The 115,343-nt window shown below is 28.3% G+C and carries 110 protein-coding genes, 1 tRNA gene, 1 other RNA gene and 2 other annotated features (2 of these 114 cut by a window edge); of the genes, 13 read left to right on the top strand and 99 right to left on the bottom strand.

Annotated features, from left to right (window positions below; translation table 11 throughout):
• The 6 genes from ACH36K_RS06105 to ACH36K_RS06080 all read right to left on the bottom strand — a co-directional run.
• Positions 1 to 1,419, bottom strand: partial view of a family 20 glycosylhydrolase gene (locus ACH36K_RS06105; protein ID WP_411170063.1) — the 5' portion only. 207 nt of this gene lie to the left of the window's left edge; 1,419 of the gene's 1,626 nt are visible here — the first part of the coding sequence; the start codon lies at positions 1,417 to 1,419; its stop codon lies beyond the left edge, outside the window.
• Between the two features lie 268 nt (positions 1,420 to 1,687).
• The gene (locus ACH36K_RS06100; RefSeq protein ID WP_411170062.1) at positions 1,688 to 3,427 is read right to left on the bottom strand and encodes an FAD-binding oxidoreductase; all 1,740 of its coding nucleotides are present in this window, start codon (positions 3,425 to 3,427) and stop codon (positions 1,688 to 1,690) included.
• Positions 3,428 to 3,511: 84 nt separating this feature from the next.
• On the bottom strand, positions 3,512 to 5,047 hold the full coding sequence (locus ACH36K_RS06095) for an FGGY-family carbohydrate kinase (protein WP_411170061.1): 1,536 nt from the start codon (positions 5,045 to 5,047) through the stop codon (positions 3,512 to 3,514).
• A gap of 13 nt (positions 5,048 to 5,060) precedes the next feature.
• Complete coding sequence (locus ACH36K_RS06090; RefSeq protein WP_411170060.1) at positions 5,061 to 5,411, bottom strand: DUF1667 domain-containing protein; 351 nt, start codon at positions 5,409 to 5,411, stop codon at positions 5,061 to 5,063.
• A complete protein-coding gene (locus tag ACH36K_RS06085; protein ID WP_411170059.1) occupies positions 5,412 to 6,677 on the bottom strand; it encodes an NAD(P)/FAD-dependent oxidoreductase in 1,266 nt (421 codons plus the stop codon).
• Entirely contained in the window at positions 6,670 to 8,391 is a 1,722-nt protein-coding gene (locus tag ACH36K_RS06080; RefSeq protein WP_411170058.1) for an NAD(P)/FAD-dependent oxidoreductase, read from the bottom strand. The genes ACH36K_RS06085 and ACH36K_RS06080 overlap by 8 nt, the downstream gene beginning before the upstream one ends.
• A gap of 125 nt (positions 8,392 to 8,516) precedes the next feature.
• On the opposite strand from ACH36K_RS06080, the gene ACH36K_RS06075 reads away from it, so the two are divergent.
• Positions 8,517 to 9,077, top strand: coding sequence for a TetR/AcrR family transcriptional regulator (locus ACH36K_RS06075; protein ID WP_411170057.1), 561 nt, complete (start codon positions 8,517 to 8,519; stop codon positions 9,075 to 9,077).
• A 127-nt stretch (positions 9,078 to 9,204) separates the two neighbouring features.
• On the opposite strand, the gene ssrA is transcribed toward ACH36K_RS06075, so the two are convergent.
• The 4 genes from ssrA to ACH36K_RS06055 all read right to left on the bottom strand — a co-directional run bounded on the left by ssrA (position 9,205) and on the right by ACH36K_RS06055 (position 12,726).
• Positions 9,205 to 9,557: a transfer-messenger RNA gene (gene ssrA, locus ACH36K_RS06070) on the bottom strand.
• A gap of 226 nt (positions 9,558 to 9,783) precedes the next feature.
• Positions 9,784 to 10,752 (bottom strand): hypothetical protein, encoded by a 969-nt coding sequence (locus tag ACH36K_RS06065; protein ID WP_411170056.1) that lies wholly within the window; start codon positions 10,750 to 10,752, stop codon positions 9,784 to 9,786.
• 1 nt (position 10,753) lies between these two features.
• Positions 10,754 to 11,446: an RNA polymerase sigma-I factor gene (sigI, locus tag ACH36K_RS06060; protein WP_411170055.1), complete on the bottom strand. Its 693-nt coding sequence runs from the start codon at positions 11,444 to 11,446 to the stop codon at positions 10,754 to 10,756.
• A gap of 290 nt (positions 11,447 to 11,736) precedes the next feature.
• On the bottom strand, positions 11,737 to 12,726 hold the full coding sequence (locus tag ACH36K_RS06055; RefSeq protein ID WP_411170054.1) for a Gfo/Idh/MocA family protein: 990 nt from the start codon (positions 12,724 to 12,726) through the stop codon (positions 11,737 to 11,739).
• A 260-nt stretch (positions 12,727 to 12,986) separates the two neighbouring features.
• Here ACH36K_RS06055 and ACH36K_RS06050 point away from each other — a divergent pair, with 260 nt between their 5' ends.
• The gene (locus ACH36K_RS06050) at positions 12,987 to 14,252 is read left to right on the top strand and encodes an amidase domain-containing protein (RefSeq protein ID WP_411170053.1); all 1,266 of its coding nucleotides are present in this window, start codon (positions 12,987 to 12,989) and stop codon (positions 14,250 to 14,252) included.
• 104 nt (positions 14,253 to 14,356) lie between these two features.
• Here ACH36K_RS06050 and ACH36K_RS06045 read toward each other — a convergent pair whose 3' ends face one another.
• From ACH36K_RS06045 to eno, 11 genes are all read right to left on the bottom strand, one after another.
• Positions 14,357 to 14,755 carry an RrF2 family transcriptional regulator gene (locus ACH36K_RS06045; RefSeq protein WP_411170052.1) on the bottom strand — a complete coding sequence of 133 codons (399 nt, stop codon included), beginning with the start codon at positions 14,753 to 14,755 and terminating at the stop codon, positions 14,357 to 14,359.
• A 295-nt stretch (positions 14,756 to 15,050) separates the two neighbouring features.
• A complete protein-coding gene (gene gltA, locus ACH36K_RS06040; protein WP_411170659.1) occupies positions 15,051 to 16,442 on the bottom strand; it encodes an NADPH-dependent glutamate synthase in 1,392 nt (463 codons plus the stop codon).
• A 2-nt stretch (positions 16,443 to 16,444) separates the two neighbouring features.
• Positions 16,445 to 17,332: a sulfide/dihydroorotate dehydrogenase-like FAD/NAD-binding protein gene (locus ACH36K_RS06035; protein ID WP_411170051.1), complete on the bottom strand. Its 888-nt coding sequence runs from the start codon at positions 17,330 to 17,332 to the stop codon at positions 16,445 to 16,447.
• A gap of 193 nt (positions 17,333 to 17,525) precedes the next feature.
• A complete protein-coding gene (locus ACH36K_RS06030) occupies positions 17,526 to 18,692 on the bottom strand; it encodes an iron-containing alcohol dehydrogenase (RefSeq protein WP_411170050.1) in 1,167 nt (388 codons plus the stop codon).
• Between the two features lie 222 nt (positions 18,693 to 18,914).
• Positions 18,915 to 20,816 carry a sigma-54-dependent Fis family transcriptional regulator gene (locus ACH36K_RS06025; RefSeq protein WP_411170049.1) on the bottom strand — a complete coding sequence of 634 codons (1,902 nt, stop codon included), beginning with the start codon at positions 20,814 to 20,816 and terminating at the stop codon, positions 18,915 to 18,917.
• A 154-nt stretch (positions 20,817 to 20,970) separates the two neighbouring features.
• Entirely contained in the window at positions 20,971 to 21,441 is a 471-nt protein-coding gene (smpB, locus tag ACH36K_RS06020; RefSeq protein ID WP_411170048.1) for an SsrA-binding protein SmpB, read from the bottom strand.
• Between the two features lie 151 nt (positions 21,442 to 21,592).
• Entirely contained in the window at positions 21,593 to 22,048 is a 456-nt protein-coding gene (locus ACH36K_RS06015) for a GyrI-like domain-containing protein (protein ID WP_411170047.1), read from the bottom strand.
• A 213-nt stretch (positions 22,049 to 22,261) separates the two neighbouring features.
• Positions 22,262 to 24,517 carry a ribonuclease R gene (rnr, locus tag ACH36K_RS06010; RefSeq protein WP_411170046.1) on the bottom strand — a complete coding sequence of 752 codons (2,256 nt, stop codon included), beginning with the start codon at positions 24,515 to 24,517 and terminating at the stop codon, positions 22,262 to 22,264.
• Positions 24,518 to 24,776: 259 nt separating this feature from the next.
• Positions 24,777 to 25,154 carry a PH domain-containing protein gene (locus ACH36K_RS06005; protein ID WP_411170045.1) on the bottom strand — a complete coding sequence of 126 codons (378 nt, stop codon included), beginning with the start codon at positions 25,152 to 25,154 and terminating at the stop codon, positions 24,777 to 24,779.
• A 64-nt stretch (positions 25,155 to 25,218) separates the two neighbouring features.
• A complete protein-coding gene (gene secG, locus ACH36K_RS06000) occupies positions 25,219 to 25,449 on the bottom strand; it encodes a preprotein translocase subunit SecG (protein WP_411170044.1) in 231 nt (76 codons plus the stop codon).
• Positions 25,450 to 25,607: 158 nt separating this feature from the next.
• Positions 25,608 to 26,903 (bottom strand): phosphopyruvate hydratase, encoded by a 1,296-nt coding sequence (gene eno, locus ACH36K_RS05995; protein WP_411170043.1) that lies wholly within the window; start codon positions 26,901 to 26,903, stop codon positions 25,608 to 25,610.
• 390 nt (positions 26,904 to 27,293) lie between these two features.
• Here eno and ACH36K_RS05990 point away from each other — a divergent pair, with 390 nt between their 5' ends.
• Genes ACH36K_RS05990 through ACH36K_RS05980 form a run of 3 tightly spaced genes read left to right on the top strand, consistent with a single transcriptional unit; the run spans position 27,294 to position 28,199 of the window.
• On the top strand, positions 27,294 to 27,710 hold the full coding sequence (locus tag ACH36K_RS05990) for a hypothetical protein (protein WP_411170042.1): 417 nt from the start codon (positions 27,294 to 27,296) through the stop codon (positions 27,708 to 27,710).
• A 13-nt stretch (positions 27,711 to 27,723) separates the two neighbouring features.
• The gene (locus ACH36K_RS05985; RefSeq protein WP_322379513.1) at positions 27,724 to 27,924 is read left to right on the top strand and encodes a helix-turn-helix transcriptional regulator; all 201 of its coding nucleotides are present in this window, start codon (positions 27,724 to 27,726) and stop codon (positions 27,922 to 27,924) included.
• Positions 27,925 to 27,983: 59 nt separating this feature from the next.
• The gene (locus tag ACH36K_RS05980) at positions 27,984 to 28,199 is read left to right on the top strand and encodes a hypothetical protein (protein ID WP_322545629.1); all 216 of its coding nucleotides are present in this window, start codon (positions 27,984 to 27,986) and stop codon (positions 28,197 to 28,199) included.
• Between the two features lie 60 nt (positions 28,200 to 28,259).
• Here the strand turns inward: ACH36K_RS05980 and ACH36K_RS05975 are convergent, their stop codons facing one another.
• From ACH36K_RS05975 to ACH36K_RS05755, 45 genes are all read right to left on the bottom strand, one after another.
• Positions 28,260 to 28,853 (bottom strand): protein kinase, encoded by a 594-nt coding sequence (locus ACH36K_RS05975; protein WP_411170041.1) that lies wholly within the window; start codon positions 28,851 to 28,853, stop codon positions 28,260 to 28,262.
• 87 nt (positions 28,854 to 28,940) lie between these two features.
• Positions 28,941 to 29,963, bottom strand: coding sequence for a LacI family DNA-binding transcriptional regulator (locus ACH36K_RS05970; RefSeq protein ID WP_411170040.1), 1,023 nt, complete (start codon positions 29,961 to 29,963; stop codon positions 28,941 to 28,943).
• 39 nt (positions 29,964 to 30,002) lie between these two features.
• Entirely contained in the window at positions 30,003 to 32,009 is a 2,007-nt protein-coding gene (locus ACH36K_RS05965; protein ID WP_411170039.1) for a heparinase II/III family protein, read from the bottom strand.
• A gap of 147 nt (positions 32,010 to 32,156) precedes the next feature.
• The gene (locus tag ACH36K_RS05960; RefSeq protein ID WP_411170038.1) at positions 32,157 to 33,176 is read right to left on the bottom strand and encodes a sugar kinase; all 1,020 of its coding nucleotides are present in this window, start codon (positions 33,174 to 33,176) and stop codon (positions 32,157 to 32,159) included.
• Between the two features lie 11 nt (positions 33,177 to 33,187).
• Positions 33,188 to 33,820 (bottom strand): bifunctional 2-keto-4-hydroxyglutarate aldolase/2-keto-3-deoxy-6-phosphogluconate aldolase, encoded by a 633-nt coding sequence (locus ACH36K_RS05955; RefSeq protein WP_411170037.1) that lies wholly within the window; start codon positions 33,818 to 33,820, stop codon positions 33,188 to 33,190.
• A complete protein-coding gene (kduD, locus tag ACH36K_RS05950) occupies positions 33,817 to 34,596 on the bottom strand; it encodes a 2-dehydro-3-deoxy-D-gluconate 5-dehydrogenase KduD (protein ID WP_411170036.1) in 780 nt (259 codons plus the stop codon). Before kduD ends, ACH36K_RS05955 begins: the two co-directional genes overlap by 4 nt.
• Before the next feature lie 16 nt (positions 34,597 to 34,612).
• Positions 34,613 to 34,888 (bottom strand): preprotein translocase subunit YajC, encoded by a 276-nt coding sequence (locus ACH36K_RS05945; RefSeq protein ID WP_411170035.1) that lies wholly within the window; start codon positions 34,886 to 34,888, stop codon positions 34,613 to 34,615.
• 2 nt (positions 34,889 to 34,890) lie between these two features.
• A complete protein-coding gene (locus ACH36K_RS05940) occupies positions 34,891 to 35,304 on the bottom strand; it encodes a PTS sugar transporter subunit IIA (RefSeq protein WP_411170034.1) in 414 nt (137 codons plus the stop codon).
• 96 nt (positions 35,305 to 35,400) lie between these two features.
• Positions 35,401 to 36,213 carry a PTS system mannose/fructose/sorbose family transporter subunit IID gene (locus ACH36K_RS05935; protein WP_411170033.1) on the bottom strand — a complete coding sequence of 271 codons (813 nt, stop codon included), beginning with the start codon at positions 36,211 to 36,213 and terminating at the stop codon, positions 35,401 to 35,403.
• Positions 36,203 to 36,994, bottom strand: a complete 792-nt coding sequence (locus ACH36K_RS05930) for a PTS mannose/fructose/sorbose/N-acetylgalactosamine transporter subunit IIC (protein ID WP_411170032.1) — start codon at positions 36,992 to 36,994, stop codon at positions 36,203 to 36,205. Before ACH36K_RS05930 ends, ACH36K_RS05935 begins: the two co-directional genes overlap by 11 nt.
• Positions 36,995 to 37,065: 71 nt before the next feature.
• A complete protein-coding gene (locus ACH36K_RS05925; RefSeq protein WP_411170031.1) occupies positions 37,066 to 37,557 on the bottom strand; it encodes a PTS sugar transporter subunit IIB in 492 nt (163 codons plus the stop codon).
• A 17-nt stretch (positions 37,558 to 37,574) separates the two neighbouring features.
• Positions 37,575 to 38,765, bottom strand: a complete 1,191-nt coding sequence (locus ACH36K_RS05920) for a glycoside hydrolase family 88 protein (RefSeq protein WP_411170030.1) — start codon at positions 38,763 to 38,765, stop codon at positions 37,575 to 37,577.
• A gap of 486 nt (positions 38,766 to 39,251) precedes the next feature.
• Positions 39,252 to 40,085 (bottom strand): cysteine ABC transporter substrate-binding protein, encoded by an 834-nt coding sequence (locus tag ACH36K_RS05915; RefSeq protein WP_411170029.1) that lies wholly within the window; start codon positions 40,083 to 40,085, stop codon positions 39,252 to 39,254.
• Positions 40,086 to 40,146: 61 nt separating this feature from the next.
• Positions 40,147 to 40,893, bottom strand: a complete 747-nt coding sequence (locus ACH36K_RS05910) for an amino acid ABC transporter ATP-binding protein (RefSeq protein ID WP_411170028.1) — start codon at positions 40,891 to 40,893, stop codon at positions 40,147 to 40,149.
• Between the two features lie 10 nt (positions 40,894 to 40,903).
• Positions 40,904 to 41,578, bottom strand: a complete 675-nt coding sequence (locus tag ACH36K_RS05905) for an amino acid ABC transporter permease (RefSeq protein ID WP_411170027.1) — start codon at positions 41,576 to 41,578, stop codon at positions 40,904 to 40,906.
• Positions 41,559 to 42,224, bottom strand: a complete 666-nt coding sequence (locus ACH36K_RS05900) for an amino acid ABC transporter permease (RefSeq protein WP_411170026.1) — start codon at positions 42,222 to 42,224, stop codon at positions 41,559 to 41,561. Before ACH36K_RS05900 ends, ACH36K_RS05905 begins: the two co-directional genes overlap by 20 nt.
• Before the next feature lie 65 nt (positions 42,225 to 42,289).
• Positions 42,290 to 42,506: a binding site (T-box leader), on the bottom strand.
• Between the two features lie 192 nt (positions 42,507 to 42,698).
• The gene (locus ACH36K_RS05895; protein WP_411170025.1) at positions 42,699 to 43,565 is read right to left on the bottom strand and encodes a DegV family protein; all 867 of its coding nucleotides are present in this window, start codon (positions 43,563 to 43,565) and stop codon (positions 42,699 to 42,701) included.
• Positions 43,566 to 43,743: 178 nt separating this feature from the next.
• Complete coding sequence (gene gpmI, locus ACH36K_RS05890) at positions 43,744 to 45,270, bottom strand: 2,3-bisphosphoglycerate-independent phosphoglycerate mutase (RefSeq protein ID WP_411170024.1); 1,527 nt, start codon at positions 45,268 to 45,270, stop codon at positions 43,744 to 43,746.
• Positions 45,271 to 45,521: 251 nt separating this feature from the next.
• Entirely contained in the window at positions 45,522 to 46,763 is a 1,242-nt protein-coding gene (locus tag ACH36K_RS05885; protein WP_411170023.1) for an amidohydrolase family protein, read from the bottom strand.
• Between the two features lie 39 nt (positions 46,764 to 46,802).
• Positions 46,803 to 48,218, bottom strand: coding sequence for an APC family permease (locus ACH36K_RS05880; RefSeq protein WP_411170022.1), 1,416 nt, complete (start codon positions 48,216 to 48,218; stop codon positions 46,803 to 46,805).
• 704 nt (positions 48,219 to 48,922) lie between these two features.
• Positions 48,923 to 49,669: a triose-phosphate isomerase gene (gene tpiA / locus ACH36K_RS05875; protein ID WP_411170021.1), complete on the bottom strand. Its 747-nt coding sequence runs from the start codon at positions 49,667 to 49,669 to the stop codon at positions 48,923 to 48,925.
• A 155-nt stretch (positions 49,670 to 49,824) separates the two neighbouring features.
• Complete coding sequence (locus tag ACH36K_RS05870) at positions 49,825 to 51,003, bottom strand: phosphoglycerate kinase (protein ID WP_411170020.1); 1,179 nt, start codon at positions 51,001 to 51,003, stop codon at positions 49,825 to 49,827.
• A gap of 186 nt (positions 51,004 to 51,189) precedes the next feature.
• Positions 51,190 to 52,188, bottom strand: a complete 999-nt coding sequence (gene gap, locus ACH36K_RS05865) for a type I glyceraldehyde-3-phosphate dehydrogenase (RefSeq protein ID WP_411170019.1) — start codon at positions 52,186 to 52,188, stop codon at positions 51,190 to 51,192.
• Between the two features lie 52 nt (positions 52,189 to 52,240).
• Positions 52,241 to 53,278, bottom strand: coding sequence for a sugar-binding transcriptional regulator (locus ACH36K_RS05860; protein ID WP_411170018.1), 1,038 nt, complete (start codon positions 53,276 to 53,278; stop codon positions 52,241 to 52,243).
• Positions 53,279 to 53,546: 268 nt separating this feature from the next.
• Positions 53,547 to 54,929, bottom strand: a complete 1,383-nt coding sequence (gene rpoN, locus ACH36K_RS05855; protein WP_411170017.1) for an RNA polymerase factor sigma-54 — start codon at positions 54,927 to 54,929, stop codon at positions 53,547 to 53,549.
• Positions 54,930 to 55,037: 108 nt separating this feature from the next.
• On the bottom strand, positions 55,038 to 56,090 hold the full coding sequence (locus ACH36K_RS05850) for a BMP family lipoprotein (RefSeq protein WP_411170016.1): 1,053 nt from the start codon (positions 56,088 to 56,090) through the stop codon (positions 55,038 to 55,040).
• 174 nt (positions 56,091 to 56,264) lie between these two features.
• Complete coding sequence (locus tag ACH36K_RS05845; RefSeq protein ID WP_411170015.1) at positions 56,265 to 57,101, bottom strand: DegV family protein; 837 nt, start codon at positions 57,099 to 57,101, stop codon at positions 56,265 to 56,267.
• Between the two features lie 17 nt (positions 57,102 to 57,118).
• Positions 57,119 to 57,580 (bottom strand): tRNA (cytidine(34)-2'-O)-methyltransferase, encoded by a 462-nt coding sequence (locus ACH36K_RS05840; protein ID WP_411170014.1) that lies wholly within the window; start codon positions 57,578 to 57,580, stop codon positions 57,119 to 57,121.
• A gap of 130 nt (positions 57,581 to 57,710) precedes the next feature.
• Positions 57,711 to 58,547 (bottom strand): Cof-type HAD-IIB family hydrolase, encoded by an 837-nt coding sequence (locus ACH36K_RS05835; protein WP_411170013.1) that lies wholly within the window; start codon positions 58,545 to 58,547, stop codon positions 57,711 to 57,713.
• 176 nt (positions 58,548 to 58,723) lie between these two features.
• Positions 58,724 to 60,166: a VanW family protein gene (locus ACH36K_RS05830; protein ID WP_411170012.1), complete on the bottom strand. Its 1,443-nt coding sequence runs from the start codon at positions 60,164 to 60,166 to the stop codon at positions 58,724 to 58,726.
• A gap of 273 nt (positions 60,167 to 60,439) precedes the next feature.
• Positions 60,440 to 61,381: a glycoside hydrolase family 25 protein gene (locus ACH36K_RS05825; protein ID WP_411170011.1), complete on the bottom strand. Its 942-nt coding sequence runs from the start codon at positions 61,379 to 61,381 to the stop codon at positions 60,440 to 60,442.
• 70 nt (positions 61,382 to 61,451) lie between these two features.
• On the bottom strand, positions 61,452 to 63,020 hold the full coding sequence (locus tag ACH36K_RS05820; RefSeq protein ID WP_411170010.1) for an ATP-binding protein: 1,569 nt from the start codon (positions 63,018 to 63,020) through the stop codon (positions 61,452 to 61,454).
• Positions 63,010 to 63,723 (bottom strand): response regulator transcription factor, encoded by a 714-nt coding sequence (locus ACH36K_RS05815; RefSeq protein ID WP_411170009.1) that lies wholly within the window; start codon positions 63,721 to 63,723, stop codon positions 63,010 to 63,012. Before ACH36K_RS05815 ends, ACH36K_RS05820 begins: the two co-directional genes overlap by 11 nt.
• A gap of 239 nt (positions 63,724 to 63,962) precedes the next feature.
• Positions 63,963 to 65,480: a hypothetical protein gene (locus ACH36K_RS05810; RefSeq protein ID WP_411170008.1), complete on the bottom strand. Its 1,518-nt coding sequence runs from the start codon at positions 65,478 to 65,480 to the stop codon at positions 63,963 to 63,965.
• 1 nt (position 65,481) lies between these two features.
• On the bottom strand, positions 65,482 to 65,868 hold the full coding sequence (locus ACH36K_RS05805) for a BlaI/MecI/CopY family transcriptional regulator (protein WP_411170007.1): 387 nt from the start codon (positions 65,866 to 65,868) through the stop codon (positions 65,482 to 65,484).
• 174 nt (positions 65,869 to 66,042) lie between these two features.
• On the bottom strand, positions 66,043 to 68,142 hold the full coding sequence (locus ACH36K_RS05800; RefSeq protein ID WP_411170006.1) for a sodium-translocating pyrophosphatase: 2,100 nt from the start codon (positions 68,140 to 68,142) through the stop codon (positions 66,043 to 66,045).
• A gap of 179 nt (positions 68,143 to 68,321) precedes the next feature.
• Entirely contained in the window at positions 68,322 to 69,221 is a 900-nt protein-coding gene (locus ACH36K_RS05795) for a D-alanine--D-alanine ligase (RefSeq protein ID WP_411170005.1), read from the bottom strand.
• Between the two features lie 293 nt (positions 69,222 to 69,514).
• Positions 69,515 to 70,165, bottom strand: coding sequence for an endonuclease III (nth, locus tag ACH36K_RS05790; RefSeq protein WP_411170004.1), 651 nt, complete (start codon positions 70,163 to 70,165; stop codon positions 69,515 to 69,517).
• Positions 70,166 to 70,173: 8 nt separating this feature from the next.
• A complete protein-coding gene (locus ACH36K_RS05785) occupies positions 70,174 to 70,878 on the bottom strand; it encodes a lysophospholipid acyltransferase family protein (RefSeq protein WP_411170003.1) in 705 nt (234 codons plus the stop codon).
• Between the two features lie 34 nt (positions 70,879 to 70,912).
• Positions 70,913 to 71,902 carry a tRNA epoxyqueuosine(34) reductase QueG gene (gene queG / locus ACH36K_RS05780; protein WP_411170002.1) on the bottom strand — a complete coding sequence of 330 codons (990 nt, stop codon included), beginning with the start codon at positions 71,900 to 71,902 and terminating at the stop codon, positions 70,913 to 70,915.
• 8 nt (positions 71,903 to 71,910) lie between these two features.
• Positions 71,911 to 72,495 (bottom strand): serine O-acetyltransferase EpsC, encoded by a 585-nt coding sequence (epsC, locus tag ACH36K_RS05775; protein WP_411170001.1) that lies wholly within the window; start codon positions 72,493 to 72,495, stop codon positions 71,911 to 71,913.
• A 38-nt stretch (positions 72,496 to 72,533) separates the two neighbouring features.
• Positions 72,534 to 73,442: a cysteine synthase A gene (gene cysK, locus ACH36K_RS05770; RefSeq protein WP_411170000.1), complete on the bottom strand. Its 909-nt coding sequence runs from the start codon at positions 73,440 to 73,442 to the stop codon at positions 72,534 to 72,536.
• 58 nt (positions 73,443 to 73,500) lie between these two features.
• Positions 73,501 to 73,733 (bottom strand) — a binding site (T-box leader).
• Positions 73,734 to 73,807: 74 nt separating this feature from the next.
• Positions 73,808 to 75,064 carry a magnesium transporter MgtE N-terminal domain-containing protein gene (locus tag ACH36K_RS05765; RefSeq protein ID WP_411169999.1) on the bottom strand — a complete coding sequence of 419 codons (1,257 nt, stop codon included), beginning with the start codon at positions 75,062 to 75,064 and terminating at the stop codon, positions 73,808 to 73,810.
• A 396-nt stretch (positions 75,065 to 75,460) separates the two neighbouring features.
• Complete coding sequence (locus ACH36K_RS05760; protein ID WP_411169998.1) at positions 75,461 to 76,102, bottom strand: hypothetical protein; 642 nt, start codon at positions 76,100 to 76,102, stop codon at positions 75,461 to 75,463.
• A gap of 73 nt (positions 76,103 to 76,175) precedes the next feature.
• Entirely contained in the window at positions 76,176 to 77,057 is an 882-nt protein-coding gene (locus tag ACH36K_RS05755; RefSeq protein ID WP_411169997.1) for a YegS/Rv2252/BmrU family lipid kinase, read from the bottom strand.
• A gap of 268 nt (positions 77,058 to 77,325) precedes the next feature.
• On the opposite strand from ACH36K_RS05755, the gene pssA reads away from it, so the two are divergent.
• Positions 77,326 to 77,847: a CDP-diacylglycerol--serine O-phosphatidyltransferase gene (pssA, locus tag ACH36K_RS05750; RefSeq protein WP_411169996.1), complete on the top strand. Its 522-nt coding sequence runs from the start codon at positions 77,326 to 77,328 to the stop codon at positions 77,845 to 77,847.
• 80 nt (positions 77,848 to 77,927) lie between these two features.
• Here the strand turns inward: pssA and ACH36K_RS05745 are convergent, their stop codons facing one another.
• The 6 genes from ACH36K_RS05745 to ACH36K_RS05720 form a co-directional block, all read right to left on the bottom strand.
• Complete coding sequence (locus tag ACH36K_RS05745; RefSeq protein WP_411169995.1) at positions 77,928 to 78,278, bottom strand: hypothetical protein; 351 nt, start codon at positions 78,276 to 78,278, stop codon at positions 77,928 to 77,930.
• Complete coding sequence (locus ACH36K_RS05740) at positions 78,260 to 79,006, bottom strand: hypothetical protein (protein WP_411169994.1); 747 nt, start codon at positions 79,004 to 79,006, stop codon at positions 78,260 to 78,262. The genes ACH36K_RS05745 and ACH36K_RS05740 overlap by 19 nt, the downstream gene beginning before the upstream one ends.
• Before the next feature lie 11 nt (positions 79,007 to 79,017).
• Positions 79,018 to 79,560, bottom strand: a complete 543-nt coding sequence (locus tag ACH36K_RS05735; RefSeq protein WP_411169993.1) for a rubrerythrin family protein — start codon at positions 79,558 to 79,560, stop codon at positions 79,018 to 79,020.
• A gap of 312 nt (positions 79,561 to 79,872) precedes the next feature.
• Positions 79,873 to 81,243 carry a SpoVR family protein gene (locus ACH36K_RS05730; RefSeq protein ID WP_411169992.1) on the bottom strand — a complete coding sequence of 457 codons (1,371 nt, stop codon included), beginning with the start codon at positions 81,241 to 81,243 and terminating at the stop codon, positions 79,873 to 79,875.
• A 2-nt stretch (positions 81,244 to 81,245) separates the two neighbouring features.
• Positions 81,246 to 82,418, bottom strand: a complete 1,173-nt coding sequence (gene yhbH / locus ACH36K_RS05725) for a sporulation protein YhbH (RefSeq protein WP_411170658.1) — start codon at positions 82,416 to 82,418, stop codon at positions 81,246 to 81,248.
• 5 nt (positions 82,419 to 82,423) lie between these two features.
• Positions 82,424 to 84,346: a serine protein kinase gene (locus ACH36K_RS05720; protein WP_411169991.1), complete on the bottom strand. Its 1,923-nt coding sequence runs from the start codon at positions 84,344 to 84,346 to the stop codon at positions 82,424 to 82,426.
• 401 nt (positions 84,347 to 84,747) lie between these two features.
• On the opposite strand from ACH36K_RS05720, the gene ACH36K_RS05715 reads away from it, so the two are divergent.
• Positions 84,748 to 84,876: a hypothetical protein gene (locus tag ACH36K_RS05715; protein ID WP_411169990.1), complete on the top strand. Its 129-nt coding sequence runs from the start codon at positions 84,748 to 84,750 to the stop codon at positions 84,874 to 84,876.
• A gap of 176 nt (positions 84,877 to 85,052) precedes the next feature.
• On the opposite strand, the gene ACH36K_RS05710 is transcribed toward ACH36K_RS05715, so the two are convergent.
• From ACH36K_RS05710 to ACH36K_RS05690, 5 genes are all read right to left on the bottom strand, one after another.
• Positions 85,053 to 85,643 (bottom strand): hypothetical protein, encoded by a 591-nt coding sequence (locus ACH36K_RS05710; RefSeq protein WP_322382028.1) that lies wholly within the window; start codon positions 85,641 to 85,643, stop codon positions 85,053 to 85,055.
• Between the two features lie 13 nt (positions 85,644 to 85,656).
• Positions 85,657 to 86,364 (bottom strand): ABC-2 transporter permease, encoded by a 708-nt coding sequence (locus tag ACH36K_RS05705; protein WP_411169989.1) that lies wholly within the window; start codon positions 86,362 to 86,364, stop codon positions 85,657 to 85,659.
• Entirely contained in the window at positions 86,364 to 87,197 is an 834-nt protein-coding gene (locus ACH36K_RS05700) for an ABC transporter ATP-binding protein (RefSeq protein WP_411169988.1), read from the bottom strand. Before ACH36K_RS05700 ends, ACH36K_RS05705 begins: the two co-directional genes overlap by 1 nt.
• 2 nt (positions 87,198 to 87,199) lie before the next feature.
• A complete protein-coding gene (locus ACH36K_RS05695; RefSeq protein ID WP_411169987.1) occupies positions 87,200 to 87,574 on the bottom strand; it encodes a GntR family transcriptional regulator in 375 nt (124 codons plus the stop codon).
• Positions 87,575 to 87,931: 357 nt separating this feature from the next.
• Positions 87,932 to 88,390: a GNAT family N-acetyltransferase gene (locus ACH36K_RS05690; RefSeq protein ID WP_411170657.1), complete on the bottom strand. Its 459-nt coding sequence runs from the start codon at positions 88,388 to 88,390 to the stop codon at positions 87,932 to 87,934.
• 142 nt (positions 88,391 to 88,532) lie between these two features.
• On the opposite strand from ACH36K_RS05690, the gene ACH36K_RS05685 reads away from it, so the two are divergent.
• Entirely contained in the window at positions 88,533 to 89,531 is a 999-nt protein-coding gene (locus ACH36K_RS05685) for a hypothetical protein (protein ID WP_411169986.1), read from the top strand.
• A 99-nt stretch (positions 89,532 to 89,630) separates the two neighbouring features.
• Here ACH36K_RS05685 and ACH36K_RS05680 read toward each other — a convergent pair whose 3' ends face one another.
• From ACH36K_RS05680 to rbsK, 13 genes are all read right to left on the bottom strand, one after another.
• Positions 89,631 to 89,741 carry a MetS family NSS transporter small subunit gene (locus tag ACH36K_RS05680; RefSeq protein WP_322379314.1) on the bottom strand — a complete coding sequence of 37 codons (111 nt, stop codon included), beginning with the start codon at positions 89,739 to 89,741 and terminating at the stop codon, positions 89,631 to 89,633.
• Between the two features lie 25 nt (positions 89,742 to 89,766).
• The gene (locus ACH36K_RS05675; RefSeq protein ID WP_411169985.1) at positions 89,767 to 91,260 is read right to left on the bottom strand and encodes a sodium-dependent transporter; all 1,494 of its coding nucleotides are present in this window, start codon (positions 91,258 to 91,260) and stop codon (positions 89,767 to 89,769) included.
• Between the two features lie 252 nt (positions 91,261 to 91,512).
• A complete protein-coding gene (locus ACH36K_RS05670; protein ID WP_411169984.1) occupies positions 91,513 to 92,055 on the bottom strand; it encodes a 2'-5' RNA ligase family protein in 543 nt (180 codons plus the stop codon).
• A gap of 62 nt (positions 92,056 to 92,117) precedes the next feature.
• Positions 92,118 to 92,747, bottom strand: coding sequence for a DUF488 family protein (locus ACH36K_RS05665; protein ID WP_411169983.1), 630 nt, complete (start codon positions 92,745 to 92,747; stop codon positions 92,118 to 92,120).
• A gap of 12 nt (positions 92,748 to 92,759) precedes the next feature.
• Positions 92,760 to 95,792 (bottom strand): SNF2-related protein, encoded by a 3,033-nt coding sequence (locus ACH36K_RS05660; protein WP_411169982.1) that lies wholly within the window; start codon positions 95,790 to 95,792, stop codon positions 92,760 to 92,762.
• 143 nt (positions 95,793 to 95,935) lie between these two features.
• Positions 95,936 to 97,189 (bottom strand): sensor histidine kinase, encoded by a 1,254-nt coding sequence (locus ACH36K_RS05655; protein WP_411169981.1) that lies wholly within the window; start codon positions 97,187 to 97,189, stop codon positions 95,936 to 95,938.
• Between the two features lie 13 nt (positions 97,190 to 97,202).
• A complete protein-coding gene (locus ACH36K_RS05650) occupies positions 97,203 to 97,331 on the bottom strand; it encodes a hypothetical protein (protein WP_411169980.1) in 129 nt (42 codons plus the stop codon).
• Positions 97,332 to 97,904, bottom strand: coding sequence for an accessory gene regulator B family protein (locus ACH36K_RS05645; RefSeq protein ID WP_411169979.1), 573 nt, complete (start codon positions 97,902 to 97,904; stop codon positions 97,332 to 97,334). It abuts the gene before it with no gap.
• A 207-nt stretch (positions 97,905 to 98,111) separates the two neighbouring features.
• Entirely contained in the window at positions 98,112 to 98,765 is a 654-nt protein-coding gene (locus ACH36K_RS05640; RefSeq protein ID WP_411169978.1) for a TIGR00266 family protein, read from the bottom strand.
• A 367-nt stretch (positions 98,766 to 99,132) separates the two neighbouring features.
• On the bottom strand, positions 99,133 to 100,386 hold the full coding sequence (locus ACH36K_RS05635) for a sensor histidine kinase (RefSeq protein WP_411169977.1): 1,254 nt from the start codon (positions 100,384 to 100,386) through the stop codon (positions 99,133 to 99,135).
• 309 nt (positions 100,387 to 100,695) lie between these two features.
• Positions 100,696 to 102,453 (bottom strand): DNA helicase RecQ, encoded by a 1,758-nt coding sequence (gene recQ, locus ACH36K_RS05630; RefSeq protein ID WP_411169976.1) that lies wholly within the window; start codon positions 102,451 to 102,453, stop codon positions 100,696 to 100,698.
• Between the two features lie 196 nt (positions 102,454 to 102,649).
• On the bottom strand, positions 102,650 to 103,087 hold the full coding sequence (locus ACH36K_RS05625; RefSeq protein WP_411169975.1) for a hypothetical protein: 438 nt from the start codon (positions 103,085 to 103,087) through the stop codon (positions 102,650 to 102,652).
• 195 nt (positions 103,088 to 103,282) lie between these two features.
• Positions 103,283 to 104,212, bottom strand: coding sequence for a ribokinase (rbsK, locus tag ACH36K_RS05620; RefSeq protein ID WP_411169974.1), 930 nt, complete (start codon positions 104,210 to 104,212; stop codon positions 103,283 to 103,285).
• A gap of 200 nt (positions 104,213 to 104,412) precedes the next feature.
• Here rbsK and ACH36K_RS05615 point away from each other — a divergent pair.
• The 4 genes from ACH36K_RS05615 (at position 104,413) to ACH36K_RS05600 (ending at position 106,158) form a co-directional block, all read left to right on the top strand.
• A tRNA-Met gene (locus ACH36K_RS05615) sits at positions 104,413 to 104,488 on the top strand.
• Between the two features lie 150 nt (positions 104,489 to 104,638).
• Positions 104,639 to 105,262 (top strand): TetR/AcrR family transcriptional regulator, encoded by a 624-nt coding sequence (locus ACH36K_RS05610; RefSeq protein ID WP_322381995.1) that lies wholly within the window; start codon positions 104,639 to 104,641, stop codon positions 105,260 to 105,262.
• Positions 105,263 to 105,278: 16 nt separating this feature from the next.
• Positions 105,279 to 105,668, top strand: a complete 390-nt coding sequence (locus ACH36K_RS05605) for an FMN-binding protein (RefSeq protein WP_411169973.1) — start codon at positions 105,279 to 105,281, stop codon at positions 105,666 to 105,668.
• A 10-nt stretch (positions 105,669 to 105,678) separates the two neighbouring features.
• On the top strand, positions 105,679 to 106,158 hold the full coding sequence (locus tag ACH36K_RS05600; RefSeq protein WP_411169972.1) for a flavodoxin domain-containing protein: 480 nt from the start codon (positions 105,679 to 105,681) through the stop codon (positions 106,156 to 106,158).
• Between the two features lie 80 nt (positions 106,159 to 106,238).
• Here ACH36K_RS05600 and ACH36K_RS05595 read toward each other — a convergent pair whose 3' ends face one another.
• On the bottom strand, positions 106,239 to 107,084 hold the full coding sequence (locus ACH36K_RS05595) for a hydroxyethylthiazole kinase (protein ID WP_411169971.1): 846 nt from the start codon (positions 107,082 to 107,084) through the stop codon (positions 106,239 to 106,241).
• Positions 107,085 to 107,581: 497 nt separating this feature from the next.
• On the opposite strand from ACH36K_RS05595, the gene ACH36K_RS05590 reads away from it, so the two are divergent.
• Positions 107,582 to 108,148 (top strand): NUDIX hydrolase, encoded by a 567-nt coding sequence (locus ACH36K_RS05590; RefSeq protein ID WP_411169970.1) that lies wholly within the window; start codon positions 107,582 to 107,584, stop codon positions 108,146 to 108,148.
• 120 nt (positions 108,149 to 108,268) lie between these two features.
• Here ACH36K_RS05590 and ACH36K_RS05585 read toward each other — a convergent pair whose 3' ends face one another.
• The 8 genes from ACH36K_RS05585 to selD form a co-directional block, all read right to left on the bottom strand.
• Positions 108,269 to 109,162, bottom strand: coding sequence for an MBL fold metallo-hydrolase (locus tag ACH36K_RS05585; protein WP_411169969.1), 894 nt, complete (start codon positions 109,160 to 109,162; stop codon positions 108,269 to 108,271).
• Positions 109,163 to 109,345: 183 nt separating this feature from the next.
• Positions 109,346 to 109,963: a sulfurtransferase-like selenium metabolism protein YedF gene (gene yedF, locus ACH36K_RS05580; RefSeq protein WP_411169968.1), complete on the bottom strand. Its 618-nt coding sequence runs from the start codon at positions 109,961 to 109,963 to the stop codon at positions 109,346 to 109,348.
• Between the two features lie 27 nt (positions 109,964 to 109,990).
• Positions 109,991 to 110,764: a radical SAM protein gene (locus ACH36K_RS05575; protein WP_411169967.1), complete on the bottom strand. Its 774-nt coding sequence runs from the start codon at positions 110,762 to 110,764 to the stop codon at positions 109,991 to 109,993.
• Between the two features lie 69 nt (positions 110,765 to 110,833).
• Positions 110,834 to 111,832: a molybdopterin-binding protein gene (locus ACH36K_RS05570; RefSeq protein WP_411169966.1), complete on the bottom strand. Its 999-nt coding sequence runs from the start codon at positions 111,830 to 111,832 to the stop codon at positions 110,834 to 110,836.
• A 78-nt stretch (positions 111,833 to 111,910) separates the two neighbouring features.
• The gene (locus ACH36K_RS05565; protein WP_411169965.1) at positions 111,911 to 112,717 is read right to left on the bottom strand and encodes an XdhC family protein; all 807 of its coding nucleotides are present in this window, start codon (positions 112,715 to 112,717) and stop codon (positions 111,911 to 111,913) included.
• An 11-nt stretch (positions 112,718 to 112,728) separates the two neighbouring features.
• The gene (gene yqeB / locus ACH36K_RS05560) at positions 112,729 to 113,535 is read right to left on the bottom strand and encodes a selenium-dependent molybdenum cofactor biosynthesis protein YqeB (RefSeq protein WP_411169964.1); all 807 of its coding nucleotides are present in this window, start codon (positions 113,533 to 113,535) and stop codon (positions 112,729 to 112,731) included.
• Between the two features lie 33 nt (positions 113,536 to 113,568).
• On the bottom strand, positions 113,569 to 114,312 hold the full coding sequence (gene yqeC, locus ACH36K_RS05555; protein WP_411169963.1) for a selenium cofactor biosynthesis protein YqeC: 744 nt from the start codon (positions 114,310 to 114,312) through the stop codon (positions 113,569 to 113,571).
• A gap of 196 nt (positions 114,313 to 114,508) precedes the next feature.
• Positions 114,509 to 115,343, bottom strand: partial view of a selenide, water dikinase SelD gene (selD, locus tag ACH36K_RS05550; protein ID WP_411169962.1) — the 3' portion only. The gene runs 224 nt beyond the window's last position; the window shows 835 of its 1,059 coding nt (coding positions 225-1,059); its start codon lies beyond the right edge, outside the window; its stop codon occupies positions 114,509 to 114,511.

Raw genomic sequence — 115,343 nt, 5'->3', positions numbered from 1 at the left:
TAATGGTGCTTCTATACCTAAAACTAATTCCTTTGGAGCATAATCAGTAGGATCCCATTTATATGCAGTTTCTACTGGAATATAACCTGCCCATGTTTCTCCATATGGTGTGCTCTCGTTATATTTCATATCTAAATAAGCTTTGTGTGCAATTGAAATAATAATTTTCATGTTTTTTGCTCTAGCTGCCTCATTTGAATCTTTCCAATTTTGTAATACTACACTTGAATCTATTTCTGGAGATGTATCAATTGGGTCCCAACCTATTGGAGTCTTTCCATATTTCTGAACTATTTTAGATACTCTCCCTACAAAATAATCATAATCTTCTTTTTTAGTACTATCTGCTTCGTCTCCTCCTATATGAAAATATTTTGAAGGTGATATCTCAGAAATTTCCCTAATTACATCATCAATAAATTCATATGTCTTTTCATCATGAGTCATAAAAGAACTAAAACCTACTTCTGTACCTGTATATAAAGGTTTCTTTTTACCATCTGGATTTAAAAATCCATAAGAAGCCAGTGCTGCATTAGTATGCCCTGGCATATCAATTTCAGGGATTATTTCTACATATCGTTCAGCTGCATATTTAACTAAATCTTTAAACTCTTCTTGTGTATAGTATCCTCCAGGTCCACCCCCTACTTGTGTACTTCCACCTATAGTAGTTAAGTCTGGCCATTTTTTTATTTCTATACGCCACCCCTGATCATCAGTAAGATGTAAATGAACCCTATTTATTTTGTATTGAGCAGCAAGATCTATTTGACGTTTAATTTCATCTACAGTAAAAAAGTGCCTAGCTACATCAATCATTAATCCTCTATGCTCATATTCAGGTTTATCATCTATTATTGAAACTGGAACACTCCATTCTACATTAGTTACTTTAGTTCCTTTATCAATTTCTGGCGGAAATAACTGTCTTAATGTTTGAACTCCTCTTGAAATCCCTTCTGGCTTGTATGCAATAATCTTAACCATTTCTGGAGTAGTTACAATTTTATAACCCTCATTTCCATCTTCTTCTTCTCCTCCTATAGTAGTTAAATAAATACTACCAGGTGTAGGATTATCACCTTTAATAATATTTAACTGAAATCCTGTTGAAGCTTTTAATTTTCCCTTTATAAACTCTGCAATTTTAACAATTTCTTCTGTTTCTTCTTCAGTATTCCCTTTCACATAAATTGAAGAATCTTTTTTAAGTATAAATTTCCCTTCTCCACTTTCATAGCTTATAGGTTTAGGAATAATATTATTATTATTCCTACTTTCTCCTAAAAAAGTTGGTTCTGATTTACTAGTCTCCTTAGACATAGCTTTGAAAGAAACTACTCCTAGTACTAGAAATACCATCATTATAGATATTATAGATATGAATTTCCAATATGTATTAGATTTATTTTTCATTAATTAATCCTCCTTACATATATAAGATATTTACTTTATTAAATATTTTATATGGTAACTGCTTTGAAGCATTCATTATTATTTTATAACCTAAATCCGATAGTATATACTATAAATTGTTGATAAAATTAAAATACTTATAAATATAGAAATATACTAATAAATAAAGGTCTATCCTTTAGATAAACCTTTATTCTATATTATTTCATATTAAATTTTATCTTATACCTCAATTATAGATTTTGCCAGGGCACACTCTGAATCCTTCCTATTTTATATCACTTCGCAAAAATTTCTTCTCCTCCTCCAGCAAATCTAAACCGAGTGTTCCCCCTGGGTTCATAATATTATCAGGGTCAAAATGATTCTTTAAAGCACGGAAAATGCTATATTCATTTCTGCCTAATGAGCCCTCTAACCAAGGCCCAAACATTTTACCAATACCATGATGATGACTCATTGAAGCTCCTGCTTTTTGAATTGCATCAAGGATACCTGCATGGTATGCTTTATATTCTGCCGGGTCACTCATCTTTGCTATAAAGATAAAGTATAAATTTGCTCCTTGAGGATAAACATGAGACATATGTGTCATACATATTGTATTAGGTCTGCTTTTACAGTAAGCTCTTACATCACGATGAACTTGAGACATATTGCTCCAATTTACACTACACTCCATAGTATCAGTAACAATTCCAAAATCCTGCATAGTATCACGCATATATGGATCATTAAAACGTCCCTTTTCCCATGATTTTGTAACTATCCCTGTTAGGTTCATCCCTTCATATTTCTTTGCAACCTTCTTTGCAATCCTCGCACAGTTTTTGCTAAATCCCTTTTCACCATTGGTAAATCCAAGGAATAAACACATTTCCCCTTCTTTGAATCCTTTAATATTAAATAATCGTCTTAATGGACTTTCATCTACTCCATACAACCTTAGCATAATCTTAGTCTCTTCTGGATCAGATAAACGAAATACTGATGGAAATCCAGCTTCACTTTGCATTATTTCCCTTGCAGCTTTTTGTGCTGTTTCCCAATCTTTAAACATAAATGAAAATCTCTTAATTGTCTCTGGAGTATGACGAAATACTTTTAGTGTTACATGAGTTAAAACTCCAAAAGCCCCTTCTCCACCCATCATAATTTGTCCAATATCAGGTCCAGTAGCCTTTCTTGGATAGGAATCTGTTTTAATATTGCCTATTGGCGTTGCATATTCTTGACCCATTACAATATCACTTATACATCCATAATAGGTACTGTTTTGTCCAGCTCCTCTAGTTACAACCCATCCTCCTACAGATGAATATTCAAAACTTTGTGGGAAATGACCACAAGTATAAGCTCTTTCTGCTTTAAAAAGCTTAACAGCATTATTTAATGTTTCTTCTAATTTTGGACCACTCATCCCTGCTTCAACAGTAATTGTTTGATCTACTTCATTAAATGATATAACCTTGTTAAATCTTAATCTCATATCAAGAGAAATTCCACCTCTTGTGCATTCAACTCCTCTTGTAACACTTGAGCCACCACCATAAACATAAACAGGTATTTTTTCCTCTGTGCAATAAGCAACAATCTTTTCAATTTGCTCTTTTGTATCAGGATAAATAACTACATCTGGAATATTCTCTATAATCTTATTACGAAGACGTAAAATATCATACATAGTTTTTCCATAAGCTACTGATAACCTAGAATAATCATCTGTACGTACAAAGTCTTCACCTACTATGTCTTTAAATCTATCAATTTGTACCTTACTTAATTTACAAGGAATATCATATTTAACTTCATCAAAGCCCAAATCTTCTTTGTATTCCTTAAAGAATTCATCATCTAATCCAAAGGTTTCTTTAATCATCTTATATAAGCTCTCTTTTGGGGCTTTAATCTGTGATGGTTCCCCCCACTTGAAAATAGAACGGTAAGATTTTTTACTAAATTTTTCATTAACCCACTTTGGTTCAAAATCTTTATATGGATGTGACATAATTTTCCTCCTCTTATTAAGTAGTAATAATTAATTTTCTTTATATCTTTTCATATTTACTAGCTACTTAAACTAAATATTTATTTAAGTAATATTCTTTTTATATAAAGGTAAAAGCTTTGGAAATATCTTTTTATAAACTTCATTAAATAATTTTTCATATAATTTGTGCTCTTTCATATCAGGTATAAATTCATCTTTAATATGAACCATAGCTTCTACTGCTTCATCTATATTTGAGAAAACACCTTTTGAAATAAAAGCAACTATAGAACTTCCAAGTCCACTCGCTTCATGAGTTTGAATGCGACAAACAGGAATCCCAAACATATTAGCTGTTATTTGACATATTTTATCACTTCTAGATCCTCCTCCAGCAACAAAAACCTTATCAACTTTAAGCTTTCCTCTTCTTTCAATAGTTCTCATTCCATCTAATAATGCAAAGTTTATCCCTTCAATTATAGCCCTGTATATATGTGTTCTTGTATGAATATCAGAAAAACCTATAATTGCTCCTCTTGCCTTTGGCATTACCACGCCTGGAGTAAAATATGGCTGGAATATAAGACCATTACAACCTGGCGGAATTTCTTTTAACCTTTCGTTTAACAACTCTTCAGGATCAATACCTTTTTCTTTTGCCTGCTCTACCTCTTTTGCTGCAAACTCTTTTTTAAACCAAGATATAAGCCAATATCCACGATAAATCTGCACTTCTGGATTATAGTGATTTTTTAGCACTGCAGGATAAGCAGGAATAAAAGGTAACGGCTCCATATATCTATCAGTAGTAAGTTGTATAGTTGCAGTAGTTCCAAAGCTAATAGCTGCTTTATTAGGTGTTGAGCATGAAAGTCCAAGTGTTTCGCATCCTTTATCTGACCCTGTAGCTATTAAAGAAAGATGTGTTTCAATTCCAGTCATTTCACTAGCCTCTAAAGAAATTTCACCAATAATTTCTCCTGGTTCAACTAAGTCGCATAGCTTTTCCTTCTCTACATCAAATATACATCTCTTAATATTATTTGCTCCCATCCATCCTCTTGATTTGCTATCAAAAGGTATATGGCCAATCATATTAGCGCAGGAATCAATAAATTTCCCTGTAAGCTTATAATTTAAATATCCCGATAATAATAAGTATTTATATGTTTTATCCCATATTTCAGGTTCATAAGTTTTTATCCAGTTACAAGCAGATACTTTCCTTTGTAGCTCAACAGCTTCCCCCATTCCAATTAAATTGAATAAAAGTTTTGTTGTCATCTTTATTGGTTCCATATCTACTGTTTCTCTTTTATCTAACCACAAAATTAAATCTCTTAAAGATTCTCCATCTTTATCTACACAAATATAACTCCCTCTAATTGTTGTACATGTTACTGCAATTATATCCTCCCATAGTTCACCACATTGATTTTTTAACTCTAAACTTACCTCACAAAGAGATTCCCAATAGAAATTTGCACTTTGTTCTGCCCAGCCTGGTTCTTTTGCATAATAGGGCTGTGCATATTTCTTTTGTGACTTCATAACAATATTTCCATTGGCGTCTACCAGCATAGCTCTTGCACTTTGAGTCCCCATATCAAAGGTTAATACCAAAGGTGTAGACATAATATTACTCCCTTCATTTATTAATACTATTTGTTGCAATTACATTACAGCCACTCCCTAAAATGTTTTCAAGAATAACATCTCCACAGTTAACTTCATAATCTATAACTATTTTATTTAATACTTTCATAGCATCAAATACTTTTTCCTTTGGAATTTCTCCATCAGTGCGTACTGGTAAAAGTGGCATTTCCTTAAAAATAGTTTTTACTGTAGTTGTCAAGGTACGTACTGGGTTTATTATTTCACTTTTTGCAAACTCTTCCCCACGTTTGCAATTATTTCCCGTTACACTTATATTTTCTCCTTGCATTTCTACGGAGAGCTTACAGCCCATTGGACAAACAATACATATCATATCCATTTATTTATGCACCTCTCTTAATGAAAGCTGAATATTACTATTTTCATATATTTCGACTTTATTAAAATTTACTACTATACGTTCCATCTCAGGAGGACGTAAACTTCTATATTTCTTACTAAAAATCTCTTTATTATCAACTGTTAGAGTTAAAATAGTTTCACCTCTCTCTTTATTTGAACGAAAAAATATAACTGTCTTATCAGAAACTTTATTAATATCAATTCTTTGTGGTATGGTATATAAAAAGCTATTATCTGAATTAATTTTAGCCATAACACGATTACTTTTAGAATAATTTGCTGCAGCCTTTCCTGCCGATTCTCCACTTTCTGATACATAATCTACAAGGTCATTTACATGCATAGCGTTACCACAGATAAAAATCCCATCTTCCATTGTCATATAGTTTTGATCAGCTATAGGTCCTTTTGTTCTTGTATCTAAAGAAATATTTAATCCCTCAGCTAGCTCATTTTCTGGAATAAGTCCAACTGACAAAATTAAGCTATCACATTCTACTATTTTTTCAGTTCCTTTTATAGGATTCATGTTTTCATCTACCTTTGCAATTTCCACAGAGGTTAATCTTTCTTCCCCAAATACCCTTGTTACTGTATGACTTGTATAAAGTGGAATATTAAAATCATCTAAACACTGTGAAATATTACGCATAAGTCCGCTTGGTGTAGGTTTAGCTTCATATACGCCTAGAACCTCTGCTCCCTCAAGAGTTAATCTACGAGCCATAATCAGTCCAATATCACCGCTTCCAAGAATAATACAACGTTCAGTAGGTAACTGTCCTAAAATATTTGTGTAATACTGTGCAGTTCCTGCTGTAAAAATACCAGAAGGCCTTGTACCATGAATCCCAATCTGTTTTGCTGTACGTTCACGGCAACCAGTGCTTAATACAAGACTTTTTGCTATAATCTTACGAACTCCACTTCTGCTTACTAAAGTAAGATGAATTAAATCCTTCTCTTTCTTAATATTAATTACAAAGGTTAATAATTCCACTTGCACATTACTTTTTTTAACTTTTTCTATAAATTTTTGTGCATACTCAGGTCCAGCCATTTTCTTCTTAAACTTTACGAGCCCAAATCCATCATGAATACATTGTTTTAATATTCCACCAAGGCGACTTTCACGTTCTATTAATATTACCTTTGCACCTTCACTCTCTGCTGAAAGTGCAGCTGCAAGTCCTGCTGGTCCTCCACCAATAACTGCAACATCAAATCTTTCAACATCATTCATTTTCTATCTCCTCCTTTGTGCTACGATAAACAATATTACTTTCTTGGCCGTTTTTAAAAACGTCTTTTAATTCTATTCCCTTTTCTTCAGCAATAACTTGTACTACTAATGGACTACAAAAACCACCTTGACAACGCCCCATCCCTGGTCTTACACGTCTCTTTACTCCATCTAAAGTGTCACAAGGCACAGACCTACGTAATGACTCTATTATTTCTCCCTTACTTATTTCTTCACACCGACAAATAATCACGCCATAATCAGGATTATCATTTATTAGCTTATTCCGTTCATCTATATCAAGTTCAGAAGTTCTTACTATCCTCTTACGATAAGGATTAAAGTTCTTATTCTTTTCAATATTATTATTCTTTGAAAGTAAATCAACTGTCATTTGGGCTACATCTACAGCAATTGCAGGTGCTGCAGTTAAACCAGGTGATTGTATCCCTGCAGCATGTACAATATTTCTAGTAAAGTGTCCTTTTTCTATTATGAAATCCTCTTCATATGTAGCCGCTCTAACACCAGTAAAATAGGTTATTATATCAGATCTACTTAATAATGGAGAAATTTCCTTTTGCCTTTCAAATACTCTTTTAATACTTTCAGCATTAGTTGAAAAATCCTCTTTATTATGAGTTTCTATAGCATCTGGTCCCACTAATAAATTACCATCTATGGTGCTTACTACTCCTCCACCTTTAGATTTTGCTTTCTGTGTATCTACTGTTCCCATTAAGGAAGCAATAGTATTTACTTGAAAAGCTACTTTTTTATCTAAGATAGAATTTGTTCCCTTTCTAGGATGTATTGAAAAAAAGTGGTCCACTGCCATTTTGGCAATATCTTCGCTAAAGACACCTGCTGCATTTATTACAATCTTAGGGTAAACTGTGCCACGATTTGTAGTTATACTTTTTATAACTCCATCCTCAACCTTCATATTAAGTACAGCAGTATCAAGGCTTAATTTCACTCCATTATCAACTGCATTTTCAGCATAAGCAATAGTTAACCCATAAGGGCAAACAATTCCTGCACTTTTAAAGAAAAGTCCACAACTAATATTTTTATTTAAATTAGGCTCTCTTTTTAGTAATTCCTCTTTACTCACATAACTACAAGGCACATTCATTCGTTTCCAGTGCCTTGGAGCTAAAGGTAATATATATTTCATAAATTTACTTGTAAACCCTAGATACTGGCCAGTTCTTTTAAAAGGTACATCTAACTCTTTACAAATTTCATCATACATTTTATTTCCTAGTGCATTATACTTCTGTTTTATCTGTCCAATTTTCAAATCTATACCCGGATGTATCATTCCATCATTTCTACCTGAGGCATGAAGTGCAACATCATGCTCTTTATCAACTAATAAAATACTTAAGTTCCATTTGCTTAGTTCTCTAGCAATAGCACATCCAACAATTCCAGCTCCAATTATAATAGCATCAATTTTTTTTCCTTCAAGAACATTATCCCTTAATGAAGGGATCTTCATAGGCATAGCCTTAATACTACTACAAGTAATATTGTTAACAACATGCCTTCCACTTTTTCTATCAGCACATATACGACCTGCATTTACAACATCATCCCAGCTATTTAAATTGCCACTTAATGTTATAATATTATCTTTTTCTGTTACGCTAATACTATTCCCAAACTGCTTGTATAATTTTTTCTTAAGCTTGTTTAGTGACTGCATTATCTCATCTCCTTTGTCAGTCAACCGACTGACTTAATTCATTAATCTAAATATATTCAGTTATCTTTGGAAATATGTTACAATTATATACGATTCTTAATATAAAGTTTGTTAGGAGATATTTTATGGCTTCACCACTTAATTCGAATATTAAAGAAAAAATTGTTAAAAATACAATTTCACTTTTACACAATACGTCCTTTGATGATATTACTCTTGCTAAAATTGCAAAGGAATCAAATATAAGCAAAGGAACTTTGTATTATTACTACAATAATAAAGAAGACATACTATTTGATATTATTGATAGATACGTTTCTAAACTTGCTGATGATTTACTAGTTTGGGTTGAAAATAAAGAAAAAGATACGAGTGCTCCAAGACTTTTTAAATATGTTTTAGAAAGAGGTGCTGAAAAAGAATATGGAAATTTAAGACTTTATTTAATTGGGGCCTGCGTTTCTGAAAATACATCTTTACGAGAAAAATATGTTGAAAGATATCTTTATTTTAAAAGAAATCTAACTAAAAAGATTAATGAAAGACTCCCTAACTTTGATGGAGAATATTTTGCTTGGCTATTACTTACTACTATGGATGGGATATTAATACAAAATCAACTTAATAATCCTGAGTTTAATAGTGAGGAGTTTATAAAAAAGACTGTTTCATTTATGCTTAAATAAAACATAAATACTTACATCTAGAAATGGTATGTAGTCTGAAGAAATCCCTTTAGCTAAAAATGAATTCTATAATGAGTTTATATCTATAAAATTAAAAACCCACGATTTAAAAATCGTGGGTTTTTTATGGTGGAGATGACGGGTGTCGAACCCGTGTCCGAAAGCAGACCAGCTTGACTTTCTACGAGCGTAGTTTGTGACTAAAATTTCGGTCCTTAGTTCGCTCACAAACAAACTCCTAATTCCCTAGCTTCATAAATACCCCTTTAGCTCAAAGCTTTGCTAAACTTCGTTTCCCACTCTATGACACCAGCGACCCGAGACGTGGGCATCCCGGACTGATGAGCGGCTATATTAAGCTGCTAATGCAAAATTGTCTTCTGCGTTTATCTTTAATGCATACTTTATTATCGAGGTGACATGCTTGCCTCGGCTCGCTTATCAAACCCATCTTACCCCCGTCGAAGCCAAAACATCCCCAGGTTAAAATTAGTTTAACGCGAATATTCAATTTTCATTCCGTGTAGTAATTATATATTATAAAAAATTTTCTGTCAACCGAGCTGGATTATGTAGTTTCTCCATTAATTAGCTATATTTTCTACAGCTTGAATTTTTAATTTTTAGATGAAATTTTTATAAAAATTTAAATGAGACTGAATCAAATTAAATATTAAATTCAATCTTGATACAGTCTCGCATCTATCTAATTATTATTTTTTGAAGGTTTCTTATCCTCTGGTTTATTGTTGTTTACTTCTGACTTATTTTCTCTATCTTGTTCTTTTTTTTCGTTATTATCATTTTTTTGACTATTACTATTAGCATTTTCATTTATCTTTTCTTTTGAATTAGAAGAATTTTCTTTTGATTTATTTTCTTCTTTCTTTTCTATAGCTTTTTCTTGTTCTTCATTATTTATATTTTCCTCTTTATTTTGAGAATTATTTTCTTCTGTCTTATTTTCTTCCTTATTTATAACTCTTTGCTCTTTTATTTTCTTCATTATATCTTTAACAGGAGCATTAGAATATTCATCTAAAGTTACATCTGGTGACACTGCTTGAAGCTTTTGAATTAAGTTTACCTTTCCTGGGGATATACCTAATCTTTCTGCTTCTTCAAATCTTTCTTTATTTATGTTTTCTTTTATTACCTCAGTGTTTACTATTTCTTCTTCTTTTAGTCCTTCTTCTACTCCAACTTCTGCATCATTTAATACTTCATCACTTGTTGATGTAATCATAACTGCATTGTCATCATTTTTAACTATATATCCATTATCTGTTGCTGATTCTACTAATAATTTTATAGCATCTTTCACACTTTTATTTTTAACTTTTAAATCCTTACTAATAGCTTCCCCATCTGAGTTTAATGATTCTACCTCTAAAACTTTGTTATATCTGTTTGTAGTAAGTTTTATACTAGGATTAATATCAAGAGTTAAATAATCTGTTGGGGTAGCGTAAGAATATCCAAATCCCCCCATACCTAATAATAAAGCTAATGATGTTGCAAATACAATTCCCTTTTTCACACTTATTCCCTCACTTTTTTCATATTCATCTCCAATTTTGAGATTCATTTTATTCTTAATTTTTTTAAATTTTCCTTTATTATCAAGAGTAACAATATAGTTATCACTTGCTTCTACTACCAAGGCTTTTTTCACTTTACACCTCCAAACTTATGTATTCTTTTATATAGTGATAATCACCTAAAAGAATTATTATCACTGATATTATATACTTTCGCGATCTTTCTATAGTTTTTCGGGGTACCCCTACATTTTCTTCAATTATTGATATTGGAAGCTTATTATTTTTTATTATTTCTTCTATAACTTCCTCACTTTTTATTATGTAATTAAGTATTTTGTTATATTTAATACGAGTAGATTTCCATTTTGGAGAAGCTTTAACTAAATCTTTAAATGTTATATTATATTTTATTAATTCTTTAGTAAGATCTTCAATTTCAAGCTTTCTTAAATAGCTTATATCCTCTAATTTATAATTTTCTATAGACCTATTATTTATAAACTTGTCCCTATTATCTCCGTCATATTCTATTACTTTTTCCATTAGCATTTTTTTATTTCTTCTATAATAATCAATTAATCTAAGCTTAATAACTCTTTGTGAATATGATAAAAAACTTCCCTTATCTATGTTATATCCTTTTATTGCTTCATAAAATGCCATCAGTGCAATACTGTACTCATCATCATTAGTTGTATCAATATATCTTTTTAGGGACTTGTTGCAATAAGCTATAATAAAAGGCTTATACTCCTCAATAAAATCATTTATTTTCTTTTCATCATTTTTTAGTTCCATTACCTTTTCATTAATATCACTTAGCATAACTCACCTCTCTACAATACTATTCGTAAGAGCGAATATAAAATTTAAGGTACTATAACAAATATTTTCTATAATTTTATCATTATAGATAAGCTTTTTATAATGGTAAGTAAAGGATAGGAAATTTTATAATGTAAAAGAAAAAAGGAGTAAATAAATTTTAAAAATTCACTTACTCCTTTATAAATATTTAGATTTTTCTTTAATAGCTATACTAGTAGATTTGTTAAAAGTCTCAAATCAATTTAATCATAATTCACTATCATACATTTTACTTTTTTATGTGAATATTATCTATCTTCGTCAGCTGGATACTCAATTCCTATTTGCTTTCTAGCTTCTTCTATAACTTCAATAACATCTTTAGAAACCTTTAACGAATTAATCTTTGACTCTTTCTCATTATTTCTAATTAAATTTGCAAACTCCTCTACCTCGTAGCACATATTAGCTTCTTTATGTTCTAATGATAAATTTTCTTCTCTACCATCTCTATAAACTATTTTTATATTTTCAAAACTGTTTATCTTATCTATTATAATGCTTCCCTCTTCCCCTTGGATTTCTGACGGAAGATATGAATTGCTTATCTTTGAATATATAACTACGCCTTCCATGTCATCATACCCGAAGACTATACTTCCTTCTCCATCTACTCCTGTTTTTAGCATTATTCCATTTGCTTTTATTGTTTTTGGCTTACCAAAAAGATTTACCATTGGTGCTATGCAATATACACCTATATCCATAAGAGCACCATTTGATAATTCTCTTTTAAAGGCATTTAAAATTTCACCTGCTTTATACTTATCATATCTTGATGAATATTGACAAAAGCTTGCAAAATATTTTCTAACCTTACCTATTTTATGTAAGTTATCTTTTATAACTCTAAAATTAGGAAGTAATGTTGTTTTCATAGCTTCCATTAAAACAACATCATTTTCTTTTGCTGCATTTATCATTTCATTTACCTCTTTAGTATTTGACGCAAATGCCTTTTCACATAATACATGCTTTTTATTATTTAAAAATAGTATTGCTTGTTTTGCATGCATTGCATTAGGTGAAGCTATATAAACTGCATCTAATAAATCACTCTTAGCCATTTCCTCTAAGTTTGTAAATACATTTTCTATATTGAATTTTTCTGCAAACTCCTTTGCTTTTTCCTCTGTTCTTGAGTAAACTGCTGATATTTTTACACCTTCGACTTCTCTACCTCCAGCTATAAGCCATTCAGTTATAAAGTTTGTTCCTATAACTCCAATATTAATCATAATTATCCCTCCAACTCATTTGCTCCATTTTAATTTTATATTTTAATTATATCCTATATATTTATCATTTTCTATTAAAGAAAATTTGTATTTATTAACTTTATTAAGACTTTTATATAAATTAATTTTCTTATTTATATAAACTAATAATATTTATATTTTTAATGCACATACTACTATTATTAAATTTTTGTTTTTATAAAAATATAAGAAGAAATATTGTATTTTGAATACCATAAATTTCTTCAGGAGGTTTTTTCATGAGAAATATCTTTAAGGATTTAGAGAGAAAAAAAATATTATTAGTAGGAAGTTATTTTTTAATTCCCATTCTTCTTATATCTAATTTTATCTTTTTTATTTCTAAAACTTCAAACTCATATTTTGTTCCTTCATGTTTATTTAGCGAAGGATATGAAACTGAGCCAATTGCAAATGTTGGTACTTTTATAACTGATACTGATAAAAATGTAGAAGCATCTATTATCTTATTTTTAAACAATTTATATAGCACTCGTAATGAAGCTTTTGTTACTGGTAATGTTGAAGAACTTTATAAATTTTATGATACTTCTCAAACCTTTAGTAGTTACTCTTTAAAGCATGAGTTTAAAAGAATTGCTTATTTAAGAGATTGGGCAAATGAAAGAAATATTAGCTTTAAAAGTATTGAGTCTGTTCCTCAAATTAAAAATTTAAAAATAAAAGATAATACATATAAGTTAACTTCAAGCGAAGAATATAAATTTGATTATGTATATAATGACACATCAGAAAAAATTAATAACTTCGGAGTTTCTTTAATTCACACATTAGAATTACAAACTTTTGGAAATTCCTATATAATAACTAAAGATTATTATCAAGATTGCTTTGAAGGTGGCTTAGAAAATTATGATTTTAATTTAACTGAAAAGATTATTCCTTTAACTAAGTTTAAATCATACAACTTGAATTTTAATATTGATAATAGTCCAAAAGGAAGTGAACTTTATAATAGAGAAGCTGCTGTAAATTATGCTAATAAGTATTCTGGCATTTCCTTTTCAACTAATTTAAATAATAAATATAACTCAAATTACTATACTTACGAAGCTGGATGTGGTAACTGTACTAATTTTGTATCTCAATGTTTAGGTGATTATGATGAAGGTGGTAAAATGCCCCAGGATAAAGACTGGTCTTATAAATATAATAACTCAAAGGGTGTACTGGCAAGCCAATCTTGGGTTAATGCTGAGAAACTTTTAAATCATCTTTTATCTACTAATAAAGCATTTGTATCCTTTTCTGGTTCCTTTGAGAATGTATTAAACACTATGGATAATTCCAATAATAGAATTAAACTTGGTGACTTAGTAATATATAAAAATGGTGATTATATTGAACATAGTGCTATAATAACAGGCTTTGATAATTCTGGTTATCCTTTAATAAATTCTAATTCAATTGACAAGTATAAAGTTCCTTTTGATTTAGGATGGAGCAATAAAAATTCTAAATTTTATATAATATCTTTAAAATAATAGATTTATATATAAGAAATTATAGGTAAAATAAAATAGGTTATATCCAAATTTTTAATTAAGATATAACCTATTTTATTTGTTTTCTAATGAATAACTTAGATTTACTTAAGTAAATCTTGTAAAGTATATCTTGAAAATTCATTAAGGAATGCTTTTAAAGATTCGTTCATTATTCCCTTTAGTTTGCATCCAGAGTCCATGAATGGGCAACAGTCTTCTTTATTAAAACAATTAGCAATATTTAGATTATCCTCAGTAATATGTACAACCTCTCCTAAATTTATATCTTCCGGATCTAACCCTAGCTTTAACCCACCAGCTCTTCCCTTAATAGATATTATTAAATCTGTTTTAGCGAGTTTATGTATTATTTTCTTTAAGTGATGTTCTGAAATCTCTAATTTTTTTGCTAACTCTTCTACAGTACAAAGTTTATCTCTATTTTCTGCTAAGTATACCAAGGCCCTGAATGAGTAATCAGTAAATTTTGATAAGTACATGGAAATCACTCTCTTTCGTTTAATAATTCTCGTTAATCTTTAAATTCATTGATAACTTTTTGACGAATTATATTAAATAATTACTAACTATATAAAAATTCATTAATTAAATTATACTATAACTTTATACTAAATTTATAAAAAAAATATTAAATATTAACGTTTTTTTTAATAAATTCGATAATTTTTTAATACTTAATCATTAAATCGCAGGGAAATATATGAAAAAGAGTTATTTCTAACGAATTAAGCTTACGCTTAATGAATTTCATGTTAGAAATAACTCCCTTAATCACTATTTTTTACTTAAGTATTCATCTATGGCTTCAGCAGCTTTTTTACCAGCTCCCATAGCTAAAATAACAGTTGCTGCTCCTGTAACAGCATCTCCTCCTGCATAAACACCTTCTTTTGTTGTAAGCCCATTTTCATCTGCTACTATACATTTCCACTTATTAGTTTCAAGTCCCTTTGTGGTTGATGAAATAAGTGGATTAGGAGAGGTTCCAAGAGACATTATAACTGTATCAACATCCATAACATATTCTGAACCTTCTTTAACTACAGGCTTTCTTCTTCCTGATTCGTCAGGTTCTCCAAGTTCCATTTCAACACATTTCATGCCTTTTACCCAGCCATTTTCATCTACTAAAATTTCTGTTGGATTGGTTAAAACATCGAAAATAACTCCTTCTTCTTTAGCATGATGTACTTCCTCGACTCTTGCTGGAAGCTCAGATTCACTTCGCCTATAAACAATATGACTTTCTGAACCTAACCTTAAAGCAGTTCTTGCCGCATCCATAGCAACATTTCCTCCACCTACTACAGCAACTCTTTTTCCTATTTTAACAGGTGTATGATATTCTTCTTTAAATGCCTTCATTAAATTTACTCTTGTTAAGAATTCATTTGCAGATAAAACTCCATTTGCATTTTCCCCTGGTATTCCCATAAACTTAGGAAGTCCTGCTCCTGATCCTATAAATACTGCATCAAACTTCTCATCTTCCATTAATTCATCTATAGTTATAGTTCTACCTATTATAACGTTAGTTTCTATCTTTACTCCTAATTTTTTTATGTTTTCAATTTCAGCTTTAACTACATCTTCCTTAGGTAATCTAAACTCTGGAATTCCATAAACTAAAACTCCACCAGGCTCATGTAAAGCTTCAAAGATAGTCACATCATAACCCCTTTTAGCTAAATCTCCTGCACAAGTTAACCCTGCAGGACCGCTTCCTATAACTGCTACTTTCTTATCTTTTAAAGGTTCCGTTACTGCTAATTCTACATTATGCTTTCTTGACCAGTCTGCAATAAATCTTTCTAATTTACCTATTGAAACTGGTTCACCTTTAATTCCTAATACGCACTTTCCTTCGCATTGACTTTCTTGTGGACATACTCTACCACAAACTGCTGGTAATGCACTATATCTTGCTACTTCTTTAGCAGCTAATTCAAATTCTCCATCCTTCATATATGCTATAAATCCTGGAATATCAATAGATACTGGACATCCATCTACACACTTTGGGTTTTTACAAGTTAAACATCTATTTGCTTCTTTTACAGCTTCTTCATCTAGATATCCTAAACAAACTTCTTCAAAGTTTTTTGCTCTTATATCTGGATCTTGTTCTGAAACAGGTACTCTTTTCATTCTATCTTGCATATTCATAACTATTCTACCTTGCATCCACAACCGCCGTGATTATGAGTGTCCCCTTCTTCTATTTTCAACTGAGATCTACCTTCTTCAGTTTTGTACATAGCCTGTCTTCTCATTGATTCATCAAAATCAACTAAATGTCCATCAAATTCAGGTCCATCTACACAAGCAAATTTTACTTTTCCACCTACTGTAACTCTACATGCCCCGCACATCCCTGTTCCATCAACCATTATTGGATTTAAGCTTACTGTAGTTGGGATATTTAGTTCTTTAGTAAGCATAGCCATAAACTTCATCATTATCATAGGTCCTATTACTATTGCATGATCATATTTATTACCTTTTTCTTCAACTAAATATTTTAAGCAATCTGTTACTCTACCATTAAAACCATATGTTCCATCGTCTGTTGCTATATATAAATTACCTGCAACACTTTTCATTTCATCTTCTAATATTAATAAATCCTTAGTTCTACTTCCAACTATTACATCACAAGCTATACCATTTTCATGCATCCATTTAACTTGTGGATATACTGGAGCTGCCCCTACGCCTCCTGCTATAAATATTATTTTCTTATTTTTAAGCTCTTCTAAATCCTCATGTATAAATTCACTAGGCTGTCCTAAAGGTCCAACAAAATCTAAAACATAATCTCCTTCTTTAAAATTAGCTAATTCCTTTGTTCCTCTTCCTACAGCTTGAAATACTATAGTAACAGTCCCCTCACTCTTATTATAGTCTGCTATAGTTAGTGGTATTCTTTCACCCTTATCATCATTTTTTATAATTATAAATTGACCTGGTTTAGCTGATTTAGCAACTCTTGGTGCTTCTATATCCATAAGGTATATATTGTCTGTAAGTTCTCTTTTTTTGACTATCTTATACATACTTGTCCCCCCAACTATTTTCTATGTAATTTAATCTTACCATTTTTTAAATATTCATACAATTCTTAACTTTAATTTTGTTTTATCTTTGCATTTTTAGGTTAATCCCAAAACAAGGTTATCTTAAAAAGAAAATGAATTCAGTTCAAGATAACCTTAAAATCAATCTATTAATTTTAAAATTTAAAGCATTTTAGAAATTAACTTTAGTTCCATAATATGTGCATTCAAATAGTTTTTCCATTGTTGCATCGTCAATTTCTCTTGGATTAGATCCTGTACATGCATCTAAAACTGCATTGTGAGAAATAAATTTAAGATTCGCTTTAAAGTCTTCTTCTGTTACTCCATATTCTTTAACTGTGTGTGGAATATTTAATTCTGTATTTAAATCATTTATCATTTCTATTAATGAATCTGTTAATTCTGTATTAGTTTCACCCTTTAATTTTAATGCTCTAGCTATATCTGCATATCTATCTTCACAGTTAACTCTATTGTATTGAATTACATATGGTAAGAATATAGCATTTGCACATCCATGAGGAATATGGAATACAGCTCCTGTTTTATGGGCCATAGAGTGAACTATTCCAAGTAAAGCATTTGAGAATGCCATTCCTGCTAAACATTGTGCCTCATGCATTAAGTTTCTAGCTTCTTTATCTCCATTATATGATTTAAATAAATTTTCTTTAACCATTTCAATAGCTTTCATAGCTAATGGGTCTGAGAAGTTCGATCTTAATGATGCAGTGTATGCTTCTATAGCATGAGTTAATGCATCCATTCCAGTATGTGCTACAAGCTTAGGTGGCATAGTTTGTGCAAGTTCTGGATCTACTATAGCAATATCTGGAGTTATATTAAAATCTGCTAGAGGATATTTAATTTTTGCTTTATAGTCTGTTATTACTGAAAATGCTGTCACTTCTGTAGCTGTACCACTTGTTGATGGAATTGCTACAAATTTAGCTTTTTGTCTAAGTTCTGGTAATCCAAATGGAACAACTGCTTGTTCAAATGTAAAGTCTGGATATTCGTAGAAAATCCACATTGCTTTTGCTGCATCTATTGGTGATCCACCACCCATTGCAACTATCCAATCAGGCTCAAATTTTCTCATAGCCTCTGCACCACTCATAACAGTTTCAACAGATGGATCTGGTTCTACTCCTTCAAAAAGTTCAACTTCCATTCCTGCTTCTTTTAAATAGCTTTCTACCTTATCTAAGAATCCAAAACGTTTCATTGACCCTCCGCCAACTACAACCATTGCTTTCTTACCTTTTAATGTTTTTAATACTTCTAATGATCCTTCTCCATGATATAAGTCTCTTGGTAATGTGAAACGAGCCATAATAAAACCTCCTAAAGTTTATATATAATTTATTTCTTACTAAGTTACATTAATTTAAATAGCAAGACTCATGCCAATTAGTTATTTCTTTAACAACATTGTTAAATTATTGACTTTGCCACATTTTATATAATTCCAAAAATAAATATGTCCTAAAATAAAACAGTTTAATGAAAATTACTGTTCTATTTTAGGACATTGTCTTATTATGTTACAATTAAGTTAATCTACATCTAGATTGTATTTTTTTATCTTAAGGTACAAAGTATTTCTGCTTATTCCTAAAGCCTTTGCTGTCTTTGTCATATTATATTTATTATGCTCTATAGCATTTCTTATTGCTATCTTTTCAATTTCTTCTAAGTTAAAGCATTCTTCTTTAGCTTCTTCTATAATTATGTCTTTGTTTTTTATATTCAAAATTTCATTTCTCTTTTCTTCACATTCATCTATTATATCTGCAGATAATTCTCCATTTAAGTTGACTATATTTTCTATACAATTTTCTAATTGTCTTATATTCCCTGGCCAATTATATGCTAATAGCCTATTAAATAAATCCTTGCTTATATCTGGTATATCTTTTTCTAATTTTATTGATTTCATACTTAAAAAATATTCTATAAGCTTTCTTATATCACCTTTTCGTTCTCTAAGTGGAGGTAATTTTATAGGAATAACACATAATCTATAATATAAATCTTCTCTAAATGTTCCTTTTATAACTTCCCTTTTTAAGTCCTTATTTGTTGCAGCTATTACTCTCATATCTACTGGAATTTCTCTGCTTCCTCCAAGCCTAGTTACTCTCCCCTCTTGAAGGACTCTTAATAATTTAACTTGCATATCAAGTGGCATTTCTCCTATTTCATCTAAAAACAGTGTTCCACCATTAGCAATTTCAAACTTTCCTATTCGGCCTCCCTTTTTACCTCCAGTAAAGGTCCCATCCTCATATCCAAAAAGCTCACTCTCAATAATATTAGCTGGTATAGCACCGCAGTTTATTGCTATAAACTTATTATTTTTTCTTAAGCTATAATTATGAATTGATTGTGCTAGGACTTCCTTACCTGTTCCACTTTCTCCCTGTATCAATACTGTAGAAGGGCTATTCGCTATGATCTTACAGTTAGTTATAACATTTTTAATAGCATCACTTTCTCCTATAATATCGTTAAATGTAAAAAAAGCTCCTGTAAAATTATTTTCTTTATTTTTTTCTTTAACTTTTGTTAAAGTAACTACAATCCCTATTATCTTTTCATTATGTTTAATGCCTTTAAGTATAACTTCTGTTTTATATCTACTTGCATGACTTAATTTTATTTCTTTAGTTATTATTTCATTATTATTTGATATTCTGTCTACTATGTTTTGAAAGTTTGGTATAATGTAATTTATATCTTCATTTATTAAATTATGATTTTTTTTATCTAAAATACTAAGGCCTAATTCATTTATATTTATAATTTTCCCATATATATCAACAATCATTATTCCTTTATCAACATTTTCTATAACAGTTTTCATATAATTGTAGGTTTGGTTTAATATATAGTTAGTTTTTATTCTGTATAATTCATTTTCTATAGCTTTAACTCCAAAAATAACTAACCCTAAAGTATGAGGATGCTTCATGTTGCTTTTTCCTGTTAAATTTAAAGTTCCTATTATTTCTCCTTTACTATTATGAATAGGTGCTGCAGAACAAGTTAAGCTTTGAAATATTGTTATATAATGCTCTTTTGCAGTTATTTGAAGACATGTATTTTCCTTTATAGCTGTTCCCATTGCATTTGTTCCTATATTTTTTTCATCCATATAGGCACCAACTTTTAAATTTAACTTTTCTAATTCCCCTTTTATTTCATTAGCTCCTCTTATATAAAGAATACATCCATTATTATCTGTTAATATTATTATAAAATCCTTATCCTCTACAGATTCAACCACCATATCTATATACGGCTTAGATATTTCTATTAGTTCTTTATTTAAATCTAATACCTTTGTAAGTTCTTCTCCATATAATATAGTTTTAGAGTGATTGCTACTTTTTTCAACTCCATAGATTTCACTTCTTTTATGAGATTTCTTAATTAATAAATTTTTATTATACATGACCACTTACCTCTTAATACTTTTTCATACTAATATTTTTCTGTATAATATAAGTTTACTATTAGATTGATAATTTTTCTACAAAATACTAAGACTATAATCTTAAATTATTAAAAAATTAAGATTATAGTCCCTTTTAAACTTTATTTCTTTATTAATATCTTGTAGAGTTTTTTAACTGTCTTTCTATATCTCTCTTATGAGCCTTTTCAAGCATTGAATCTCTCTTATCATAATTCTTTTTACCTCTGCATAAACCAAGGGCAACCTTTACCTTACCCTCTTTCAAATATAATGATAAAGGTATTAAAGTGAATCCTTGCTGTGATACAAGACCTGCAAATCTTGATATTTGTTCTTTATGAAGTAAGAGCTTTCTTTCTCTTAAAGGATCAACATTAAATATATTTCCTTGCTCATAAGGACTTATATGCATACCTTTTATAGTAATTTCACCATTTTCTACATCTGCATAAGACTCTTTTAAATTACATTTTCCCGCTCTTATTGATTTAACTTCTGTACCAACTAAAGCTATTCCAGCTTCTATAGCTTCTTCTACAAAATAATCGTGTCTAGCTTTTCTATTTTCAGCTAATGTATTACTATTTTTCTTCCTTACCATTTCTAACTCACCACACGTTTCTATCCTTCTATTACTATCTATAGTATAACATAGTAATTACACTATATACCACAATTAATAATATCTTTTATTATTGTTATTTGATTTTTATTACGGAACTTAAATTTGTATTTTCAAAATAACCTTTAAGTTATAACTTTTTTATAGGTACACATATTTCACAATATCCTTTGTTAACCATATCATTAGAATATCTCTCAATAGTTGGCTTGTTATCAATTTTATATCCTGCATTTTCTAAATTAATGAATATTTCTTTCCATGCTTTTTTAATATCTTCTTCTGTATGTTTAATTTTATAAACTGCATATTCTCCAGCATTAAGTTCAGCTTCATTAATTGAATCATCTATTTGATAATCATTTGAAATAACTATACATGCATCATAGCGACAATCTTTTGGAGCTGTTATTTGGGGATTATCTTGAGGAATACCATATATTATTGCTTCTTCATCAAATAAATTTTTTTCTTCTGCCCATTTTTTTAAATTCGCCATTACTTGAATGTTAGAAGCTCCATAGGGACCAACTCCCCTTACATATGCAACCCTACATTTTTTTATTTTTTCAATTCTAATATCCATATATTTTTCTCCTTTTACATTGATATCTATAACAACTCAAAAATATCATATTATAAAAAAATAATCACTATCTTTTTTAAAATATTATAAATCAATTAATTATATGTTAATTTATAAATTATTTTTAAAATTTCGATCAATTTATTAAATACAATTTAGTATTTTAAAGCCTAAAAAAATGCTATTTGAGTTTACTCAAATAGCATTTTATCATTATAAGTCATATAAGTTATTTTCTTCATTTTCTATACTATCATCATTTTCTTGAGATAATTCATTTCTTATTTCATCTTTAGCTTCTTGAATTTTTTCACTAAGTTTTTCGCTTGGAACAATTTCTTCTTTAGTTTGTTCTTCTTCAATTAAGTCAAAATAAACTTCTCTGTTATCTATATCAACTCTAGTACATTTAACTTTAACTTCATCACCTAATCTATATACCTTTTTAGTTCTTTCACCAATTAAGCATAAATGTGCTTCATCATAAATGTAGTAATCATCATCTAAAGCTGTTATATGAATTAATCCTTCTATTGTATTTGGTAGTTCTGCAAATAATCCAAAGGATGTAACTGAAGATATTATAGCTGTAAACTCTTCTCCAATTCTTTCTTGCATATACTCTGCTTTCTTTAAATCATCAACTTCTCTTTCTGCTTCCTGTGCTAATCTTTCCATTTCTGATGATTGCTTTGATGCTACTTCTACTATATTTGTAAGTCTTCCTGTTCTCTTTTCATCTATTTTTCCATTTAATTGCTCTTTTATAATTCTATGAATTTGAAGGTCTGGGTATCTTCTTATTGGTGATGTAAAGTGACAATAGTATTTTGCTGCAAGTCCAAAGTGTCCTACACATTCTGGAGAATATTTAGCTTGCATCATTGAACGTAACAATAAAGTACTTACTACTGTTTCTTCTTTTTTTCCTTCTACCTTTTCTAGTATATCTTGAAGAGCTCTTGGATGAGCTTCTTGTCCCCATCTTACAACATACCCCAAATTATGAACAAATTCCTTAAACTTCTCTAGCTTTTCTTCATCTGGCTCTTCATGTATTCTATATACAAATGGTAAATTAGTCCAGAACATATGCTCAGCTATTGTTTCATTACATACAAGCATAAACTCTTCTATTATTCTATTTGCAATAGCTCTTTCATAAGGTTTAATATCAATTGGTTTTCCTAAATCATTTAATATTATTTTTGATTCTTCAAAATTAAAGTCTATTGCTCCTCTTTTCATTCTCTTTTCACGAAGAATACTGCATAGTTCTTCCATAGCCTTAAAATCATCTACTAAATAATCATATCTTTTTATAAGCTCTTCATCATTATTTTCCAATATTTTAGTTACATCTGTATATGTCATTCTTTCACTAGTTTTTATAACTGTTTCTTCTATTTCATGTTGAATTACTTTTCCGCTTTTATCTATAACCATAAAGCAGCTTAAAGCTAATCTATCTACTTTGGGATTTAAAGAACAAATACCATTAGATAACTTTTTAGGTAACATTGGTATAACTCTATCTATTAAATATACTGATGTAGCTCTTTTTAAAGCTTCTTTATCTAGAGGATTCTTCTCTCTTACATAATGCGATACATCTGCAATATGAACTCCCAATCTAAATTTACCATTGTCTAATCTTTCTATTGAAACTGCATCATCTAAATCTTTAGCATCTTCACCATCTATTGTTACCATTCTTAAATTTCTAAGATCTTTTCTTCTTGCATATTCTTTTTCTTCTATTTCTTCTTCTATATTTTCAGCATAATTTAGAACCTTCTCTGGAAACTCCTCTGGTAATCCATATTTTTTGATTATTGTAAGTATGTCTAATCCTTTATCTCCTTTTCTACCTAATACCTCTTTGACTACACCCTCTGGACTTCTTCTTTTGTCTGCCCATTTAACTATTTCACAAATTACTACATTTCCATCGTTAGCTCCATTTCTATCTTTCTTAGATATAAATATATCTTGATTTAATCTAGTATCCTCTGGAACTACAAAGCCGAAGTTTCTGCTATCTTCATATACTCCTATAACCTTGGTATTAGATCTTTCTAAAACTTCTCTAACTTCCCCTTCTCTTTTTTTACCATTTAAATCTTCTCTTGTTATTTGAACTAAAACCTTATCTCCGTTCATTGCTCCATTCATAGATGAGCTAGGAATAAATACATCCTTTTCTCCTTCTGTTTCAGGAAGTAAAAATCCAAATCCTTTTTGGTGAACTTGCAACTTACCAGTAATTAACCCAAGTCTTTCAGGTACACCAAACTTATCCTTTTTAGTTCTAACAATCAAGCCTTCTCTTTCCATTGATTTTAAAACCTTTTTAAAAGACTTATATTCGTCAGGATTTATATCAAATACAGATACTAGCTCTTGTATATCCATTGGTCTATATGCTTCTTCTCTCATAAAGCTTAATAATGTTTGTTTAATTCCCATATATAAATTTTCCTCCATATATTCTGTATTTCATTCTATTTTATTTTATCCAATTTACCTTTATATTACACCAATAACAATATAAAATTAATAATCAAACTTATAAGTTTAAATCAGTAATGGACAATTAACAATGGACAACTTAGGATAGAAACTATTCTTTCCTTAATTGTACCTTTTCATTGTCAATTGCCCATTATTATCAATTTCTTATTTAAAAATTTCATTACAATTTTCAATTTCTTATTATAAATTATTATTATTTAAGGCAGTAATCTGCAAGTAAAGCTTGTAATTCGTAAATATTTAAACTACTATTAAATTGTTTTTCTATTGGAAGAGCTGTTCCTGAGATCCATATTTTAAGTTCAGCATCCAAATCAAAATGTCCAGCTGTTTCTATACTAAAATGTGTTATTGATTTATAAGGAATAGAATGATATTCTGTTTTCTTTCCTGTCATTCCTTGTTTGTCAACTAAAATTAATCTCTTGTTAGTAAAAATAAACAGGTCTCTTACTAATTTGTAAGCCCTTTCTATTTTTTCTGATGGAGATAATATTTTTCCATATTCTTTAGCCAATTCATCTACGTTTACTTCTGAAGCGTTGCCCATTAAAGCGTTAAAAATACCCATAAATTCACTCTCCTATTTATAATATAAAAGAGCTACCGTAATAAAAGCAGCTCTCTTTATAACATTATATTAAATTTAATGCTATTGTATTCACAACAAATAAAGTCATAGCTATAATTGTTACCTTCAACAACATAGCTTCTTTAGTTCTTGCTTTGTTCTTTGAAAAGAAAGTTTCTGTCTTGCTACCTTGGATTAATCCACTTAATGCATCTGTTTTACTTGGTTGTAATAATACTGATATTATAATTACTAGTCCTAATATTACTTCTAACACTAATAAAAAATTGTTCATTGTTATACCTCCCATGATATCTGAAACCGGTCGTATTTACATAAATTTATATTAACATATTGAATACTATATTACAAGTATGTAGTTACAAAATAATACCATCACATAAAAATAAGGATAAGATTCATCACCTTATCCTTATATAAATATAATTCAAACTATTTTTTAACGTTAAAGAATGCTTTTCTTCCTCTGTATTCAGCTACATCATCTAATTCTTCTTCAATTCTTATTAATTGATTGTACTTAGCAACTCTTTCTGATCTTGCTGGAGCACCAGTCTTGATTTGACCAGCATTTACAGCAACAACTAAATCAGCAATTGTAGTGTCTTCTGTTTCTCCTGATCTATGTGAAATAACTGCTGTATAACCAGCTCTATTAGCCATTTCTATAGCATTTAAAGTTTCAGTTAAAGTACCAATTTGGTTTAACTTGATTAGGATTGAGTTACCAACTCCCATGTCAATTCCTCTTTCTAATCTTTCAGTGTTAGTAACAAATAAGTCATCACCAACTAATTGAACTTTCTTTCCTAATCTTTCAGTTATTAGCTTCCAACCTTCCCAGTCTTCTTCAGCCATACCATCTTCAATTGATATAATTGGATATTTATTTACCCAGTTTTCTAAGAAGTCAACCATTTCAGCTGCAGTTAATGTCTTTCCTTCATGTTCTAATACATACTTTCCATCTTTGTAGTACTCTGATGAAGCAGCATCTATTGCTATGAACATATCTTCTCCAGCTTTGTATCCAGCGTTAGTTATAGCTTCTATAATAACTTCGATAGCTTCTTCATTTGACTTAAGGTTTGGAGCAAATCCGCCTTCATCACCGATTGCAGTTGAATACCCTTTATCATGTAATGTTTTCTTTAATGTATGATAAACTTCAGCACACATTTGTAATGCATCACTAAATGTCTTTGCTCCAACTGGCATAACCATAAATTCTTGTAAATCAACTGAATTATCAGCATGTGATCCACCATTAATTATATTCATCATAGGAACTGGTAAAACTTTCGCATTTACTCCACCTACATATTGATATAATGGTAACTCTAATGATTTAGCAGCTGCATTAGCAACAGCAAGTGAAACACCTAATATAGCGTTAGCACCTAATTTTGCTTTGTTTGGAGTTCCATCTAATTCAATAAGTAATTTATCTATATATGGTTGATCATATACGTTGCATCCAATTAATTCTTCTGCAATTGTATCATTTACATTTTGAACTGCTTTTAAAACACCTTTTCCTAAATACTTGCTCTTATCTCCATCTCTTAATTCAACTGCTTCATACATACCAGTTGATGCTCCTGATGGAACAGCTGCTCTACCTACAGTACCATCTTCTAAATATACTTCAACTTCTACTGTTGGGAAACATCTTGAATCAAGGATTTGTCTAGCTACAACGTCTACTATTTCACAATAATTTTTCATTATTTTTCCTCCTTTATTTGAATGTAATTTGCTCTCTTTTCTATATCTGTACCTTTATTATTATTTCATCCAGAAATAATATTATTCATTAAAGTACTGTATTATAGAGTTTAACGAAACAAATAACATTTTTTACTAAATAATAATTATTATTATATTTATATTATCATTATACCACTTTCACCATATTTTTCAATATATTTTTCCTTATATGTATTCATAATTAATTTTTTTCAAGTCAAACATATCAAGAAAAATATAATGTATCAATTTTTTATATTCATGTATTGATATAACAAATCAATTCTTGACACTCTATTTAATATAATGTAATATGAAGTTAACTTCACATGAAGTTAACTTCATATCATACTGTTAGGAGTGATTTGTTTGAAAAATAAATTTACAGAACTTTACTTATTCTCATTACTTATTCTTACGATGGGTTTTTTTGAGATAATTTTTAATTATTCTAAAACTAATAATATGAAAGAATTTTATTTTGGTATTATAAAATTATTAATAGGAGTAGGTTTTTTAGTTTTTGCTATAACTTCTCACATTAAATTTAATACTAATAAAAAACAGTTGGAAAGAGAGATGTCAAAAGAGTACGATGAGAGAGATGATTTAATAGACGGAAAGGCTTCACACTTTACTATGAAAATTTTAATGATTGTGATTATCCTTATGATGTTTCTTTCAAAGTGGATTATACTTTCAATGAATACTGCTTTATTTATAATTGTAATATTTTGCATGATTACTAACATATTAGCTAAAAAATATTATAATTACTTCCTTTAATTAGGAGAAGGTTATGAAAAATAGAATAAAAGAATTACGTTTAGAACATGGAATAACACAACAAGAATTAGCTAATAAAGTATGTGTATCTTCAAGAACAATTATCTCTTTAGAAAAGCAACAATATAATCCATCTGTTTTACTAGCATATAAAATAGCTTCAGTGTTTAACCTAACAATTGAAGAAACTTTTATATTTGAAGAAGATGACTAATTATAAAATAGTAAAATGTAAATAATAAAATAATATAACAATAAATGGAGGAAAATATTATGGAAATTGAGAAAATACTATTTATACTTTTTGGAGTAGTCTTGACATTATGGGGTATATATAGAATGAAAAATGATGATGCATTTATAGGAAAAACTCAGACAAGAAAAAACATTTTTAATTTTTTCTTATTAGGACAAGCTTCTGGAATAGGACAATTATTAAGTGGTGTTATATGTATAATCTTAGGTGTTTTATCATTTATAATTAAATAGTTCTTAAACAAAAGGAGTTAACTTAATCTCAAAGTTTAACTCCTTTATTTATAAATTTTACTAAATTTCTAATTCACTATTTTGAGAATATTGTTCAAATTTCTTTTCCCATTCTTCTGCCTTTTCAGAATCTATTTGTCTTATATCCTCCATAAAACTTTCTAATACACCTATTTTATAAAGACCTTTCATAAGATGTCTTGGGTAGTTAACTTTTCTTTTATAACATTGTTTTGGATCTATAACCATTACTTTATTATCATCTGTTATATATATATCTCTACATCTAGCATCTATTTTAGTAAATTTAAGTCTTTTAAATTCTTCTATCAAATTATATAAACCTTCTGCAATTTCATAATTAAAGCCTTTTTTCTTTATATAATGGTCTAATCTATGTCCTTCTACCTTATCCCTAACTATATAAAAATTTCCTGTACTATAAACTCTAGGAAAATATTTCGATCTACTTACTTTCTTCAGTATATCGCCTTCTTCTTTGCAGCACTTCACCTCTTGAAATATCTTTATAGCCTTATTACCAGGTAATTCATAAACTATACCATTATGACCTTCTCCAAGAAAAACAGCTCCTTTAAAAAGCTCTTCTGTTTCAGCATCAAAATCTGCTGAATAAGCATAAGTCCTAGCCATAATAACCCCTCTCTTATAATCCTATATTAATATAGTATTATAAAGAGTTTTTTATTAGAACTAATATAATATGTAATCAGATTATTATTAATCTGCTTTAAGATTAGTTGATTCAGCCCAATTTATACTACACTTAAAAATTTCAGATTCTTGTATTTCATCGCTTTCTTCTATCATTTCAATTAATAACTTAGTAGCGTATTTACCTTCTTCGTAGGTTGGCTGATATATAGTTGTTACTGAAGGTGTAGCATATAAAGTCCAATCCCAATCGTCAAAACCCATTATCCCAACTTTATTTGGAACATCCCAGCCTTTAAGATTAATAGCTCTGAAAACTTTTTGCAAAGTTTTCCCATTTGTTGCAAAAACCAAAGTTTTTTTATTGTTATCAACTTTGCTTGATAATATATCTGCTATCGCTTCACATGTTGTATCTTCCTCAATAACTTCTATATGATTTTTTCTTTTTAGTTTATCTACAGCATCTTTGAAACCATTTTTTCTTTCTAGCCTTGCTATAAGTAAGTTTGGATCTTCTGTTACTAAAATAAAATCATCATATCCCTTTTGAGCTAGACTAATTATTGCCTCATAAGTTATATCATAATTATTAGTTTTTACCCACTTCCCTTTATAATCTGACTTTACACTATCTAGAAAAACAAGATTTTTCCCTTTTTCTCCAATTAATTTTGATAATTCATCAAAATTAACACTAGGTTGAACTATAAAACCATCTACTCCCATATCTAACATTCTTTTTATATATTTCTCTTCATGAGAATACCTTAAACTACTACTACCAACAATAATTTGATAACCTTTTTTTCTAGCAACATCATCAATCCCCTTAACTATATTATTACTAAATGGATTAGTGATATCCGCAACAACAACACCTATTAAATTAGATTTTTTTGATTTTAAACTTCTAGCCATAATATTAGGGCTATAGTTTGTTTCTTCTATAACTTGTTCAATTCTCCTTCTCGTATCAGGAGACATCTTTTCAAATTTTCCATTTAAATAAAATGATATTGTAGTCTTAGATGTGTTAGCTTTTTTAGCAATATCGTTTATTGTTAGTTTGCCATTTTTATTCCCCACCTATATTCCTCCTTAAAAATTTTCATAATTCAACTTTATTTATCCCTTTAGAAAAATTGTTTTATGTTTACCATTTATCTTATGAATAACTACTCCCTTCCCATACACAGGAATATCTTCATAAAAATAAACTTTTCCTCCCTTATAAGTTTCTTTATTAAATATAATAACTACATAGCTTTCATTATATCCCGCTTCTATTTCTTTAACTATTGCTACATCATCACTAATCTTATTTTTATTATTAAATTGTCTTATCTCTGCATCCTTTACTACTATTTCTCTATTATTTTCTTCTCCTACAATGACATCATAATTAATCAATTTATCTATAAAATTAGTTTCAGTAACTAACTTATTACTATTATTAATTTCATTATATTTTTTAGAAATTATGCTTTTCTTAATACTATACTTATCAATATTATAATTATATACATTAATAATTGTATCATCATTTTTACATTTAATATAGCTATCTTTCTCTTGAATAATAACATTATTATCAAAATTATAATAATTTTTACATACATGTTTTCCCTTGCATCTTATATCATTTACTATAACCCATATATTTTTTGATATAATCATAACTTTCCTTATCACAGTATAAGGTGTACCATCTTTTAATTCAGCTAAATAAGGTAATTCAGCATATGCCACTTCTTCTTTTTCTCTAAAGTAATTTTTTAGTACATCAGCATATAAATCATATCCCCATGATTTATTAGGAATAGCAAAAGGCATATCATCTATAACAGAGACATTATGTGCTTTAGCTGATTTTAAATACTCTCTAATTGGATCTTCTTCTACATAAGTGTACCTTCCTGCATCTATCATAAAAGGCTTGCCCTTATAATAAATTGAAAAATGGCCTAAGTCTGAATGACCATGTCCGCTCCCTAATGTTCCATTTTGAATATAAGTAAAGCTAGCATCATTTTCAAAACTACTTCTTATATAAATATTACCTGAATCTTCAAAGGATTTATTTAAATTAGTAATTTCTTTCTCTGCTAAATTTAAATATTTTCTATTATAATCATATCCTAAAAGAAAAATACTACTTAAATCCATTTTTTCAAAGGCATTTTTCTTTAGCTCCCCATCATTAAATATAGTAGCTGCTTTTACTAATACATCTCTAATATCAGTTCTATCACTATCCCCTTGAGCTTCTTGATGGCTATTAGGACCTCCACAATACATTAAATACTTTGCCATAGAATGTACTTTATTTTTAAATTCTTCCTTTAAGTCAAATTTGAATACTTCACTCATATAAATTACTTTAATACAACAATTAAGTACTTCTACATGATACATAACTGATTGCTCCCAGTGTGAACCATCATCAAATACTTGAATATCAATTTGCTTATATAATTCATCTAGTGCCCAATCAAATAAATCATTGCTAATAAAATTATCAAGACAGAAATATGAAATTACTATAGAAGTAGTTTGAAGCACTCCCCAATTGCTTAGTATATATTTATCTATATAAGAATCTTTTAAATAATTAAGTTGTTCCACAATACTTAAAACTATTTTTAGTATTTCATCATCATTTATTTTATCTTCGTTTATTAAATGTATTAATGTGTACATCCAACTTAAACACCTTATACCTGTATCTATTGTTCTTGTAGTTTTTCCTTCTTTAATCTCATTATTATCTATCCAATTTATAATTAGATCTTTACATTTGTTTATGTATATATCATTATTTTCAACATAATAGGCAACTATTAATTTATGAATGTATTCATGTCTATTTAACATAAATGTCCATTCTTCATCTCCATTAGGAGTATAATTCCAATCCAGTTTTCTATTTACATATGGTATTTTACATTGCTCCATATCCCAAGCTTCATCAAAGATAAAGGAATTATTCAATAAAAAATTAGCGCCTTTTAAGGTTTCCTTGTAACTATCTTTACATTGATTTTTTATATAATTAACTACATTTTCCTTTTCATATGATACCATATATTTTTTTACTTTTATTTTTAATTTTTCTACATTATTACTATCCATTTCAATCTATTCCCCCTTACATAATAATAGAAAATAAGGATTTGAGCATAACCCAAATCCCTATTCTACTTTTTTGATCCTATAGATCATGCTTTTTATTTTATTTTATTTAAAATTTAATTTGGAGTTCAAATTAAATTTTATGGCTTATCTATTTACACTACCTAAGTTCTTATTATTCATAAGATCTAATACTTCACTTTCAGTTGAAATACCTACATCCCCAATTTGAGTTTGTTTTAATACAGCTGTAGCCACACCAAACTCTATTACTTCATTAAGATCTGCGCATTTATCACTACACATTTTCTTGATTATTCCTGCAGCGAAGGCATCTCCACCACCAATTCTTGATATCATACTAAAATCATATTTTGATGATCTATATAAATTTTCTCCATCAAACAACATTCCCATTAATGTGTGATAATTATACGGAGTTCCTGTGCGTAATGTAGTTACTACGTTCTTTACTCCTAGTTCATCCGTCATATACTTAAAGTTTTCAATGAAAATTTCATCTGAAATCTCTTCACTCGCAGCATCAAAAACACTATAACTACTTGTATCTTTATTTAACCATCCAAAGCATAAGTAACTATCCTTTACTATAGGCTTTACAATATCTACAAACTCTTTATAGCTTTTAAATAATGTAGCTCTATAATTTAAGTCTATACTAATCTTAATATCTCTCTTTTTAGCTTCATCTATTAATTTAGTAACAGCATTAATAACTTTATCACCTAACGTAAAAGTTATTCCTGAAATATGTATAACTTCTACATCTTTTAAAACACTATCAACATCTATGTCTTCATATTCTAATTCTGTAATAGCAGAATTCTTTCTATCATAAATAACTTTTGCTCTTCTTGCAGAACATCCCTCTTCATAATAGTATATGCCTAACCTATTACCCTTTGTAACAATATGATTACAATCTACATCATTAGCTTTAAGGAAAGCTTTTGCAGCATATCCAATTTCATTTCCAGGTAAAGCTGTTAATATTCTAGTTTTTACTCCTAGATTACTTAGTCCAACAGCTACGTTAGCTTCTGCACCACCAAAATATAAATTAAAGCTATTAGTTTGAATTATTTTTAAATTATTAGGAGGCGTTAATCTTAATAATACTTCACCAAATACTAAAACATTTTTCATTTCTACCTCCACTAATTCTTTATTTCATAAATACGCTCTATATATTTTCTTGTTTCCTTTTCAATAATTACTGGATCCTTTAAATTTACTATAGAACTTCCTATACTAATTATATCGCATCCATTAGAAACCCATTCAGACATATTATCATAGCTTATTCCACCTGAAACCATAATTCCAATTCCTTTTATAGGTGCTTTTATATCCTTTATTATTGAAGGTTTAAAAGCTGATCCTGGGAATAGCTTAACTATATCTGAACCATATTCTCTTGCCTCAACCACTTCTCTAACACTAAAGCATCCTGGTATATATGGTATCCCATATCTATTACATATTATAGATGTTTCTCTATTAAAGCTTGGACTTACTATAAATTTAGCTCCAGCAAGGATTGCTATTCTTGCTGTTTCTGAATCTAATACTGTTCCAGCACCTATGATTGCATCCTCTTTATTATTCTTAGATAATTCTGCAATTACCTCATTTGCATTTGGGATTGTAAATGTTACTTCTACAACATTACATCCACCTTTTATTGCTGCATTAGCAATAGATACTCCTTCTTCTTTTGTATCAGTTCTAAGCACTAATACGAATGCATCTTTTATTAATCCATTTAAAATTTTAACTTTATTTATCATCTTACTAACCATCCACCATCAACAGCCAAGACATGTCCATTGACATAGTCTGAAGCCTTACTTGCTAAAAATACTACTGTTCCCATTAAGTCAGAAACTTCTCCCCATCTATTTGCTGGGATTCTATCTAAAATTTCTTTATTTCTATTTTCATCAGCCCTAATCGGTGCTGTATTAGCCGTCTTAATATATCCTGGTGCTATAGCATTTATTTGAACGTTATGTTCTGCTAACTCATTAGCAAATGCTTTAGTTATTCCTGCTACTCCATGTTTACTTGCAGTATAAGGTGGTACAAATTTTCCACCTTGGAAGGATAACATTGATGCGATATTTATTATTTTACCACTCTTTTGCTCTACCATTACTTTGGCTACTTTTTGTGATAGATAATAAACAGCATTTAAATTAATATTCATAACTGCATCCCAATCTTCTGACTTATACTCTAATAGAGGTGATCTTCTTATTGTTCCTGCATTATTTACTAAAATATCGATTTTACCATATTCTTTTAAACAAGATTCTACAACCTCATTTCTAAACTCACCATTTGTTAAGTCGCCTTTTATAAATACTATCTTTCTTCCTAAAGCTTCAACATTCTTTTTAACTTCTTGAATATTATCATCAAATGTAGTTACAAATAAATTTGCTCCAGCAGTAGCTAAAGCTTCTGCATAAGCCATACCTATACCAGTATTTCCACCTGTTACAATAGCTACCTTTCCATCTAAATCAAAAAAATCTAACGAAAAGTTATTGCTTAGACTCATATTTCCCAACTCCTTACTATTTTAAAGTTCCCATTATGCTTGCTTTATCTATTTCAATCTCTACATTATTATCTACTTCTAATTTTACTATGTTACCATGGATACCTTTTATAGTCCCATAAATTCCTGATATAGTAACTACTTTATCTTTTACTTTTATGGTATTAAGATATTCGTCTCTTAAAGTTTCTTGCTTTTTTATTTTCTTCTTATTTATTATTGGTGTAATTAAAGAAATCATAACTGGATAAGCTGCAAAAAAAACTATCAACGCTAATAATTTATCGCTCATTATTAATCCATTAAATCCTTTCTACACATAACAGATGCCATATCGCTAACCCCTGAAACAGCTGCATCAATTATTTTTCTAGTATCATCTTCTGATTGAATAACTATAGTATTCATTACTATTTCAAGAATACAAGCTACTGAAACTCCCCCTACTACATATTGATTTTCTGAAGCTTCGTTTAATAATATTTCTCTAGATGTTATTTGGAATGGAGCTCCACCTGTTATGTCTGCAAAAATTATTAAATCATTATTTTTTTCTACATAGTCTTTTATCATACTTTTAAAATCTTCATGATTTAATTCTTCATTCAAATTTATTGCATCAACGCCTTCATCTACACCTGTTAAAAGCTTAATTGCAGATTTAATTCCTGTTGCATATTCTCCGTGTCCTACTACTAAAATTTTCATTACTCATCCTCCTGTTGTGATTTCTACTAATTCTAAAAATAATGATCCAAGTATTCTAGGAATAATGGATCATCATTTTTATAATTCTAAACTTTATTATGCTAATACTTTAAGTACAGATCCTAAAACACCTATAACTATTGTTAAACCAACTAATTGATAAGTTGTCCATTTACGTTTCTTTATTAAGTAAAATACAAGTATTGTATATAAAGCTGGTAATAATGCTGGTGCTATCTTATCTAACATTTCTTGAATAGATACAACCTTTTCTTTACCATCTGGCATTGCAGCTACATATTTGTAAGCAATATTTATCTTTGTAAATGATACAGCAAGTCCTGATATAACTGTTACACCTATCATACTAGCAACAGATGATATTTGAGCCATTTTTTCACTTAATGTATCTATAATGCTTGTACCTAATTTGTATCCATAGTAACCTGTTAATAACTTAATAGTTAATAGTATTGCATTCATTGCAACAAAGAATAGTATTGGTCCTGCAATCATTCCATCCTGTGCTAAACCAGCTGCAATTGTTGAGAATAAAGGTGCTAAACAGAATTGTGAAAGTGAATCTCCAATTCCTGCTAAAGGTCCCATTAGAGCAAGCTTTATAGATCTAGCTTCTTTTGGAGTTCTTCCTGAATCAAGCATTACTAAATGCAGACTTGTTATAAATGGTAAGAAGTGTGGATTAGAGTTGAAGAATTCAACGTTTTCACTTAAAGCTTCCTTTAATCCTTCTTCATTATTTTTATATATTTTCTTTAAAGCTGGATATAAAACATTTGCATATCCTAAACCTTGGTAATTTCCGTAGTTAAATCCATTTTGTAAGTAAAAAGCTCTTAGAGAAGCTCTCATATAATCGCTTTGTTTTAAAACTCTTTTAGATTCCATCTTCAAATACTACCTCCTCATCGTCGTTGTTGCCAGAACCATTACTGTGTCCTTTTCTGAAGTATTCAAGAAGTGCAACTGTAGCACCTGCGAAAGCTACTCCCATAACTGGTAAGTTTAAGTATCCTATACATACGTATCCTAATAATACAAACGGTATTAATTCAACCTTAGCCATAACTGATAATATCATTGCAAATCCTATTGCTGGTAACATCTTACCTGCTACTGATAAACCATTTATTAACCAGGCTGGTATCATTTCTACAACAGCTTGTAATCCTGATGTACTAAATGCTCCTGCAAATCCAATAGCAAATCCTACTATTGCAAGTATCCAAATTGTAGCATTAGCAGAAAATCTAAATTTCTTAAAGTTTCCTTGTTCTATTCCTTTGTTAGCAAATTGAGTTAATCCTGTCGCGAAAGTATAAGTTGCTGTTATTAAAAATTGGAATGCAACTGCGAATGGGAATGATAGAGCAAGTGCTGTACCTGGATCCATTCCTTGATCTTTCATTGTTATTGCCATTAATGTACCTATTATTCCTGGTCCCATTGGGTTTGGTGGCACTGTTCCACCTGCACCAACACCAAATCCCATGAAAGCTATTTCTGATACTGCTCCCATAGCTAATGCTGTTGGAATATCTCCTAAAATAATTCCTACTCCGAAAGATAAAATAATACAACGATTTGAATAAATTCCAAGTAACATACCTGATAGACAGAATGCAGTCCAAAGCCCAATCAAAGTACATTGAAGTAATGTAATTTCCATATTTATACCTCCATTTTTATTTATTTATTTATACACTTTACTAGAGTAAAGCATAGTTCACTTTGAAAATATTAGTCTAAGAATTTTGTAATATCTACTTGTAGTGCACCATCGTCACCTCTTGGTGTTGTCTTAGTGTTGAATTTTATACCATGTTTAACTGATAATTCTTTTAGTGCAGCCTTATCTTCTTTTCCTAAGAATATTGAACGAGTTACTTGTTGTTTACCTTCACAGTTGTGAATATTTCCAATGTTTATTTCTTTAACTGGCACTCCACCTGCGATAAGTTTTAATGCATCTGCTGGTGTCTTACATATTATAAATATTTTTTGTTGTGGTGATGCTTTATGAATAACGTCACATGTTTTTTGCACTGAGAAAAATCTCATAGCAATTGATTTTGATACTACTGTCTTCATTAAAGTTTGTTGAATCTTATCTTCACTAGCTTCATCATTAGCAACTATTACAGTATTAACTCCTAATGCATTTAACCACATTTGTCCTTGTCCGTGTACTAATCTTTCATCAATTCTCATCATTTCAATATTTACGCTCATTTTAATTTCTCCTTCTCTTACCAATATAAATTCCAGTCTTTATAAAATCTTATTAACGCTTCTAAGTAGTAGTAATCTCCCCATATGTTTCCTTCATCTACACCTTTTCCTGAATGCCATGAGTAAACTCCATGTAGTAATACTGGTTTTCCTTCTTGAACATCAGAATTAGTATAGTTTTCTATTAGTGATCTTAAAATATTATGCATTGCATATTTATATACTTCTTTATCACTATCTACTTCTAGAAGATATTTTCCCATTTCGTGCATTCCACAAACAGCTATTGCTGCTGCTGAAGAATCTTTTGAATGATTGTCTCCATCTCCAAATATTAAATCCCAATAACAAACGTTATCATTTGGCAATCTATTTAAGAAGTAGTTTGTCATTCCCTTATATAAATTAAAGCTGTGTGGGTTTTTAGCATTTCTATAGTTTAGTGGAATACCATATATTCCCCACGCTTGTCCTCTAGCCCAAGCTGAATCATTGCTATATCCTTGTCTTGTAACTCCTTTAACCGGTTTACCATCCTCCGGATTCATATAGAATGTATGGAATGCTGATGCATCATCTCTTATAACATTATTACAAGAAGTTACAAAATGTTTATCTGCCATTTCTCTGTACTTATTATCACCTGTTGTTTCAGATGCCCAGTAAAGTAAAGGTATATTTAATAAACAGTCTATTATGAATCTATAGTGGTCTTTACTTCCAAGTTCTCCCCAAGCTTGAATAAACTCACCTTTTTCTTGGTATCTTGAGATTAACTTATCTGCTGCCTTTATAGATGCTTCTTTAGCTACTTCTGATCCAGTTAATTTATATGCACTAACTGTTGAAAGTGAATAAAGAAATCCTAAATCATGGTGATCTATTTCTATATTATTATCAACTCTATTTTTAAATGACAATACGTTTTTCTCTGCTAATTTTCTATATTTGTCTTCACCAGTATGTTCATAAGCTAGCCATAGCAAGCCTGTCCAAAAACCATCTGTCCATTCTATATTTTCTATAATTCCATATTTATTATCTTTAGTTGCTGATGATGGAAATTTTTCTTTAAAGTATTCCATGTTTGCATCAATTTGTTTTATAACGTTTTCTATTGCTTTTTCTACTTCTTCTTTTGTTATAAGCTTTGTATTAAGAAACTCTTCTCTTTTCTTAATTTCTTCAACATTTATTTCTTTTATCATGGCTTCCCCCGTAATAATTATCTTAGTTTGAATATCACTATTTTATACCTATAATTGAAAGTTAAATCTACATTTTGTAAACCGGTTTTATATTGTCGAAAATTATCCCATTCTTATAGCTATCAACAAATCTAATCTCATAATTCCAACTTTTTTCTTCAACTAAACAGTATTTTATTTCATATCTTTTGGAATTAATCGGATGATTAACATTTTTATTATTAATAATCTCCTCATTAAATAGTTTGATTTAATGAATTTAGTAAACTGGTTTACTTACTTTATATTTTTATTATACATACTAATGAAAAGGTTGTCAACATTTTTCCTTAATATTTTTTTAAATTTTCTAAGTATTTTCTATAGTAAGTTTTCTTATTGATATGTTTAAAGGGACTCTTCTTGCAGAAGAGTCCCTTTAAACAATTTATATATATTTTTTAAATTATATTAAATTATATTAAAAAGTATAATAATTAATTTAGCTTAATTCGTACCAAAAATAACTGTTTCCGGTTTTACAGTATCCCCATAAGCCGGTACTAAAGTTTTATCAAATGCTTCTTTAAAGAATCCTTCTTTAATAAGGTTATCTACCTCATTGTTAATCCATTGTAATAATTCTTCATTTCCCTTTTTAACAGCCGGTGCAATTGTATCTTCTTCTCCTAGAGTTGAAATATACGTTGTAAACCCATTATTTTCTCTAGCCCAAGCAAACAATAAAGTATTGTCATGTGCTAAAGCAGCTCCTCTTCCATCTTTTAATGCCGCAAAAGCCTCAGTATTGTGTTCAAATTTAACTAATTCAATATCAGGATAATTCTTTGTAAAGTAATTTTCTGCTGTTGTTCCTTTATTTACTATTAGTTTCTTACCCTTTAAATCATCTACTGATTTTATTGGATTTCCATCAGATGAAACTACACCTAAAGCAACTTTCATATAAGGACTGGCAAAATCTACTTTTTCTTTTCTTTCAGGTGTTACAGTAAAGTTAGCTAGTATTATATCCACCTTATTTGACTGTAAATATTCTACTCTATTTGCCGCTTCAACTAATACAAATTCAACTTTACTTTCATCTCCTAATAAATCCTTAGCTATTCTTTTTCCTAAATAAACATCATATCCTTGATTTACTCCTTTTTCATCAACGAATCCAAATGGTGGTTTATCACTAAATACCCCAATTCTTACTTTATCAGCTTTCTTAATTTCCTCTATTGCTGATTTACTTTCACCTTTTTTTGATCCACATCCAACTAATGCTCCTACTGCTATTACTAGTATTAAAATCAATGACAATATTTTTTTCATTTTATTTACCCCTTTCTTTTTATTATTTAGCACTGTTATACATTTTCATCTAAAACAGCTATTATTTATACAAATCAAATGAAGCTAAAAAGCTTTTTGCTCTTTCTGTTTTTGGATTTGAAAAAAATTCTTCTGGAGAAGATATTTCTATGATATTACCTTCCTCCATAAAAACAATCTTATCTGCTATATTTTTTGCAAATTCTAATTCATGAGTAACTATAACCATAGTCATTCCATTTTGTGCTAATTCTAGTAAAACCCTCAAAACTTCTCTAACCATTTCCGGGTCTAACGCAGCTGTAACTTCATCAAAAAGCATTATTTCTGGATTCATACACAATGCTCTTACAATTGCTATCCTTTGTTTTTGACCACCTGATAACTCTCTAGGATAAGCATACTTTCTGTTAAATAGTCCAACTCTATTTAACAGCTCATCTGCTTGTTTAATTACTTCTTCTTTCTCTCTTTTTTGAGCTTTAGTTGGTCCAAGTAAAATATTATTTATAACATTCATATGAGGAAATAATTCATAACTTTGAAAAACCATTCCTATAGTTCCTCTTACCTTTTCAAATTCTACCTCCTTCCCTAAAACTCCATAATTCTTTAAAATTATTTCTCCTTCATCTATATTTTCTAAGCCATTTAAACATCTTAAAAATGTGCTTTTACCACAACCTGAAGGTCCTAGAATAACTACTACTTCCCCCTTTTTAATTTCTAAGTCAACTCCCTTTAGAGCATTAATTTCTCCGTAGTTCTTCTTTATATTATTAACTTTAAGTAATATTTCTTCACTCATAAAATCCCTCCTAGTTTAACTTTTTCTCTAATGCCTTTGCTCCTAAGGATATTGGAAAACATATTAGAAAATAAATTATAAGCATTAATCCATAAATCCAAAATGAAGCTAATGGCTCTGTTAAAACTGTTCTTTCTATGATTTGCTGGCCAACTTTAACTAAATCTACCGCTCCAATCAAAGTCATTAAAGTAGTAGTTTTTATCATTCTTGTACTTAAATTTATAATCCCAGGAAGAACTCGTCTTATACTTATTGGAATTATAATATATCTGTAAGTCTTTATTTTATTTAAAGACAAAGCCATTGCTGATTCATAATATATTTTAGGAATAGATGTAATTGCACCTCTTACCAAATCACCTATTTCTGCTGTACCCCATAATGTAAAAACTATATATCCAACATATATCGAATCTAAATGAATATCTAAAAGAGTTGGTACTCCAAAGTAAAATATGAAAAGCCATACCATTAATGGTATTATCCTTATACTTTCTAGATATATGGTTGAAATAATTTTTACTACTTTTCTTTTACTAATCATAACTATTCCAAATATAATTCCTAATATAGTAGATAAAATAACTGATACAAAAGCAACATTTAATGTTACAAGTAATCCTTCTAAAAGCCTATTCATGTTATCCCAGTTAAAAATTAAATTACTGCCCAAACTCTCCATATCTTAACCTCCTCTCTAAAACTCTACTAATTATTGAAATAGGAAGTAATATTATAAGATAGAATATTACAACTAATAATAAAGCCTCATTTGTTTTATAATACATTCCTATAACATCCTTTGTAACAAACATAAGCTCTGCAACTGCTATTGATCCAATAATAGATGTTTCTTTTATTAAGAATATACAATTAGCAGCTATAGATGGAATTGATACAGAAAAACTTATAGGGAAAATAATATGCCTTAATATTTGTTTTTTACTTAATCCTATTGCTTGACCACTTTCTATTTGAGCTTTTGATACTGCATCTACTCCACCTCTAAATGATTCTGCCATATAAGCTCCGCCTAAGAATGATAGACCTATAACTCCACAAGTAAAACCACTTATCTTTATTCCAAATTTAGTTAATCCATAATAAAGAAAAAATACTTGTATCAATAGTGGTGTATTTCTTGAAAATTCTATATATATCTTAGATATAACATTTATACATTTTAAATTAAAATATCTTGCTACTTCTATTAATAATCCAATTAGAATAGATAATGTAATAGATATAATAGCTAGTTCGAATGTTATAAATGCAGCTTCTAAAAAATTAGGTAAGCTACTAATGATAAAGTCTAAATCAAGCTCCATAAAATCCCTCCAATTCTGAAAGTAATTAATTTTAAGTAATAAAAAAACTCCCTCTCTTAACTTAAATAAGAGACGAAGTTATCCTCCGCGGTTCCACTCTAATTGAACATAGTTCCACCTTAATAAATTACACTATAAACGGCGTTCCGTTAAAATGCTACTATATATTTCACATTTTATACTCCGAAGTGCACTTCATATAATATAACGCTAAAGGCTTTCACCATTTCCTTCTCTCTGCAAACACTATTATTATACTACTCTCTTCATCATTGCATTTATTCCTACTATTCCGATATGTTTATTTTAATTATACTATTTAGTTTTTACTTGTCAATACTTTATTCAATTTACTTTTTATACATAATTATACATTAAACTATTCCAAATCCTTTAAATATGTGAGTCTTATACGATGAAAATTTTATAAAAAATAAAAGCTATGTTTATCATAGCTTTTACTTTTTAATATTATTACCTCTTATCTCCCTTAAATACCAATGCTAAAGTTCCTGGACCTCCATGAGTTCCAATTACTGCTCCTATAGAATTAATTAATACATCCTTAACCTTAACTTCTTCAAGTATCATTTTCTTTACATCTTCAGCTTCACTTAAGCAATCTGCATGACATATAAAAATAACTTGTTCTTCTGGATTTATTGCTTTTTCTTTTAATTCTTGAACTAAATACTTTAATGCTTTTTTTCTTCCCTTTATTTTATCTCCTGGAATAACCTTTCCTTCATCATCTATTTTAAGGGTTGGTTTTATTCCAAGTAAAGCTCCCACAGTCGCTACCGTTCCTGAGATACGTCCACCTCTTTTTAAGTGATTTAAATCATCTACTACTATAGCATGGATAATTCTTCTCTTATTTTCTTCAACAAAGTTTACTATTTCTTCTATACTAGAACCATTTTTAATCATCTCACATGCATTATAAACTAAAGATCCTTCTCCTACTGATACACTTAAAGAATCAATAACATGTATAATTGCATTTGGATTTTCTTCCAATATCATTTGTCTTGCTATTGTTGAACTATTATAAGTCCCACTTAAACTAGAAGATAATCCTATATATATTATAGCGTCCCCTTGATCTACACACTTTTTAAACACCTCTAAAAAATCTCCAACATTCACCTGTGCTGTAGATGGCATTGCTCCTTCTTTAATCATTTTATAAAAATCTTCATGTTTTAACGTCTGTCCTAAATCATCTGGTATAAATTCTCCATTTATATTAACTGTTAATGGTACTACTTCTATATTGTTCTCTTGTACATAATCTATTGATAAGTCGCATGCTGAATCAGTTATCAGTCTAACTTTCATAATATTCAACTCCTATTAATAATAACTTTTAATTTATTACAGATATTATACAATCAAGATTTTCCAATGTCAAATGTTTTGATATTCAAAATACTTATTTTGTTAATTTTATGCAATATAAAAGAGTAAGAATTAATATCCTTACTCTTTTACCACTCTAACGTAATCTTATTTAAAATTATTTATTTATTATTAATGATTTTCCAGTCATTTCTGTTGGCACATCAAGTCCCATTACATTTAGCATAGTTGGAGCTATATCAGCAAGCTTTCCTTCTTGTAAAGTTCTTCCTTCTGTATGATTTGATATCCATACAAATGGAACTGGATCTGTTGTATGTGCTGTAAATGGATTTCCTGTTGAGAAATCTATCATAGTTTCAGCATTACCGTGGTCAGCAGTTATAAATAAAGTTCCGTCCTTTTCTAAAACTTTATTTGCAATCTTTCCTAAACACTCATCTACAACTTCTATTGCTTTAACAGCTGCATCCATTACTCCTGTATGTCCAACCATATCTGGATTAGCATAGTTTAATATAACCATGTCATACTTATCTTGATCTAATCTATTAATTAACTCTTCTGTTACTTCGTAAGCACTCATTTCAGGTTTTAAATCATAAGTTGCAACCTTAGGTGATGCTATAAGAGCTCTATCTTCACCTGGATTTTCTTTTTCTACTCCACCATTAAAGAAGAATGTAACGTGAGCATACTTTTCAGTTTCTGCAATTCTTAATTGGTTTAATCCCTTGCTTGATACATACTCTCCTAAAGTATTATTTATACCTTCTGCTCTATATGCAACATTAACACCTTCTAAAGTCTTGTCGTATTGAGTCATAGTTACAAACGTTAAGTTTAAAGTTTCTCTCTTGAATCCATTAAATTCTTTATCATTTATAGCTCTAGTTATTTCTCTAGCTCTATCTGGTCTAAAGTTAAAGAATATTACTGAGTCCTTATTCTTAATCATTCCATTTGAATCTATAACTGCTGGTAATACAAACTCATCTGTTTTATTATCATGGTATGATCTTTCAATAGCTTCTACAGCTGATGAGGCTACTTCCCCTCTTCCTAATACCATTGCATTATAAGCAAGTTCAACTCTCTCCCATCTGTTATCTCTATCCATTGCATAATATCTACCTGCAATAGTAGCTATCTTACCTACACCAATTTCTTTCATGTAATTTTCAAGCTCTACTATAAATTCTTTTCCTGATGATGGTGGAACATCTCTTCCATCCATAAAGCAGTGAACATATACATTTTGTAACTCAGCCTCTTTAGCTAATTGTAATAATCCCTTTAAGTGATCTATGTGTGAATGAACTCCACCATCTGATAATAATCCCATTAAATGAAGTGCTGAATTATTTTCTTTTGCATTTTTAATTGCAAGATTTAACGCTTCATTTGTAAAGAATCCACCTTCATTAATCTCTTTAGTTATTCTTGTTAATTCTTGATATATAATTCTTCCTGCACCTATATTTAAATGACCAACTTCAGAGTTTCCCATTTGTCCATCAGGTAATCCAACATGTAATCCACTAGCTTGTAATTGAGTGTGTGGATATTTTTCTATTAGTCCATCAAAATTTGCTTTCTTTGCTGTTTCAACAGCATTTCCATCTGATTTTGGAGCAATTCCAAATCCATCTAATATCATTAACATTACAGGTTTCTTCGCCATAATTCCCTCCAAATTTTTATTAAAATCTATATTTGACAATATTCTAATATTATCTTTCTTTAAATCTAACTTTATTATACTATATTTGTACTTTATAAACAATAAAACACCTATTTCAGTAAACCTTTGCAAGAAAATAATTTCAATAAATTTTCAAACAATTCATAAAAAAGGAGAATTCAATACGAATTCTCCTTTTTTGTTAATCAGTATCAGAAGTTATTTTGATACTGATTCTTTATAGATATTTATTAAATATTTCTCTTTACAAAGTGTCCTTCTTTCATTATTATTTCCATTTTGTCAGCATCTACCTCATGTATATCTTCCAAAGGATTTCCTTGAAGAACAATTATATCCGCATACTTTCCTTCCTCAATAGTTCCTGTAATCTTATCTATTCTAAGCATTTCTGCTCCATTTTTTGTAGCAGCTAAAAGAACTTCCTTTTCAGTCAATCCAGCTTTATTTAATGCATACATTTCAGTAATTGCATACTTTCCATATGGAGTTAATGAACTACAGAAAGAGTCTGAACCTACAGTAATACGAATACCTTTCTTATTAGCATTTAATAAATTACTTGTTATTCTATTTAATTCTTTTTCTGCCACTGTATTTCCTGGGAAGTTATCATGTATTGGTCTATATGGTGGCTCGTACACAGTAAACCATTCAGTGAAGAATTGATATGTCGGGCAAAATGTAATATCTTTTTCTTTCATTATTTCTAAACATTCTTCATTTAACTCTTGTCCATGAATTATTGCACTTACTCCAGCCTTACATGAATCTAAAGCACCTTGATAACCTTCAGCATGAGACCATACTGGTAGTCCAACCATATTACATTCATCAACTACAGCTTGTATTTCTTCCATTGAATAATGAGAATCTGCCTTAGCATCTAATCTCCAGATTCCACCACCAGTTGACCATATTTTAACTGCATCTGGATTTTCTCTAATTCTATGACGAATAGCTCTCCTTAACTCCCAAGGTCCATCAACACGCTCTGCCCATGGATGTGAAACATTATTATATTCCCATGGAAGATTGTGAGAATCTCCATGTCCTGCAGTTCTGCAGAAACCTAGTCCAGTTGTTACAACACGTGGCCCTGGAATTATTCCCTTTTCTATCATATTACGAATGTGTATTCCTGATCTTGAAATTTCTCCTACAGAAGTTAATCCATGCTCTAAAGCCTCTTTGGCTTGAGCCACAGCTACTACTGTTTTTTGAATAGGATGCTCTAAAACCCACTCATTATCATTATCTGATAAATTACCACTAAAATGAAGGTGAGAATCTATTAATCCTGGCATTATTGTTTTTCCATTAATATCCACCACTTCATATGAATCATCAAACTCTATTTTTTCCCCAGCATATTTTATTTTTTTATCTTCTACTAATACCAAAGAATCTTTAATTGCTTCTGCCCCTGTACAATCTATTAATAATCCTCCTAAAAAAGCTACTTTACTCATAAAAACCTCCTACCCATATATTATTCAATTATTTATTTCTTAAAACTCTTCTTTCTTACCAACATAAACGTTCTTCTTTCTTGCAGCCATAAAAATCATTCCTAACAAAAGCCATATAATAACTATGCTCCATTCAACGGCATTTAAAGATGCTGGACTCATTGGAAGAACTAATAATGCAATTATTATTAACGCAGTTAAACAAGCTGCATAAATACCAACCTTACCCCCTGGAACCTTATATGGTCTTTTCAAATTTGGTTCTGTCTTTCTCATTCTTAAACATGCTACACTTGCCATAAAGCAAGCAAAAATAAATGCTAATGAACTAACATTAGTTAATGGAACTAACATATTTTTACCTAAAAAAGGACCTATTATTGTTAAAATTGCCATTAATACGTTAGCTACTTTAGGTGTTCCAGTTTTCTCATCTATCTTTGCAAACTTACTTGGTAATTGTTCCTTTCTACCCATGGCAAGTAGTATTCTACTTGAAGCTGCAAAAAAAGAATTCATTGGTCCTAATGGCCCCATTACTGCAATAACCATCATTATCTTATAAAATACTCCCAGACCTATTACTGATAGTATTGTTAATGCTGGTATATTATGAGTTATAAAATCCTGCCACTTTACAATGGATCCAAAAGAATAGATACAAATAACATAAAATACACCTGCTGCTAATAATGCTAAAGATATTACCTTACCAAATTTATTCCAATCTAACCCCTCAGAAGCCTCCTCTGCTTGTTGTGGTATTGTATCAAATCCAGCATAAAAAAATGGTGTCATTACAAGGACTGGTAATATTCCCATCCATATGCTAGATCCTTCCCCAGCCCCTGATATTGTTCCATCATATATTGGTAAAATGTTTGATGGACCTCCTTTAAATAAGGAAATTCCCATAGCAATAAGCATTCCACCTAATAACAACTTAGCTAAAAATCCTTGTAACTTAGCCGCTGATGAAGCGCCTTTAAAATTAAGGTAAATAACATACCCTGCAAAAATTAATGAGATTAATAGTGGTGGAAGATATACTGTTGCCCCCATAATCTCATATAATGGAATAACATTTAATGATGGTATAAACTCTCCTATTAATGTTGAAATTGCAATAGCTTCCCAAGGACATAATATTGCATTTCCTAACACTAAAAACCATCCTGTAAGGTAAGATAATTTATCACCACAGGTTCTTGATACATATTCAACTATCCCTCCTGAAATTGGTATAGCTGAAGTCAATTCACCAAAAACAGCTCCTATAGGCAATAAAAAAATAGCTCCAATCATAAAAGCTATCATCGCTGGTACAGGACCACCACCTATTTTCATCCAATCACCAACAAGTAATACCCAGCCAGTTCCTATAATTGCTCCAAACCCTATAGTAAAAAAATTCCATAAGGATAAGGATTTTTTCATTCCAACATTCTCTCCCATTTGCTCCCCCAAAATTCTGTAATACATTTAATAATCTTAATACACAATTTCTTTTAGGAAGTATTATAAATACTAACATTAATCATAAACACACCTTCTTTACTGTTATAAAGTTATGTCGTATTTATCATACAAGTACATTATACTCTTACTGAAATCGTTTTACAAATATTTTCCTTTTTCATTTTTTATCTATTTTTCCCTATATTTATCTATTTTCCCCTATAATAGATAAAATAATATATAAATTATCTTTATTCCAAATATTTTCCTTAAGTGACTATTTTCTCGTCAATTCTCGTCAATTCTTATCATTTATAAACATTTTTTACTTCATCTTCTCTAAAATATACTATTTGAATTATTATTATCTTTCTCATTAGTAAAATTAAAATAAAAAAGTCGACAATGTGAGCTTGCTGAGTTGTCGACTTTTTTCGCGAATGTGCATTTAAATGACACTACAAATTTTATATTTGGTTAATGGAGGGTACACTTTTCAGTGCCCGAAGCTTGCCTGATAAAAATCTTGCACGCGCACTTTATTCTATTTTTTACTCTATAGGACTAACTTTAATAACTTATATTCTATAAATAATTTATACACAGATTTTAAGAATATAATTTTCTATAAAGTAAAAATAACCTTATAGAAAATTTATTATTTCCTACAAGGTTATTTAGAAATTTATATTGAGATTTTCTTAGAAATTAACTATTTGTGAAAAATCAGATGCAACTAAGCTAGCTCCACCAACTAAAGCACCATCTATGTCTGACATAGCCATTTGATCTTTAATTGTGTTTGGCTTAACTGATCCACCGTATTGGATTCTTACTTTATCAGCAACTTCTTTTCCAAACATTTCTACAACAACATTTCTTATTGCCATTATTGTTTCATTAGCTTGTTCATTAGTAGCTGTTTTACCAGTTCCTATTGCCCAGATTGGTTCGTAAGCAATAACTACTTTTTCTGCTAATTCCTTTGATAATCCTTCTAAATCAGCTTTAATTTGAGCTCCAACAACTTCATTAGTTGTTCCATTTTCTCTTTGCTCTAAAGTTTCTCCACAGCAAAGTATTGGAGTTAAATTGTGTGCAAATGCGGCCTTAACTTTTTTGTTTAAAGCTTCATCAGTTTCATTAAAGTATTCTCTTCTTTCACTGTGTCCTAAAACAACATAGCTAACTCCCATAGCTTCTAGCATTACTGGAGCAACTTCTCCTGTGAAAGCACCCTTTTCTTCAAAGTGCATGTTTTGAGCTGCAACTTTGATGTTTGATCCTTCTACTGCTTTTAATACAGCATCTAAACAAACAAAAGTTGGGCATACTACTACATCACATGTAGCATTCTTTACTAATGGTTTTAATTCTTCTATAACTTTTACAGCCTCTGCTGGAGTATAATGCATTTTCCAGTTTCCAGCTATTATTGCTTTTCTCATTTAAAATCACCTCATATAATTTGATATAAAATTGCAATATATATTGCAGATTTATTGTTTATAAATTTTTAAGAAACTCCTATTAACATAAGTTCATAGGAGTACTAAAAAAATAAGTTTTAATATTTAAATCAAAAATTCAAATTCTTTAAAGCTTATTTGTTGTTTAAAGCTTCTATTCCTGGTAATGCTTTACCTTCTAAGAATTCTAGAGAAGCTCCACCACCTGTTGAGATGTGAGTCATTTTATCTCCAAATCCTAAGATATTAACAGCAGCAGCTGAGTCTCCTCCACCAATAACTGTTGTAGCATCTGCATCTGCCATAGCTTTAGCAACTGCAATTGTTCCTTTGTTGAAGTTTTCGAATTCGAATACTCCCATTGGTCCGTTCCATATAACTGTTTTAGCATCTTTAATTGCATCAGCGTATATAGTTTCTGTTTTAGGTCCGATATCTAATCCCATACTTCCTGCTGGAATGTTTTGATCTTCTGTTATTACAGGTTCAACATCTTTGAATTCTGTAGCAACTCTGTGGTCAACTGGTAATAAGAACTTAACTCCTTTAGAAACTGCCTTTTCTATCATTTCTTTAGCATATTCAATTCTATCAGCTTCTACTAATGATGACCCTACTTCATATCCTTGAGCTTTTAAGAATGTGTAAGCCATTCCTCCACCAATTATTAGTGTATCAACTTTTTCTAATAAGTTGTTTATAACAGCTATTTTATCTGAAACCTTAGCTCCACCTAATATAGCAACAAATGGTCTAACTGGATTATTTACAGCTTCTCCTAAGAATTTTAATTCTTTTTGAATTAAGTATCCACATACAGCTGTATCTAAGAATTCAGTAACTCCAACTGTTGAGCAGTGTGCTCTGTGAGCTGTACCAAAAGCATCATTTACAAATATATCAGCTAATGAAGCTAATTCTTTTGAGAATTCTTCGATATTCTTAGTTTCTTCTTTTCTGCATCTTGTATTTTCTAATAATACAACATCTCCATCTTTCATGTTTGCAACAGCAGCTCTAGCATTTTCTCCTACAACTTCTTCATCTCTTGCAAATACAACTTCTTGATTTAGCATTTCGCTTAATCTTTTAGCAACTGGAGCTAATGATTTTGATGCATCTTTTCCTAAGTGGGAGCAAAGTATAACTCTTGCACCATTATCTATTAAATATTTAATTGTTGGTAATGCACCATTTAATCTATTTTCATCTGTTATAACACCATCTTTTAATGGCACATTGAAGTCACATCTTACTAAAACCTTTTTACCTTTAACAGCTATATCTTCTATAGTTTTCTTATTAAAGCTCATTGATTTCACCTCTTAAATTTATTTTTAATGAAACTCTTGTTCATTTCATTCATAATAGTAAGCATTAATAGTAAAAATCAAAGATTTTCAACCTCTGCTTAATTTAAAATTGGTCTGGCCTCATAGATTTTACTATAAAACCAGACCAACAATATGTTCTTTATAAGTATAAACTTAACTATTTAATTATCTAGTTACGAAGTACTTTAAAGTTCTGATTAATTGGTTAGTGTATGACATTTCATTGTCGTACCAAGAAGCAACTTTAACTAATTGTTCTCCGTTAACTTCCATAACCTTTGTTTGAGTAGCATCAAATAATGAACCAAAGCTGATTCCGATGATATCTCCTGATACTAATTCTTCTTCAGTATAACCGAATGATTCATTTGCAGCAGCTTTCATAGCTTCATTGATTTCTTGAGCTGTTACTTTCTTTTCTAAAGTACATACTAATTCAGTTAATGAACCAGTTATAACAGGAACTCTTTGAGCGCCTCCATCTAATTTTCCTTTTAATTCAGGAATAACTAATCCGATTGCTTTAGCAGCTCCAGTTGAGTTTGGAACTATGTTAGCAGCAGCAGCTCTAGCTCTTCTTAAATCACCCTTAGCGTGAGGACCATCTAAAGTGTTTTGGTCATTAGTGTAAGCGTGAATAGTTGTCATAAATCCTTTTTGGATTACGAACTTGTCATTTAATACTTTAGCCATTGGAGCTAAACAGTTTGTAGTACATGAAGCACCTGAAATAACTGTTTCAGTACCATCTAATATTTCTTGGTTAGTGTTGAATACAACTGTTTTAATATCACCAGTTGCAGGAGCTGATATAACTACTTTCTTAGCTCCAGCTTGTAAGTGTAATCCAGCCTTTTCTTGAGAAGTGAAGAATCCAGTACATTCTAAAACTACATCAACATTTAATGCTGCCCATGGTAGGTCAGCTGGATTTCTTTCAGCTGTTACTTTTATTTCTTTTCCATTAACTACGAAAGCACCTTCTTTAACTTCGATTTCTCCGTTAAATCTACCTTGTGCTGAGTCATACTTGAATAAGTGAGCTAAAGTTTTAGCATCTGTTAAGTCATTGATTGCTACCACGTTGAATTCTGGGTTTTCAATCATTAATCTTAATGCTAATCTTCCTATTCTTCCAAAACCATTAATTGCTACATTTACCATTTGCAATTACCTCCTAAAAATAGTTATATTTAAAATTTTTAAAATTTTAAGCTTATTTAGTTTGTTCCTTGATAAATTCTACGATTTTTCTACCAGCTGCTTCATCCGTTACTAACACTGCATTATTGTTTCTCATCATAGTTGCAATAATAGCGTCAACTTTATTTTCCCCAGCTGCTACTGCAATATGTGTGTTAATTTTTCTTGCTTCATTAATATTTATTCCAATTGAAGTATTTTCTGAAACCACCTTAGAATCTTTGTTAAAGTAACATCCAAATGCCTCTCCTACAGCTCCAAGAAATTTAAGTTTATAAAGTTCTTCCTCTAAAACATCTCTCTTCTCAGCCATAACTAAAGCATCCCCTATTCCATATATTAAAATATCTGCTTTATGAATATTATCTATTACTTCTTTTATTTCTTTTTCCTTTAGTAAAGTATCTAAAAGTTCTAAACTAAGATTTTCTGGAATATGAAGCAACTTATAAGCGCCATTTAGCTTTTGTGCTAAGGATGCTGCTAATGTACTTGCTTGTATTTCAACTTTTCTTCCCATACCTCCTCTTGCTGGAACTACGAGAATATTTGAAATATTATTTATCTTAGGTAATGCTTCTACAAACTCTTTAATAGTGTTGCCCCCGGTTATAGCTATTATATTATTATCTTTAATAATTGATTTTAGATAATTTGCTGTAGCTTTACCAAGTTCTTTTAAAATTATAGGGTTCATTTCTACATCACCAGGAACAATTATTACATCTCTTAAGCCAAGGAAGGCCTTTATGTTTTCTTCAATATCAGATAATCCTTTAATTTCATGTATAAAATCTTTAAGTTTATCTACTACCTCTTGTCCCTCTTCAGTTACTGTCATTCCTGGAGTGTTTATTTCTATTAGATTTTGTGATTTTAAAAAACTTATTTCAGTTCTTACTATTCTTTCTCCAAGATCTAACTGATTGGCTAAAACACGTCTTCCGATAGGCTGATTGTAATATATAGTCCTAAGTATGTTATATCTTTTCTCTAGGACTTCTACAAGTTCAGGAACTATTTTTTTCTGTAAAGACAATATTTCCTGCACTTCCAACCCTCCTTTGGTCTAAAAAAGTCCCACATATAATATATATGTCCCACATTTATTATTATAAAACACTTCTTCGAAATTTAAAAGTACTTTCTTTAAACTTTTCTAAAAGTTTTACAAATTTTTAGCATTCTGTATTCATATGTTCCATTAAAGTTCTTATTTTACACAAATGGTTCATAATAGAGAAGCTAGCCTTTAAATTCAACTTATTATAATATATAGCCAACCTCTCTATTACTATTTTTTCTTTATAATTTAATATTTATTCTATTCTTTTTCTTTTGCTTGATGATTTTATTTCCATCTCTTCTCTATATTTTGCCACCGTTCTTCTTGAGATATTCAAATTTCTTTTATTAAGTTCGTCACATATTATTTGATCTGGCAAAGGTTTCTTTTTATTTTCAATATCTATCATTTCTTTTATTTGCTTTTTAATGTTAACTACAGCGACATCCTCACCGTCACCTTCTGACTTACTTAATCCTGTAGTAAATAAATCTTTAATTTTCACAGTACCAAGACTTGTTAATATATATTTATCTTTTATAGCTCTACTTACAGTAGATTCATGTATACCTAACTCTTCTGCCATTTCCTTAAGTGTCATTGGTTTTAAATATTTCTGACCTTTATCAAAATAATCTCTTTGTTTTTCTACTATTTTTTCTAATATTTTAAGCAAAGTACTTTTTCTTTGTTCTATGCTCTTTATTAAAAACATAGCACTACTTAATTTTTCTTTTACATAATTTTCTGTATTTTTATCTTCTTTATTATTTATAATATTTTTATATAAATTACTTATAGATAATCTTGGTATAACTCCATCATTCATTATAACAAAGTATTGTCCATCTATTTTTCTAATAGCTGCATCAGGAATTATAAATTTAACCTCATCTCCTGTGTAGAATCCTCTGGAAGGCTTAGGTTCAAGTCCCTTTATTATGTCTCCTAAATCTTGAGCTTCTTTTGGAGTTATTTTCAAATTCTTGGCTATAATATTAAATTTATTATCTGCAATTAAATCTAAATACTCATCTATTATAATTTCTAAATTATCATCTAAAATTCCCATCTTAATTAGCTGTATTTTTAAGCATTCTTTTAAATCTCTAGCTCCTATTCCATCTGGTTCTAAATCCTGAAGTATTTCTAATGATTCTTCTCCTAAAACAATTGAAATATTTAACTCCTTACATATGGATTCTAAGGGCATGTCCAAATATCCTCTACTATCTATATTTTCTATCATATAAGATACTATGGCCTTTTTATATTCGTCTTCATCACTTTCTAACAACTGCTCGTGCAAGTATTCTGTAAGAGATTCCTTTTCACATATGAAATTAAAAGGTGATACATCATCTTCTTTATTATATTCTCCATAACTTTGAGATCCATAATTATCAAATTCTAAGTATTTTATCATTTCTTTGTAATTAATTTTGTCCTGATACTCCTTGTCTTCTTGGACAAAATCAAAATCACCTTCTAGTATTGGATTTTCTACAAATTCATTTTCTATATACTCTCTTAAATCATAAGTTGACATTTGTAAGAGCTTTATAGATAACTGCATTTGCTGAGTCATTATTAACTTTTGTTCTTGCGTGAGATTCAAATTAAAATCTAATTTCATACAGTACACCTTCATTCAAAAAAAACTATAACTTTTACTTAATATACTAGTATTAAAGATAAATCTTTAATACTAGTATAAACCTTAAGTAAACGTTATATCAAGTCATTATTGAACTTTAAATTCAAGCACTTCTTCTTTTATCTTAGGAATCTCTATCTTTTCTTTAATTACTTGACTTTTATATGTATTTATTAAATCTATGGTTTTTATGTCAATTAAAGCATCATTTATTATAACTTCCAAAGTATTTTCCTTTAAGCCTTCATTTATTTTATTAACTTTACCGCTCTTAAATAATCCCTTCTTTACATCTGATACACTTTCATATAGCACCTTATCAAAATTTACCTTTAATGAGCCTAATATATTTTCTCTATAATCACTATATACTTCTCTTGCATCCATTCCAATATTAATAACATACTTACCTTTTTCCTTTGCGGCTTTAAAAACCCCTTCAGAAGCTCTACCAGCATCTGTTAGTATTACTTCACAACCATTACCATAAAGTTTTAAAGCTTCATTATATGCTATATCTATTTTATTGCAATCTTCAACATACTTAACATTTTCACTTGATAATAGCTTGGATAATGCAGATGGGTTAGTTATTTTAATTCCTGCCATATATCCTGATAACAATTGTTTATTTGGTTCACTGTCTTTTATTGCAATATAACCTACTTCTTTATTTGTGCCCTTTCTCCCTGCCAATACTCCTGCTAAAAATCCACCTTCTTCATACCTAAAGCTTATATTTTGAACATTACTTTCTCTAATTTTATTTGATGTTACTATAAACTTCTTATCTCTATAGTTAGTTGCAGCTTCATTTACTACATTATTAAAATCATCTCCAACTACAATTATTAAATCATTACTCTTTGTAGCTTTTATAAATTCTTTTTGAAAGTTTTGTTCATTACTTTTATCTATTTCTATAGTAGTTATCTTAACTCCAAGTTCTGTAGCAGCCTTGTTTACGCCTTCTAACCCCAATTCATTTAATCCCTTATCTTCTAAACATCCTTTATTTATAACATAAGCAACTTTAACTTTTTCCAAATTTATTATTGAGCTATTAAGAGCCTGACATCCTGACATTGAAAATATAAAATATATAGTAAATGATAGTAATAATATCTTTTTCTTATACACTGTAACCACCTTCCTTTTTATTTTAGCTTACCCCAATAAATATATAAAAATTCGGGTTGTCTTTCTTTAAAACAAAAAAGATAAGGAATTTTTCCTTATCTTTATATAAACATTATTTTAAAATAATTTATTATTGCACTAATTAAAATTTTATTCGAATTGAAACTTTAAGCATTACTCACTTAAAAAGAATAATCCACTTACTCTTGTACCTGAGTGTATTCCAACAGCACATCCAGGTTTTGTTTCTATATATTTTATATTATTTTCTTCTAAATATTTTTTCAGCTCACTTTTCATTTCTGGACTTTCTATTTCTATTAAAATTACAGGTTCGCTTTTATCTGGATTGCTTGTTTCATAATCAGAAATTATCTTTTTTAAAGCTTTTTTATTTCCTCTTACTTTATCTTTTGATGTCATCATTCCATCTTCGAATCCAATTATCACTTTCAACCCTAAAGCAGTTCCTATTGCACCTGCTGTTTTTGAAATTCTTCCACCTCTAACTAGATTTTCAAGAGATTCAAAACATAATGAAGCATTCATTTTAGGTATGATTTTTAAAAGTTCTTCTTCTATTTCTTCTGCTTTTAAACCTTTATCTCTAAGCTCACAAGCCTTTAATACAAAAAATCCTTGAGCAGATGTTATAACTTGTGTATCAACTATTACTATATCTTCTGTCTCTAACATGTCTCTTGCAATACAAGCTGAATTATATGTTCCACTCATGTTAGATGACATAAGTATTGCTAACACTTTATATCCTTCATCTAAGCTTTTTTTAAAGTATTCTTCAAACCTGATTGGAGTTATTTGTGCTGTTGTTGGAAGAACTTTATCTTTTTGTATTTTTTCTTGCATTTCTTCTAAGTTAATTTCTTCTCTATCAATGTAGCTTTCTTCGCCAAAATTAATTAAAACAGGTATTACTTCTATATTATTTTCTTTTATTAATTCTTCTGGAAGATCTAAACAGCTATCTGTTAATATTTTTATTTTTTCCACTTTTATTCCCCCTAAAGTTACTTCATTCCAGGAAAACCAATTTGTCTTAATGCTTCATAAGCTATGATAGCAACTGTATTTGAAAGATTTAAACTTCTAGTGCTAGTTTTAATCATAGGAACTCTTATTCCTTCATGATTATTATGTACGCTTTCTGGTACGCCTGAGGATTCTCTTCCAAACATTATAAAATCTCCTTCTTTAAAAGAAGCTTCATCATAATGTACCCCTCCATGCGTTGTAGCTAAAAATATTCTCTCATTTCCGTATTTTTTCATAAAGTCTTCATAACTCTCATGAATTTCAAGCTTTAACTCGCTCCAATAATCTAATCCAGCACGCTTTACTTGCTTATCATCTATTGTAAATCCCATTGGTTTGATTAAATGCAATGTTGAATTTGTTAAAACACAAGTTCTTGCAATATTCCCTGTATTTTGTGGTATTTCTGGTTGGTATAAAACTATATTTAAATTCAATTTTTCTTACCTCCGATTAAAAAAGTAAGATGCATTCATCTTACTTTAGTAAAACTATATAAAAAATGATACTATAGGAAACTACATTAGTCAAAGTTATTTAGTATTTATTAACAAAATATTTTCTTATCTAAAGTTCAAAAAATTTATTTATAGCTTTTGCAACTCCATTTTCTAAATTTGTATCAGTTATGTACTCAGCTATTTTTTTTACAGGTTCTATAGCATTTCCCATAGCTATGCCAACACCTGCATATTCAATCATAGATAAGTCATTTTCGTTATCACCAATACATATAATTTCTTCTCTTTTAAATCCATAATAATCAGCTAAAACTTTTACTGCATTTCCTTTTGAAACCCCTTTATTATTTATCTCTACACTTCTTCTTCCTGCTCCAAAATACACTATATCATCAAATTCATTTAGGCTATTTTTAAGTTTGCTAATTTTTTCTGGGTTTAATGAAAATGCTATACATTTTGTAATCTTGCCATTATTCTCCCTAAAAAAACTCTTCCATTTCTCTATATTATTTATAACGTAATAATTTATTTTTAAGCTATCATCACCTACTTGTTTTGTCATATATAACTTAGTTGCTAATTGAGTTAAATTATTACTGCAATATATACTATCTAAAGTATAGAAATGAAAATACATTTTCATCTTATATAACATATCAACTAATTTAATACATTCTTCAGTCTGTATTGGATTTTCATATATAACCTTATTTGTATATTTTTCTCTAACTATAGCTCCATTTGCCGCAATGACAGGTGATTCGACTCCTAAAAGATTAGAATAGTATTCTGCATTATTATAAATTCTACCTGTAGTTACTACTACTTCTACTCCTTTATCATGAATTTCTTTTATTGCTTTTTTACTTTCTTCAGATACTTTTTTTCCCTTACCAAGTAAAGTTCCATCCATATCAATACAAACCATTTTGTAATCCATAAAAAACTCCTTTACTTACCTTTTATATTACTATAATATCATTACACTAAATCTTCAACAATAAATTTAAAATATTGATAACATTTATTATGCCTATTTAACCTAAAAAAATATTTAATTATTTATAAAAAAATAGAATGACCAATTTCTTTGTGCCATTCTATTTTCTCTATATATTATTGTTGTGGTTTTTGTGTTTCAGTAGGACTTTGCTTTGGTACTTCTTTCTTTTTTGTTCCTTTTTTTATAACAGTATCAGTTGTTAAATAAATATCTGTTGCTATAAAGTCTCTTGAAATCTCAGCTCCATTTTTATATGTTATTTGATAAGAACTTGCCTTATATCCAGGCATTCCATTAACAACAACTTTTTCAGTACCTTCATCCATAGTAGAATCATTTTCATATTTTACTTCAGGATTATACTTTTCGTGAACTTCATTTACTAGTTCGTAAGTTTTTCCTTCCATAGCTTCAACATTACCATATATATTAAATGATACTGATCCTCCCCCTACATATCCTTGTATATATATTGGAAAATCATATGAATTTTTAAATTTGTAATCTACAAATCCATAAGCAACTGTTGCATCTAATCCTGGTTCTGAATATGAAACCGTTAAGGAATGATTTGCTCTTTCTGTAGATCTTAGGTTTGCTCTCATTGCCGCTCTATACAAAGCAGTTGATACTTGACAGATTCCTCCGCCATAATCAGGAACTATCTTATTTCCTACATAAGTGTTAGCCTTTTCATATCCTTTATCTGGTGTAGTGTCTCCGATTAAAGCATTATAACTAAACTCTTCTCCTGGCATAACAATAGTTCCATTAACTGTTTCTGCTGCAATTTGCATATTCCTTACTCTTCCATCACCTGTATCCCTATAGCTATTACTATACCCACTTATTTTGCCAGTTATTTTCTTAAGATCATCTTCTTTTACTTTTGCCTCTTCTTCTTTTAATTCAAAAGTTAATTCAACAATATTAGTTGGATCTCCATTAATATTTTCAACTAATTTAGTATGAAGCTCTTCTTCATCTATTTTCTTTCCTGAAACTTCTGGAGTAATCACTATGTTGCCTGAACTTATTTCTATTTTAGCATTCTTAGGATTTATATTAACTTCAGACTTAACCTTATCCTCAAAAGTTTTTAGAATTTCTTCATCATATGAAATCTTAGCATCTATATTATTAATCTTTTTCTTTCTAATAAGTGAATTTTTAGAAAACATACCTTCACTTTTTCCATAATTAAAAGCCTCTTCTGCAATAGCTTCGGTATCATATTTAGGTTGTATTTCCCTATAAGATAATTCTACTTTTTTGTCTCCAACTATAACATCTAGCTTCTTGTCCATTATTAGACCTGATAATTTTTCATTTAATAAGCTTATAGCTTCTTCTTTATTTAAACCGCTTAAATCAACACCATAGACACTAACTCCAGGGTAAATTTTATTTTCCCATGAAGCTACTCTATTATTAGCTGAAAAAGCATATCCTATAATTCCTATTATCACTACTATTATTATAATTCCTGCAAACATTAATGTATTTTTCTTTTTGATAAATAATGCTTTTTTGTTATTTTTTTCCTTTTTCTCCAATTTCCCCACTCCTTCCTAATTAATCTTAATAAAACTATGAAAATTGTACTTTACTTTATAAATACAATAATAATATATCATTAATATTGTACTGTATTCTATAGTTAAATTTAAAATATTTATATAAATAAAATCTTTGACTTAAATTAACTACTTAATAAAAAATCGGACATTTTATTATTAAATAAGCTATAAAACAAAAAAGCCTATAATATTAAAACTAACTTAACATTACAGGCTTATAATATTTTTATTTTTTAATTTCAAATATACTTATACTGTAACCTTACTCCTAACTTGAGAGGTCTCTCCATCATAATCAAAAGCTTCTATACTTATGGTAACTGGTGATGTTGTTTTAACTGGTAATTCTGATAGTCTTATTTGAAAACTAGTATCACCTTTATCTACAGTTCCAATCCAATATCCATTTTCAAAGATATTATAACCTAGTAAATCTACATCAGTATTCTTCATCCAAGAAACCTTTAATAATCCTCCCTCTTTAATGGCATTTAATCCTCTTACTTGCCTAGGCTGAGTAAGTAGATCTACACTATCAGGCCCCCAGTTTGCATCAACAGGGTTTCCAACTCCATTAACAATTTGTCTATCACTAAATTGCCAAATTCTCCATCTAGTCCATCCGCCTAAATTTGGTGGGTAATCTGGATTAATTTCCACATGTGTATACATAGCTATCCACAAAGGCATAGTTTTAAGTGGCTGAGTTCCATTAGGTAGTTTGAAATCATTATAAAGTTCTATAAAGAATGCTCCTGTATATAGCATAAGTCTTCTTCTAGTTTTTTTTTCGAATCTTTTCCTAAATCTTTCTATCCAATCTATCAATGCTTTTGTGCTTATTTTATTGTCTATTGGTGCTTCAACATCTAATACTGGAAATAAATCTCCATAGTTCTTTTGACCAAAACCTTCTTGCAATATGTTTATGAAATCATCACATTGAGAATCTGCAGTAGTCAAATCATATGAAGGTAAAGCATAATGATATGCTCCTACTGGTATTCCGTAATTTCTGGCCGCTTTAGCAAACTCTAAAAATTTCTTATCAACTCTAAAGCTTCCTCCTCCTGAACCTGATGCTCTTACATAAAGAAAATCTATAGTTTTTGCTAAAGTTTGAAAATCAACACTTTGTGTATATTCATTTATGTCTATTCCAAATCTACTATTAGGATTTTTATTTTGCATTTCTCCTCCAAGAAAAAAATAATCTCTATATTAATTTATTAATTTCTTTCTTAAAGGTTACTTTTATTTACTATCTAATTGATTTTAACTTTATAAAGAAGCTTACATCATTACCAATACACTCAGCCCATATACTACCATTATGAAGCTCAACTATATTCTTAGATATAGCAAGTCCTAATCCACTACCCTTTGTGTTAGAATTTCTTGCTTCGTCAACTCTATAAAATCTATCAAATAGCCTTTCAACCTTTTCCTTAGGAATATTTTCTCCCTTATTTCTTATTACTATATTTACAAAACCACTATTTTCATATGCAGATACTATAACATTTCCTGGTTTAAAAGAGTATTTAATTGTATTTGAAAATAAGTTCTCAAATACTCTTACCATCTTTCCTGCGTCAATTTCTACAATACTTTTTTCCTCTACAAATTTTTTTACTACCTCAATTTGATTTTCTTCAAATATAGGAATATATTCTTCTATAATTTGAGATAGAAACTCTACTATATTAACTTTGGTTTTTTCTAAAGCTATTCCTTTGTTATTAAGCTTTGTATACTCAAACAAATCCTCTATTAGTTCTTTAAGCTGATTTGACTTATTAAAAGCTATATTTAGATATTCCTTCATCATGTTTTCATCTTCATATTTTCCATCTTTCACTAACCCTATATATCCCATTACAGATGTTAATGGAGTTCTTAAATCATGTGAAACATTTGTTATAAGTTCACCTTTAGTCTTTTCTGCTCTTCTTTCACTTTCAATACTAGTCTCTATTTCTTCTGCCATATTATTTATATTTTCAGCTAGTTTTTTTATTTCATCTTTTCCCCTTTCTTCTATTCTGTATGATAAATCTCCATTTGATATAACTCGTAATCCTGATGCGATTTCTTCTATGTACTTCATTTTCTTATTTGTTATTATTATGAATATAGATATAAACATAATAACTGATAATACAAGGGCTAAAAATGAATTTTCCTCTACATAGTAATCATTCGAAATATATGGAGTAGGTATCTTTGAATATATAAGATAAGCTCTATCTCCTCCTATAGTAACAGGGTAAAGAAACACCCTTTCACTTCCGTCATCTTTTACAGAATTACTTTTGTCTATAACTGCATATATATCTACCTTTTCTTGAAATTCCCCATTTACTTTAAATAATATTTTACCATCTAAATCTGTTATATATATTTTTGTTTTTTCACCATTATAACGTTGTAATATATTATTTATGTGTTTAGTATCATTTAATCCTTCTACTTTTTCGCCATATTCACCACTTAATTCTCTAACTATGGAGTTTGCTTCTGCTTGAACTTCTCCAATATCATACTCAAGCCTTGTTATTGTTTTATTTTTAGATAGCATATTGTTTGCAAATCCATAAAACATAAAAGAAGATATAAAACATATTGCAAAAACAACCATAAGCTCAAATCTTATACTTTTTTCTATTCTTCTGTAAATCCATTCTAATAATTCTTTAATTTTAATTCTTATTCTAGAGTTGTAGAATTTATAAAAAATTTTTACTATGAGATTTCTTATTCCTCTTATTAAACCTACTCTTTCTTTTTTAACTTTCTCTTTTTTCTCTTTTTTCTTTCTACCTATCAATTTTATATCCTACCCCCCATACAGTTTTTATAAATTTGGGCTTTCTAGGATCCTCTTCAATCTTTTCCCTTACCTTTCTTATATGAACCATAACTGTATTATCGGATTGCATAAAATCTTGCTTCCATACACTGTTATATATATTTTCTATACTAAATACCTTCCCCCTATTTTCTCCAAGTAAAACTAATATATCAAATTCAGTAGGTGTAAGCTTTATTTCTTCCCCTTCTTTAAAAACCTCATGAGTTTCTAAGTTTATGCTTATATCATCAATTTCTAAAATATTTTCCTCTTCAAACTTTAATTCTTCTTTCACTATAGTTTTATTAAATCTTTTATATCTTCTTAGTTGTGATTTAACTCTAGCAACTAATTCTAGTGGGTTAAATGGTTTTGTTAAGTAATCATCTGCTCCTGTATTTAAACCAAGTATCTTATCCATATCCTCAGATTTAGCTGAAAGCATAATTATAGGCATTTCTCTTTCCTCTCTTATTTTTAAGCAAGCCTCTATCCCATTTACCCTCGGCATCATTATATCTAAAATTATTAAATCCACATCATTGTTTCCAAGCATATTTAATGCTTCCTCACCATTTTCTGCTTTTATTGTGTCATATCCTTCACCCTTTAAATATATATCTATTAAGTCTCTAATTTCCTTTTCATCATCAACTATTAAAATTCTTTCTTTACTCAAAAAAATCCACTCCTCTCTACTTCTAAAATTAGTTTAACATAAAAGAAGAATTCTTTTAATTTTTTACTCTAACTATTTATCTATATTGTAGTTAAAATATCTTAATATTAAACTTTATTATTCCTTAAAAAAACCTTAATTATATAATCACATTTTTAAAACTTTTATACTTTACTAACAAAAAATACTGCACTTTTAATAATGCAGTATTTCTATTAACTATTTATTTTTCAGTTTAATTAACCAGTATATAAATTAATAATTCTATATCTATTTTCTCCTACCTTTTCTATATCAGCAAAATGAAATTTATTTCTTATCCAATTATCTTCTTCTATTACTCCATTTCCAGCATACCATCCCTCATATTCATTAGGCGCCTGAACATCATAGGATATATCTACAGTAAATATATTGTTTCCATCAGTCGATAATTTAACATCATTAATCTTACTATCTATAACTAATACCTTAGGCTCTTCATCAATATCATTATCTAAAGGAAACATCCAATTTGTAGTATGCATTTTTATATATTCTTCATATAACTTTCTTCCAATTAAAGTTTTATCACTTGAGTCAATTTCAATTTCTGGATAAACTTTATTAATGTCAATATAAGTGTTTCGCAATCTCTTAACTCTTATAAAATCATCTCTAGATATGCGAGTTGAAAATTCTTTATTATTACTATCAATTTTTGAAATCCAATTAACATTAAGCTCATCTTCATCAAACTTTCTCATTTTATATATTAAATCATCTCTTTTAATTTCAACTTCACATATATTTTTATTAGTTTCTATATATCTAGTATCTATTTTATAAGAATCTTCTCCTATAAGTATTTCCTTTGGAGTTTGATAATAATCCCAGTTTGCTGGATATCTAAGGATTATACTACTATCTGAAATTACTAATTGATCTTTAATTTGCTTTATTAATGGTTCCCCTAAAAGTGATTGTAATCCTTCTTTTATTTCTGTTGAATCTCCATAATATAAACAAACAAGATTAACCTTTAAATATACATTATTAATAGAATGTAGCTTTAATCTATCTATTATTATATATTCATCTGCATAGCTTATTTCCCTTGATGAATCTTCATTAATAAGATTTGCTTCACTTAATGCAGCTTTAGCATCACTATATTCATACACTAATACATCTTCATCATTTATTTTTAGACTATAAATGTCAGCACTATATCCATTCTCCTTTGCTGCAGAAGTCCTTTTATCTATTTCTTCTATCTTTAAATTATTATTTATTAATCCTTTAATTAAGCTAGTATAATTTAATTTTTCATCCATTTTATCCAATATATTTGTTTCATCATAATTTAAGCTATCATATAACCTTCTTAACTTTTCAATTTCATCTTTACTTACTTTATATTGAATTCCATTTACATCAATGCATTCTCCTATAAAACTAATATCGTAATTTTCTTCCCCTAAAATCGATATATTAATTTCCCAGCCTTTATAAAGTTCTTGCTTTTTTTCTTTTACTTTTATTGAATTTATATGTTTTATTATCTTATCAATATCACTTTTATTATCTATAACTTTTTGTTTAGGTGATGATGGCATTACCTTGATAGAAATACTAGTAACTTTTTTATTATCAATTTGAGTTATATCCTTACTGTTAACTTTATAAGCTATCCCAATTCCTACTAAAATTAAAACTGTAATTATAACTATTCCAAACAATAAATCTTTAAATCTGAAGTCTTTAAGATAATTCATTTTATTTTTCCTCCAATGCATAACGCATATTTAAAGCATCTTTCAACTCCTTTATCTCTTCTTTTGTTAAATTATTTGATTTAATAAAGCTAAGTAACATGTTATTCAATGAACCATTAAAAACTTTATTTAAAAAAGATTTCATTTCTTCTTTTATACATTCTTCTTCAGATACAAGTGGAAAATAAAAATATTCTTTTCCTAATTTTTTAAATCCTATAGCCTCTTTATTTAATAACCTACTTATAAGGCTTTTTATTGTAGTATTCTTCCAATTTTGCTTATCTTTAAGATTATCAATTACTTCACTTGAAGTCACTTCTTCCAATCTCCAAATTATTTTCATAACTTCCCATTCTGCATCAGATATTCTAGGTAACTTACTCATAAATATCAACCCCCATTGACTACATTCGTAATTTATATATTGAGTTTACGCTTGTAATTAATCGTTGTCAATATATTCCTGTTAACATTTTCACCTTTTTCTGATTATTTTTATTTAAAACATAAGGGAAGCCTTATTTCATAGCTTCCCTTATATATTGAAAATTATATTAAATTAAAGAATACCAAAAGCTAAAACTAGAGCTCCAAAGACTATTGATACCATTGACATAAGCTTAATTAATATATTTATTGATGGTCCTGTAGTATCTTTAAATGGATCTCCTACTGTATCACCAACTACAGCTGCCTTATGACAATCTGATCCCTTTCCACCTAAAACTCCTGACTCTATATACTTTTTAGCATTGTCCCAAGCTCCACCTGAATTTGACATCATAATTGCAACTGCAAAACCAGTTACTGTAGAACCTGCAAGTAACCCTGCTACACCATTAGGTCCTAATAATAATCCAACCACAAGTGGTGTTACTATCGCTATTATAGCTATGGTTATAAGTTCTCTTTGAGCTGATTTTGTACAAATATCAACACAAGCAGCATAATCTGGCTCTGACTTTCCTTCCATAAGACCTGGAATCTCCTTAAATTGTCTTCTTACTTCTACAACAATTTTAGAGGCAGCTCGTCCAACTGCATCCATTGTCTTTGAAGAAAATAAAAATGTTACCATTCCTCCAATAAATAACCCTATAAGTACCTGCGGATTTAATATAGATAAATTAAATTCAAATTTATAAGCTCCACTCTTCACTATATTTTCAATTGAGTCCTTATAAGCTGCAATAAATGCAAGAGCAGTTAACGCTGCTGATCCTATGGCAAAACCCTTACCTGTTGCTGCTGTTGTATTTCCTAGGGAATCTAATGCATCTGTTCTTTTTCTAACTTCTGGATCTTGATTTGACATTTCTGCTATTCCGCCTGCATTATCTGCAATTGGTCCATAAGCATCAGTAGCTAAAGTTATTCCTAAAGTTGATAACATACCTACTGCTGAAATAGCTATACCATACAAACCTAAATTAAAATCATTTGCTCCTCCTGACAAATTGAAGCTTATTAAAACTGATAAAGAAACAATAATTACTGGAATTGCGGTAGATACCATCCCTAAGGATAATCCTCCAATTATTGTAGTTGCTGGACCAGTTTTAGTCATATCAGCTAATTTTTTTGTTGGATTATAGTTGTCTGAAGTATAATATTCCGTAAAAAATCCTATTAATATTCCTGCAATTAGTCCTGATAATATACTAAAATAAATTCCTATATTCTCAGTTCCTAATACAACCTTTACTATAAAAAATGATCCTACAGCTACAATTACTGATGATATATATACACCTCTTCTTAAAGCTTTTAAGAGATTTTTTTGAGTTGCATCTTCTTTTGCTTTAACAAAGAATGTAGAAAATATAGATGCCAGTATTCCTAAAGTTGCAACTAATAAAGGAACTGCTACCCCCTTTGTAGATAAACCTGCTGCTACTGCTAAAGCACAAGATGAAACTAAAGCTCCCACATAAGATTCATATAAATCTGCTCCCATTCCGGCAACATCCCCAACATTGTCGCCTACATTATCTGCTATAACTGCTGGATTTCTTGGATCATCCTCTGGAATACCAACTTCAACCTTACCAACCAGGTCTGCTCCTACATCTGCAGCTTTAGTAAATATTCCTCCACCAACTCTTGCAAATAAAGCCATAGAAGATGCCCCAATACCAAAAGTTAATATATTGGAAGTAATTTGAATTATACGTTCTGCCTCTATTAAATCTCTATAATACCAATCTAAAAATAAATATCCTAATCCTATATAAAGTAATCCTAATGAAACAACTACAATTCCTATTACAGATCCACTTTTAAAAGAAACCTTTAAAGCTCCATTTAAACTCTTTTTAGCTGCTGTTGTTGTTCTTCCATTTGCATTTGTTGCAACTTTCATTCCAATAAATCCACTAAGACCTGATAAGAATCCTCCAATAATAAAAGAAAAAGGTACAAATATTGAAACATATCCTAAGGTACTTAATATAAAAAATATAACAAACATCAAAATGAAGAATATTGCTACTCCTTTATATTGTCTAGTTAAATATGCGTTTGCCCCTTTTTTAATGTTTTCTGAAATGCTTTTTATCTTCTCGTCTCCTTCATCTTGTTTTAATATAGAGTAACCTTGATAAACTGCAAATAGTAGTCCTAAAATAGATCCAATTAAAACTAAGAAAATGAAATTCATAATAATTCCTCCTATTATACAAATATATAGACCTCACTTTATTATACGTTTCATTTTTTTGGAAAATACTTTGATTAATAATTAAATTTTCATAATTTACTTATATAAAAAATAGGTATGATTTTATTATTTTAAAATCACACCTATCTAAATATTAATATAAACTTTTACTATATATTTTATTTTTTTAATGAATATTCTATTATCATATCTATAAATTCAGTATAGCTTATTCCTTTTTCAGCTGCACTTTGTGGGAAAAGACTTGTTGCTGTCATTCCTGGTAAAGTGTTTACTTCTAATACATATGGAACATTATCTTCTGTAATTATCATATCAATTCTAGCATATACAGAACATTTTAATGCTTTATATGTGTCTAGTGCCATCTTTTCTACTTCTTTATGAAGATTTTTTTCTAAATTTATTGCATAATGTTCAGCTCCATTTGCAGAATACTTTTGTTCATAATCATAGAAATCAGTTTTTGCTTTTATTGCAAGAACTGGGAACATTTCATTTTCAAAAACTGGACAAGTTATTTCATCACCTTTAATAAATTCTTCTATCATAACCTCTTTGTCCCATTTCAGTCCTTCTAAAACTGCATTTTCAACATCTTCTTTTTTTGTTATCTTAAATGTTGCAACACTAGATCCACCATTAGTAGGTTTTATAAAAACTGGATATCCAATTTCTTCTATTTTATTATAATCAATTTCTTCTACTGATTTAACATTTAACCACCTTGCAGTTCTTACTCCATTAGCCTTTAATACTGTTTTAGTTAAATCTTTATCCATACATAATGAACTGCTTAATGTATCACATCCTGAATATGGAATACCTAATGTTTGTAATACTGCCTGAACAGTACCATCTTCACCAAATTTACCATGTAGTGCAAGTAAAGCAAAATCTAAACCTTTTACCTTTTCTATAACATCTTCTTTTTTATCTATAACAACAGGAACTACTTCATACTTTTCCTTATTTATATGTTGCATCATAGAGTTTCCACTATTTAATGATACTTCTCTTTCTGAAGATATTCCCCCCATTAAAACTCCAACTTTCATTTCAAGACCTCCAATTAAATTTAAATCTAGTTTATTATATAAAATAACTGACTAGATTGTAAGTATCAGTTTATATAAATTTAATCATATCAGCTAGAAATTTTAAATTTAGTCTCTTTTAAAGGAAAATGTTGATATGATGGTTACTTCATCACTAATTTGCTACGTTAAGAATTTCTATTATTTACTACATAAATAATGAAATTCTAAAAACTTGCTCATATGTGATTTGTAACTATCATATCAACAAAAATATCTAACAAATCCTAATTTAAAATAAACTTTATAATCTTTTATTTCTTTTTTATTTCCTTTTTCTTAATTTCCTTATAATACTTACATTGTTTTGTTAATCTACATTGCTCACATTTTGGATTTCTAGCTATACAGCATCTTCTTCCATGAAATATTAAAAGATGATGAGCTAAACTCCATTCTTTTTTAGGAAGTTCTTTTTGAAGTTGCTTTTCTACTTCTAATACATTATCAGAATCTGCAAGACCTAATCTATTTGAAACTCTAAATACATGGGTATCAACAGCTATAGACGGTACTCCAAAAGCATTTGATAAAACTACATTTGCAGTTTTTCTTCCTGCTCCTGCTAATGATGTTATCTCTTCCATTGTGCTTGGAACTTCTCCACCAAATTTTTCTTTAAGCTGATTACACATCATTATTAAGTTCTTTGCTTTACTTCTGTAAAGTCCAATTTGTTTTATTCTTTCTTCTAGCTCTTCTACATCTAATTTTAGAAATGCATCTAAATCTGGATAATCTCTAAATAAGGTTTCTGTTACTTCATTTACCTTCTTATCTGTAGTTTGTGCTGATAGTATAGTTGCAACTAAAAGTTGAAATGCAGATTCATGATTTAATTCACATTTTGCATCTGGATATTCTTCTTTTAGTATTTCTAATATAGTTTTTGTTCTTTGCTTCATAAAATCACCTATTTATATATTCCTCTATATTTTTCAGGTAGTAAATTAGCAATTGACTTCATTATGTATAACATAGATCTTTCATCAAAAGCATGCTTATCTTCATCCTTTTCCTTTAAAGGTAGTTCTATAGGTTCTCCAAATTTAATATTTACGTCTGCATAATTAAACTTTTCTCCACCCATATCTCCATCCTTATTTATAGGTAAAAGTATTTCTGTTCCATACATGCCAATTGGTATTATTTGTGCTTTTGTAAGTCTTACTATTAATAGTATTCCCTTTTTACCTTCAATCATAGATCCAACTCTACTTCTTGTTCCTTCTGGGAAAATAACTAGATTTTCTCCACCTTTAACAAGCTTAACTATCTTTGTAATAGCCTCTTTATCTGCAGAATTTGGTTTAATTCCTACATTTTTTATCATTGCAGTCCCTAGTCTAGTTACAGGATCATTGGAAAGTTTTACTCCTGCAACAAAGGTTGGATCATACTCTTTTCTAAGAATTTTATCTAATATTAATCCATCTGCATTACTTAAATGATTGCATATGAATATTTTAGGTCCCTTTGCTTTTTCTATATTTTCAAATCCCTCTATTTTAATATTTGCATATTTTTTAAAATACTTATTTATAATACTTTTTGTTATCTTTACTACTAATGATTCTGGCAAAACATTTATTACCTTTACTAATGTTGGTGATAGCATTATTCTCCCTCACTTCCTATTATTATATGTAATATTATATTTTATTACTATTTAAAAGTCTATTAACATAATCTTTTAAATAAGGAGAATCTGTTTTTATTGCACTAATATCTCCATTATTATCTTTCATTTTAATTAGAGCATTCCTTTTTAACACATTTTTTCCTCTCCAACCACAAGAAGTATTTAAAAAGGTCTCTTTAAACTCTCTAGTATTTATGTTAGCTAGCTCTATAGTATTTTCTCTATTCATAAATTCAAAGGGATAAAACTCATTTATATTGGAAAATCTTATATTATTGTTATACGGACAACTTGTTTGACAGCTGTCACATCCAAAAACTCTTCCCTTTAATAATTTTATATGTTTATCTTCTAAATCTTTTTTTTGGGTAAAATATGAAACACATATATTGCTATTTTTTCTATATGCATTTATAGCTTTACTTGGACAGCTTTCATAACATAATTGACACTCTCCACATTCTTTAAATAAAGAAATTTCATTGAAACTTCTTTCTTCATCACAATTTATTTCTAAGTCTGTTATTATTTCTCCTAAAAATACATATGATCCATACTTTTCTGTAATTATTAAATTATTTTTACCAATGAACCCCATTCTTGCCAAATAAGCAATATATCTTTCAGGTAAAAAATTATTATCCACAAATGAAATAGCTTTTCCCCCAATATTTTCAATATATTCACATATCTTGCTTAAGTATGATTTTACTACTTTATGATAATCCATCCCCCTTGTATATACTGAAAATCCATTATCAAAATAATCTACATCATGAAGATAAGGGAAAGCTATTGATATAATAGTTTTCCCTTCATTCATATAATTTAAAGGATTAATTCTCTTTTCAATATCTTTTTCTTCAAACTCATTTTCTAGACCTTGATTTCTTCTTTCATAAAAGAAATCCTTAAGCTCTGTAAACTCTCTGCATTTTATAAAACCTAAGGTATCTAAACCTAATGAGTTACAATAGTTTATTATATTTTCTTTAATCATAATAACCTCTATATAATCATATTATTATATATTGTTTTTCTATTTCCATCTTCATCTATTACTTCAATTATATCATTAACATTCTTTATAATATTTCTTCCTGCGCATCCAACAACAGTAGCCTTTTCAGGAACTTCTTTTAAAACTACAGTGTTAGCCCCAACCCTAGACCCCTTTTTTAAAGTTATAGGTCCTAGCACTTTTGCTCCTGCACCGATTATAACATCATCTTCAACAGTTGGATGTCTTTTTCCTTTTTCTTTTCCTGTTCCTCCAAGAGTAACTCCATGATATATAGTAACATTATCTCCGATTTCACTTGTTTCCCCTATTACTACTCCCATACCATGATCTATAAATAGTCCTTTTCCAATTTTAGCTCCCGGATGAATTTCTATTCCAGTTATGAATCTAGCCATTTGCGATAATAGCCTTGCACAAAAAAAACACTTATGATTATATAAAAAATGTGCTATTCTATATGCTATAATAGCGTGAATACAAGGATATAACAAAAGTACTTCGAATTTACTTCTTGCAGCTGGGTCACTTTTATATATATTATTTATATCGTATCTTAATTTTTCAAACACAGCTATTCCCCCTTTGTTAAAATTACTTATAGCTAATATTAATCATAAATTCCCATTGATATATACTTTTCTCCACCATCTGGTGCTATTGCTAAAACCTTTTTGCCCTTACCTAATTTCTTCGCTTCTTCTAAAGCTGCAAATATAGCTGCTCCTGATGATATACCTAGTAATATTCCTTCTTTAACCGCAATTTCTTTAGTTAACCTAAAAGCATCTTCATCTGAAACCTTCTTAACTTCATCTATACATTCTGGATTATATATTTCTGGTATAAATCCTGAACCTAATCCCTGTATATTATGAGCTCCTGCTTTTCCACCACTTAATACTGGTGACTTAATTGGTTCTACTGCTATTATTTTTATTCCTTTTATATTCTCTTTAAGCTTTCTCCCTACTCCTGTTATGGTCCCACCTGTTCCTACGCCAGCAACGAATACATCTAAGTCATTTATTTCAGAACATATTTCTTCGGCGGTAGTTTCATAATGCTTTTCTGGATTTGCTAAATTTTCAAATTGTTGTGGCATAAAGTAATTATCTTGTTTAGCTAGCTCTTTTCCCTTTTCTATAGCTCCATTCATACCTTCTGCTCCATCAGTTAATATAAGCTCTGCTCCATATGCCTTTATTAGGTCTCTTCTTTCCTTACTCATACTGTCTGGCATAACTATTATAACCTTATATCCTTTTAGTCTACCTATCATTGCTAAAGCTATTCCAGTATTTCCACTTGTCGGTTCTACTATTATTGAGCCTTCTTTCAAAAGACCTTCTTTTTCTGCTTTTTCAATCATTCCTAATGCTGCTCTATCCTTAATGCTTCCACCTGGATTATATTTTTCTAACTTAACATAAACATCTGCGCTATTTTCATCTATTAGGTTATTTAATTTTAAAATTGGCGTTTTTCCTATTAGCTCTAATACTCCATTATATATCATCTTTTCCTCCTAATAACTTAGTTAAACTTAAAATGCAAAAAACTTCGTCTCTAAACAATATAGAGACGAAGTTAACTCCGTGGTTCCACTCTAATTAGATTAATAATTTAATCTCACTCATTAATGCAAATTAATGCATTATCATTATAACGGATGATACCGGAAAGTCCTACTATAATTCAAACTTCAACTCCAAAGTGCACTTCATATAAATTATAGGTAAAAAGCTCTCAGCATGCTTTCCTCTCTGTAACCCGACTCTATACTACTTCTCTTTTTCACAGTTTTTAATTCTGAGTACTTTAGTAAGTTTTATATTTTCATTATATGCTTAAGCATTTAATTGTCAACCCACTTAATTTTTTCTATTTTATCTTTTTCTTCCAAAGTGGATATAATATTTCATCTATTAAATCATGAGAATTTACAGCACCTATTAATTTGTCATCTTCATCAATTACAGGTATTGATAATAAATCATATTTAGCTGCAAGTTCAATTGCCTCGTCTACATTTGCATCATGTCGTATAACATTTATATTTTCACTCATTATATCCCTAACCTTAACATTAGGTTTATTTAAAATTAAATCTGCTGGGTTAATAGAACCTAATATTCTATCTTCTTCATCAGTAATATAAATTCTATATAATTCCTCTTCTTCTGGTTCTTCCATTTCTCTTAATATATCAATTATTTCACCTATTGTTATATCTAAATTAAATGAAATAAAATCTGTACTCATTATACTACCAACAGCTTCATCCTCATAGCTTAAAAGCTCTTTTACTTCTTCAGCATCTTCTCTTTCTAGGTTTACAAGTATTTTTTCTCTTTCTTCATCATCTAAATCATCTAATATATCTGCAATTTCATCATTAGGCATATTTTCTAGAAGTTCAGCTGCCTTTGTTTCACTTAAATCTTTTATTATGCTACCCTTATATTCTGGTTCTATTTCTTCTAAAGTATCTGCTGCTAAATCTTCATCTAATGACTCAAAAATTTGTTTTCTTGAACTAGCATCTAAGTTTTCTAATATATCAGCTAAGTCTGCTGGATGAAGTGTTGAAAGTTTTTTATATGGTACCGATATTTGCAAATTGTTATTTACCATTTCTAAGGACTCAACATCATCCCACATTAAAACTCTATCTTCATAATCTTTTTTAAGAATCTTATATATAAAGCTGCCAAGCTTTGCACAGTTCATTCTTCTGAATCTTGCAAGAGGACCTGTTTCAACAGCTATTACCTTGTATTCTCCAGCAATTTCAGCTATTCTTAGGTCATCAACTCTGACTACTTGCCTTCCATTTATATCTACTATCCTTTTATCTAGTAAGTGTTCTGATAAAAGATAAGAATATGTTCTTGGAAGTATCTCTTTGCTTCCTCTTGTAACTATTTTTATCTTGTTATCTTGTTGATAAAAAGCAATACTTCTAAATTCATAGTGAAAAGTATATCCATCTCTTTTCACTTTATACCCAATTACCCTTGGATAGCCATCTTCAGTGGTTACATAAATATCTTTAAGTTCTCCTATACTTTCGTCAAACTCATCGTATATTTTTCTCCCTAAGATATTTGTGTATAGAAATACTGATAGTCTCTTCATATCTTTTCCTCCTCACCTTTAGAGGAGTTAGACAATAAATATAATAAAACCTAATTTATAATGAAGTCTATCTCCTCTAAAGTTCCAATATTCAATTTTGATAAGTCACTACTCTGAGGGACACCCTCCATTTTAAATTCACCCCTTATTTATTTAGAATAAATAATTTTTAATTTTATTATACATAACGTCTCCAATACTATATTATATTAAATCCTGCTAAAAAGGCAACCTATTTTCTTTAAATGAGAAATGTATTTAGTGTGGATAGTAATTTTTTGCTCTGTCGCTTCTCTCAAAGTCGCCATAAAGTTACTATCCACACTTAAACTACTATAAAGAATAAATTATAAAAAGTGAGAGTTAAAAATTAACTCTCACTTTTTATTTAAATAATTATTTAAATGTGCATATTGCTTTTAATAAACAACCTAATATTAATACTTCTCCAATTATTGGATATGGATATATATTTATTCCACCTAAAAGCAAAATATACTCTATTATATATAGCATTAAGCTTATTAAAAGTATCCTCATCCCAACTTTATTACTAAATGGTTTATCTAAATTAATTAATATAAATACTGATAAAGAAGCTATTATAATTAAATATATTAAAATTGGTACCATTCCATCTTTTAATGAAATAATAAATCCAAAATTATTAGTTATATTTATGCTAATTTTATATGTATATACTAATGCAACATATAATAAAGCTAAAATTATCATAAAAATATAATTTCTATTAAACTTCTGCTTTTCATTTCTTAAGAAAATATATAAAGCTGATAGTATTATTAATGGTACACTAAAATAGTTAAAAAATACGTAGTACTTTAAAAAGTATATTATCCCTTGCTTTTCTATAAATACCCCAAGTAGTAGTACAATATATCTTAATATTAGTGGCATTAATGATATACTTACAAATAATTTTATCTTTTTAGGTGATAAATCTAAATTCCTTTTTTCTAAATATAATATAAATGTAATTGTAAATAGCAAAAGACATAAATAGCTAAATTCTAACAACTAATCCCCCACCCTTTTATATTCCTGCTATTTATAATTATTAATAAATTTCTTATTTTATTCTAACTTTATATTATTTTACTCCTAAAATTTTTAGTCCACCTTTTATGCATTTTATATGAAGTGGAAAATCTGGCCCTTTTTCTCCATCTATATCAGTAACTATATTCTCATTACATTCTACATATAGATTATTTGTTTTAAAATAAATAACATTATCTGAATCTAGATGTTCGCCTCTTAACATTTTAACAAATAGAGGGATTAATTCTATTATAGGAATAGCTTTAAATATAATTACATCAAGCTGTCCATCTGTTGCATCTGCTCTTGTAGCTAACTTAAAATTACCAGCCGTTTGACCATTAAAAACTAGCATAAAGTACATTTTTCCTTCATATGTCATTTCTTCTGATCTAATACTTATGTCAAGTTTTCTAAAGTTAGGAAGCTCTTCTAATCCTTTTAAATAATATGCCAGCTTACCTATAGTATTTTTTAAGTTAACATCTGTTTTTTGTGATACATCTGTAAACAATCCTGTACTTGCTACATTAACAAAATACTTATCATTTATACTTCCTAAATCTACAGAAGTTACTTCTGATGATAATATTTGTTTACATGCCTTTCCGATATCAGATGGCATACCTAAAAATTTTCCAAAATCATTTGCAGTTCCCACTGGTAATATTCCTATTGGTATTGAAATTCCCGACTTAGCCATTGCATTAACTACATTATCTATTGTTCCATCTCCACCAGCTATTAGAATATAATAATAGTTATTATCTTTAAAGTCATTAAAAGCATTTATAACATCCTCGTCTTTATCTATTCTATACGGTACTATAGTGTACCCTGCATTCTGATGTATTTTTATAACCTTGTCTAGTTTATCTAATATTAGATTTTCTCCCGAGTATGGGTTATAAATAAATTTTACTTTTTTCACAGTACCCCTCCTAAGCTAATTTTATATTATATTCCAATTATAAAAATTATATAATTACATAAAATAAATACAATGATTCATATATAGTATATTACTATATTTTACATATAAATCAAATTAATTATTAATCATAATTCTTAATTTTACCTTAATAATTAATTTAACCTTTAAATATCTTATATTTATTATAAATATGTGATATAATATTGCATTGACAACAGAGATTAGAAAATAAATAATATTAATGGTTTAAACCAGGAGTGATTTTATGAAAAAGAGTTGTATTCCAAATGTTTTTACATTTATTAATTTATCATGTGGCATAATATCTATTTTATACACTTTTGATCAAAATTATTTATTCGCTTGCTTCTTTATATTAATAGCAGGCCTTGTAGATAGATATGATGGAAGAGTGGCTAGATGGTTAAATGTTTCTAGTGAACTTGGAAAGGAATTAGATTCATTAGCTGATTTAGTATCCTTTGGAGTTGCACCATCTATACTTATCTTCTTAATGTATGATTTAGCAAAGGTAGGACCAGCTGGAATAATAGGTTTTGCCGTTTTATTAGCCTTCCCTATATGTGGAGCCTATAGATTAGCTAGATATAATACATCTTCATTTGATGGAGTATTTACAGGAGTTCCTATAACTATTGCTGGAAGTTTCATGGCTATATTTGTATTTTTTACAGTAAATTATAAATTAACTCCATGGATTCCAATAATACTTCTAGCACTTGGTTCATATCTTATGGTAAGTACATTTAAATTAAAAAAACTTTAGTCACAAATATGATAAAAGCAAAAAGCTATTTCAATAAAAAATAAAGCTATTTCAATAAAAATTTGGAATAGCTTTATTTTTTATTCTTCATCTTCTCTTTCTGAATTATCAAAATCTAAATCAAAATCTATCTCTGTTAATATATTATGTTTATTTGTCTTTTCCTCAATAAATTGTTTTTTAATTTTACAATATTTTGTATAAGAAGTACTACACTCCTCTATTGTCTTTATAATTTCATCTATTATATCACCTAAATCATCTGCCCTTTCAACAGCTTCTTTAACTTGGCTTTTTTTGGCCTCTGATATATTATTTAATTCGTTTGCGCCTCCAATTAATAGCCTATATGAATTAACCATAGAACTAAGTAAGTTAGTTAAGTTATTGATTTCGTTATATTGTCCTCTAATTAAATCTTTATACCCCAATCAATCACCTCTTCCCTCTTCATCCCCTTTATAAATTCATCATCTGCTATATTAAAAATATTATCACTATATTTAAATTCTTCTTCTACATCTTTATGCTTCTTACATTTGTCATCATTATTACTATAATTTAATTTTCTCATATAATGCTCTAATACATCTTTCGCATCATTAACTACTTCCTCTGCCTTATTTTCAATGTGCTCACAATCTATTTTTTTGCAATTTAATGAATTTAAATGTTTATAATAAACACCATGAATTTCTCCAACATAATGATTTATTATTCCTTCTATATCAGGTTTAGATAATGGCTTTCTAGTATTGTAAATTAAATTTATATATTCATTATAAATATTTTTAAACTTCTTTACATGAAAGTTTAATTGATTTATTATTTCTTCTTCATCACTATCAGAAGCTCTATATTCCTTTAGTTCCTCAGTATATCGCATAAATTCCTTTATATACCTTAAAATAAAATCTTCTATAATTTCATTTTCTACATTTTTTAAGTTATCTTCTACAATTTCCTCTGTTTCTTCAGTATCCTTTTTATCTTCAATATAATCTATATCAGCTAACCTTTTTCTACTATTTTTAAATATTTCTTCTTCATTTGTAGTTTCTTCTGTATCATATTCCATTGTATTTGATTCAAAATTATATCTAAACTCTTCACTAAACAATACAGGTACAAAGAACTCTTTTGGTATTGATATAAACATAACCTGCCTCCTTAAGAATTTGTAACCTTACAGTATGGTTTGAAGTATGCTCTTGGATATTTACATAGCGGACAAACTAATGGTGCTTCTTTTCCCTCATGGATATATCCACAATTCATACATATCCATAATGATTCTTCAGAGCTCTTAAACATAGTACCATCTTCAATTTTATCGTATAATGCTTTAAATCTTTCTGCATGCTTTTCTTCTGTTTCAGCTAACTCTTTGTAAAAATCAGCTATTTCCATAAACCCTTCTGCTCTTGCATCTTCTTCAAACCCTTTGTATATAATTTTATATTCATCTGTTTCACCTAAAATACAGTCTAATAAGTTATCTTTAGTACATCCTATTAAATTTAAAAATGTTCCATAAGATTCTCTAGCATGAGCAAATTCATTATGTGCTGTTTCATCAAATACTTCTGCTACCCATTGGTATCCATCTAATCTTGCTCTTTCAGCATATAAATTATATTTATTTCTTGCTCTAGATTCCCCTGCAAAGGTCTTATAAAGATTTTGTTCAGTTTTACTTCCCTTAAAGTCCATTTCTATCTCCTAAAAATTTATACACTTATAATTTATGCAACCTCATATTTAAGTGTGCCCTTAAGTAATAAATTGAGAATATAAGTGCTACGATAAATAAACATGTTTCATAAGCTAAATAGCTACGCAAAGAAGTACTAGGCTCTGAAAAACTACTATGCCAAAAGTTTTGCTTAAATTCGCTACCCTCAAACAAACCAACAGCTCTAAGGTCTAGTAGTTCTTCCTTCACCAAGTACTTCTAACTGCTCACTATATGCTTACTACACATATTCTATTTATCTTCGCCTTTATTTTAAATATAACTATTAGCTAATTAATAGAAACTTTCCTATCTTCATCACAAGATATTTCTATTTCTTTTCCTTCTTTTGTCTTTGTTATAAGCCTTACCTTATGTCCCCATAGATCTTGAAGATATTTTAAGGTTTCCTTAGCATATGACATTTCAAGCTCACGGCCATCAAAAAAGTGTTCTAGTGTTAAAGTTAAATCTCTTCTATTTAAATCAGTTACCCTTATATATGGAATAGATGCAATACCACAGGTATCTGCTAGATGATCTCTTATTTTCTTCCACCCAATTTCATCTGATATCTCTTCAATTACATAATCAAAGCTTTTTTTAGCATATTGAAATAAATTAAGTTCTTCACAAAGATCTCTTGTTAAGTATCTTCTTAAGAAAGAACTATCTCTTTCTGTTTTTCTAACTTCAAATATTTTTTCTATACCAAATCTTTTTTCAATATCTTGAAATATTTTAAATCCTATATAATATGGGTTTAGACCACCAACCATAGGCGCTACTACATCATTATGCCTTTTTAAAAATTCAAAATGTAATCCATCATTTAAATTTAGCTCTTTTAATATATTATAATGCCAAAAGCTTGCCCAACCTTCATTCATTATTTTTGTTTCTATTTGAGGTAAAAAGTATTGTGTTTCTCTTCTTACTATTCTTAATATATTTTTTTCCCATTCTTCTAAAGTAGTATATCTTATTAAAAATCCTAAAACATCATCGCAAGGTTCTACTGGTATTTTAGATACATCTGGAAAAGGAATTTCTTCATTAGAATCTAATATTCCCCTATTTTCTTTTTTAGAATAATATTCAGCAATTTTACTTTCTTTTATTTCCTCACTATTTAATTCTTTAACCCCAACCACTCTAGGTATTTGAAATTTAATTGCATGTGCTGCATCTAATATTTTTTCAACCTTCTCATAACCTATACTTGGATCATTTATATATTCTCTAATTATCTCTGCATCTAATTTAAACATTTCTAAAGCACCTTTTGCATTAGTTCCCTCTACAAACATTCTATTATTTGCAAAGAAATCATTGTGTCCATAAACATGCGCCATAGTTAATATTTGTAAAAGCAAGGTATTTTCTCTCATTAAATATGCAAGACAAGGGTTTGAATTTATAACCATTTCATAAGGTAATCCAGTCATATTTAATGAGTATAATGTTTTATTTTTATCATAAGCTTTCCCATAGCTCCAATGAGGATATTTAGATGGCATACCAACATAAGCTTCATATCCTAGCATCTCATTAAACCCTATTACTTCAAACTCTTGTGGATAAAATTTAAGTCCCATCTCTCTTGCCTTTTCTTCTATAATTTCATTCCACTCTTCTAAAGTACTAACATTGTATTCCATAATTATTCCTCCTTTAGCTCTTTAGACAACATTATCTTCAATGCATCCCATAAATCCTTTTTTTCCTTCACAATCACAGAAATAAAGTTCTTGTATTTTATTTCTTTATTAAATCTATAGTACATTGTTGTTGAATAAGTGGATGGTAATAATTCTGCATATCCAAACATATTGCTTATTTCACATAATTCTTTTACAGATTTCATAGCTCTTTCGTTATCTTCACTCCAGTTATCCCCATCACTCGCGTATATAGGATAAATGTTCCACATTTCTGGTGAATACTTTTCTTTAATTAAATCTAATGCCAAATTAAGTCCACTGGATATATAAGTTCCACCTGACTCTGCTTTATGAAAAAATTCGTATTCATTTACCTTCTTTGCAACAGTGGTATGAGACACAAACTCAAAAGCTATATTGTTATATTTTCTTTTTATAAATCTAGATAAAACAAAAAATAATGATCTTGCTAAATACTTTTTACTGCTATCCATAGATCCAGATACGTCCATAATAAATATCATTACAGCATTACTTTCTTTTTTAGGCTTTTTCTTAACTTTATAATATCTAAGATCTTCTTCTCTAAATGGAAATCTAGTTATATTTGTTTTTAATCCACTTTCTAGTAAAGCTCTTTTCTTCCCTTGCTTTCTAGAGATCTTTGCAATAACAGTCTTTTTCTTTGCAAGTCTTGGGTTTATTCCATATCTTTGATATCCACGCTTTTTACCTGAGGTTTCAGTTACTATTTCAGAATATCTTTTCCTATCTAAATTAGGTAATTCTAAATCTTCTATGATATAGTCCATAAGCTCTTCCATAGTTATTTCAGTTTCATAGATATCATCTCCTGGTGAATTTCCCGCTCCTTTGTTCCCTATTTTTCCATTTGGACTTCCATCTGAAATTTTATCTCCTCTTCTTTCCTCTCCAGCTCCAGTAGCAACCCCTTTATTATTCCTTCCAAATACAAATCGATATTCCTTTATTCCTCTTATTGGGATTTTAAATTTCTTGTTTTTACTTTCACCAATAATACTTTCCTCTGAAAGAATATCCCCTAAATTTTCCTTTATAGACTTTTCAACTAATTGTCTATGCCTTCTTCTATCCTCTATGGATCTGTCATGCTCTAATGGGTTATCTGCACTATCTCTAAAGATTGCCATCTCTATCAATCCTTCCACAAGTTGTTTGCAGCATATTTTAATATCACATCACAGCAATAAGAGCAATATCCATTATTCTTCATTTCCTCAACCATAGAATAATATTTTTCAGCTTGATCCTTATCTCTAACTCTAGATTTAGTTATTATTCTTGAAAGATCCTTAACAGATGCCATAAGTTTCTTTTCAATAGCCTCCTTTAAAGGTTCATAGGAAGTATAATCCATCTTGCTTCCATTTCTAACTAAATAGAACATATAGGAAGTAACATCTGCTCTAAAGCCCTTACAAGAACTTTCTGAAACTCCAATTTGTTCTTCTATACTTCTCATAAATTCTTCATCTGGGCTTAATTCCTCACCAGTTGATAAATCCTTTATTTTACTCTTATTTACAAAAGCTTCAGAGTTATCTATATAATTATCAAATAAACTCTCAGCTTGTTCTCTAAATGAATGAATAAATGCCTTTGTAATTTCTTTTTCCAATATCTTGTTATATTCTTTTCTTATAGTATCTTGTACAAATCCTAAATACTTCTTTTTATCCTCTGCTCCTATATCCATTTCTTTAACTGATTTTATTATACTTTCCATTATACTTAATGGATTTATACAATTATATTCAGAGCTAGAAAGAGCATTATCTATTGCCTTAATTATAAATCTAGTACTAATTCCCTTCATACCTTCATATGATCCTGCTTCTTCTCTTAACTCATTTATATCAATTCTCTTAGTACTTCCTTTTTCAACTATTTCTTCTCCATTGTAAATCTTAAGTTTTGTTATAGGATCTACCTTTGCAGAGGCTGATAGTCTTGAAAGTATTGCAAACATAGCTGCTACTTGCATTGTATGTGGAGCTATATGAGCATTAAAATTACTCCTTTTTAAAATTTTCTCATATATTTTCACTTCTTCGTCAAGTTCTAAACAATATGGCACCTCTATTTTCACAATTCTATCTAATATAGCCTCATTTGTATGATCTGACTTAAACTTATTCCACTCAGCTTCATTTGAATGAGCTACTATAAGACCATCAAAATAAATCATAGATCCCTTACCAGGTGAAGGTATAGATTTTTCTTGTGTTGCTGTAATTATTGTATGAAGATATTCAACATCATTCTTAAATACTTCAATAAATTCAACTAGTCCTCTATTACCTACATTAAATGCACCATTTAAAGAAAAAATTCTTGGATCATCTTCTGGGTACATATCCATTTTGGAAATATCTATTGAACCTGTTAATATTGAAGTATCTTGATTATTTGGATCTACTGGAGGAACAACACCTACTCCCTTTCTTGATCTAATGGAGAATCCCTTAGTTTCCACTGGGAATTTTTCATATTCACCATTAAATTCATTAACCAACTTATACTTACATACAGGACATAAATCTCCTTCTATTTCAACGCCTAATAATTCTTTAAATTTTGGTCTTAAATGCTTAGGTATTAAATGTAATGGTTCTTCATGCATTGGACACCCTTTTAATGAATATATCGGAGGACATTCTACTAAAGCTTTTTTTAGAGATTCAACTAATGATGACTTTCCTGCACCAACTGGACCAACTAAATATAATACTTGCCTAGCCTCTTCTCCCTTCATTGAAGCTGAATGTAAGTAGTTTACTAGCTTCATTATTACCTTATCAATTCCAAAAAAATCATCTTTAAAAAAACCATATCTTCTTATTGGATCATTTCCATATATTTTCTTTACCTTAGGGTTTTCTTCTCCCTTTAGTACTTCTATCCCTTTACTAACGACCATATCATAAATTCTCTTATGTGAAAGCTTGGCTACCTCTGGCTTTTCTTTTACTATCTCTAAATAATCAAGAAATGTTCCTTCAAATTTTTCTTTGTTTCTGCTTTCTCTATCACTTTTTATAAATTCTTCAAAGTTCATTTACTCCCCCCCTTTTTACTAAAATATATTCCTATACCTACTTTATATATGACAAAATCTTTTAGATAGAATTTTTTATGTGGAGTTAATAATTAAACTATTATATAAATATAAATTTTAACTTTATATATAAACTAAAAAAATATTATATTTGTCAGGTTTATGAATAAAATCTTATATAATTTAGCAAAATAAAGAATAATATATTTAAATAAATAAAAAGTTCTTATACTGTATAAAAAATGTTCATTTAATATTTATCAAACTTGATATATTAATAACAATTATTAATTAGTAACTTTTATTGACAAATTTGCTATAATATATTATAGTTATATTAATAATAAGAGAATATTAAAATTAATAAGAATTAAATAAAAAAATATAAAGGGGTGTTTTACATGGATGGAATAGCATGCATGCTAAGTAAAAAATGTAGAAGAGAAAAATCAGAAGAGATAGTTCAAAACATGAATAATGAGCAAAAAACTTATGAAGAAATTTATGATGCTGAAAAAGAAAGTAAATAGAGATTAAAATTAATCCTCCCTCACTACACAAAATAATATATTGTCTTAAGAAACCAAAACATTACATTAGTAACTCGGACAATTGAACTAAAAAAGTAGAGAATCAACAGATTCTCTACTTTTTTAAATTGAAATTTTTTATACCCCAGTGAGAATAAAAATTTCTCCCATTAAAATTAATCTATTACATATGGATTTGATGAATTATCTAATCTTTCACCACCACCAGTACCCATAACATTTCCAATAAAAGTTCCTTTAATTTTATATTTATAATAATTAATATTATATGAAACATACATTTTATTTGTATCAAACACTTTTTTATCGAAGTGTATTCCTTTAGTAACTTCAAATGCATATTCTCTTTCTTCTCCAGGATATATAGCCCTATCAAAATTATTAATTTTTATATTCTGATCATTCGCTATTTTCTCAAAGTCATTATCATAGCCTTCAAATATTGGATTACTACGTGAACTAACTGTAGAATCATTAACTGCATTAGGTAAAATTCCAAATCTCATAGTTACATTATTTACACTAGCAATATAATTAGAATTATTTTTTATACTTATCTTTATCTTTAATATATTTTCGTCTTCTTCGAAGCCTACATATTTTACTATAGGATTGGAACTATTAAAAGCTTCATCATTTCCTTGACCAAATAATACCTTATCTCCTAATATAAATTTAAAGCCTAAAGTGAATATAAAAACTGATATAAAAATTCCTATACTTATCATTATAAATTTTTTATTCATTTTCTTATCCCCCTTAAGCTATATCTTTCTTTTTATAAATCTTTAATGAAATATACATAGATACTAAAAATATAATTAATGCTATAAGGCATGTAATAATAAAATACACATTTACTGACATAGTTTTAAAGTCATAACTCTTTAAGCTAAATATATTATAGATACAAACACCTATTTTTCGTGAAAACTTTAATAAAAGTGTTTCTCTTCCATTACTAATAAAATTAGAAATAGTATTACTTTTAAAAACTAAATATCCTATAAATATAATAATAAAAGAACTAATAATTCTTCCTATCTTGTAACCATATTTAAATATAATTGGAATTATTATTGCAAAGCTAAATAATATAGTTATCATGCCAACAAATATATCTTGAAAAACCATTACTCTTGCAGAATTTAATATATTTATTCCAAAAAGTATATACATAATTATTATTGATATAAAAAGTATTATTAAAGTAAGTATATATTTTGAATAAACCACATCCTCTCTTTTATTTGGAAGACTTAATATAAAACTTTCACTATTATTTAACCTATCATAATAAAAGCTATTCATGACTACAATAAAGGTAAACATTATTGGAAGTAATGTTGGAAATACATATGAAAAAGTTGTTAATAAAAATAATACAATTATAAATGTAATAATAGCAGACTTCAAGGATCTCACTTTTAATCCTACTATTAAATCTTTTTTTATAAGTTTAAACATTATTTTTCCCCCTTTACATAGTGATAAATTATATCCTCTAAAGTTGGAATAGATATATTTTCATTATCTAATTCCTTTCTATTAATAAATAGCCCTTCATGATAGTATTTTGATTCCTTTCTAGAAATAAAGTTCAAATTACTGTTTTCAAGTTCTTCCTTAGATCCTCTAAATAATCTATATCTATCCTTTATATATTCCATATCCTCTGATAAAACTAATTTTCCTTTATTAATAAAGGTTATATAATCTGCTATTCCATCTAAATCTGAAGTTATATGCGTAGAAATAATAACACTTCTATTTCCATCTTCTATTACTTCTTGAAGAAGCTTTAAAATATCCTTCCTAATTATAGGATCTAATCCTGCTGTTGGTTCGTCTAATATTAGTAGCTTAGCATCATGGGATAAAGCATTTGCTATCATAACTTTAATTACTTCTCCCTTTGAAAGATTCCCTATTAAAGATTTATTATTTATTTCAAATCTTTCTATATAAGAATCAAAAAGCTCTGAATCAAATTTAGAATAAAAATTAGAAACTATTCTCTTAAAATCCTTAACTTTTAAGTGACCATAGAAATTTAAATTATCATAAACAAAACCTATATTATCTTTTACATATACCTCATCTTCAAAAATATCTTTATCAAATATTTTAATTTCACCACTATCAGCCTTAATTAAACCAAGAAGCATTTTTATTAAAGTTGTTTTTCCAGATCCATTTGGTCCTACCAATCCCATTATAAAACCTTTTTTTAACTCAAAATAAATATTCTCAAGTTTAAAAATCCCCCTAGCTTTATTTAAATTCTCCACCCTAATCATACTTACTCTCCTTCATATAGCAAATCTATAATTTTATAAATATCTTCTTTTTTTAGCTTTATAGTTCTTGCCGTTTGTATAATATCCTCTAATTTCTCTTCTATTTCTTTAAGTTTCTCTTCATATACAAGTTCCTTATTAAAATAAGAAACATAGCATCCCTTTCCCCCAACTGTTTCAATAAATCCTTGATTTTCAAGCTCTTCATAAGCTCTTTTAGTTGTAATAACACTTATGTTTAAATCCTTAGCTAGTGACCTTATAGAAGGTAATTTTTCATTTGGCTCTAATCCTCCACTTATGACTTCCTCTCTTATTGAATTTACTATCTGTTCATATATAGGAAGCTTAGATGAATTACTAATTATTATTTTCATTTCTTCACCTTTCAAACTGTATTTTCCGTATATGTATACTATATACAGTATATACATATAATGTCAACTGATTTTTTACATTTTTTTCTAATTTTTTTATATAATATATTTTTTAAAATCTATATTCTTTTGCATATTTATATAATAGATAATTTTTTATCTACTAAAATTCTTAAAAGAAGTAAAATCAAAGATTTACAAAGGGGGGCACATTTCGCGACACCCTTTTAAGATTAGACAGAACATTATAGCACCTACAATTAGTTCCTATTAACGCTTACAAAGGGGCTCACGTTTCATGAGCCCCTTTAAAATTAGATATAATAACTTGCTCTAAACAAATTATTTTCTTCATTTTTATTTTTTCTCCATCCTGATATTCTTCTCTACCATCCCCATGGCTTTATAAAATTCTATAGAAGTCTCATTAAAACTCCAAACTCCCAGTTCTAAAGTTTCTGCACCTTTACTCTTTACTAAGTCATATAAGTAATTAAAAAGGATTCTTCCTAATCCCTGTCTTCTGTAGTTTTCCTTTATACAAATTTCATCTATATAAGCAAAGAACTTGTCATTTAATAAATTCATATTTTTAAGTTCTACATATCTTGTTATGGTGTAACCTACTATCTTTTTATCTTTGGTAATTACTATAACCTCAACATTTTCATCATTTAATAATTCTTTAAAATATGACTTATATATGGTCTTACTGACTTCTTTATATATATCAGGTCTATTTTTAACATGAAATATGTGTAATTCTTTTGAAATGTTACTTATATATTTATAATCCGCTAATTTGGCATTTCTTATTTCTACCCCAAGTTTATCACCTCATGATATTTGTATTAAGAAGTTTAATAGATTGTTACATAGTTAAATCTATAGATTTAAGTAACAAATTTTATCATAATTCCTTATAATGATTATAAAATAATATATTAGGAGTTTATCAATGAATTTTAATGATGATGATTCAATTCTATATCCAGATGATTCTAGATTAAGACCTCCTCCACTTGGAAATTTAATTCCTGGCTTCCCAAGTTCCGGTCCTGGTTCCGGTCCTGCTAAAAGTTCTCCTTCCCAAGGACCTCAAGGTTCTCCATCTATGGGAAGCAATTTAAATGTAGGCCCACCACCAAACTTTACTCCATCTAAGACTAGTGCTGACGTAAAACACCTTAGCTCCGGTGGCCCTCAAACTAAAGCTGTAAGTCCTGGTTCTATTAGTTTTTGTTTGTTTAAATTCACATATATTTGGGAAACTAGTGGAAGAGAATACTGGTCATTTTTACTAAATGTAGATAGAAGAACTGTGTCTGGGTTACGTTGGTTTAGAGGAACTTGGGTGTTCTTTGGGCTAGACTTGAGAAGAATAGATTCATTTGTATGTTATAGAAGTGAATCAAATTGTGAATCAGGTTGTGAGTCAAATTCTAAATCTAAAAATAAAACCAAATCATTAAAAAGCCTAAGAAAGGAATATTCCCCTACAGGTATAAAAAATATTTACACAAGGTTATTAACTTCTGTAGAAGTTCCTGAAATAAAAGACGATTTTATAGTTAATTATTTAGGGGAAGTTGATGGTAACGAACTAACTGCTAAAATACCTTGTAAACAAAGAAGATCAACTAATTATAGGATAGTTCTTGAATTAACATACCCAGAAGAATTTAATAAACAATTGATAGATAAAATAAATCTATGTGCAATTGAAGCTTCAAATGAAGCATCAAGATATCTAGATGAATTTAGAGATAGTAAAGACTTTTTAACTCCTTTAGAAGTATTTAATTCTTCTACTAAGCAAATAGGTAAATCATTAAAAGTATTTTCTACAGAATTTACTGATAGAATTAAAAAATTAAAAATTCCTAGGGAAGTAACTAAAGAGATAAAATATACTATTATTGAAGAAAAAATAGAAGAACCTTGGAGAATACTATAACTGTATGATAAAAAAATATATTAAAGTTAAATATAAAAATTGAAGGGATAGAAATTAAATTTCTATCCCTTTAATCTTATCTATAATACATTATCAATATTAAACAACTTCTTTTCTTTCATTATAGATAGTTATTCCAAGAGTTAATATTAAACCTCCCCATAAAACAACTGCTCCTAATGCAAAAAATGATAATGCTACTCCTGTCATAATTAAAGCCCCCTTCAATTTATTTTTAATTTAAATTCTCTATATTTTTATTTCTCCATTTCTTTTTAGAAATTATTAAAGAAACTATTATTCCAAATCCTATTACACTCCAACCATAAGCAAATAATGCTGAAAGTGGATATCCTCCGTAAGGAGTTTTTATTTCTGTTAATATGCTTTGAACTAACATATATAATAATATAGTTGGCGTAACAAACTTAACACAAATATTCCACCATTTGCCTACCTTGAAATAAGAAATTTCATTTGTATGATTTCTTACTTTATCTGGAGTTGATATCCAACCTATTAATACAACTTCTAATAGACCTACTACAACAATTCCATAATTATTTATAAAATTGTCTACTATGTCAAGTAAATATAATCCTGCTCCAGTTGAATATATAATTCCAATTAAAAATCCGGCTATAGAAATTACAGCAACAACTTTATTTCTTGCCCACCCAAACTTATCTATAAACGGCGCAGAAACTGCTTCTATTAAAGAAACTGTTGATGTTATTCCTGCAAATACTAAGCAAACAAAGAATAATACACCTAAAATAGTTCCTAAAGTTCCCATTTCTCCAAACACAGCTGGAAAAACTACAAAAGCAAGCCCTACCCCACTTGAAACAACTTCATTCATAGGAACACCTTTCATATTAGCCATAAATCCTAATATTGAAAATACTGCAATTGCTGATAAAAATTCAAATCCACAGTTTGCAAAAGCTGTCATAAATGCACTATTGTTTATGTCAGTTTTTTCAGGTAAATAACTAGAATAAGTCATCATTATTCCCATTGCTAAGCTTAAAGAGAAAAATACTTGTCCATAAGCTGCTATCCAAACTTTTGGATCCATAACCTTTGACCAATCTGGAGTAAATAATGTATTTAATCCTAATGATGCTCCCTCTAGATTTACTGCTCTAATCGCTATTACAATCATTATTATTACAAGCATAGGTAAAAGTATTTTATTAGCTTTTTCAATTCCACCTTTTATTCCTTTATAGCAAATAAACCAATTTATAAACCATATTAATCCGATTCCAATTAATATTGGTAAAATGTATCCACCAAAATTAAAAGGTGAATCTGTAAGCTTTAAGAAATCAACATGGAAAAACTTATTTGTATCATTGCCCCAACCTTTATTAAAACTATACCTTAAATAATTTACAGCCCAACTTAAAATCATTGAATAATAAGTAAGAATTATAAATGCATTTATAGTTGGCCACCATCCAAGCCATTCCCACTTTCTTTTTACTTTTGCAATTGCAAGTGGAGTTGAGCCCTTATATTTATGTCCAAGTCCATATTCTAGTATTAATAATGGAATACCTGCTGTAAATATAGCAAAGAAATAAGGTATTAAAAATGCCCCGCCCCCATTTGTATATGCTATATAAGGAAATCTCCATATATTACCTAGACCTACTGCTGACCCAATTGCCGCTACAATAAATCCTAGTTTCGATCCCCACTGCTCTCTGTTTTCTTCCATAAAATCGCCCCCTCTGAAATCTTTATTTTTATCGCTTATTAACATTAAATATATGATATATTAAAATATTAATAAAATCAATATTTTCTTAATAAAATATTATAAATATTTACATAAATATTTTATATAGTTAATAATTTTAATACTTTTTTATTATTCTATCAAAATATCATTTTGAAAGTATATAAAAAATAAGCATCTATCAATATTAGATGCTTATTTCTAATTATTTTATATTTTTTTACATTTTTATTAATTACTTATATGATTTTCTATAATAAATTCTTTATGCAGCTTCCATGTATTATCTTCCCACTTATATATGCTCACATTATCAAAATAGCAATTAAAACTAAATGGGAACTTATTTACATACTCCCATACCTTATCATATATTTCTGGAACCTTCTTTGATGTTAAAGTAACATGAAAAACTTTATCTTTTCCATCTTTTTTATTAAATTCAATATAATCAAAATTATTTAATAGGTCTATTAGGTTGTTATGAAGAATTTTTCCTTTTCTAGACATATCAACATCCATATAAATAACTCTATTATCAAAATGATTATATCTATTCATTGAAAACTCTGCCTTTTCTTGATTTTTACAAAATTCACTTATAGCTTCTTCTAAATCTGTTATACTTTTATCGTACTCAAAAGGTGCTTTTATAGTAAAGTGTGCAGGAAGCTTTGATGATTTCGCCTTAAACTTTTGAAAAATATCCCTTCTCATTTCGTTATTAAAGTGACCAGCTTCTCCCTTTACTACACAAACTATAACATATCTCATAAAGATTTCTCTCCTTTCATAAAGCTCTTTGTTTGACTATATAATTAATGTTTTCGCTTAGATCAGCGCTTTTTCTCTACAGGTAAACATTCAATTCTATAACCAATTTCCTTGTTAGCCATTCTATATCCCTCATTTACCATCTCTTCTCTACTCATTTCATTTCCTAATAAAGCATCTATAGTTATTTGTGATCTACCTGGAAAGTATTTATCAAGTACTCTTTCATCAATGTAATCTTGATTTTTTATAGAATAATCATCCAAAATATGCATTACATTAAATCCAGCTTCTTTTAATGACCTTCCAACTAATATGCTTCTATGGCATCTTATTGGATCTTGCATTGCTCCAAGTAATGCAATTTTATATCCCTTGTTACAACCATCTTCTAGCCTTTCAACACCTTTTATAAAGTCTTCTTCATATATAACTTTTTCAAAGTCTGAATATCCTTCATTGTTATAAGAAACTTTATTTATTCTTTTTGCTGCAAGCTCTTTAGCCATATAAATATATATAAATCCTGCTTTAGTTAAGGTATATTTTATAGTTTCTTTGTCAAATTGAACATTATATTTAGAATAAGGTGTTCCTCTAATATCCACAACGCAATTAATATCATAATATCTTAGCATATCTATTAACTTTTCAACTGTATAGTTTGAATGTCCTATTGTATATATATCCATAGCTTATTTTTACTAACTAAATAGTTTTAATAACTCCTCTTCTGTTATTGTATTTAATGTTTCTCCACTTAATATATTTCCATCTATTATTTTGCTAATTAATTCTTTCTTTTCTTCTTGAAGCTTTATAATCTTTTCTTCAATAGTATCTTTAGATATAAGTTTTATTACTTCAACTACATTTTTTTGACCAAGCCTATGAGCTCTATCTGTCGCTTGATCTTGAACTGCTGGATTCCACCAAGGATCAAAATGAACAACAACACTAGCTGAAGTTAAATTTAATCCAACTCCACCAGCTTTTAAAGAAATTAAGAATATATTTTTATCTCTATTATTAAATTCATTAACTAAATTTATTCTTTCTTTTGCTTTAATACTTCCATCTAGATATAAAAAGCTAATATTATCCTCTTCTAATTTATTTCCTATCTTTTTCAATACAGATGTAAATTGTGAAAATATAATTATTTTTTTATTTGAGTCTATAGTTTCTTTTACAATTTCCTTAACTGCTTTTATCTTTGCACTTTCTTCTTTAAAATCATCAATTAATAAAGATGGATCTAAACAAAGCTGACGTAATTTTGTAAGATAAGATAATATAACAATTTTATTATCTTTAATTTTTTTATTTTCCTTAAGCTTCTTTTTAACTTCTTTCATATATGAATTATAAATTTGCTTTTGACTAAATGTCATTGGTATTAAGTACTCTTTTTCTATTTTATCTGGTAATTCATCTAATACATCTTCTTTTAATCGTCTTAGTATAAATGGAGAAATAAGTTCTTTAAGTTCTTTTAGACTTTCATCATCTCCATTTAAAAATCTATTCTTGAATCTTTCTTCATTATATAAATATCCAGGCATTATAAAATCAAATATTGACCATAATTCTAGCAAATTATTTTCTATTGGTGTTCCTGTTAAAGCCAATTTATAGTTGGCTTTTATAGATTTAACTAACTCTGTAATTTTAGATTTTTTATTTTTAATATTTTGTGCTTCATCAATTATACAAAAATCAAATTCTTTATCTTTGTACCATTCATAATCACTTCTTAAAGTTCCATACGTTGTTAGTAAAACATCATATTTTTTATAATCATCTTTAACTTTATTTCTTTCGTTAATACTTCCATGAATTATTCCTATTTTTAAACCATCTGCAAATTTTTCAAATTCATTTTTCCAATTGTACACAACAGAAGTTGGAGCTATAATTAAACTCTTTTTATTTTTGTTTGAAAGTAATAAAGTTATTGTTTGAATAGTTTTACCAAGTCCCATATCATCAGCTAATATTCCTCCAAAGCCTAAGCTTTCTATTGTTCTTAACCAATTATATCCCTTAATTTGATAATCTCTAAGATTAGCATTTAAGTCTTTTGGAAGCTCATAGCTTTTTTCTTTGCTCTTTAAATTATTTATTAATTCATTTATTTTTTCTTCTCCAGTTATAAATGGAATTGTTCTATTCTTTATTTTATTTTCTAAATGTAATAAGTTAAATTTATCCACATATATTTCTTTTTTATACACATCATTAAATAAATTTAGTTCTTCTATTGTTTTGAAAAACTCAACTACTTCCATGTCATTTAAATCTAAAAAATTATTTTCTTTAGTTTTATAAAAGGATTTTCCCTTTTTTATTTGTTCCATTATATCTACTATTTCGTTATAGTTTACTCCATCTATATTATAATTAAACTTATAATAATTATCTATTTCTTCAATTTCACTTAATATATTATTAGATTTTATAAGCTTTATTTCATCAAATTCATTAGATAAAGTAACTATTCCAATTTTATTCAACTTATTTATACCTTCACTAAGTAATATGTATTTATCTTCATCATTTCCTATAAATATAAATTTATCTTTATGTTTTATAAATTTATATCTTTCAAGTTCCATTTCTATTTTTTCTTTAGCTCTAGTATCCTTTAGCCCATTTAAGGCATTTGCATAATTTATATCAATACTACAATATATATTTTCATTTTCTTTTTCTATATAAAATCTTGGAGTATTAACTTTATTTATTTCATTTTTTACAGTTTCATCTATAATTATATCTTTTGAAATTTTACCTACTATAAATAATAATTTCTTTAAGTTACTTTCTGTATTTTTATAAATCAAACTATCTTTTTGAGCTAACTTATCATATATTGCTTTATAATATTTTAATTGTTTCTCTGTAGGTAAATATATTTTTTTATCATATATCCAAGCTTCTTTTTTATCATCAATAGGTATTGTACTTTTCTTTTGAGGTTTTAATATTAAAGTTTCGCCTTTTTTCTTTAATGTAAAGATTAAAGGCATATCCTCTTTGTGAATTATTGAATTATAGTTCATATAGTCATATGTTAAAACTATATTTTTATTATTATCTATTAACTCTAAAAAACTTCTAAGTTCATCTTTATATAATATAAAGTTTCTACTATCTATAATTCTACTTTTACTTTCTTTAAATCTCGCCTTTAAAAAATCTATTATTAAAATATCATTTTCATTAAACTTATTATTTTTATCAAATAAAAACTTACCTAATACTTCTACTACAATTGTATTTTCTTCTCCTGCTCTAAGCTCTAAATAATATTCTTCATTTTTATTTACTTTAACTTGCTTTATCTTTATATCTAATTTTAATATTTTCTTATTAATGTCATTTTTTTCTTCACTAATATTTTCTTGTTCTCTATTATTTAATATTGCATAATAAAATTTATACATAGTAGCTACTAAATGACTACAAATATAATTTTTCATTTGCTTACTATTTTCTTCAAATTGATTACAGCTACATTTAGTATCAATTATTTTATTATTAGAATCAAACTTTAAATGAGTACTATATTCATCTTTATTTTCTAAAACTCTTCCATATATATGATAAGTATCATTTATTTTTTTACTTATAACTTTAGAAATTAATCCTTTTTTTAACAACTCTATTCCATTTCTTTTTGAGATGCTAGAGCTTAAATTTAAAATAGAATTCATCATAACTTTTAAATTCATATGTATCACCTCTTCTCAAAATAATATTTATATCTGTACTTATCTTATATACTACTAAATATTATAAACATAAAAAAACCTATAGGGTAGATTTTTTATATCTACTCTATAGGTATATTACATTTATGTATTTTTGTTATTCACTAGTTAATACATAAAGGTATCTTTATTATAAAATTTGTTAACTCTCTACTACTTACTACATTAATACTTCCATTATGCTTATCAAGTATCTCTTTTACTATATATAAACCGAATCCGTTATCACCATTTTTATTTTTTTTAGTAGAAAATCCTTGTTCAAAAATTCTATCAATAATCTTTTTATCAATTTGAGGTCCGTTATTCTGTACACTTATTACAACATGATTATAGTTATAATAACTTTTAATCATTAATAATCCACTTCCCTTTAATGCTTCAACGGAATTTCTTACTATATTAGAAATAACCCTTTGTACTTCAATCTCACTTATATTTGTATCTTCTAATTTAGCTTTTTCATCTATTAGAACGTCTACATCTTTTAAATCAATAGCATTAACTATTTGAGATATAATAGAATCTTCACTACTTAAAACTTTAACTTGTGTTGAAATATTATTCCCGGCTATTATACCTTTTAATAACTCTCCGAGTTTTTCATAATTCCCCATAAGATATGCACCATATAAATATGAAATCTGAGAGCCATGGTCATGCTTTATTTTTTTTAGTTCATTAATTTTCTTTTCTAACTCTTTATTTAAACTATTTATCTCTTTAGATTTCTTTTCTATGCTTGCAAAGTATAAAGTAATGAAAATAATAAATACACCTAATAATATAAATATTATTTCTTTAAAAATTGGGTTGTCTTTATCATTAAAAATATATGAAAATGACATTATAAAGTCTAATGATACTGTCATTATTATTAAGGTAAGTATAGATGAAATTCTTGATTTAATACTTAAACATACCTTGTAAATAAAATTCATATTTTTTAACAAAAAATATGAGACAATAATTTGAGGTAAATACATAATTGCTAAGTTAGCATATGTACTACTAATACTTGTATTATTAATAATTAATATAAATACAATAAAACATATAATTGCATTTATACCAATAACAGAATATATTATACTAAATCCAATTATTGCCAATAATTTATTAGCTTTATAAGAAATAACTACTAAAAATAATAATACTATATGAATTGTTATTATTGATAAACTAGAGTTTCCCATTATAAAAGTAATTAACATAGTTACTAAGGATATTAATGTTATTAATATAAGTATTTGCAATTTACTTTTTTTATACTTTTTATCAACACAATAATCTGCTGCAATAACAACCATAATGCTTTGAATAAGTGTATTTATAATATCTAAAAACCCCACATACATATTTCAAGTCCCTCTATCTTAATTTTTTAATTGATTCTGGCATTTCTTCTATTCCTACACCAAATATAGATGCTGGACCTACATTTATTAAAACTGCTGCTAAGAATAATGTACATGCTCCTAAATATTTCTTTATTTTCATCTACTTCACCTCCTTATTACTTTTATATTTATTAAACATTAATATAGCTTGTACTAAAATTGTCCAAACTATTATTTGGGAAGTCCATATAACTCTAAACATAATAATTGATAATAAAGATAGTATTACAATAATTGTAATACCAATTCTTCTATTCTTTTTGATAAGATCTTCCCTTGTAATAGGCATTCTATCATCTATTACTGGTGCTTTATTATAAACAGAAAATATACTTATTAAATTTAATATAATACAACTTAAAAGACTTAATTTATTATTTTCAAATAAAAATATTATTGACGTTACCAATATTAATGTAGCAATAAAACATTTTACTTGCGTATCTTCATGATATCCACCAATAAAAGGTTTTGTAATTGACATTATAAAAACTATAAGTAAGCTTTCTTTGAAATATCCTAATGCAGAAAATATGGATATTATTAGTAAAATTTTTACAAATTCATATACTATAATCTTTAAAGCGTATTTAGATTGCTCTATTTGCTCATTACTATAATTATTATATTCTCCTAAATTTTCAACGCATCTATATATTAACTTTTCTACCATTTTAATTACCTTTTACCTTAATTTTACTTTGTAACTCATATTATACAATATATCTATATTTTATTCTACATTTTTCACTTACAATTTTTAAAAATAGAGCTTTTTTTAACAATGCTATTTCATTTCTTTTAAATATACTATAGATTAAATTTAATATAGAATTCTATATGCGCATTATGCTCATCTTTGTTTTCCAAAACTCTTATATCATTTGGAGGGTTGTTGCATAGCTGCAGGGTTCCTTGTTTGTATCCATAACTCTCCTGGCCCCTCAAATTTACAAACTAATCCTTCTCCACCAGCTATAGAACTAAATACTCCAGACATAAACTCAACACTATACTTCATTCTACTATCCCAAAGCACCATATGATTGCTATCTACTACATAATTTTCACCAACACCAAGTTCTTTTTTTATAATAGCCCCATAAGAACTAATTGCTAAAGTACCCCTTCCTGATGCCTGCATTTGAATTAAACCTTCCCCTGAGAACATTCCAGAAATACCACCTGATTTAGTACTTACATCAATTCCAGATGTTGATGCTAAGAATGTTGATCTCCCTAACCTATAACTTATACTTTCATCCATTTCTATTAATTTTATATCTCCTAAAAATTGAGGAGCTAATATAAGCTCTCCATCTTCTTTTGCCTTGAACTTTTGTATAAATAAGCCTTCTCCTGAAAACATTCTTCCTAATGTTTTTCCAAGTCCTCCACTTTTAGCTTTAACATCAAATACAGGACTCATTGAAACCATAGCACCAGATTCAACTATGAACTCTTCTCCTTTAACTGCATTTATCTTTACAACTTTATTGCTATCACTACACAGTAATTCAAATTTATTTTCCATAAATATTCTCCTTTATATAAAAATTTTTAAGCTTTTTATTATTGGTTAATTGCAATATGAAACATCTCTTTAACATACAAGGCTAACAATATAATATTTTAAAAATATTACTCTATCTCCCCATATATTACATTATATATATTATCGCCTTGAATCTATGTAAAATAACGTCTTTTTTATGCATATTTTATTCGACATATTTTTATTTATTAATATTTTTACTCTTTAGAAGATAACTTTAATAACTAAACATCTTACAATAGTTATACACAATAAATATAGAAATATAATTTCCTAAAGAGTAAAAAGCCTATAGAGTAGATTTCCCCTCTACTCTATAGGCTTTTTTTCTTTATGTATATATAAACTAATTAATATGTAATGGTAATTTTATAATAAACTCTGTTAACTCTTTACTACTTACTATATCAATATCTCCATTATACTTATCAACTATTTCTTTTACTATGTACAAACCAAAACCATTATCCCCATTTTTATTTTCTTTAGTAGAAAATCCTTGTTTAAATATTCTATTGATAATATTTTTATCAATTTCTGGTCCATTATTCTGTACACTTATTACAACATTATTATAACTATAATAACTTTTAATCATTAATAATCCTTTTCCATTTAATGCCTCAACAGAGTTTTTTACTATGTTAGAAATAACTCTTTGTAGCTCCATTTCACTTACATTTGTATGTTCTAATTCTGCTTTTTCGTCTATTAAAACATCTACATCTTTTAAATCAATAGAATTAACTATTTGAGATATAATGGAATATTCACTACTTAAAACTTTAACATTTGTTGAAATATTATTACCATCTATTATTCCTTTTAATAACTCTCCAAGCTTTTCATAATTCCCCATAAGATGTGCTCCATATAAATATGAAATCTGTGAACCATGATCGTGCTTTATTTTTTTTAGTTCATTAATCTTTTTTTCTAACTCTTTATTTAGATTATGTATTTCATTTGATCTTTCATTTACCTTTGCAAAGTAGAAAGTAATGAAAATAACAAATACACCTAACAATATAAATATTATTTCTTTAAAAAGAGGCTTGTCCTTTTCATTGTAAATAAACAAAAATGACATTATAAAGTCTAATGATAGTGTCATTATTATTAAAGTAAGTATTGATGAAATTCTTGATTTAATACTTAAAGATACCTTATAAACAAAATTCATGTTTTTTAATAAAAAATATGATGCGATAAATTGAGGTAAGTACATAATTACTAAGTTAGCACATGTGCTATCAATGCTTGTATTATTAATAACTAATATAAATACAATAAAACATATAATTGCATTTATACCAATAACAGAATATATTATACTAAATCCAATAATTGAGCCTAATTTATCGTAATTATAAGGAATAGTTACTAAAAGTAATACTGTTATATGAGTTATTATTATTGATAAACTAGAGTTCCCCATTACAGAAGTGATTAATACCACTGCTATCGAAATTAATGTTATTAATATGAGTATTGGTATTTTACTTTTTTTATAAGCTTTATCAACACAATAATTTGCTGCAATAGCAAACATAACACTTTGAATAATAGTATTTATAACATCTAAAAAACCAGTATACATATTTTCAAGTCCTTTTATCTTAATTTTTTACTTGATTAAGTTTTTTAATTTAACTAATTACAATGGGTATTATACAATATACATATGTATTTTTCTACATTTTATTTTATATTTTTCTATATTTTTCTATATTCTTCTATATTTTTATTCATACGTTTCCTATTTATGTGATTAAAATTAATAATTTTAAAATAATACTTATAATTACGGTAAATGCTACAAAACTCATTCTTAGCATTTTATAATAAATATACACTATGGATGTATCAGATTGAATTTAACATTCAATTTGATACATACTCATTAATATTAGTTAACATTTATTATATTAAGAACTTCATCTCCGTACCTTTCAAATTTCTTTTCTCCCAAACCTCTTATATTAAGTAATTCTTCTTTATCCTTTGGGATTTTGTTAGCTAGTTCTATAAGAGTTGAATCTGAAAATATTATATATGGCTTTATTCCTAATATGTTTGCTTTCTCTTTTCTCCATAACCTTAATTTATTAAATAAATCTTTATTTAATATTTTTTCTTCTATATCTTCACTTAACTTACAAATTACTTTTTCTTGAGACTTTAATACTTTTATTGATCTAGGATTTAATTTCAGCATTGAATATGTACCATCTTTTAAGTTAACATATTCTAAGTCTATTAATGTTTTAATTAAATCTCTAATAAATTTACTACTATAATCCTTCATTATTCCATAAGTTGATAGTTTATCTAGCTGATTTTGAATTATCTTAGGTCCTTTAAAGCCTCTTAAAATATCAACTAATACTGAAATTCCATACTGCTCTCTTGTTCTATATACACATGATAAAATCATTTGTGCTTCTATAGTAAAATCTCTAAGCTCTTCATTAGTTAAGCAATTACTACAATTATTACAATAAGGTTTTACATTTTTATCTCCAAAATAATTTAATATAAAACTCCTATAGCAATTATCATATTCACAAAAATCTACCATATTTTGAAGCTTTCTAATTTCAACTTCTTTTCTCTGATTTCCTACCGTAGTATATATTAAATATTCTAATGTTCTTATATCTTCTCTATTATATAAAAGACGGCATTCCGTTTTTTCACCATCTCTTCCCCCTCTACCAATTTCCTGATAGTAACTTTCTAAATTTTTGCATAGAGTAAAATGTATTATATACCTTACATTAGATTTATCTATTCCCATGCCAAAAGCATTAGTTGCAATCATTACATTAAAATTATCTTTTAAAAACTCATCTTGATAATAGTTTTTTTCATCATCCTTTAAACCACCATGATATTTAGCTACAGATAAGCCTCTTTCTTTTAAATAGTAATATAAAGCATCAACTTCTTTTCTAGTTGCACAGTAAATTATTCCTGAAGCTTCTTCATTATCTTTAATATAGTCTTTTACAAATTCTGCTTTATCTTCTTCCTTATGTACTGATATAGCTAGATTTTCTCTATCAAAACTACCTAAATATGTATATGGGCTAATAAGCTCTAAAAGATTCAAAATATCTTTTCTTACTTCTGTAGTTGCTGTAGCAGTAAAAGCAGTAACTACAGGTCTAACATTTAAGCTTTTTATAAAAGGAGATATAAACCTATAGCTCTTTCTAAAATCATGTCCCCACATAGAAACACAATGGGCTTCATCTATGGCAATTTGACTTATCCAAAGCTTTCTAAGCATTTTATTAAAATATTCACTTTCTAATCTTTCTGGAGCTATATATAAAAGCTTAACTTCGCCATCATAACATCTTTTTAAAATTTCATTTATTTCATCTAAGCTTTGAGTACTATTTATATACTCTGCTTTTATTCCTATATCATTTATAGAGTCTACTTGGTCTTTCATTAAAGATATTAAAGGAGATATAACTAAAGTAATTCCATTAAGAATTAAAGCTGGTATTTGGTAACAAATTGACTTTCCACCACCAGTAGGCATTATACAAAAGCTATCTCTTCCCCTTAAAATATTAGATATTATTTCGCTTTGACCTTCTCTAAAGGAGTTATATCCAAAATACTTTTCTAACACTTCTATTGCTTTATTCATAACGTTATCTACTCCTTTCTCTTTAAAATTCTACCATATTTTTTAATTATTAAAACATTTCATATAAAAAATTATATGATTACGTTTTCAAAACTCTAAACTTTTATACTTTCCTCTAGCAATAAATAAGTAAGATTCCTATATTAATAGAAACCTTACTTATTTAAAATTATAATTAACGTTTACATAATTATGCTTATTGATTTAATATTTCAATTATCTTCTTGTTTTGTTCCTTTGTTAAATTAAGTTTCTTTGTTATATTTAATAACTTTTCAAATAATTCATCTTCACTTATTAAATTTCTTAAATAGCCAGTTATAGTATTACTTATTTTTAAAACTATCTGAAGAACTTCTATTCTTTCCTCATTTTTAAGTTTATTCTGTTCTATAGATCTATATAATATATAGCCATATACTGAGCATAATTCAACATAGTCTATTATTTCTTCTGATGATATTTTATTTATCATACATTCAATTTGTACTGGTGAGTACTTTTGGTATATATCATTATTTATATTAAAATGTAAAGCTGCATTAATAAATTCATCCTTTAATTCATCCTTTAATTCATTTGTTACTTTTTCATTTAAGTAATTTAAAACTAGCTTATATATTATAACATCCATTACTACAGTCCCCCTAAATAATTCCTATACTTATAATTTATCATAATATTTATAATTTTGAAATTATATTCTTTAAAATTTTAAATATATTTTATATTTATAAAAAGAATACCTTCTTTAATGAAAGTATCTTTTCATTTATCTATGCATAATTACTATAATATTCTATTTAATAGTGGTGTTCTTCTCATTAGCTTACTCCTCTCCATAGACCTCTTCTACCTCTTTTAAATATGGTATTGAAGGTTGTGCTCCTTTTCTTTGAACTGCTATTGATGAGACTTTATTACCAAATGTTACTGCTTTTATAAGGTTTTCCTTATTTAGATTTTTTGTATCTAACTTAGAACTTAAACCTCCTATAAAGCTATCTCCTGCTGCTGTTGTATCTATTGCATTAACCTTAAATGCTGGTACTACTTCACAGAAATCTTTTCCTATTACTGCTGCACCTCTTGCCCCTAAAGTAATAATTACAAATTTTACTCCTTTATCTAGGAAAATTTTCGCTGCTTTCTTTGCATCTTCTAAATTTTCAAATTTACCACCAGTTAAGACTTCTGCTTCTGTTTCATTTGGAACTATAATATCTGTTACTTTTAAAAGTTCATCATCCATCGTTTTTGCTGGTGCTGGATTCAATATTGTTACTTTTCCAAATTCTTTAAATTTCTTAAATGCCTTTAATGTAATTTCTTCTGGAGTTTCAAATTGAGATATAAGTATATCACTTTCTTCTAAAGCTCTTATAGATTTATCAATTTCCCCTTCATTCATTGTCATATTTGATCCTGGTGCAACAACTATTGAATTGTTCCCATTTTCGTTAACCATGATAATTGCCATTCCTGTTGCTTCTTTGTCATCTTCATATATGAAATTTACATTTATATTATCTTCTTTGAGTTTGTTTTTTAATATTAGTCCATTATCATCTTTACCTATTTTAGATATCATGAATACTTCTGAACCACTTCTTCTTGCTGCTACAGCTTGATTAGCTCCTTTTCCTCCTGATATCTTTTCAAAAGATTTTGATAAAATAGTTTCACCTACTTGAGGTATATCCTTAACCTTTAAAACTAAATCCATATTCATGCTTCCAAGTACACATATCTTATTCATAAATCTCTCTCCTAAATGATTTATTATTTACTGAAGCGGTTTAGTGAATCGCTTAACTAAATAATAAATCATTCGTAAACGTTTTGTAATGGTTTTTTTAATATTTTTAAATTTTTTTTAAAATATTTTAATATTTTCCTTTACTTTTGTTAATAATAGTACTATACTTAACATACTGACTGAGGTTAGTACATTGATATCGCGGGATGGAGCAGTTGGCAGCTCGTCGGGCTCATAACCCGAAGGTCGTAGGTTCAAGTCCTGCTCCCGCAACCAATATTTAAAGATAGTGTATAACTAGAAATAGTTTTACACTATCTTTTTTTAATTTCTTTTCTATATATTGACATAAAAAAAATACAATGATACTATATCATTAAACACTGTTCAATAATTAAACGACGTTTAATAAATTAGGAGTTAATTATGACTATAGAAAAAAGAAGAGATCGTGAAATAGAAGAAATGAGAGAGCTTATTCTTTCAGCAGCAAATGAAATTATAGCTTTAGAAGGCTTTGAAAAATTATCTATTAGAAAAATAGCTAAGAAAATTGAATACTCACCTGCTATAATTTATCACTACTTTAACGATAAAGAAGAAATAATAAATAATTTAATGCTAAAAGGATATAAAAAAATAGTATCTGCTATATCTTCAGCCGAAACAAAATCTAATTCTGCTGAAGAAAAATTAATAGAAATGACTAAAAATTATATAAACATAGCCCTAAGTATGCCTGAAGAATTTATGGCTGCTCAGTTAAATACGTCAAAAGAAGCTTTAAAATACACATCCTATTTATTTAAAGGAGCCTCAAAAGAAAAAGTAGCTCTATCTTCACTATATAAATGCTTACAGGATATTTATAAAGATAAACCCATAGATGAAGAAACCCTAGAATTAACTGCTCAAATTATAGCAGTATCAACATTAGGACTTATAATAAAGCTATCTATAGAAAAAGATATGGAAGAAGAACAAAAGCAAAAATTAATTGAGTTTTACTCAAAGGAAATAGTATTAAAAATAGCTCACAATAATAAATAGTTAGGAGAGGATCTATTTGAAGACATTATTTAAAATATTAATGTCACTAATACTTTTATTTTTGCTTATTTTTGTAGGAGGAATTTTTTATTTATCTCGAGGTCTTAATGAAGGTATGAGCATTAGTTTAAATGGCATAGACATTTCTAAATTAGATGATGGCAAATACACTGGAGAATATGATTATGGAAGATGGACCAATAAGCTTGATATTACAGTTAAGAATAATAAAATTACTGAAATTTTAATTAAAGATGATGTTACTTTTTCAAAGCCAGGTGTAAGTGAGGAATTATTTAATAAAGTTATTGAAACCCAAAGCACTAAAATAGATGCTATATCTGGCGCAACAGTAACATCTAAAGCTTATCTTAAGTCTATAGAAAATGTATTAAATAAAAAATGAGGTGAATTAAATGAGTACTTTAATCCTTTATTCAAGCAAATACGGATGTACAGAAAAATGTGTAGAATTTATGTCTAAAGAACTTAAGGATAAACCAAATATAATTAACTTAAAAAACTCAGGAGATATTGATATTTCAAAGTACGATAAAGTCATTATTGGCGGATCAATATATATGGGTAGAATACAAAAAGAAGTAACAGAATTCTGTTCAAATAATTTGAAAGAATTAAAAGAAAAGCAAATTGGTTTATTCATTTGTGGAATGCAAGAAGGAGATGCAATAAATAATGAACTCATTGAAAATTTCCCGCCAGAATTAATTAATATAGCAATATCAAAGATCCATTTTGGAGGAGAATTCAATTTTGACAAAATGAACTTCTTTGAAAAGTTTATAGTTAAGAAAATAGCCAAAACATCCTCCAGCAAATCAAATATATTAAATGATAATATTCATAAATTTGCTCAAGCAATGAATTCTATTTAATCATTATAAAGAAGGAGATATAATATTACGACGACTTGGAGCTTGCGAAGTCGCAAGTAATATTATATCTTCCCACTAAATTATCTTACAAAAGAATAATCAACTTTTGCTAATCTATTTAATTTATCTGAATTTATATTTGCTATTTCATCTAATAAGTATTCCTTTAACCATAATTTATTTTCTGGTTTTAAGTTCTTTTGTACAACTATTTTTTCACTTACTGCTACAGTCATAATAGCAACTAAGACGGCTCTAAATATTTGTTCATTATTACTTGCAGCTGCAACCCCCACAGAAATTAATCCACATAATATTGATTGAATTCCTAATATATTACTAAACTTATCTGGATATCCATCTACATGAAATTCACTAAATCCATCTGTTAAATAATAATCTTCTGACTGAACTACCACTATCGTATTATATCTTCTGGAAAAACTTCTTAATTCTACTCTAATTTCTATATCCTCCATAAGTTTAGTATCATCAAAATTCTTGTTTTTTAATTTATCATTACTATGGAATAATACGTTAAAATCCTCTAACTTTCCCTTTACAACATTTATATTGTATCTACTTATAAATCTTAATGCTACTTCTCTTCTGAAAAATGAGAAACTTATTCCCATTATATCTAAGACTACAGGTATCCTCTTTCTTCTTGCTACCCTAAGTGATTTTTCAATAGCATCTACTTTTGAACTATTTAAGTCCTCTAGATTTATTAATAGGCTCTCACATTTAGAAGTTATATCTTGAGCTTCTTCAATAGAATTTGAAATTAAAGGATTACCATTATAGCATAAAATACCTTGTGCTAAATCTCTTGCTGTGACTAAATTAGAGATACAGTGTATAAGGGGGTGCTTTTTTTTCTGCAAGTTTAAACTCTCGTCTAATGCCCTTATACCAATTTGCATTTCGTATCCTCTCTTACATCCTGAACTTAAATTTTAAAGATGTAATTATATTTATACTACATCTCTATATATTATTCGACTTTATTTTTATATGTTACATATTTATTCTATATAAATAGTTTTATTATATATATGTTCTAATTAATACTCTACATTATCTATATTTAAACTAAAATCAATAGTTAAAAGTCAAAATATAAGTTTAGTAGCGAATTAGAATCATATATATTTTTTTATTTTACATATATAGGTTCTTTAAAATCATCTTATAACTATATTACTTACAACAATTGAAATACTAGATTAAATGTAGAAACTTTAATAGAATCTATATATATTTTGGTATATAATTAAAATTAATAGTATTAATATACTTAATCTATATATAGTTTTATTATTCTAATATTTATACAACATATAGTTATATATCAATAACTACTTATACATTCTAATTAGAATATACATTAAACTTAATTTATAATTTTAAGGAGTAACTTATGAATTGGATAAAAGAAATTAAAGAATATAAGCCATACAATGATCAAGAAGCTACTGATAAAGAGGCTATTTTATATTCTATAGATAATTTTAATAATCTTTTAACTAGAGAAAATCCATTAGCTCATATAACTAGCTCTGGATATATAGTAAATAAAGATAAAACTAAAGTCCTTATGATTTATCATAATATATATAATTCCTGGTCATGGACAGGTGGACATGCAGACGGTGATGATGATTTACTTTATGTAGCTATTAAAGAAGCAAAAGAGGAAACTGGAGTAAAGAATATAAAAGCGTTAGATTCTAAAATTTTCTCATTAGATGTATTGCCTGTACCAGCTCACATAAAAAGAGGAAAATTTGTATCCTCACATTTACATTTGTCAGTTGCATATTTACTAGAAGCTGATGAAAATGATGAGCTTATAATAAAAGAAGATGAAAATAGCGGTGTAAAGTGGATTCCAATAGACGAAGTTGGAATTTACTCAACAGAGCCAGATATGATAAAACTTTATGAGAAATTTAATCAAAAAATAAAAGAAATTTATAATTTTTAAATTTACTATAGAGTAAAAAGTGGACATATGTAAATTTACTTATTCCGTTGCTCCGCTCTAAGTCAACGCAAACTTACATATGTCCAATTACAAACTGATGGTAAGGAAAATCTTATTTTTTTATAATTTGCTATACTTCAAAAATCCATCTTCTAAAATTATTTCTATTTTTTTAGTCTCATTTAAATACTCTATATATGATTTTAACATTCTTTCAATAACAATGTATTTTCTAATATTCCTTATTCCTATTTTCCATTCTTTAACTATTTTCTTAATTACATCTTCTTTTGTCATAGGCTTATCTATTAATTCACATATCTTATTTGCTCTATCCTTATAAAAGTTTATATTATCTTCTATAAGCTCTGTTATATTATCATATATTCCTTTATGAGCTACTATGTATTTTATGCTCTTTAAACTATGCAATTTTTCTTTACTTTTTAAATCTTCCTTTAAAATAAAAGCATATGGCATTTTTGCTCCTTTCATAACTTCATAACTAATAAGCGTGTCACCAAGATATGAAACATCATCAGGAGTTGTAATACATATATGTGCTGCACTATGACCTGGCGTATGAAGAATTTTAAAATTACTTCCAGCTATATTTACAATATAATCATTTTCTTTTATTACAATATCTACTTTACAAACCATATGGCCAAAATACTCTTCTATTTCCTCTAAGCTTTGATCACAATAATACATCTTAAGATTAATTATACTACTACAAATAAAAGCTTCAGTTTCAGACATAGCAACTGGGCATTTATACTTTTCTTTAAAATAAGATGCATTACCTATATGATCTATATGAGCATGGCTACATATAATTCCAACTATATTAAATGAATTTTCTTCTAATAATCTATCTAATTTCCCTCTTTCACCTTTAGCCAAACCGGTATCAATCATTACTATATTATTTTCACTAACCCTATAAAAAGGTATATATGTCATTCCTGTATCAATGCAAAATGTATTTTCTCTTACTTGTATAATCTGCATTTAATTCCTCCTATATAAATAAACTTATAATGTGTTTTAAACTATATAACTCTTCTCCATTCAATGTTTATATAAATACATTTCTTATTATACTATTAATTTAAAATTAATAGTATAATTGCACATAAATTTAGAGGGTGACTTTACTCACCCTCTAAATAATAGTTTACTATATGTTAAATTCTATAGTTTTATAGTATTTCCACTTTCATTCATAAGCTCTATTATTTGATACATATTGCCTATTTCTCCAACCTTAAGATCCTCTTTTAAATTATAGAAATCAAGACAAGCCCCGCAACTTATTATGTTAACACCTTTTTCCCTCATTGAATTTAAACTATCTAAAACATCAGAGCCTGTACAAGTTAATTTTACTCCTCCATTTATAAACATTAAGTTTTCTGGAAGTATTTCTGCTTCTGCTAAAGTATTTATATATACTTTCATCAAAGTCTCACCTAGCTTATCATCTCCCCCTCCAAGCAGGTTTGATGAAACTAAAATCGTTGGGGCCTTTTTATAAGTTAATTCACCTCTTATTTTACTCGCTTCATTAGAATCTAACCCCTCGCCAATTTCTGTAACTTCAGATCTTGATAATTGTATTTTGTATATTCCGTTTTCCTCTATAAAGCTACTATATAATTTTAACCCTTTTGCCAATCTTAAAATATTATTTTTAGCTACCTCATTGTCTACAATCACTAATGTTTCTTTTGAATTTTCTAGATCAAAATATTTTTTTGTTTTTATAACAGGCATAGGGCATGCTAGTCCTTTGCAATCTATAGTATTCATAATAACACTCCTCTATTTTTGCTTATACTATTTTCTACTTATTTGGTTCATATTTTTTTCTACACAGTGTTTATTATAAGGCTTATTATATATTAAAACTTTTAACATATTTTCTAAATCTTCATCATATATGCCTTCTCTAATTAATTTCTTTATACTCACTGGAGAATTAAAAAACAGACATTGCTTTATAATTCCATCTGCTGTTATTTTAATCCTATTACAATCTTTGCAATCTAAATGATTAAATGGACTAGTGAATCCTATTTTCCCAGTTGAATTTTCACTTGTTTTAATAAAATTCATTATATCATTATATTCCTTTAAATTTATCGAATTTATTTTTACTTCTATCCCCTTTTCTAAAGCCTTATTAATTCCTTTAAGTACACCTGTTAAATTGCAATTTCTTATTTCATTACAGGTATTACATTTTAACGTCTCTAGTTTTATGTTAATTCCATCTAATCCTACTTCTGCTAAAGAATCTAATTTTTCATAAAGGAAAGCACCCTTGGTATTTATACAAACTTGTTTAATATCTTTAATATTCTTTATTCTGTATATTAAGTCTTCAATTTCTTCTACTAAAAGTGGTTCTTCTCCTGTAATTCCTATCTTAGTAATTCCCAAATTCGAAGATATTTGAACAATTTTAACTATTTCATCTACAGTTAATAGTTCATCTTTTTTTGTATAACTTATATCTTCCTTTGGAACGCAATGTATACAATTTAGATTACATCTATCATTTATGGATATTTTTAAATAATCTATATTTCTTCCCCATTTATCAAGCATTGTACTCACCTCCAAAGATTTTATGAACTAAACCTTATACTCTTTTGAATTATAATATCCTATTTTAACTTAATATATATTATTTGCGTATTCATTAGTAATGCATAAGCCTCCATGGCTATAAGCTACTATATCACTCTTAGTAAGCTTTTCTCCTGCCAATATCCTTGGTAAAAGAACATCAAAAGTAGTGCTCTTTGAGAATATAACACCTCCAGGAAGACCTAGTATTGGCATATCTCCTTTGTAAGAAATCAAGAACATAGCCCCTGGGAAAATAGGAGTTCCGTAAGATATAATTTCAGCCCCTACTTCTTTAATTGCTTTAGGAGTTAAATCATCAGCATCTACAGACATACCACCTGTGCACAAAATCATTTCCGCTCCATTGTTAATCCAATATTCAATAGATTCTTTTATCTTTTCTGTGTCATCTGGCAATATAGATTGTCCAATAATCTCACAATTGTATGGATATAGTTTTTTCTCAATAACTTCTTTAAAAGCATCCTTTATTCTTCCATAATAAACTTCATTTCCTGTGGTCACTATTGCAACTTTCTTAGATTTTATTGGATAAATATTTATTATTTTTTCCTTTATTAAATTTGCTGCTTCAATTAATTTTTCTTTCTTTATTGCTAATGGAATAACCTTAGTCGCGGCAACTTTATCTCCTTTTTTAACAACTTTGTTATTATTTATAGTAGACAATATAATTTCATCTATAGAATTTAATTTTATAAGTGAATCTAAGTCTATTTTTAGTAACCCATCTATATCTGCAAAAAATTCTATCTTTCCTTCTTTGACTTCTGAAAAGCTTAGTCCACATCCAGCTGATATTTCCTTAAGAATTTCTGCTGCCTCATTTTCATGAACCAAGTCTTCTTCATCATTCCATATATAGATATGATCCTTTCCTACTGATAAAAGTTCTTCTATATCCTCTTCTTTAATTATGTGACCTTTTTTAAACAATCTTCCTTTAAATTCACCTGGAACTATTTTTGTAATATCATGACATAATTTTTGACCAACTGCATCTCTTACATTTATAACCCTCATATGTTCCTCCTTGTCTTATAGAATACTTATTTCCTCTATAAGTACTATAATAACCCTACGTCTAAATTTTATTTTTACTTAATCCCAAATTTTTTTTGTATCATTTTTATGATTTAATGAGCCTTTATTTTTTATAAGAATTATCTCACTTAATATCCCTAAAGCAATTTCTTCTGGTAAACTTGATGCTATGTCTAATCCAGTTGGAGCATATACCTCTTTAAGTCTTTTTTCAGGAATACCTTCATCTATAAGCTCATTCATTATATGCTTAATCTTTTTTACACTTCCTATCATTCCTATATAAGCAGCATCTCTTGTAACAACACTTTTTAAAGCCTCTTTATCAGTTTGATGTCCTCTTGTAACTATAACAACATAATCCTCTTTGTTTATATTGTAGCATCCTAATGATTCTTCTATGTTTCCAGTTATTATTTCATCTGCTTCTTTAAGTCTTTCATCATTTTTATACTCTTCTCTATCATCAAAAACTACTGTATAAAAATTCAAAATCTTAGCTATGCTATTAAGTTTTTCTCCTATATGTCCTCCACCAACTATTATAAGTCTTTTTTTAGGCATAAATACTTTTATATATCCTTTAACGCTTCCGCCACATTGCATTCCTAAATCACTTTCATTTAAACTATATTGAAAGCTTGTACTTTCTCCTTTCTCTATAGCTTCTTTAGCCTTATTAATTATAGTAAGTTCAACTTTGCCACCACCTACAGATCCCAAAGTTTCTCCATTACTAAACACGGCCATTGAAGATCCATGTTTTCTGGGTGATGAGCCTATATCTTCTGTTAATATCGCTAATGCAACACTTTCGCCCTTTTTAAGTCTTCCATAAATCTCAATCAATAGTTCTTCATCCATAATTAACCCTCCTATAAACCCTTTATTTTTTTTGTTATTAGTATGGCCTCTAACACTCCCCCCCCAATATTTCTTGCTTTATCAGATATTGTGGTGTAATTTTCTACCTCTTTTAATCTTGGATCTATATCCCCTATTTTTAGTCCTAAATGAACGTTAGTACCATCTTTAATTAGACCTCTAAGTAAACCATCTATAGGTGCTAATACTTCCTTTTCATTTATTATTGCTAATACTTCACCTTTTTTTACTATGTCACCTATAGACTTCAAATTCTTTATAGAGCCCTCACATTCACTATATATTACTCTTTCTTTAGAATATCCACCAATTTCTCCCGGAATTCCAGTATTCTCTTTAGCATACCCTTCAAAGATTAATCTTCCTAAATTATGTCCTCTCATTGTTTCAATTACTATGTCTACATCTACACCTGCATTAAAGCCTGGTCCTAATGCTATTGTTATTGGTGCCATATTCTTATTAGTTCCAATATTTTTTTTAGCTAATATTGCATCAACAACTGCTAATGGCTTAATTTTTTCTATAAATTCCCCTTTGCTATCTACTATTATAGGAATAATATTATTTTTAAATGCTTCATTTACTTCATCTAAATCTTTAACACGTATAGATCTTATCCCTTCAACTATAGTTTCTCCATTATAAATAGCATCACTAAATGAAACATTTCTCCTTATAGCTGTTGGTTTTTCTGTTTCTAAAACTAATACTTTAAACCCACTCCTATAAAGTTTTTGTATAGTTCCAGAAGCTATATCGCCTCCACCTCTTACTACTATTTTCCCTAATTCCATAGTTTAAAAACCTCATCTTTCTTATATTTTGCTTTAGAACTCAATATATCTATAGAGCTCATTTTTCAAACTTCCAAATATTATTTTATCCAAAAGCTTGTACTTATTATTATTTTTCTTAATCTCCTCAAGGAGATCCTTAAGAATATCTGTATCAACTCCTTCTTCTATTCTATTTAAGAATAGTACTTTTTCCCCCTTAGAATTTTTAAATAACCCATTTTCTCCGAATATAACTCTTATAAAATGCTTTATACCTATTATTTCTCCTAAATAGCTATCTGTAAGTTTATTAAATTCAGTTACTCTATGAACGTTCTCATCATTTATTATCATTCCTAGTGATTTAAAGCTCATTATACCTATAGTTATATCAGTTTTATCACAAATTACTGGTTCTGTTTCATTCCACCCTTTTATGGATTTTTTCTTAGATCCATCAGCTTCTACTATTATATATGGAAAATCATTTATGCATATATTTAAATCTTCTTTGCTTATGCCTATAAGCTTATTTTCATCATTTATACATGTTCCATATGCATATATTCCATTAGAATTTAACTCCTTAATATTATTATAATTATCTTTTCCTATAGCCATATAATCTACTACTTCTTCATTTGGAGCATATATCCTTGTTGTAGTTGAAACTAATACTTTATTATTTGATTTAAGTTCATTTGCTAACAAATACATTAATGTAGTTTTACCACCAGAACCTACTATTGAAACTAAAGAATTTCTTTTTAAATTTAAAATTTCACTTAAGTTCAATTGATTCTATCTCCTTTATATTTAAGTTAATAACTAGATATTTTATATAGCTTTTCTTCTTACATATTCTACATAATATAATTATATAATAAATAGTATATTTGTTATATAATTCATATGTAAATATTTACTTAAGATTTACTGAAGATACTTAAAAATTAAAATAAGTGAAGCTATACAACTTCACCTGCTTTAATTATGATATAGTAATTATATTTTTATTAGTTTCTTTTTTAACCACTTTTCCTATTATTTTAGCTTTTATCTCACTTCTATCATTTATATTTTTTAATAATTCTCCAGCCTTGCTTTCTTCAACTGAAATTAATAATCCTCCTGATGTTTGAGGATCAAAAAGAGATAACCTTACTTGTTCTGAAATCTCATCATGGAAGTCCACCCATTTTTCAAAATATTTTTCATTAGAATATGCTCCACTTGGAAGGCAATATTCCTTTATTAAATCTATTACTTTATTCATTACTGGAACTTCTTTGCTATCTATCTCTAACTGAACATCACTACCATTTGCCATTTCGTAAGCATGTCCAATAAACCCAAAACCTGTTATGTCTGTACAGGAATGAACTCCTATCTTTTGCATTTCTTCTGAAGCTATCTTATTCAGTGTTGACATTACTTTTGCAGCTTCTAAAAATTCTTCATCAGTAATAAATTCTATTTTTAAAGCTGTAGTTAAGACCCCTGACCCTATTGGCTTAGTTAATATAAGCACATCTCCATCTTTAGCCCCTGAATTTGTTATTACTTTTTTTGGATCAACTATTCCTGTAACTGATACTCCGTATTTTATTTCTTCATCTGTAATAGTATGGCCTCCTGCTATAGTTGCTCCTGCTTCTCTTATTTTGTCTGCTCCACCCTTTAATATTTCAGCTAATATTTCTGGTCCTATAGTTGCTGAAAAGCAAGCTAAGTTCAATGCAGTTAATGGCTTTCCGCCCATTGCATAAACATCACTTAAAGCATTAGTTGCAGCAATTTGTCCAAAGGTATAAGGATCATTAGCA

It is taken from the genome of Clostridium sp. MB05 (genome assembly GCF_046581255.1).
In the GTDB taxonomy this organism is placed as follows: domain Bacteria; phylum Bacillota; class Clostridia; order Clostridiales; family Clostridiaceae; genus Clostridium.
Note: the sequence above shows the minus strand (reverse complement) of the source record. Positions and strands in the feature narration are given on the sequence as shown.

Bases quoted from the DNA above. Each gene is read 5' to 3' on its own strand.
- ACH36K_RS05810 (WP_411170008.1), bottom strand. From the start codon at position 65,480: ATGAATTATCTTAAAGACTTCAGATTTAAAGATTTATTGTTTGGAATA.
- ACH36K_RS05905 (WP_411170027.1), bottom strand. From the start codon at position 41,578: ATGGAGAGTTTGGGCAGTAATTTAATTTTTAACTGGGATAACATGAAT.
- ACH36K_RS05585 (WP_411169969.1), bottom strand. From the start codon at position 109,162: ATGCAGATTATACAAGTAAGAGAAAATACATTTTGCATTGATACAGGA.
- ACH36K_RS05985 (WP_322379513.1), top strand. From the start codon at position 27,724: ATGAAAAATAGAATAAAAGAATTACGTTTAGAACATGGAATAACACAA.
- ACH36K_RS05575 (WP_411169967.1), bottom strand. From the start codon at position 110,764: ATGCTTGATAAATGGGGAAGAAATATAGATTATTTAAAAATATCCATA.
- ACH36K_RS05785 (WP_411170003.1), bottom strand. From the start codon at position 70,878: ATGCTATCACCAACATTAGTAAAGGTAATAAATGTTTTGCCAGAATCA.
- ACH36K_RS05650 (WP_411169980.1), bottom strand. From the start codon at position 97,331: ATGAAAATAAAGAAATATTTAGGAGCATGTACATTATTCTTAGCAGCA.
- nth (WP_411170004.1), bottom strand. From the start codon at position 70,165: ATGAAGCAAAGAACAAAAACTATATTAGAAATACTAAAAGAAGAATAT.
- gltA (WP_411170659.1), bottom strand. From the start codon at position 16,442: ATGAATATGCAAGATAGAATGAAAAGAGTACCTGTTTCAGAACAAGAT.
- ACH36K_RS05805 (WP_411170007.1), bottom strand. From the start codon at position 65,868: ATGAGTAAGTTACCTAGAATATCTGATGCAGAATGGGAAGTTATGAAA.
- yqeB (WP_411169964.1), bottom strand. From the start codon at position 113,535: ATGGAATTAGGGAAAATAGTAGTAAGAGGTGGAGGCGATATAGCTTCT.
- ACH36K_RS05940 (WP_411170034.1), bottom strand. From the start codon at position 35,304: ATGAAAATTTTAGTAGTAGGACACGGAGAATATGCAACAGGAATTAAA.
- ACH36K_RS06100 (WP_411170062.1), bottom strand. From the start codon at position 3,427: ATGTCACATCCATATAAAGATTTTGAACCAAAGTGGGTTAATGAAAAA.
- ACH36K_RS06045 (WP_411170052.1), bottom strand. From the start codon at position 14,755: ATGTACTTATCAAAATTTACTGATTACTCATTCAGGGCCTTGGTATAC.
- kduD (WP_411170036.1), bottom strand. From the start codon at position 34,596: ATGAGTCTAAGCAATAACTTTTCGTTAGATTTTTTTGATTTAGATGGA.
- smpB (WP_411170048.1), bottom strand. From the start codon at position 21,441: ATGGTAAGGAAGAAAAATAGTAATACATTAGCTGAAAATAGAAAAGCT.
- ACH36K_RS05915 (WP_411170029.1), bottom strand. From the start codon at position 40,085: ATGAAAAAAATATTGTCATTGATTTTAATACTAGTAATAGCAGTAGGA.
- ACH36K_RS06025 (WP_411170049.1), bottom strand. From the start codon at position 20,816: ATGTATAATAAAAATTTATTAATTAAGAAATCTCATAAAAGAAGTGAA.
- secG (WP_411170044.1), bottom strand. From the start codon at position 25,449: ATGAACAATTTTTTATTAGTGTTAGAAGTAATATTAGGACTAGTAATT.
- rbsK (WP_411169974.1), bottom strand. From the start codon at position 104,212: ATGAATAAGATATGTGTACTTGGAAGCATGAATATGGATTTAGTTTTA.
- gap (WP_411170019.1), bottom strand. From the start codon at position 52,188: ATGGTAAATGTAGCAATTAATGGTTTTGGAAGAATAGGAAGATTAGCA.
- ACH36K_RS05700 (WP_411169988.1), bottom strand. From the start codon at position 87,197: ATGATTAGGGTGGAGAATTTAAATAAAGCTAGGGGGATTTTTAAACTT.
- ACH36K_RS05570 (WP_411169966.1), bottom strand. From the start codon at position 111,832: ATGAGGGTTATAAATGTAAGAGATGCAGTTGGTCAAAAATTATGTCAT.
- ACH36K_RS05930 (WP_411170032.1), bottom strand. From the start codon at position 36,994: ATGGAAATTACATTACTTCAATGTACTTTGATTGGGCTTTGGACTGCA.
- ACH36K_RS05980 (WP_322545629.1), top strand. From the start codon at position 27,984: ATGGAAATTGAGAAAATACTATTTATACTTTTTGGAGTAGTCTTGACA.
- ACH36K_RS05680 (WP_322379314.1), bottom strand. From the start codon at position 89,741: ATGACAGGAGTAGCATTATCATTTTTTGCATTAGGAGCAGTTGTTTTA.
- ACH36K_RS05565 (WP_411169965.1), bottom strand. From the start codon at position 112,717: ATGGATGAAGAACTATTGATTGAGATTTATGGAAGACTTAAAAAGGGC.
- ACH36K_RS05685 (WP_411169986.1), top strand. From the start codon at position 88,533: ATGAATTTTAATGATGATGATTCAATTCTATATCCAGATGATTCTAGA.
- ACH36K_RS05625 (WP_411169975.1), bottom strand. From the start codon at position 103,087: ATGGATGTTATAATATATAAGCTAGTTTTAAATTACTTAAATGAAAAA.
- rpoN (WP_411170017.1), bottom strand. From the start codon at position 54,929: ATGAAATTAGATTTTAATTTGAATCTCACGCAAGAACAAAAGTTAATA.
- ACH36K_RS06050 (WP_411170053.1), top strand. From the start codon at position 12,987: ATGAGAAATATCTTTAAGGATTTAGAGAGAAAAAAAATATTATTAGTA.
- sigI (WP_411170055.1), bottom strand. From the start codon at position 11,446: ATGCTAAGTGATATTAATGAAAAGGTAATGGAACTAAAAAATGATGAA.
- ACH36K_RS05595 (WP_411169971.1), bottom strand. From the start codon at position 107,084: ATGCAAATTGGTATAAGGGCATTAGACGAGAGTTTAAACTTGCAGAAA.
- gpmI (WP_411170024.1), bottom strand. From the start codon at position 45,270: ATGGCGAAGAAACCTGTAATGTTAATGATATTAGATGGATTTGGAATT.
- ACH36K_RS06075 (WP_411170057.1), top strand. From the start codon at position 8,517: ATGGCTTCACCACTTAATTCGAATATTAAAGAAAAAATTGTTAAAAAT.
- ACH36K_RS05800 (WP_411170006.1), bottom strand. From the start codon at position 68,142: ATGAATTTCATTTTCTTAGTTTTAATTGGATCTATTTTAGGACTACTA.
- ACH36K_RS05975 (WP_411170041.1), bottom strand. From the start codon at position 28,853: ATGGCTAGGACTTATGCTTATTCAGCAGATTTTGATGCTGAAACAGAA.
- queG (WP_411170002.1), bottom strand. From the start codon at position 71,902: ATGATTAAAGAAAATATAATAAACTATTGTAACTCATTAGGTTTAGAT.
- ACH36K_RS06005 (WP_411170045.1), bottom strand. From the start codon at position 25,154: ATGGGTATTTTTAACGCTTTAATGGGCAACGCTTCAGAAGTAAACGTA.
- ACH36K_RS05945 (WP_411170035.1), bottom strand. From the start codon at position 34,888: ATGAGCGATAAATTATTAGCGTTGATAGTTTTTTTTGCAGCTTATCCA.
- yedF (WP_411169968.1), bottom strand. From the start codon at position 109,963: ATGAATACTATAGATTGCAAAGGACTAGCATGCCCTATGCCTGTTATA.
- ACH36K_RS06090 (WP_411170060.1), bottom strand. From the start codon at position 5,411: ATGGATATGATATGTATTGTTTGTCCAATGGGCTGTAAGCTCTCCGTA.
- recQ (WP_411169976.1), bottom strand. From the start codon at position 102,453: ATGAATAAAGCAATAGAAGTGTTAGAAAAGTATTTTGGATATAACTCC.
- ACH36K_RS05655 (WP_411169981.1), bottom strand. From the start codon at position 97,189: ATGTATGTGGGGTTTTTAGATATTATAAATACACTTATTCAAAGCATT.
- ACH36K_RS05795 (WP_411170005.1), bottom strand. From the start codon at position 69,221: ATGAAAGTTGGAGTTTTAATGGGGGGAATATCTTCAGAAAGAGAAGTA.
- ACH36K_RS05720 (WP_411169991.1), bottom strand. From the start codon at position 84,346: ATGAACTTTGAAGAATTTATAAAAAGTGATAGAGAAAGCAGAAACAAA.
- ACH36K_RS06015 (WP_411170047.1), bottom strand. From the start codon at position 22,048: ATGGATATTAGAATTGAAAAAATAAAAAAATGTAGGGTTGCATATGTA.
- ACH36K_RS05935 (WP_411170033.1), bottom strand. From the start codon at position 36,213: ATGGAATCTAAAAGAGTTTTAAAACAAAGCGATTATATGAGAGCTTCT.
- ACH36K_RS05895 (WP_411170025.1), bottom strand. From the start codon at position 43,565: ATGAAAGTTAGACTGATAACTGATTCAGCATGCGACTTATCAATAGAT.
- rnr (WP_411170046.1), bottom strand. From the start codon at position 24,517: ATGGGAATTAAACAAACATTATTAAGCTTTATGAGAGAAGAAGCATAT.
- ACH36K_RS05635 (WP_411169977.1), bottom strand. From the start codon at position 100,386: ATGTATACTGGTTTTTTAGATGTTATAAATACTATTATTCAAAGTGTT.
- ACH36K_RS05885 (WP_411170023.1), bottom strand. From the start codon at position 46,763: ATGAGTAAAGTAGCTTTTTTAGGAGGATTATTAATAGATTGTACAGGG.
- ACH36K_RS05835 (WP_411170013.1), bottom strand. From the start codon at position 58,547: ATGGATTACAAAATGGTTTGTATTGATATGGATGGAACTTTACTTGGT.
- ACH36K_RS05960 (WP_411170038.1), bottom strand. From the start codon at position 33,176: ATGAAAAATGTTTTAGTATTTGGTGAAGTATTATTAAGATTAACGCCT.
- ACH36K_RS06085 (WP_411170059.1), bottom strand. From the start codon at position 6,677: ATGAATGATGTTGAAAGATTTGATGTTGCAGTTATTGGTGGAGGACCA.
- ACH36K_RS05955 (WP_411170037.1), bottom strand. From the start codon at position 33,820: ATGATAAATAAAGTTAAAATTTTAAATGGATTAATAAAAGATGCATTC.
- ACH36K_RS05920 (WP_411170030.1), bottom strand. From the start codon at position 38,765: ATGATAAAAGAAATAAATGTTGAAGAAATTAAGAAAAGAGAAGAGTTT.
- ACH36K_RS06080 (WP_411170058.1), bottom strand. From the start codon at position 8,391: ATGCAGTCACTAAACAAGCTTAAGAAAAAATTATACAAGCAGTTTGGG.
- ACH36K_RS05660 (WP_411169982.1), bottom strand. From the start codon at position 95,792: ATGAATTTAAAAGTTATGATGAATTCTATTTTAAATTTAAGCTCTAGC.
- pssA (WP_411169996.1), top strand. From the start codon at position 77,326: ATGAAAAAGAGTTGTATTCCAAATGTTTTTACATTTATTAATTTATCA.
- ACH36K_RS05675 (WP_411169985.1), bottom strand. From the start codon at position 91,260: ATGGAAGAAAACAGAGAGCAGTGGGGATCGAAACTAGGATTTATTGTA.
- ACH36K_RS05695 (WP_411169987.1), bottom strand. From the start codon at position 87,574: ATGAAAATAATAATTAGTAATTCATCTAAGCTTCCTATATATGAACAG.
- ACH36K_RS05900 (WP_411170026.1), bottom strand. From the start codon at position 42,224: ATGGAGCTTGATTTAGACTTTATCATTAGTAGCTTACCTAATTTTTTA.
- ACH36K_RS05715 (WP_411169990.1), top strand. From the start codon at position 84,748: ATGGATGGAATAGCATGCATGCTAAGTAAAAAATGTAGAAGAGAAAAA.
- ACH36K_RS05965 (WP_411170039.1), bottom strand. From the start codon at position 32,009: ATGGATAGTAATAATGTAGAAAAATTAAAAATAAAAGTAAAAAAATAT.
- ACH36K_RS05870 (WP_411170020.1), bottom strand. From the start codon at position 51,003: ATGAGCTTTAATAAGAAAACTATAGAAGATATAGCTGTTAAAGGTAAA.
- ACH36K_RS05880 (WP_411170022.1), bottom strand. From the start codon at position 48,218: ATGGGAGAGAATGTTGGAATGAAAAAATCCTTATCCTTATGGAATTTT.
- ACH36K_RS05590 (WP_411169970.1), top strand. From the start codon at position 107,582: ATGAATTGGATAAAAGAAATTAAAGAATATAAGCCATACAATGATCAA.
- ACH36K_RS05705 (WP_411169989.1), bottom strand. From the start codon at position 86,364: ATGTTTAAACTTATAAAAAAAGATTTAATAGTAGGATTAAAAGTGAGA.
- cysK (WP_411170000.1), bottom strand. From the start codon at position 73,442: ATGATATATAATGGAGTATTAGAGCTAATAGGAAAAACGCCAATTTTA.
- ACH36K_RS05740 (WP_411169994.1), bottom strand. From the start codon at position 79,006: ATGTTTATATCAATACCAAAAGAGTTCTTTGTACCTGTATTGTTTAGT.
- ACH36K_RS05910 (WP_411170028.1), bottom strand. From the start codon at position 40,893: ATGAGTGAAGAAATATTACTTAAAGTTAATAATATAAAGAAGAACTAC.
- ACH36K_RS06030 (WP_411170050.1), bottom strand. From the start codon at position 18,692: ATGGCTCGTTTCACATTACCAAGAGACTTATATCATGGAGAAGGATCA.
- tpiA (WP_411170021.1), bottom strand. From the start codon at position 49,669: ATGAGAAAAGCAATAATAGCTGGAAACTGGAAAATGCATTATACTCCA.
- ACH36K_RS05730 (WP_411169992.1), bottom strand. From the start codon at position 81,243: ATGGAATACAATGTTAGTACTTTAGAAGAGTGGAATGAAATTATAGAA.
- ACH36K_RS05645 (WP_411169979.1), bottom strand. From the start codon at position 97,904: ATGGTAGAAAAGTTAATATATAGATGCGTTGAAAATTTAGGAGAATAT.
- ACH36K_RS05640 (WP_411169978.1), bottom strand. From the start codon at position 98,765: ATGGAAAATAAATTTGAATTACTGTGTAGTGATAGCAATAAAGTTGTA.
- ACH36K_RS05610 (WP_322381995.1), top strand. From the start codon at position 104,639: ATGACTATAGAAAAAAGAAGAGATCGTGAAATAGAAGAAATGAGAGAG.
- ACH36K_RS06055 (WP_411170054.1), bottom strand. From the start codon at position 12,726: ATGATTAATATTGGAGTTATAGGAACAAACTTTATAACTGAATGGCTT.
- ACH36K_RS05670 (WP_411169984.1), bottom strand. From the start codon at position 92,055: ATGAGATATGTTATAGTTTGTGTAGTAAAGGGAGAAGCTGGTCACTTT.
- ACH36K_RS05600 (WP_411169972.1), top strand. From the start codon at position 105,679: ATGAGTACTTTAATCCTTTATTCAAGCAAATACGGATGTACAGAAAAA.
- ACH36K_RS05665 (WP_411169983.1), bottom strand. From the start codon at position 92,747: ATGGATATATATACAATAGGACATTCAAACTATACAGTTGAAAAGTTA.
- eno (WP_411170043.1), bottom strand. From the start codon at position 26,903: ATGAAAAATTATTGTGAAATAGTAGACGTTGTAGCTAGACAAATCCTT.
- yhbH (WP_411170658.1), bottom strand. From the start codon at position 82,418: ATGGCAATCTTTAGAGATAGTGCAGATAACCCATTAGAGCATGACAGA.
- ACH36K_RS05735 (WP_411169993.1), bottom strand. From the start codon at position 79,560: ATGGACTTTAAGGGAAGTAAAACTGAACAAAATCTTTATAAGACCTTT.
- ACH36K_RS05710 (WP_322382028.1), bottom strand. From the start codon at position 85,643: ATGAATAAAAAATTTATAATGATAAGTATAGGAATTTTTATATCAGTT.
- ACH36K_RS06035 (WP_411170051.1), bottom strand. From the start codon at position 17,332: ATGTATAAGATAGTCAAAAAAAGAGAACTTACAGACAATATATACCTT.
- ACH36K_RS06095 (WP_411170061.1), bottom strand. From the start codon at position 5,047: ATGTCTACACCTTTGGTATTAACCTTTGATATGGGGACTCAAAGTGCA.
- ACH36K_RS05925 (WP_411170031.1), bottom strand. From the start codon at position 37,557: ATGAGCGTAAATATTGAAATGATGAGAATTGATGAAAGATTAGTACAC.
- ACH36K_RS05765 (WP_411169999.1), bottom strand. From the start codon at position 75,064: ATGAAGAGACTATCAGTATTTCTATACACAAATATCTTAGGGAGAAAA.
- ACH36K_RS05825 (WP_411170011.1), bottom strand. From the start codon at position 61,381: ATGCAAAATAAAAATCCTAATAGTAGATTTGGAATAGACATAAATGAA.